This is a genomic window from Streptomyces sp. E11-3, from assembly GCF_046540415.1.
In the GTDB taxonomy this organism is placed as follows: domain Bacteria; phylum Actinomycetota; class Actinomycetes; order Streptomycetales; family Streptomycetaceae; genus Streptomyces.
Map to the genome: position 1 here is coordinate 1921480 of NZ_JAZGRL010000002.1, position 94072 is coordinate 2015551.

Genomic DNA, 94072 nt, shown 5'->3' on the forward strand with positions numbered 1-94072 from the left:
TGTCCAACCGGGCGATCAACCGCACCGTGTTCCGGATGCGCGAGGACATCCAGGCGAAGCTGTCGCGGCTGCCGTTGTCGTACTTCGACAAGCGGCAGCGCGGCGAGGTGCTCAGCCGGGCCACCAACGACGTCGACAACATCGGGCAGACGCTGCAGCAGACGATGGGGCAGCTGGTCAACTCACTGCTGACGATCATCGGTGTGCTGGTGATGATGTTCTGGATCTCGCCGCTGCTCGCCCTGGTGGCGCTGGTGACGGTGCCGCTGTCGTACGTGGTGGCGACCCGGGTCGGCAAGCGGTCGCAGCCGCACTTCGTGCAGCAGTGGAGGTCCACCGGCGAGCTGAACGCGCACGTCGAGGAGATGTACACCGGGCACGCGCTGGTGAAGGTCTTCGGGCGGCAGGAGGAGTCGGCGAAGGCTTTCGCCGAGCAGAACGAGGCGCTGTACCAGGCCGGTTTCCGGGCCCAGTTCAACAGCGGGATCATGCAGCCGCTGATGTTCTTCGTCTCGAACCTGAACTATGTGCTGGTGGCCGTGGTGGGCGGCCTGCGGGTCGCGTCCGGGTCCCTCACGATCGGTGATGTGCAGGCCTTCATCCAGTACTCGCGGCAGTTCTCGATGCCGCTGACGCAGGTGGCCTCGATGGCGAACCTGGTGCAGTCGGGCGTCGCGTCCGCCGAGCGGGTCTTCGAGATCCTGGACGCTCAGGAGCAGGACGCGGACCCGGTGCCGGGGGCGCGGCCTTCGGTGTCCCGCGGCAAGGTCGCCCTGGAGCGGGTCGCCTTCCGCTACGACCCCGAGAAGCCGCTGATCGAGGACCTGTCGCTGGCCGTCGACCCCGGTCATACGGTCGCGATCGTCGGCCCGACCGGCGCGGGCAAGACGACCCTGGTCAACCTGCTGATGCGGTTCTACGACGTGACCGGGGGCCGGATCTGCCTGGACGACGTGGACATCGCCACCATGTCGCGGGACGAACTCCGGTCCCAGATCGGCATGGTGCTGCAGGACACCTGGCTGTTCGGCGGCACGATCGCGGAGAACATCGCGTACGGGGCGGCGAAGGAGGTCACGCGCGCGGACATCGAGGAGGCGGCGCGGGCCGCGCACGCGGACCGGTTCATCCGTACGCTGCCGGACGGCTACGACACGGTGATCGACGACGAGGGCACGGGGGTCAGCGCCGGCGAGAAGCAGCTGATCACCATCGCGCGGGCGTTCCTCTCCGACCCGGTGATCCTGGTCCTGGACGAGGCGACCAGCTCGGTCGACACCCGCACCGAGGTCCTCATCCAGAAGGCCATGGCCCGCCTCTCCCACGGCCGCACGTCCTTCGTGATCGCCCACCGCCTCTCCACGATCCGGGACGCGGACACGATCCTGGTGATGGAGGACGGCGCGATCGTCGAACAGGGCACCCACGAGGCGCTACTTGAGGCAGGCGGCGCGTACGCCCGCCTGTACAAGGCGCAGTTCGCGGAGGCGGTGACGGAGGTGGACTAGGCTTGCCCTGGCCTCAATCGCCGGCCGGGCTGACTTTCAGCCCGGCCGGCGATGCCTTCCCCCCCGCCCGGCGATGCCTTTCGGGAAGGGGCGGGGTGGGCGGTCAAATCTCCGACTTGTCCACGACGCAGAACCGGCTGCCCTCGGGATCGGCGAGCACGACGAAGTCGGCGTCATCCGGGTACTCCCAGTCGACAACCGCCGCGCCCAGCGCCACCAGCCGCTCAACCTCGGCCCGCTGATCCGCGGCGTACAGATCAAGGTGCACGCGCGGCCGCGACTGCACCGGCGTCTCGCTCGTATCCAGGGCCAGATGCGCCCCGGCCCGCCCATCCGGCGGGACCAGGATCACCGAGTCCTCGATCGCCCCGGCATCACGCGGCACGTACCCAAGAGCCGCGCTCCAGAACGCATACGCGCGATGCACATCGTCAACACCGAGGACAGTCGTACCCATGGTCAACATCAGTCCAGGTAACCACGCAACTGATCAGCGAACGCATGGTCGCGGAGCTTGTTGAGGGTCTTGGACTCGATCTGGCGGATGCGCTCGCGGGTGACGCCGAAGATGCGGCCGATCTCCTCCAGGGTGCGGGGGCGGCCGTCCGCCAGGCCGTAGCGGAGCTGGACGACCTTGCGTTCGCGTTCGCCGAGGGTGGAGAGGACCGCCTCCAGATGCTCCCGCAGCAGCAGGAACGCGGCGGACTCGACGGGCGACGCGGCGTCGCCGTCCTCGATGAGGTCGCCGAGTGCGACGTCGTCCTCCTCGCCGACCGGGGCGTGCAGCGACACCGGCTCCTGGGCGAGGCGCAGCACCTCGCTGACCCGTTCGTGCGGCAGGTCGAGGTGGCTGGCGACCTCCTCGGGGGTGGGTTCGTAGCCGCGTTCCTGCAGCATGCGGCGCTGCACGCGGACCACGCGGTTGATCAGTTCGACGACGTGGACCGGGACCCGGATGGTGCGGGCCTGGTCGGCGAGCGCCCGGGACATGGCCTGGCGGATCCACCACGTGGCGTACGTGGAGAACTTGTAGCCCCGGGCGTAGTCGAACTTCTCCACCGCCCTGATCAGGCCGAGGTTCCCTTCCTGGACCAGGTCGAGCATGGTCAGCCCGCGGCCCACGTACCGCTTGGCGACCGAGACGACCAGGCGCAGGTTCGCCTCGATCAGGCAGCGCTTGGCCATCCGGCCCATGACGACCAGTTTGTCGAGGTCCAGCGCGAGCTGGGAGTCGGGGTCGGAGGTGCCCGCGATCCGCGCGAGCTTCTCCTCGGCGAAGAGGCCGGCCTCGACCCGGCGGGCGAGCTCGACCTCCTCGGCCGCGGTGAGCAGCGGAATCCTGCCGATCTCGCGCAGATACTGGCGGAAGAGGTCGGATGACGGCCCCGAGGTGTCAGGGCGGACGCGGGGTTCGGGCGGCTCCGGCGCCTCGGGCAGGTCGGCGGCGGGCTCGGCCGCTTCGACCGGCTCGGGGGGCGCCGCCCGCTCCGGCTCGACCTCGGGGTGGTGTACGGCCCGGCTCTGCGGCGGGACGGCCGTGATGACATCCGCGCCGGCGCCTTGGGCGTCGGCGGCGGTGGGAGTGGCAGCGGCGGATTCGCCGTTGGTCTTGAGCAGGGTCCGCGTCTGGCTCTGCGGCTGGGTCTGGGTCTGCACGGGGGCGACCTCCAGGGTGATCGCTGCCGGTTCGGGGGCGTGCGGCAGCGGAACGGGGAAAGCGGCCGCGCCGCCGTCCGTCCCGTAATCGATGAGCGGATCCGCGGGGTTGTCGGGCCCACGCTCGGTGGGCCGGCCGCGCTCCGAGGACTCAGGCACCGCACCCAGTGTGGAGTACGACACATCTCCGCCACGAGGGGCGTGCGGTGACTTTTTGAGTCCGGGCCGTTACCGACCGGTTACCCCGTCCGAAACCTCTCTAACGGGTGATCTGGAGGCCTGTGGCGGCGCCCGGCGCGAGGGTTCGGCGCGCGGCGCGGAGCCCGGCGCGGCTCAGCGCGGCGCGGAGCTGGGCGCGGCTCAGCGCGCGGCGCGGCTCGGAGCTGGGCGCGGCTCAGCGCGCGGCGCGGATCGGCGGCCGGCGCGGCTCAGAGCGCCGCGGCGCCCTGTACCTGGAGCGCCTGGCGGTACTGCTGCAGCACCCACAACTCGTTCTGGGCCGCCGTCAGTTGTCCGGGGTCCGCGCCCGCGCCGAGCCGGGCGAGCGCGCCGTGCAGATCCTGGATACGGCGGTCGACTGCGCGCAGCCGGACCTTCACCAGCTGCTCACCCGCGTACGCCTCGTCGACCTTCTTGTGCATGATCGCCTCGACGGCGAGCTCGGTGACCATGGCGCGCACCGTGTCGTCGGGCGCGATGTCGCGGACCTGGGCGAGATAGCCGGGGGCGTCCTGGACGCCCTGCTCGGCGCCGCCCGCCTGCTCGATGGCCTGGCGTACGGCCGCGTACGGCGGCGCGGTGAACTCGTCGGCGCCGTACGCGTCGAACGCCGGGGAGACCAGGTCCGGGCGCTGCAGGGCGAGTTTGAGCAGCTCGCGCTCGGTGCGGTGGGCGGGGCTGCGCAGGTTGAGCGCGGGGCCGCCGGGGGGCTGCGGGGCTTCGGTGTACGTGGGCTGCGGGCCGCGCGTCGGTGCCGCCTGGGCGGGGCCCCGGCCGCCGCGGTCGCGGGCCCAACGGGCCAGCTGGCCGACCCGCTTGACCACGAACTGGGTGTCCAGGATGCCGAGCATGCCGGCGAGCTGGACGGCGGACTCGTGCTGGATCGCGACGTTCTTGATGTTGGCGACGATCGGTGCGGCCTCGTCGAGCGCGGCGGCCCGCCCGGCCGGGGTGTCCAGGTTGTGCCGCTTCACGATCTGCCGGATGGCGAACTCGAAGAGCGGCGTACGGGATTCGACCAGGGCGCTCACCGCGCCGTCTCCCTCGGCGAGGCGCAGGTCGCAGGGGTCCATGCCGCCCGGCGTGATCGCGATGGAGGTCTCGGCGGCGAACTTCTGGTCGTCCTCGAAGGCCCGCAGCGCGGCCTTCTGGCCGGCCGCGTCACCGTCGAAGGTGAAGATCACCTCGGCCGTGGCGTGGTCCATGAGCAGGCGGCGCAGGATCTTGATGTGGTCGCCGCCGAAGGCCGTGCCACAGGTGGCGATGGCGGTGGTGACCCCGGCGAGGTGGCAGGCCATGACGTCCGTGTAGCCCTCGACGACCACGGCTCGGCTGGTCTTGGCGATCTCCTTCTTGGCCAGGTCGATGCCGTACAGGACCTGGGACTTCTTGTAGATCGCGGTCTCGGGGGTGTTGAGGTACTTCGGGCCGTTGTCGTCCTCGCGCAGCTTGCGCGCGCCAAAGCCCACGACCTCGCCCGAGATGTCCCGGATCGGCCACATCAGACGGCCGCGGAAGCGGTCGATCGGGCCGCGTCTGCCCTCCTGGGAGATCCCGGAGAGCACCAGCTCCTTGTCGGTGAAGCCCTTGCCGCGCAGAAAGCGGGTGAGGTGGTCCCAGCCGGCCGGGCTGTAGCCCACTCCGAAGTGCGCGGCGGCGGCCTGGTCGAAGCCGCGCTCGGCCAGGAACTTCCGGCCGATCTCGGCTTCGGCGCTCTCCAGCTGCTCGACGTAGAACTGCGCGGCGATCTTGTGGGCCTCGACCAGGCGGATGCGCTCGCCGCGCTGGTGTGCGGGGTTGTACCCGCCCTCCTCGTACCGCAGCGTGATGCCCGCCGTGGCGGCCAGGCGCTCGACCGTCTCCGAGAAGGAGAGGTGGTCGATCTTCATCACGAAGGCGATCGTGTCGCCGCCCTCCTGGCAGCCGAAGCAGTGGAAGAGCCCCTTGCTGGGGCTGACCTGGAAGGAGGGGGACTTTTCGTCGTGGAACGGACAGAGGCCCTTGAGGTTGCCACCGCCGGCGTTGCGCAGCTGGAGGTACTCGGACACGACGGCGTCGATCGGGACCGCGTCCCGTACCGCCTTCACGTCCTCGTCATTGATCCTGCCAGCCACGCGGTAAGTCTACGGTGGCGCGCTGACACTCATTCGATGAGGGAGGTGAGCGGGACGGACGGGTCTGCCAGCTTCTCGGGGGCCGGGCGGGCGCCGGTGCGGATGAGCTGCTGGATGGGGTCCGTGACGTCCCACACATTGACGTTCATCCCGGCCAGCACCCGGCCGTCGGCCAGCCAGAAGGCGATGAACTCGCGCTTTCCGGCGTCGCCGCGGATGAGCACCTGGTCGTACGCGCCCGGGGGCGCCCAGCCGGAGAACTCGAGCCCCACGTCGTACTGGTCGGAGAAGAAGTACGGCACGCGGTCGTACGTCACCTCCTGGCCGAGCATCGCGCGGGCCGCTGCGGGGCCGCTGTTCAGCGCGTTGGCCCAGTGCTCGACGCGGAGCCGGTGTTCGTAGAGCGGGTGCTGGGCGGCCGCCACGTCGCCGGCCGCGAAGATGTCCGGATCGCTGGTCCTGAGCGAGGCGTCCACCGCGATACCGCCGCCGTGCGTCCGGTCGGCCAGGGCCAGGCCCGCGGCTTCGGCGAGTGCCGTCCGTGGGGCGGCGCCGATCGCGGCGAGTACGTCGTGCGCGGGGTGCTCGTCGCCGTCGTCCGTCCGGGCGGCCAGCACCATGCCGTCCTGGCCGGTGATCTCGGTGAGCCGGGCGCCGAAGTGGAAGCGGACGCCGTGGTCCCGGTGCAGGTCGGCGAAGAGCCGGCCCACCTCGGGCCCGACGACCGCGTGCAGCGGGGTCGGCTCCGGCTCGACCACGGTGACCTCGGCGCCGTACTCGCGGGCCGCGGCGGCGACCTCCAGGCCGATCCAGCCCGCGCCCGCGATGACCAGGTGGCCGTTGTCCCGGCCGAGCGAGGCCAGGACGCCGCGCAGCCGCTCGGCGTGGGCGAGGCGGCGCAGGTGGTGCACGCCGGCCAGTTCGGTGCCGGGGATGTCCAGGCGGCGGGGCTCGGCGCCGGTGGCGAGCAGCAGCTTGTCGTAGCGGACCGTGGTGCCGTCCCCGAGGCGTACCGCCTTGGCGTCCCGGTCGATGGCCACGGCGGGCAGACCGAGGTGCAGCTCGACGTCCGCCTGGGCGTACCAGGCCGCCTCGTGCACGAAGACGCTCTCGCGCTCCTCCTTGCCGAGCAGATAGCCCTTGGACAGGGGAGGGCGTTCATAGGGGTGGTCGCGCTCGTCGCAGATGAGTATCACCCGGCCGGTGAATCCCTCGGCGCGCAGGGTTTCGGCCGCCTTCGCTCCGGCGAGCCCGCCTCCGACGATGACGAATGTCTGGTCCGCATCGACCACTTGGTGCCTCCTTACGCCCTGCCGCACCGCCTCGGCCGTCGCGTCCGCGTCGCCCTCGTGCCGTACGGCCCTGCCGCCCTGCCAGCCAGTTGCCCTTGCGAGCGTCCCGCACACGGCGTGCTGCGGGAAGAGGCAGGGCCTGTTCCTGACTCGATCACATCATGGGGCACTGACATCGCTGGTGCGGGTTCCTCCTGGTTCAGGGGCGCGTCCCGGTGAACCGGGCGTGCAGGGAGCGCGCGGACGCGTCGGTGAGCGCGGCGATCTGATCGACGATCACCCGCTTGCGGGCCTGCTCGTCGGGTGCCTCGTCGAACAAAGCCCGGAACTGCGGGTCCAGGCCCTGAGGGGCGCGGGCGGTGAGGGCCGCGGCCAGCTCGGCGATGATGACGCGCTGATCGGCGCGGAGCCGCTCCTGTTCGTCGCGCTGCATCACATAGCGGTCGGCGACGGCCTTCAACACGGCGCATTCCAGGCGGGTTTCGTGCGGTACGACGAGCTCGGCGGCGTAGCGCGTAAGGCGGCCGGTGCCGAAGGCGGCGCGGGTGGCGACCTCGGCGGCCAGGCAGAAGCGGCCGATCAGCTGGCTGGTGGCGTCCTTGAGGCGGGCCTGGGCGACGGCGGACCCGTCGTAGCCGTGCGGCCACCACTCCTGTTCCAGGAGTCGGTCCAGGGCCTCGGCGAGCTCCGCGGGGTCGGTGTCATCGGGCACGTACCGCCCGATCGCGACCGCGAAGACGTCCTGGCGCTCGGCCTCGGCGTGCAGGGCGTTGGGGTCGAGGTGGCCCGCGTGCAGTCCGTCCTCGACGTCGTGTACCGAGTACGCCACGTCGTCGGACCAGTCCATGACCTGGGCCTCGAAGCAGGTGCGGCCGGCCGGGGCGCCCTCGCGGACCCAGCCGAAGACCGGGAGGTCGTCCTCGTACACGCCGAACTTGGCTGATTTTGGGTCGGTGGGGTGCCCGCCGCGAGGCCATGGGTACTTGGTGGCGGCGTCCAGGGCGGCGCGGGTGAGGTTGAGGCCGACGCTGACCGCTTCGCCGGTGTCCGGGGAGCGGACGAAGCGCTTGGGTTCGATCCGGGTGAGCAGCCGCAGCGACTGGGCGTTGCCCTCGAAGCCGCCGCAGTCCTCGGCGAACTCGTTGAGCGCCTGCTCGCCGTTGTGCCCGAACGGGGGGTGGCCCATGTCGTGCGAGAGGCAGGAGGTCTCCACCAGGTCCGGGTCGCAGCCGAGTGCGGCGCCCAGCTCACGGCCCACCTGGGCGCACTCCAGGGAGTGGGTGAGCCGGGTGCGCGGGCTGGCGTCCCAGACGGGACTGCGAGTGCCGGGGGTGACGACCTGGGTCTTGCCTGCCAGGCGGCGCAGCGCGGCGGAGTGCAGCACCCGCGCGCGGTCGCGCTGGAAGGCGGTGCGGCCCGGACGTTTGTCGGGCTCGGCGGCCCAGCGCTCGATGGCCGCGTCGTCGTAGGACTTGTCGTGCGGGGTGCCGGTGGTGTCGTGCGTACCTTCCATGCACTGACACTAGACGGCAGCGGGGACAAACCGGATACGGGCGGGGTCCGGGCCGGTCCGGCAGATGTCGAAAAGAGGTCGGGAGGGAGTGGGAGAGGGTCGGGAGGAGTCAGGAGAGGGTGGGCGCGGGAGCGGTGGGCTGGGGTTGCGGGTGGCGGACGCCGCTGAGTGAGATCCGGCCGAGCTGGCTGCCGAGTTGGGCGGTGATCCGGGTCAGNGTGTGCGTGCCTGGGCACGCACACGGGCCGCGCCCTCCGCCGGTCGCGGTTGTCACCGATTGGGATGGTGGGTGAGCCAGTCGCCGCCCGGGATGGGGGTTCCAGTGGTCCGCAGGGTGCGGGCCACACGAGGGGACGCGACGTAGACCCAGGCGTGCACCGGTGCCCCGTCGGAGGCTCGGGTCACGTCCCTGGCGACCCGCTCGTACAGGTTGTCGGGGTCGCCGGGGCTGTGGTCCTCCAGGCGGTCGAGGGCCTGGAGGAGGGCGGGGTACGACGCGGGGAGCACGGTGAGCAGTTCGCCGTGCACCACAGCGCCGCTGCCGGGCTCCTCGACGGCGTACGGGTAGCCGGGTCCCTCGTACAGCACGACGTCCCGCAGTCGGCCCGGCTCGGCGGACGTCAGTCGGCCGCGCAGGAACAGCTCGTGATTGTGGGCGCCGGGGCGCAGGGTGCCGTAGACGAAGAAGGGAAGCCGTGTCACCGGGTGGTCTCCCGGACCACCCAGTCCAGGTAGGCCGCGCTGCCGCGCAGGACGGGGGTGGCGATGATCTCCGGGGTCTCGTAGTCGTGGGCCGCGGTGATCCACTCCTCGAGTTCGGGGTAACGCTCCGCTGTCGTCTTCAGCAGGACCTGCCACTCGTCGTCGGTCTCGATGTTGCCGTTCCAGCGGTAGACGGAGGTGACCGGTCCCGCGATCTGCGCACACGCGGCGAGCCGCGCGGCCACCGCCCCGCGGGCGATGGCCTCCGCCTTGTCCGCGGCGTCCGTCGTCGTGAGCACCGTCAGTACGGTGAACGCTGTCTGCATAGCCCGTCCTCTCAGCCGGTCGTCGCCCCGCGGCCGCTCGGCCGGGGTCCACCGTCGATTGTGGTGGACTCCCGACCGAGAACTCGGCTGAGGCCCCGGCCGAGATATCGGCTGAGATACCGGCTGAGATCTGGCCGAGATCCTGGACGGCGTCCGTCCGCAGAGGTCACGCCCCGTACGCCCGGACCGCCTTCGCGTCCCGCAGGGCCCGTGCCCACCAGCCGAGCTGGTCCAGCATCGTCTTGGCCGCCGCGTCGGCCTCGGCCGGGTCCCGGTGCCTGCCGCTGTCGTCGAAGTGCGCGCCCGCGTTGTGAAAGGAGACCGTGTCCCGGACCGTGACGGAGTGCAGCTCGGCGAAGACCTGCCGCAGCTGCTCCACCGCGCGCAGCCCTCCGGAGATTCCGCCGTACGAGACGAAGGCGACGGGCTTGGCCTGCCACTCGCCGCGGTGCCAGTCGATGACGTTCTTCAGTGCGGCCGGGAAGGAGTGGTTGTACTCGGGGGTGAGGACGACGAAGGCATCGGCGGCGGCGAGCTTCGGCGTGACCTCGCCGAGCGCGGTCGCCGCCTCCGGCGACTGGCGGAAGGAGGTGGGCAGCTCGGCCGCGGCCGCGTCGACCAGGTCCACCTCGAAGTCGGCACGTTCCCGCACCCGGGAGAGGAACCAGTCGGCGATGACCGGCCCGAAGCGGCCTTCGCGGTTGGAGCCGAGGATCACGGCCACCCGCAGCGGGGCGTCGGAGTGGGCAGGGGCAACGGTGGTGTGCTCAGCAGCTGTTGTCATGCCTTAAGGCTCATACCTCAACCTTTGTTGAAGTCAAGCTACGATGTCGGGCATGACGCGCCTCACACCTGACAGCAGGGAAGTCACCGTCGGGGAACTGGCCGAACGCAGCGGCGTCGCGGCCTCAGCCCTGCGCTTCTACGAGCGCGAAGGCCTGATCACCAGCCGCCGCACCTCGGGCAACCAGCGCCGCTACAGCCGCGAGACGCTGCGCCGGATCGCCTTCATCCGCACCTCGCAGCGGCTCGGCCTGCCCCTGGCCACCATCCGCGAGGTACTGGGCCTGCTCCCGGACGACCGCACCCCCACCCGCGAGGACTGGGCCCGGATCTCCGAGTGCTGGCGCGCCGACCTCGACTCCCGTATCCGCACCCTGCAGCGGCTGCGCGACAACCTCACCGACTGCATCGGCTGCGGCTGCCTGTCCCTGGACCGCTGCGCGCTGTCCAACCCGTACGACGAACTCGCGAGCCATGGACCGGGCCCGCGCCGCCTGATCGAGGACTGAGAGCGAGAGCGGAGGCCGGGCGGTGGAACCGCCGGTCACCCGTTCACAGCCCTAGCAGCCGCCCTTCGGATTCTTTCCGCCGACGCGCCGGTGACCTGCTGCGACGTTCCCGTCGGTACGTCAGGAACCGCTCGTTCGCCAGGTTTCTGACGCCTCATCGACAGGCGTGGTCGGGCGACGCCCGGTTTCCTCGGTAGCAAGGGCGCGACCGACTCAGCGGCACATGGGGGTGCCGCGGGCCACGCCCTGACGGAGGGAACACATGGGCACCGCCACCCGCCTGCTGACCGGTACCGCGCTCGCCGCCGCCTCGGCCTGGCTGGCCGCAGCCCCCGCTCTGGCGGCGGACCCGGCCGCCCTGGAGATCTATCCGCCGAGTGCGACACCGGGCAGCGAGGTGACGGCGAACACCACCGCGTGCGGCTCGGGCGGCACCGCCGCAGGCGACGCGAGCGCGGTCGGCGCGGGTGCGTTCAAGCTGGCGCCCAGTACGCACCAGGAGGACGCGATCGGGCAGTTCAAGGTCCCGACCTCGGCCTCCCCCGGCACGTACGCGATCCGTGCGAAGTGCACCAACGGCAAGGAGGTGTCGGGCGACCTGGTCGTCACCCTCACCTCCAGGGAACAGGTGACCCCGAAGGGGCATGTAAAGACAGGGGTCGGCGGCGCTCTGGGCCCCGACCCGCTGAAGACCGCGGCGGGTGTGGCGGCACTGGCCGTCGCCGCCGCGGGCGGTACCTGGCTCCTGCATCGCCGTGCGAGAGGCGACGGGATCTGACCGGACATCCTCCGCTGTCCACCGGTACCGCCAGCCCCGCCCCCTTCGCGTCCGCGGCCGCACGCGGCTCGAAGGGGGACGGGGACACGGGCGCCACACCCGAGGGGACCCCATGCACCCTGCGCACCTCACCCTCGCCCTCACCAAAAGGGCCGTCAGCGCGACCATAGGAGCCGTCACCGTCGCGGCCCTGTGCTCCGGCATCTGGCTGCTGCAGAACGGCGCGGCCCACGCACCCCCGCAGCCCTCAGCCGCCCAGGCAGCGGACCGCCCCACCGGCGGGTCGGTGGACCTGGACGCGGCCCCCGCACTGGCCCCGTCCCCGCCGACGCGGATACGTATCCCCGCCCTGCGGGTCGACGCCCCGCTGATGGGCCTCGGCCTCAACGCCGAAGGGGGCCTGAACGCGCCGCCCGCCGAACGCCCCTCGCTCGCCGGGTGGTACGAGGCGGGCACATCGCCTGGCGAGCGCGGCACCGCCGTCGTCGCCGGGCACGTCGACAACGCGCAGGGCCCCGCCGTCTTCTACTCGCTGGGCGCCACGAAGAAGGGCGACACCATCGAGGTGCCCCGCGAGGACGGCAGGACCGCGGTGTTCACCGTGGACGCCGTCGAGGTGTACGACAGCCGGGCCTTCCCGGACGAGAAGGTGTACGGCGCCGCGAACCGCCCCGAGCTACGGGTGATCACCTGCGGTGGCGGCTACTCGAAGAAGACCGGCTATCTGGGCAACGTGGTGGTCTTCGCCCACCTCACGGACACCGTCTGAGCCCTCGCAGCCCGCTCACCCCAGCCACTGCTCGTACGCCAGCTTCCCCACCAGCGACACGACGACCACCACCAGCACCCCGCGCACGAACCCGCTCCCCCGCTTGAGCGCCATCCGCGCCCCGGTCATGCCGCCCACCAGGTTGAACGCCGCCATCAGCGCCGCGAGCTGCCAGTACACCGTGCCCTTGTACGAGAACATCGCGAGGGCACCCAGATTGGTGCACACGTTGACGATCTTCGCGGTCGCCGATGCGTGCACCAGGTCCATGTGCAGCACGGCGGACAGCGTCAGCACCAGGAAGGTGCCGGTGCCGGGCCCGAAGAGCCCGTCGTAGAAGCCCATCCCCAGCCCCGCGAGGACGATCGCGGCGATCACCCGCTGCCGGGTGGGCGGCCCGGCGACGGCCGTGGAGCCGAAGGTCGGCTTCAGCATCACGAAGGCGAGCACCCCGAGCAGCACCACCATGATCATGGGGCGCAGTACGTCCTGACTGATCCCCGCGGCGAAGAACGCGCCGACCATCGAACCGGCGAGCGCCGCGAGACCGATGCGGACGGCGGTCCCCATCTCCAGGGTGGTCTTCCGCGCGAACGTCACGGCCGCGCCCGTGGTACCGACGATCGCCACCGCCTTGTTGGTGCCGAGCGCGTACGCGGGCGGGGTGCTGCCCGGCAGCCCCAGCAGCAGCGCGGGAAGCAGCAGCAGTCCCCCGCCGCCCACCACGGCGTCGATCCATCCGGCCGCCAGAGCGGCGAGGCACAGCACAACGACCATGGTCAGGGATATCTCGGGCATGATCGCGACACTACGAAGCCGATAGGTGTGCCGTCCATGAATCCCTGGAGCCTTGAGCGCCTTCTGAGGTTCCCGTCACCCAGAGTGCGGTTACGGGGCCGCTTGTGGCTCTGCGTCGCCGATGGTCGGCCGGTCGGGGGCGGGCGGCGCGGCCGGTTCCACCACGACGGTGAGCAGGGTCGCGGCGAGCGCACTCGCTCCGGCCAGCGAGGCGGCGAGCCTGCGGCGGGCTTGGCGCGTGGGGGTTTGGGTGGTCTGACGGCGAGGTCTGCGGTGTCTTCCCACGTTCAGTCTCAGCGTTCCGTCTCAGTGTTCCTTCTCAGAAGGCGAAGTTCTCGGTGTGGATACGTTCTTCGGGCACCCCGGCCCGTACGAGCCCGATGACCGCCGAACTCGCCATACCGGGCGGGCCGCAGAGGTAGACGTCGTGCTCGGCGAGGTCGGGCAGCAGGTTGCGCAGCGCCTGGGGGGCGAGCGGGTCGAAGGCGGCGTCGGAGGGGCCGAGCAGATAGTGCAGCCCGGCCCGCCTGGCACGCGCGATCGCCTCCAACTCCGTACGCAGGACCAACTGCTCCGCCGAACTCGCCCGGTACAGCAGCGTGATGTCCCCCGGCCCGCCGGGCAGCGTCTCGAAGAGCGCGCGCATCGGGGTGATGCCGACGCCGCCCGCGAGCAGCAGCACCTTGCGCCGGGTGCGCCGGTGGGCGGTCAGCGCCCCGAAGGGTCCGGTGGCCAGTACCCGGGTGCCGGGTCTGAGACGCCGGACGCGGCGGGTGTGGTCGCCGATGGCCTTGACGGTGATGCGCAGCGTGTCGTCGCGCACCGGCGCGGAGAGCGAGAAGGGCAGCGCCGAGTGCCAGAGCCCGCGCCGCAGGAACCGCCAGCGGAAGAACTGCCCTGGTTCGGCGCACAGTTGGTCGAGCCCGCTGCCCCGCATCACCACGGAGACGACATCCGGCCCCTCCCTGCGCACCTCCAGCACCCGCAGGCTGTGCCGCAGTGCCTGCCGCACCGGCACCACCACGCGGTACCAGACCAGGAGTACCGCGACCCCGGTGTGCAGCAGCGCCCATACCCACACCGCCGCCACGCTGCCCGCGATGTCGGGCCCGACCAGCTGATGCGCGAAGGCCAGCGCGGCCCCGGCGTAGGTGAGCAGATGGACGCCCCGCCAGGTCCCGTACGAGACCCGGCACCGCACCGCACGCGCCGACGTGACGCCCACCGCCGCCAGCAGTGCGGTGCCGAGTGCGGCGGCCGCGAGCCCTGGGTAACCGAGCAGATCAGCCGTGGCGGACACCAGGTCGATGTCACGGTGTACGGCGTACCCGCACAGCGCGAGCCCCGCGTGCGCGGCGCACAGCGACAGCACCCATCGCCCGCCTGCCGCATGCCACCGCGCCAGCCGGTCCGCCCCGACCCCGTGCTCCAGCGCGGGCACCCGAGCCATCAGCAGCAGCATCGCCAGCACCCCGTACCCGGCCAGCAGCCCGGTCAGGTGCGCTCCGGTCGCGAACAGCGCGTCCAGCCGCGCCGACACCTCGACCTGCACCGCCCACAGCCCGACCACCGCGCTGGCCCCACCGACGAGCCCGCCCCGCAGCACCTTCGGGGCGGCCCGGAGCGGCGGGACGGGGGTGGGGTGGGTCGCCTGGGTCATCACGACGCCGAAGATAGGGGCTGTGCGACCGGGAAAATGGCTGGTCAGGGGCGTATGACTGATCCTTAAGGTTGCTTTGAGCATCCCCTCACCACCGATTAAGCCTCGGGCATCAACAGAGATCTTGACCGATCGTTCCAGTTCGCCCTAGAGTCATCTCCGTGGCCAGGACCAAGGAATTCGACCCGGACGCCGCGCTGCAGTCGGCTCTCGAGCTGTTCTGGCGGCGCGGTTACGAAGCGACGTCGATGGCGGACCTCGTGGAGCACCTCGGCATCGGGCGCGCCAGCCTGTACGCGACGTTCGGGAACAAGCGCGAGCTGTACCTGAAGGCCATGGACCGGTATACGCAGACCCTCGACCCGATCCTGCTGGACGAGCTCTCCCAGCCGGGACCGGTACTGCCCGCCGTGCGCGCGGTGGTGCGCCGGTTCGCCGCCGAGGCCAGCGCCGACGAGGTGCGCCTGAACGGCTGCTTCGTCACCAACACCGCGGCCGAACTGGCCCCGCACGACCCCGCCGCGGCCCGCCGCGTCGAGATCGGCTGGGACCACCTGGAGACCCCGCTGCGCGCCGCGCTGGTACGGGCCCAGGCACAGGGCGAGCTCTCCCGGGTCCGGGACCCGCTCGCCCTGGCGCGGATGCTGCTGGTGCTGCTGCAGGGGATCCGGGTGGTCGGCAAGGCGTCGGGGGACCCGGCGCGGGTGCGGGACGCCGCGGAGCAGGCACTGCTCCTGCTGGACTGACGAGAGGCCGGAAGCGCTATGACGCATGCGCTTCTTCCTCATGCCCAAATAATGGAATGAACGGTCAAGAATTAGGGGGAATCATGGCCACCAGCCAGGAGACAGCGCCACCCGGCACCCGGATATCCGGGCCACCCTGGTCACCCACCGCCGCGTTCGCCCTGCTCGGCACCGTGCAGGTCACGCTGATCTTCACGCTCGCCGCGCTCGCCGTGCCGCTCCCCCGCATCGGGCGCGAATTCGGCCTCGGCCGCGGCGACCTGATCCTGCTCAGCGCCGCGTACGGGCTGACCTTCGCCGGGCTGCTGCTGCTCGGCGGGCGGATCGCCGACCGGTACGGCGGGCGCCGGGCGTTCGCCGTCGGGCTGCTGCTCTTCGGGGCCGCGTCGGCCGCCGCACCGCTCGCCCCGTCGTACGCGGCGCTACTCGGGGCCCGTTTCGCGCAGGGGGTGGGCGCCGCGCTGGTCGCGCCCGGTGCGATGGCGGTGCTGCGGACGGTCTTCCCGTCCCCGGCCGCCTACGGAAAGGCCATGGCCACCTGGGGCGGGCTGTCCGTACTCGGGGCCACCGCGGGCAATCTGCTCTCCGGGGTGATCTCGGCGCTGTGGTCCTGGCGGCTGGCCTTCGCGGTGCCGCTGGCGGTGGCGGCGCTCGCGCTGGCCCTCGCGCCCCGGCTGCTGCCGCCGACCGCGCCCGGCGCCGGGCGCGAGCTGGATCTGCGCGGGGCCGTACTGGTCACCGGCGGGATCACGGCGGCCAGTTACGGGCTCGTCGCGACCGACGCGTACGCCTGGAGTTCGGCCCGGGTGCTGGTTCCGCTGGGCGTCGGGGTCGCGCTGGTCGCCGCGTTCCTCCGCGTCGAACGGCGGGTGGCCGACCCGCTGCTGCCGCCCCGGTTCGCGCGCGAGCCGCGGCGCGCGCTCGGCCTGGCCGCCACCGGGCTCACCGCCGCGGGTACCGCCGGCGTCTTCGTCCTGTTCTCTCTGTATCTGCAGGACGAGCGCGGCTGGTCGACGCTGCAGACGTCGGCCGCGTTCGTACCGTTCGCCGTCGCGCTGCTCGGCTCGGGGCGGGCGGCGGGTCCGCTGATCGGGCGATACGGGGCACCGACCGTGACCGGGGTCGGGCTCGCCGTCGGGGCGGCCGGGCTCGCACTGCTGGCGGCGTTCGGATTCTCGTCCCACCTCCCGTTCCCTTATGCGTACGGCCTGTTGCCCGGTCTGGTGCTACTGGCCGCTGGCGGCGCCCTCTCCTTCGCGGGGTCCGCCGTGCTCGCCACGTCGGATGTCGCGCCATCGGACGCGGGGCTCGCGGGCGGCGTACTCAACACCGCCATGGAGCTCGGCGCGACGGTGCTGTTCGCGGCGCTGATCGCGCTGGGCGACGACGCGGCGAGCCTCACGGCCGCGGCGGCGCTCTTCGCGGCGCTGGCAGCGACGGCCCTGCGCTTCCGCACCCGCCGCTGACCTACCCGTACGTACGACCCATCCGACAGCTCACCCACCAGCTCACTCAACAGCTCACTCAACAGCTCATCCAACACAAGGAGTTCACCATGTCCCGTACCCGTTTCTCCGGCAAGACCGTCCTCGTCACCGGCGCCGGTTCCGGCCTCGGCCGCGCCATCGCGCTCGCCTTCGGCGCCGAGGGCGCCCGTGTCGTCGTCGCCGGGCGCACCGAGGGCCCGCTCAAGGAGACCGCCGCGCTCATCGAGGAGCAGGGCGGCACCGCCGCCTTCGTCACCGCCGACGTCTCCCGCGCCGCCGATGTGCGGGCCCTGGTCCGCACGGCCGTCGACCGGTTCGGCGCGCTCGACGTCGCCGTCAACAACGCCGGAGTCCTGCGCGGTGCCGGGCAGCCGATCGCCGAGGTCGCCGAGGCCGACTGGCAGACGCTGTTCGACATCAACGTGACCGGCGTCCTGCTCGCCCTCCAGGCCGAGGTCGCCCAGATGCGCACCCAGCCCGGCGGCGGCGCGATCGTCAACGTCTCCTCCAACCTCGGTGCGCACAAGCAGATCCCGGGCGTCACCGCGTACGCCGCGTCCAAGGCGGCCGTCTCCGCCCTGACCCGCGGCGCCGCCCTCGACCACATCGCCGACGGGGTACGCATCAACGCCGTGAGCCCCGGCGCCTCCGCCACCACGATGTCGCTGCTGCCCGGCGAGACGGAGGAGCAGCGTGCGGCGCGTATGCGGGAGCAGTCGCCGCTGGGGCGGGTCTCGACGACCGACGAGGTCGCGGCGGCCGTGCTCTATCTCGCCTCGCCTGAGGCCGGTTCGGTCGTCGGCACGGACCTGGTCATCGACGGAGGCGCCGCCGCCTGACGCAGAGGCGAGACCGAGAAGCGAGACTTAGCGGCGAGACTCAGGGGCGAGACTCAGGGGCGAGACTTGGGGGTCTTACCCTGGAGTAACCAGGCATCATCCGAAGTCTCTCCAGAGGAGTTCCGCTATGACGGGCTGGCACGCGAGCGACATCCCCGACCAGAGCGGCCGCACCGCGGTGGTCACCGGCGCCAACAGCGGCATCGGCTATGTCACGGCACGCGAGCTGGCCCGTCGTGGCGCCAGGGTGCTGCTCGCCTGCCGCAGCGAAGCCCGCGGCAAGGAGGCGGAGTCCCGGATCAGCTCCGAAGTGCCGGGCGCGGCGGTGGAGTTCGTGCCACTCGACCTCGGCGACCTGTCCTCTGTACGGGAGTTCGCGGCGGCCTACCCGGGCGAGCGGCTTGACCTGCTGATCAACAACGCGGGCGTGATGGCCCTGCCGTACACGACGACGGCGGACGGCTTCGAGACGCAGTTCGGCGTGAACCACCTCGGGCACTTCGCCCTGACCGGACTGCTGCTGCCGAAGCTCATGGACACGCCGGGGGCCCGCGTGATCACCGTCTCCAGCGGATTCCACGCCCTGTCGAACATCGACATCGGCGATCTGAACAGCGAGCGCGGGTACCGCCGTTGGATCGCCTACGGCCGCTCCAAGACCGCCAACCTGCTCTTCGTCCACGAACTGGCGCGCAGCCTGAAGGCCGCCGGCTCCGGAGTCGTCGCGGCCGCCGCGCACCCCGGCTACGCCAGCACCAACCTGCAGACGGCCGGGGTGCGGATGGAGGGCCGCCGCCGCGCCGAGCGGGTCGTCGAGCTCGGCAACAGGGTCATGGCCCAGTCCGCCGAGATGGGCGCCCTGCCCACCCTGTACGCGGCTACCGCACCCCGCGTACGCCCGGACTCCTTCACCGGGCCGAAGCTGCTGGGCTGGCGTGGGGCGCCCGCGAGGTCCTGGCGGGCGAGGTGGACGCTGGACGATGTCGCGGGGGAACGGCTGTGGGTGGCGAGCGAGCAGCTGACGGGGGTCACGTACGACGCGCTCAAGGGGTAGGGGCCTGCGGGACTCACGAGCCCGCGAGACCCACGGGCTCACGAGCTCACGAGCTCGCGGGGACCGGCTTCCTCCGCCCGACTTCCCCCGCCCGGCGCCCGCCACCCTCACGCCACAGCTTGTCCATGCTCAGTCAACTTGGCACTCTTAGGTTCCGGAATCGCGCGACCCCGTCGCCGTACCGGCCGCGGGGCGGTCACCACCCCCTGGAGTGACAAGTGGAACGTCGAACCTTCCTGCGCGGCGCGGTCATCGGCGGCTCGGCCGCCGCGCTCGGCGGCACCCTGTGGCGCGGCGCGGCCTACGCGGACCCCGCCCAGCCCGGCGCCGGGCCCTACGGCGCGCTCGGTCCCGCCGACGCCAACGGCATCCGGCTGCCCCAGGGATTCAGCAGCCGGATGATCGCCAGGTCCGGCGAGAAGGTCACCGGCACCGACTACACCTGGCACAACGCCCCCGATGGCGGCGCCTGTTACGCGGACGGCGAGGGCTGGATCTACGTATCCAACTCGGAGATCAGCCCCGGCGGCGGCGCGGGCGCCGTGAAGTTCTCCGCGGCGGGCGCCGTCACGGGCGCGTACCGCATCCTGGCGGACACCCGCGTCAACTGCGCGGGCGGCAAGACCCCGTGGAACACCTGGCTCTCCTGCGAGGAGGTGGACCGCGGCTATGTCTACGAGACCGACCCGTGGGGGGTCGACGCCGCGGTGCGCCGGGACGCGATGGGACGGTTCAAGCACGAGGCGGCCGCCGCCGACCCCGTACGGAAGACGATCTACCTCACCGAGGACGTCAGCGACGGCTGCTTCTACCGCTTCACGCCCACCACTTGGGGCGACCTGTCGGCCGGACGCCTTGAGGTCCTGACCGAGACCACCAAGGGCAAGGGCAAGAACAAGACCACGGTGATCGGCTGGGCCGAGGTGCCCGACCCCAGCGGGGCATCCGGCTCGACCCGCACCCAGGTCCGTACCGCCAAGCACTTCAGCGGCGGCGAGGGCTGTCACTACGCGGACGACACCTGCTGGTTCACGACCAAGGGCGACAACCGTGTCTGGCAGTACAACGCGGGCCCCGGAACCCTCGAACTCGCCTATGACGCCTCGCAGGTGAACGGCACCGCGCCGCTCACCGGGGTGGACAACATCACCGGCTCGGCCTCGGGCGACCTGTTCGTCGCCGAGGACGGCGGAAACATGGAGATCTGTCTGATCACCCCGGACGAGGTGGTCGCGCCCTTCCTCCGCATCACCGGCCAGTCCAACTCGGAGATCACCGGGCCCGCCTTCTCACCCGACGGCACCCGGCTGTACTTCTCCAGCCAGCGCGGCACCAGCGGCAGCTCGTCGGGCGGTATCACCTACGAGGTGACGGGCCCGTTCCGGGGCTGACTCCGCTCACTGCCCAGCAGCGCGGCCCCCAGCGGCGGGGGCGGGGGGAGCGGCGTCAGCGTGTGCAGCACGCTGACGCCGTCCCGGACCGTGACGAGCAGCCCCGCCTCCCGCAGCACCGTCGCGTGCTGGCTGGCCGACGCCGGGGAGACTCCGACGCGGCGGGCCAGTTCGCCGGTGGTGCAGCCGCCGTCCACGGACGCCAGCACCGTCGAGCGGGTGCGGCCGATGAGCCGCTCCAGCGGCCCGGCGCCCAGCGGCGTGCGCAGGGCGGCGGTCCTGCGCACCGGGTAGACCAGCACTGGCGGCAGCGTCGGGTCGACCAGCGTGACCGGGCGTAGCGCGCAGAAGTACGAGGGCACCAGGACCAGACCGCGCCCGCCGAGCCGCAGCTCCCGCGCCACGGGGTAGTCCGCCTCCAGCACCGGTGGCCGCCAGCGCAGCGCGGGCCGCAGCGCCGCCAACAGGCCTTCGGTGCCGCCGTCGAGCAGGGCGCGGGCGCACAGGGCACGGTCGGCGTCGACCTGGGCCCGGATGCGGTCCCAGTACGGGGCGACGGCGGCGGCGTGGTAGTCGCGCAGCGACTCGGCGAGCAGCCCGACCGCCTCGCGGTCACCGTCGGCGAGCGGGCGCAGCCAGTCGGGCGGGCCGCCCCGGTCTCCGTTCAGCAGCCGGATCTCGCGGGCCAGCCGGGTGTTCGGCGTGGTGCTGACCTGGTCGAGCGCGTCCTCGATGCCGCGCTGCGGTCCGGTGGGCGTGAGGAGGTCCGGGAAGTCCCCGCTGAGCGGTACGAGCGCACTGAGCACCCCGGCCGCGCGCCGCCCGCGCTCGGGCTGCGCGGTCAGTCGGCGGCGGGCACCGGCCCGCCAGCCGTCGAGATCCGCGGCCGCGGTGCGGTCCCGCATCCGGTGCAGGCTGAGCACCGTCTCCCACAGGAGGTGCGGACGGTCCACGACGCGTACCCGCGCGAGGTCGTCCGCCGTGAAGTGAATACGCAGCACCCTGACCCGTCCTCCCAGCTATTCGGCCTCCGCTGAAAAGCCTGGCGGTTCCTTGTCGCCCCCCGTCAGCATGATGGCAGCACGGCACGTACGGGGGTACGGGGGGAAACAAGGTGGGCACTGCGCTATGCGGTTCAGGGCGCACCGGGCCGATCGGCGTGTGCGTGGCAGTGATCACGGCGGCCCTGGTGAGCTGCGGTTCCACGGGGGGAGAGCCTGGCGCCAGGGCCGCCGCGACACGTTTCGCGGCGGCCGGTGAGTCGGCCGAACCGACGACTCGGGAGCGCGAAACACTGCGGTACGCGGAGGAATTGTTCACATCGGCATGCCTCAAAGGAAAAGGATTCAACTATTCCGTGAGCGCTCCAGGTGACACCCCGGTGCCGCCGCCCGAATTCCCGTACGGAATAGCCGATCTGGCCTGGGCCCGCGCCCACGGTTTCGGCTCCGCCCAGCGCCGGCTGGCCGACGCGGCCGCCCGCGAGGACCCCAACCGCCACTACCGGCACTGGCTCCCCGAGTCCACCCGCCGCGCCTACGACACCGCGCTCACCGGCTGCGTCACCGACGCCCGGCGCGCGCTCTACGGCGACCTTGAGCGGCGGCGGCGTACCACCGCGACCCTGGCCACACTGAAGAAGGCGTACCGCGCGAAGGTGTACGCGCACCGGGACTACCGCGCGGCCCTGGACGCCTGGTCGGCCTGTATGCGCGAGCGCGGCCACCAGGTCACCGACCCCGCGGTGCTCGCCGCGTACGCCCGCCGCTCACCGGCACCCGAGCGGCGCACCGCCGTGGCCAGCGCCGAGTGCGTCCGCGGTACGGGTCTGGCCCGCACCGGCCACCGCCTGGAGGCGACACTGCGGGCGCAGGCCTACGCCACGCACCCCGCGGACGTCACCGACCACGCCGCGCGCACCGAGTACGCCCTGTCCCGCGCACGGCGCACGATCGCCCGACTCGGCTAGGAGCGTGAGTCAGTAACGTGCAAGCGACTGGTTGGCCGTGGCGTGATCGATGGGATCGGTAGCGGTCGGCTTGCGGGCGCTTGTGAGGCCGTGCTCGGCGTCCTGTTCGTCGGGTGTTCGGCTTGGCAGGGGCCGGGAGGCCGGGCCGGTCAGCCGGCCAGGGCGGCGAGTCCGGTGGTTCCGGTGTGTCGGAAGATCTTGCGGAGGTTGTGGCAGGCGCTGAGTAGTCGCCACTCGCCGCGGGCTCCGTCCTCGCCGCGCAGGCGGAGTTGGCGGCCGTTCTGGCAGGTCATGATCTGTCCGAAGACGGGTTCGACGATGGCTTTGCGGCGGCGGTAGGCGGCCCGTCCGGGCTTGGTCCGCAGCTTGCGGGCCATGCGTTCCTTCAGGGTGGCGTTCGCCGGGATGCGTCCGCGTGGTGCGGGTGGGACCTGCTCGTCGTGGGCGAGGCGGCCGGTGGCCATGAACGTGTCGGTGCCGCGGGACAGTTGGCGTTCTCTCGCGGCTTCGAGGTTGGTCTCGGAGCAGTATCCGGCGTCGACCAGGGCCTGCTTGGGGTGGACGCCGGTGTTCGCCGCGGACTGGTCGAGCATGGTGGTGTAGTTCAGCGCGTCGGAGGCGTTGGCCGTCACGTCGGCGGCGGTGAGGACCTGGTGTTCCTCGTCGACGACGGCCTGGGCGTTGTAGGCCTGGATGTAGGCGCCTTTGCCGTTCTTCATGATCCGTGAGTCGGGGTCGGTGAAGTTGGCCTGGGCCTTGGGCTTGGGGCGGGCCCCGGCGGCGGCCTTGTCGCCGGCGTCGGCGACGGCCTGCTCGTCGTCGGTGCCCGCGCGCTCCTGGCGGCGGCGTTCCTTGTCCTGGGAGTGGGCGCGGGCCTTGTCGGCGGCTTCGGCCTCGATCTGCGCTCGGGCGGCCTGCAGTTTGGCCAGGCGCTTCTCGCGGCGGTCGGGTTCGGCGGGCAGGTCGGTCTCCTTGCCGTCGACACCGAAGGTCTGGTCCTCGGCCGCGTCGGTGGCCTCGGCGTCGGCCAGCAGGGCGGCGGCCCTGGCCTCGATGGCGGCGATCTCGGCCTCGACGCGTTCTTCCTTGTCGATCAGGCGGCCGTAGCTCATGGCCTTGTGCTTGGAGGCGCCTGCTTGGAGTTTCGTGCCGTCCAGGGCGACGCGGCCCATCTTGACCATGCCGAGCCTGGTCGCCAGGTGCAGGGACTGGGTGAACAGGTCGGCGAGTGCCTGAAGGTGGCGGCGGCGGAACCGCGATATCGACCGGAAGTCCGGGGCCTGGTCGGCGGCCAGACAGCGGAACGCGATGTCGTCGGCGCACCTGCGCTCGATCGCCCGCGAGGAGCGGACCCCGGTGGTGTAGCCGTAGATCAGCAACCGCACCATCAGCCGGGGATCATAGGGCGGGTAGCCGCGCTTCTCGGTGTAGTCGGCCCGGATCGCCGTCAGGTCCAGGACGTCGTCGACCAGGTCGGCGACGAACCGGGCGAGGTGGTCCTGGGGCAGCCAGTCGTCCAGCGACGGGGCAGCAGCAGGACCTGGTGCGGGTCGAACGCCCGGAACCGCTTGTCCACCGCCGCCGGACGACCCAGCGGCTGCCTCTTCTCGACCGGCTCGACCTCGAACAGCCCATCCCCACCACGCATACCGTCATCATCCCGCACGAATGATCACGAAATTCGGGCGGGTTGCCACCAGGCGATACCAGCTCAGACAGCTGCTGGCCGGAGCTGATGCGGCATGTTCCAGCCCTCGGCGAGTTTCGACGGATGCACGTTGTGTCCACCACCGAAGAACTCGCAGAACTTCATGATGAGCGGATCCCATCCGAGCGGGTCCACGTAGTGCGTCCCCGGGATGACCAGGTCTTCCTCGACGTGGGCACGAAGGACCTCGACCTGGAAGGCAGTGGCATGAGGAGCGGGACTGCCGAAGGGGTGAGTCGAGACGACCCTGCATTCCAGCTGGACCGGACATTCCGCGACCCGGGGCGCCCGGACCAGCTCCGATGCCTGCTCGGTCAGCTGTGCCGCCGAGAACTTGTCCGGCTCGTATCGGTAACCCTGCGCCGCCTTGTGGTCCGGCACGGCCGATTTCCCGGTGGTGAGCGCGATCCGGTCAACGGCGTCGACCATCGCCGATGACGGCAGGTTGAGCACGCACTCGCGTTCGCGCAACAGGTTCGCCGTCGTCTGGCCGCTGTTGCCGAGACCGAGCATGCAGGACTGACCCAGCCACCAGGCGGAGGACATCGGCGCGAGATTCGAAGTGCCGTCCTTGTTAAGCGAGCTGATCAGCACCACCGGAGTCCCGAAGTACAACACCTTGAGCCCGGGGACCACGTGCATTCGTTCGCCTTTCGTGGGATGCAACCTGAGGAGACTCGCCATGCGGTGCACGAGCCGTCGCCGACTCTCCCCGAGGCGCGCGCAGGCTGCTGGCGGCAATCGGACGTTGCGTTCTGGCAGGTCGGATCGATCACCTCGACTACGGACACCCAGCCGATTGCCCGTTACTGAGACACGCTCCTAGGGCGTGACAGAGGGGGCACCCCCGGGCACGTAGGGGCGCCCGCGGCGGATCTTCCGGGCCCGGCACTGTCCCTCCCGGTGCAGGAGGCAGCTGCCGCAAGCGGTAAGCGGCACCTGGTCGTCGCCGCGGTGCCCGATGGCCGCGACGAACCGGTGCGAGCGGCACATGAAGCACTCTCCGGACCGCCAGGGATAGCGGGCCAGGATCTCGGGCGGGGTGATCCGGTAGCTCGCGGTGCGGGATGCTGCGGTGTCCGGCAGCCAGGCGGGGCGCTCGGGCGGGATGCCGGCGCCCGGCGTGCTGCTGGTCAACTTCGTTCCTGCGCTTCTCGTTCAAGGGGCCGCCCGCCGTCCTCGGGAGGAAACGGCGGGCGGCCGGTCGATGGCCGCGGCTACTCGGCGCTGCCGGGCCAGGCAGTGGTGTCGAGTCGGTCCGCGTACGCGCGCACGTCATCGAGCTGCACGGCCAGGGCGTCGACCAGGGCGTGCCACCGAGACGGAACGCGCCCTCGATACCGCCGAGTCCGCGCTCGCCGAGACCGGTGGGACGCCATCGCCCGACTGGGTGGCGTGGGTTGACCGGGACGAGCTGCGCATCATGAGCGGTCGGTGTTGGACGGAACTGCGCCGCCCCCTTCGTGCGGTTCCTGCCCTGGAGGCCGCGCTCGCCGGGTACGACGACACCCACGCACGGGATAAGAGCCTCTATCTCTCCTGGCTGGCCGAGTCCTACCTGGACGCGGGCGAAGTCGAGCAGGCCGCCGCCGTCACCAGCCGCGCCCTGGACCTCGCCACCGGGGTGGCGTCCGTCCGCCCAAGGCGGCGCCTGGCCCCGGTGCTGGGACGCCTCGGTGGCTATCGCGCGGTGCCCGCGGTCGCCGGAGTCCTCGAGAGGGCACGTGCCTGACGCGTTACCCCGTCGAGTCGGGCGCCGTGGTCGTGGCCACCCACCGGAGGTACGCCTCCGACCCCGCCACGATCGGCACCGCCGAGACCTCCGGGTTCGTCCACGGATGATGTTTCAACAGGTGCGACTCCACATGCCCGTACCGCTCGGCGCTGGTCTTCAACAGGAGCTGCCACTCCTCGCCCGTACCGAACTCACCCTTGTGCCAAAAGGCGGAGACGACGGGGCCGATGATCTGTGCCCCGGCCACAAGTCGGCTCATCACCACCGACCGAGCCAGCTCCACCGCCTGCTCCTGGGTCTCCGTCGCTGTGGACACCTGAAGGTGGTCAGCCATGCCCGCGACCCTATCGCCGGAGCATGACCACCGGAATGCCACCTGGCACCCAGGGCACGAGGAGGGGGGCACCCCCGCACAGGGTGCCCCCTCTCTGTGGACCGGGGCCGTCACCGATCGGTGAGGGTCGGGGACCAGCGACGGCCCCGGAGTTCAGTGGGTCGGACGGATCAGGCAGGTCAGCGGCTGTCGCTGCCCTTCGCCTCGGCGGCCGCGCGGCCCGCCTCCAGGCGCGCCACCGGAATCCGGAACGGCGAGCAGGAGACGTAGTCGAGCCCCACCTCGTGGAAGAAGTGCACCGACTCCGGGTCGCCGCCGTGCTCACCGCAGACACCGAGCTTGAGGTCGGGGCGGGTCGCCCGGCCGTCCCGTACGGCGTTGCGGACCAGCGAGCCGACGCCGTCCTTGTCGATGGTCTCGAACGGCGAGACCCCGAAGATGCCCTTCTCCAGGTACGCGGTGAAGAACGAGGCCTCCACGTCGTCGCGGCTGAAGCCCCACACCGTCTGGGTCAGGTCGTTGGTGCCGAAGGAGAAGAACTCCGCGGCCTCGGCGATCTGTCCGGCGGTCAGCGCGGCGCGCGGCAGCTCGATCATGGTGCCGAGCGCCAGCTTGAGGTCGACGCCGGTGGCCTGCTGGACCTCGGCGATGACCTGCTCGGCCTCGTCCCGGACGATCTCCAGCTCCTGGACCGTGCCGACCAGCGGAATCATGATCTCGGCGCGCGGGTCGCCCTTGGCGTTGGCCCGCTCGGCCGCGGCCTCGGCGATCGCCCGTACCTGCATGGTGAACAGGCCGGGGATGACCAGGCCGAGGCGGACACCACGCAGACCCAGCATCGGGTTCTGCTCGTGCAGCCGGTGCACGGCCTGGAGGAGGCGCAGGTCGTTCTCGTTGGGGTCCCGGCGGGACTCGGCGAGCGCGACCCGTACCGACAGCTCGGTGATGTCGGGCAGGAACTCGTGCAGCGGCGGGTCGAGCAGCCGTACGGTGACGGGCAGTCCGTCCATCGCCTCGAAGAGCTCGACGAAGTCCTTCTTCTGCAGCGGAAGCAGGGCCTTCAGGGCCTCTTCGCGCTCGTCCTCGGTGTCGGCGAGGATCAGCTTCTCGACCATCTCGCGGCGCTCGCCGAGGAACATGTGCTCGGTGCGGCACAGGCCGATGCCCTGGGCCCCGAACCGGCGGGCGCGCAGCGCGTCCTCGGCGTTGTCGGCGTTGGCCCGTACCCGCAGGCGGCGTACTCGGTCCGCGTACGCCATGATCCGGTGCACGGCCTGGACCAGCTCGTTGGCGTCGTCGGCGCCCGCGTGCATCCGGCCCTCGAAGTACTCGACGACCGGCGACGGTACGACCGGGACCTCACCGGCGTACACCTTGCCGGAGGAGCCGTCGATCGAGACGGTGTCGCCCTCTTCGACGACGATCCCGTCGTGGGTGGTCATCCGGCGCCGCTTGGTGTCGACTTCGAGGTCCTCGGCGCCGCAGACACAGGTCTTGCCCATGCCGCGCGCCACGACCGCGGCGTGCGAGGTCTTGCCGCCGCGCGAGGTGAGGATGCCCTCGGCGGCGATCATGCCGTCCAGGTCGTCGGGGTTGGTCTCGCGGCGGATCAGGATGACCTTCTCGCCCGAGCGCGACCACTTGATGGCGGTGTACGAGTCGAAGACCGCCTTGCCCACGGCGGCGCCCGGCGACGCGGCGATACCGCGGCCGATCTTCTCGACCTTGGCGGTGTCGTCGAAGCGCGGGAACATCAGCTGCGCCAGCTGCGCGCCGTTGACGCGCTGCAGCGCCTCGGCCTCGTCGATCAGGCCCTGGTCAACGAGCTGGGTGGCGATGCGGAAGGCGGCGGCCGCGGTGCGCTTGCCGACGCGGGTCTGCAGCATCCACAGCTGACCGCGCTCGATGGTGAACTCGATGTCGCACAGGTCCTTGTAGTGCGTCTCGAGCGTCTCCATGATCTGCATCAGCTCGGTGTACGACTTCTTGTCGATGCCCTCGAGGTCGGCGAGCGGCACCGTGTTGCGGATACCGGCGACGACGTCCTCGCCCTGGGCGTTCTGCAGGTAGTCGCCGTAGACGCCCTGCTGGCCGCTGGCCGGGTCACGGGTGAAGGCGACACCGGTGCCGGAGTCGGGGCCGAGGTTGCCGAAGACCATGGAGCAGATGTTGACGGCCGTGCCGAGGTCGCCGGGGATGCGCTCCTGGCGGCGGTAGAGCTTGGCACGGTCGGTGTTCCACGAGTCGAAGACGGAGCGGATCGCCAGGTCGAGCTGCTCGCGCGGCTCCTGCGGGAAGTCCCGTCCGGCCTGCTGCGAGACGATCTTCTTGAACTGCTTGACCAGCTTCTTGAGGTCGGCGGCCGCGAGGTCGATGTCGCTGGTGACCTTCTTGGCGTGCTTGGCGTCTTCGAGGGCCTCCTCGAAGAGGTCGCCGTCCACGCCGAGCACCGTCTTGCCGAACATCTGGATGAGGCGACGGTACGAGTCCCAGGCGAAGCGCTCGTCGCCGGACTGCTTGGTCAGCCCGACCACCGACTTGTCGGAGAGGCCGATGTTCAAAACGGTGTCCATCATGCCCGGCATCGAGAACTTCGCACCGGAGCGTACGGATACCAGCAGCGGGTCGCCCGCCTGGCCGAGCTTCTTGCCCATCTTCTGCTCAAGAGCGTCCAGATGAGCGCTCACCTCGTCCCGCAGGGCCGCGGGCTCCTCGCCGCTGGCGAGGTACTCCTTGCAGGCCTCGGTGGTGATGGTGAAGCCGGGAGGCACCGGGAGACCCAGGTTGGTCATCTCGGCGAGGTTCGCGCCCTTACCGCCGAGGAGGTCCTTGAGGTCGCGGTTGCCCTCGGTGAAGTCGTAGACGAACTTCACTGCGTGGCGATCTTTGTTTTCCGACACGGGTCTCGACTCCTCGAGGACTCGGTGGCTGCCCTGACGGCGAGGAATCTACCCAGATCGAAGGCGTCTGGGTACGGCCACTTGTGGGTCATGCGGCCGTAACCACCCGTCCGCCAGCAGATCGAAAGTGACTGCACGGTAATGAGAACCTGCATCCTGCCTTCATTACCTGAAGAGTCAACCCTCGTAGACCTGGGGTTTTGCTCAAATGAGCGGCATGAACTCACATGTGAATTCACTTCTTGAACACAAAAGGGGTGGCACCGGGTGCCACCCCTTGAGGAAGTACAGCCACCCCAATACCGCTCATCTGAGCGAGACCCCTATCAGGGGTGGCGAGAATCACGCTGTTTGAAGCGGCGGGATTTCACCATCCGGACCGCCGCGCGGACCGACACACGCCGGTCACCCCCGCGTCACACACCCAGCGCCGCGAGCCGCTCCTCCGCCCGCTCCGGCGCGTAGAGGTGCTCCACGACCATCGCACCCGCTCCGACCAGCGCGGACCGCTCGCCGAGCCGCCCGGTGACCACCTCCAGATGAGCGGTGGAGCGCGGCAGGGCCCGCTGGTACAGCGGCTCGCGCACCCCGGTGAGGAAGGGCGTTCCGGCCAGATCCCCGGCGATCATCAGCACCCCGGGGTTGAGCAGGGTGACCACGGTGGCCAGCACCTCGCCCACCCTGCGGCCCGCCTCACGGGCAAGACCCAGGGCCTCGGGGTGACCCGCCGCCAGCAGCTCCCGCACATCTGAGCCCGACGCGACGGGCTCACCCGCGGCTGTCCGCGCCCCCATCGCGGCCAGCCGCTGGGCGAGCGCCCGCCCACCGGCCACAGCGGCCAGGCAGCCGTACGAGCCGCAACGGCACAGCGCGTCCGCCCCCTCCGGCACCCGGATATGGCCGATGTCCCCCGCTCCCCCGTCTATCCCCCGGTAGATCGAGCCATCCACGATGACCCCGGCGCCGATGCCGGTGGAGACCTTGACCAGCACGAAGGCCGAGCAGTGCGGGTAGTGGGTGCGCTGCTCGCCGTACGCCNGCGGCGACATCAGTGGCGTACGAGGCGGCGGGGCAGGGGCGGGAGACACACCCGACGGGCTCTTCGTCCGCGACGCCCGGCATCTGAGCCGGTGGCAGCTGACCGCGGACGGCGCCGCGCCGGAGGTGCTCGCCCCCGCCGAGTACGCCGACGGCGACGAGGGCGTGCTGCGCTGCGTCCTGGTGCCGCGCGGCGGGCGCCAGGAGCCGCCCGCGTACACGCTCTTCCGGGAGCAGGCCGTGGCCGACGGTGCGCTGGTGGAGGCGCTGCGGGTGGTGTCCAACCGGCAGCTGCCCACGACCGTACGGATCGCGGTGACCGTGGACGTCGACTTCACCGACCAGTTCGAGCTGCGCTCCGACCACCGCACCTACGCCAAGACGGGCGCCGTCCGCGCACGTGAAGTCCTGGACGACGGGGTCGAGTTCAGCTACCGGCGAGGCGACTGGCAGTCCCGTACGACGGTCACGGCCGAGCCCGCGCCGGACGGGGTCGAGGAGACCGGCACCGGTGCCCGCACGCTCGTGTGGACCCTGGAGCTTCCCGCGCACGGCCACGCCTGTGTGCACCTGTGTGCCACGGCCCACCCGCACGGCGCCCAGCTGCCGCCCGCGCCCGCCTCGCCCGCCGACGCCTCCGTCCGCCTCGCGCAGGCCACCGGCGCGTTCGCGGCCGGTGTCCCGCTGCCCACCCGCTGGCCCGAGCTGGCCGCGGCCTGCACCCGGGGCCTGGCCGACCTGGCCGTCCTGCGGGTGCCCGCGCACGGCCCGGACGGCGAGGAGCTGCGGGTACCGGCCGCCGGGGTCCCCTGGTTCCTGGCACTCCTGGGCCGCGACGCGCTCCTGGCCTCCCTCTTCGCCCTCCCCTACCGCCCCGAACTGGCCGCCGCGACACTCCCCGTGCTGGCCGCGACCCAGGCCAGCGGATCCACCGAGGGCGCGGTCGCCCAGCCGGGCAAGGTCGTACACGAGGTACGGCACGGCGAACTGGCACACTTCGACCAGGTCCCGTACGGCCGCTACTACGGCTCGGTCGACGCCACACCCCTGTTCCTCGTCCTGCTGGGCGCCTATACGGAACAGACCGGCGACCCCGCGATGGCCCGCCGCCTCGAACCGCACGCCCGCGCCGCGGTCGGCTGGATGCTGGACCACGGCGGGCTGACCTCGCGCGGCTACCTCGTCTACCGCGCCGACGAGGGCGGCCTCGCCAACCAGAACTGGAAGGACTCCCCCGGCGCGATCTGCTCGGCCGACGGCAGCCGCGCGACCGGCCCGGTGACGGCGGCCGGTGCCCAGGGGTACGCGTACGACGCACTGCGCCGCACGGCGGCCCTGGCCCGTACGGTCTGGGACGACACGGCCTACGCGGAGCTGCTCGAACAGACCGCGACCGACCTGCGCGACCGCTTCCAGCGCGACTTCTGGATGCCGTCCCGCTCGTTCCCCGCGCTCGCCCTGGACGGCGACGGCCACCAACTGGACGCGCTCGCGTCGGACGCGGGGCATCTGCTGTGGTCGGGGTTGCTCGACAAGGAGTACGGCGAAGTGGTCGGCCGTCGGCTCCTCGAACCGGACTTCTTCTCGGGGTGGGGTGTCCGTACGATCGCGGCAGGCCAGGGCGCCTACCACCCGCTCTCCTACCACCGGGGGTCGGTGTGGCCGCATGACAACGCGCTGATCGCGTTGGGGCTCGCGCGGTACGGGCTGCATGACGAGGCGCGGGTGGTGGCGCAGGCACTGCTGGCCGCGGCGACGGCCTTCGGTCACCGGCTGCCGGAGGTACTGGCCGGGTACGCCCGCTCGTCGCACCCGACGCCGGTGCCGTATCCGCACGCGTGCGTGCGGGAGTCCCGTTCTGCGGCGGCGCCGTTGGCGTTGCTGACGGCGGTGGGTGGCGGTTAGGGCGTTTTCTCCCCCACCCCGCCCCTTCCCGAAAGTCCTCAAGCGCCGGACGGGCTGAAGATTCGGGAAGGGGCGGGATCGGGGAAGCTCAGTCGCTGACCGGCACCCGACCGTCCACGGTCGCACACCCCCGCAGCACCCCGAGGTCCACCTCCTCCAAGCTGGCCGCGAACACCCGCGCCGGCGACCGTGGCACCGGCAGCAGCGACGGCACCACCAGCACCCCGCACCCCGCCGCCTCAGCGGACGCGGTGCCGTCCGGCGAGTCCTCGACCGCTACGCACGCGGCGGGCGCGGCACCGAAGCGGGCCGCCGCGGCGGCGTACGGATCGGGGTGCGGCTTGGTTCGTACGGTGTCGTCCGCCGACAGCGTGAACGCGAACGGCACATCCGCCAGCGCACCTTCGACCACCGAGTCGACCACCACCCGCGGCGACGCACTCACCAGTGCGAACGGCACCCGGTGCCGCTCCAGCGAGGCCAGCAACCGCCGCGCGCCGGGCCGCAGTGGCGCCCCCGCCTCGACCCGTCGGAAGAAGCCGGCGGTCAGCGCGTCAGCCACGGCGGAGAGGTCAGGCACCCCGGCAGCCGCCCGTACGAGGTGTGCGGCCGTGTCCGAGACCGCCCGCCCGACCACCTCGCCCGCGTCCGCATCGGACAGCGCGTACCCGAGGCCGGAGGCGACCTCCGTGGTCGTCTCCCACCACAGGACCTCGGTGTCCACCAGTGTGCCGTCCATGTCGAAGAGCACGGCGGCGGGCAGCACCCCCACGCTCACGAAGCCGCCGCCGCGACGACGAGCACCGGCTGCTGAGCCAGGCCCACCGTGGCGCGCACCCCCGGGGTCAGCTCCCCCGCCTCCCGCGACGCCAGGTCCGCCTTGACCGACACACCGCCCGGCAGGTCCAGCAGCACCCGGGTGACCGAGCCGAAGAAGGACGCCGAGACGACGGTCGCGTCACCGTCGGGGGACGCGGTCGCGGTGACGTTCTCGGGCCGTACGAGGACTTCGACGTCCCCGGCGCCCTGCGGGGCTTCTCCGTCCACGGGCAGCTCGACACCCGCCACCGCCACAAGCCCGGACTCCGTCATCCGGCCGGGCAGCCGGTTCATGGTGCCGACGAACTCGGCGACGAAGGCCGTCGCGGGCCGCTCGTACAGCTCGGACGGCGTCGCGCACTGCTCCAGCTTCCCGGCGTTGAGTACGGCCACCCGGTCCGCCATGGACAGCGCCTCCTCCTGGTCGTGCGTCACGAAGATCGTCGTGATGCCGAGCGAGAGCTGGAGGCGCCTGATCTCCTCGCGCAGCGTGAGCCGCACCTTGGCGTCGAGCGCGGACAGCGGCTCGTCCAGGAGCAGGACGCGCGGCTGGAGGGCGAGCGCGCGGGCCAGCGCGACGCGCTGCTGCTGGCCGCCGGACATCTGGTGCGGGTAGCGGTCGCCGTGCTCGGGGAGGCCGACCAGGTCCAGGAGTTCGGCGGCGCGGGCGGCGCGCTCGGCGGCGGGGACCTTGCGGACGCGCATGCCGAAGGCGACGTTGTCGCGGGCGCTGAGGTTGGGGAAGAGGCTGTACGACTGGAAGACCATGCCCGCGTCGCGCCGGTTGGCCGGTACCCGGGTGATGTCCGCGCCGTCGACCAGGACTTCACCCGCGTCCGGTGTCTCGAAGCCCGCGATGACCCGTAGCGCGGTGGTCTTGCCGCAGCCGGACGGGCCGAGCAGGGCGAGGAGTTCGCCGGGCTCGACGGTGAGGTCCAGGCCGTCGAGCGCGACGACCCCGGAGCCGAACTCCCGGCGCAGGCCGCGGAACTCGACGCGGGCGCCACCGCCGCCGGTCGCGGCGGCCCGCTCCTTCGTCTCTGTTGCTGTTGCCGACATGCGTTTACGACTCCTTGCTGGGCATGGGTGACGAGGGGGCTCCGGCCACCGCGTTCGCGGCCTTCGCGCCGGTTCCCGCGCGCGAGAGGACCAGGAGCAGCGCCCAGGTGATCAAAAGGCTGAGGACGGACACGGCCACCGACATCCGCGCCTGGGCCCCGGAGATCGTCACGATCCACACCGCGAAGGGCTCGTAGCCGAGCAGCGCCGCGATGGTGAACTCACCGAGCACCAGGGCCAGGGTGAGGAACGCGGCCCCGGCGAGTGCGGCGCGCAGGTTGGGCAGGATGACCCGGACGACGACGTACGGCCAGCTGGCGCCGCAGTTGCGGGCGGCCTCCACGAGGGTGGGTACGTCGATGGCGCGCAGCCCGGCGTCCAGCGACCGGTAGACGAACGGGAGCGCCAGCACCGTATAGGCGAAGACGAGGACGAGCGGGAAGCTTTCGTCCTGGACGGCCAGGAAGGTCTGGTAGAGCGGGGTGCGGGACAGTTTCTCCGGGCCCCAGCGCAGGACCGTGGTGATGCCGGTGACCAGCGCGATCGGCGGCACGACCAGCGGCAGCATGCACATGACCTCGATGACGGGCCGCAGCCGGGGCGACCCGAGCCGCACCGCGATCAGCGCGGGCACCGCGAGCAGCAGGGCCAGCGCGATGGTGGCCGCCGCGAGACCGAGCGAGAGCAACAGGCTGTCCGTGAAGCCCTCCGCGCCCAGGATCCCGGTGTACGCCTCGAAGGAGACGCCCTGGCCCGGCACATGCACGGTGAAGACGAAGGACGAGACGAGCGGGATGAGGAAGTAGAGCCCGGCCAGGCCCAGGACCGCCCCGCGCCAGACGCGCGGGCGGCGGCGGGTCTTCCGTACCGGCGCGTCGTCTTCGGGCGCGGCCTGAACAGGGGCCGGGGCAGGGGACGTAGAGGTCAGTGCAGCCATCGGGCGCTCCGTCGCTGGAGGGGCAGATAGACGGCCATGACCAGTCCGGCGATCAGGATCATGTCGAGGCCGAGGGCGAGCGCCACGTTCTCCTGGCCGACCATGACGTTGCCGGACAGCGCGTCCGCGATCTTCAGGGTGACCAGGGGTACGGAGCCGCCGACCAGGGCGGCGGCGGTGGCGTGCGCGGCGAAGGCGCTGCCGAAGAGCAGGACGAAGCCGCCCATCAGCGAGGGCGCGAGCACCGGCAGCCCGACCATGCGCCAGAACTGCGGCCCGCTCGCACCGTTGTTCTGCGCGGCTTCGCGCCACTGGGGCCGCAGCCCGTCGAGCGCCGGAATGATCACCAGCACCATCAGCGGTGTGAGGAAGTACAGGTAGACGACAGCGAGCCCGGTGAAGGAGTACAGGTTCCAGCCGAGGTCGCCGAGGCTGGCGAGTTCGGTGACCACGCCGGAGATGCCGAGGGTCGCGATGAACGCGAACGCCAGTGGCACACCACCGAAGTTGGCCAGTACGCCGGACGCGGTGAGGGTCGCGCTGCGCAGCCACTGGCGGCGCGAGGTCACGATGGCCTGGGCGATCAGGACCCCGGCGAGGGAGCCGATCACCGCGACCAGTGTGGAGAGCTGCACGCTGCCGATCAGCGAGTTCAGGTAGGGGCCCTGGAGGGAGCGTTCGACGTGCTCGCCGGTGAAGGAGGTGGCACCGGTGTCCGGGTCGTCGCGGGTGAAGGCGCCGTACAGCAGGGCGGCGACCGGGAGCCCGAAGCAGAGGCCGGTGAAGGCGAGCAGCGGGACGGTGGCCAGCCAGGTGCGCGGGCCACGCCGCCGCCGACGGCTGGTGCTGCTCGTGCCGCTGCTGGTGCTGCTGCGGCTGCCGTCGGCGGCGGACGGGGCGGACTGGGCGGGGACTGACATCAGGAGAGGGCCTTGTCCCAGTTCTTGGCGAGGTCTTCCTTGGCCTTGTCGAGTTCGTCGGAGGTCGGGAACTCGGGGGTGCCCTCGACCTCGGGGAGCTTGGCGACGAAGTCCTTGTCGGCGGTGCCGTCGTCGGTCATGGCGGGCAGCAGTACGGGGCGGGCGTAGCCCTTGAGCCAGAGGTTCTGGCCCTCGGGGCTGTAGAGGAACTCCATCCACAGGCGGGCGGCCGCCGGGTGGGGTGCCTCCTTGTTGATGGCCTGCGAGTAGTACTGGGCGTAGACGCCGTCGCTGGGGACGGAGACCTGCCAGTCGACGCCCTTCTCCTTGAACTGGTCGGCGTAACCGGCGTTCAGGTAGTCCCAGTCGATCGAGATCGGCGTCTCGCCCTTCTCGACGGTCGCCGGGGTCGACTCGACGGGGATGAAGTTGCCGCTCTTCTTCAGCTTGGCGAAGAAGTCGACGCCCGGCTGGATGTCGCCGAAGGAGCCCTTGTTGGCGAGCGACGCGGCGTAGACGCCGCCGAAGGCGGAGCCGGACTTGGTCGGGTTGCCGTTGAGCGCGACCTTGCCCTTGTACTCGGGCTTGAGGAGGTCGGCGAAGGTCTCCGGGCACTTCTTGATGCGCTTGGCGTCGCACCCGATGGAGACATAGCCGCCGTAGTCGTTGTAGAAGCGGCCGTCGGCGTCCTTCTGGGTGTCCGGGATCTTGTCCCAGGTCGCGACCTTGTACGGGGCGAACAGGCCCTCTTCGGATGCGCTGCGGGCGAAGGCGATCCCGAGGTCCAGGACGTCGGGGGCGCGCTTCTGGCCCTTCCGCGACTTCACGGCGGCGATCTCGTCGGCGCTGGAGGCGTCCGGGTTCTCGCTGTTGACCTTGATCTTGGGGTACTTCTCCTCGAAGGCCTTGATGACCTCGCCGTAGTTCGCCCAGTCCGGCGGCAGGGCGATGACGTTGAGCTTGCCCTCCTTCTCGGCGGCCGCGACGAGCTTCTTCATGCCGCCGAAGTCGGACGCGGAGGCGGTGGAGCCCGCCTTCACCTTGTTCCCGGCGTCGGCCGAGTCGTCGGGCGCGGCACCGCAGGCGGTGAGCGATGTGAGTACGGCGGCACCGAGCAGCGCGGCCGCACCACGGCCGGAGGGTCTGAACACGGTCTCTCCCAGAGACGAGGAAGCGGGGTGTGGGGGCGTTGCCCAGAACTTGTCTGAACAAGCTGGCATCAGTTCGCCCGGAGCAGTTGTCCGCCGCATTAACAGCTCATGACGTTCGCCACACCGCTGCCGGAAGATCCAGGGCCGTCGCCGAACCGCCCCCTGCGCCCCCTGCGTTGACTCCGTGAACCCGCCGCGTCGGCGAGGTTAGGGTGAACAGGGAGGCGGAACACTCCGCGACCGACCGCACACGGCACGGAGCTACGGGCTCGGAATCAGGGGGCACCCGCGTGGGGGGCACGGCACGCTATCTGGAGATCGCGGACGCACTGCGCCGGTCGATCCTCGGCGGCGCCTATCCGGTGGGAGCCCAGCTGCCCACGGAGAGCGGCCTGGCCGCCGAGTGGTCGGCCTCGCGCGGCACGGTCCGCCAGGCCATCGCCGTACTGGTCGCGGAGGGCCTGATCGGCTCCCGGCAGGGCGCGCGGCGGATCGTCCTGCGCCGCGAACGCCGCCACAGTTTCGCGGAGTTGAACAGCTTCGCGCAGTGGGCCGAGGCGATGGGCTACGCGACGTCGAGCCGCTTTCTGTCCCGCACCCGGCGCCCCGCGACCACCACCGAGTCCGAGCGCCTCTCGCTCGCCCCGGGGTCCGAGATCCTGTACGCGCTACGGCTGCGGCTTCTGGACGGCGAGCCCGCCATGCTGGAGCGCACCGCGTACGCGGGCTGGGTCGCACCGGCCGTGGAGACGCTGCCCGAGGACTGTCCGTCGATCATGAACAGCATCGCCGACGAGCACGGCATCGTGGCGCAGTACGGCGAACACCTGCTGGACGCACTCGCGGCGAGCGGCGACGACGCCCGGCTGCTCCGGATAGCCGACGGCACCCCGCTACTGCGCCAGCGCCACCTGACCTGCACGGCGGCGGGCCGCCCCATCGAGTGGACCGACGACCGCTATGTCGCGGGCAGCGTGACCTTCAGCGTCAGCAACTCGGCGGACATCGCCCCGCTGTCGCGTCACGCGGGCAAGCTGGGCGGCTGAGCCGCGCCCGCTCGTCGTACCCGGCCGTCAGCCGCCGGAGGTGTCCAGCTCGGCGTCCGGGCTGACCCCCGCGCAGTCGTACGGGTCGTTCAGCCAACCGTCCGGCAGCACCACGCGGTTGTTGCCCGACGTACGCCCGCGCGGCCCGTCGGCACCCACCGGCCAGGCCTGGTCGAGGTCCAACTCGTGCAGTCCGGCTTCGAGTTCGGCCAGCGAGGACGTGATGGCCAGCCGCTTGCGCATCTCGGATCCGACCGCGAAGCCCTTCAGATACCAGGCGACATGCTTACGGAAGTCGATGACCCCGCGCGCCTCGTCGCCGATCCACTCGCCGAGCAGTTGGGCGTGGCGGACCATCACGACGGCGACCTCGCGGAGGGTGGGGGCGGCGGGCCCCTCGGTCCCCTCGAAGACGCTCACCAGGTCGCCGAAGAGCCAGGGCCGCCCGAGGCACCCACGCCCCACGACCACCCCGTCGCACCCGGTCTCGCGCATCATCCGCACGGCGTCGTCGGCCGACCAGATGTCGCCGTTCCCGAGGACCGGAATCTCCGGGACATGCTCCTTGAGCCGCGCGATGGCGTCCCAGTCGGCCGTGCCGCCGTAGTGCTGGGCGGCGGTGCGGCCGTGCAGCGCGATCGCCGTGACGCCTTCCTCGACGGCTATCCGCCCGGCGTCGAGGTAGGTGATGTGGTCGTCGTTGATGCCCTTGCGCATCTTCATCGTGACGGGGATCTCCCCGGCCCCGCTGACCGCCTCCCGCAGGATCGAGCGCAGCAGGTTCCGCTTGTACGGAAGCGCCGAGCCCCCGCCCTTGCGCGTGACCTTGGGGACCGGGCAGCCGAAGTTCAGGTCGATGTGATCGGCCCGGTCCTCCTCCGCGATCATGCGGACCGCCTTGCCGACGGTGACCGGGTCCACGCCGTACAGCTGGATCGACCGGGGCTTCTCGCTCTCGTCGAAGTGGATCAGCTGCATGGTCTTCTCGTTGCGCTCGACCAGCGCCCGCGTGGTGATCATCTCGCTGACGAACAGCCCCTTACCCCCGGAGAACTCCCGGCACAGGGTGCGAAACGGCGCGTTGGTGATCCCCGCCATGGGGGCGAGCACCACGGGCGGCTGCACGGTGTGCGGGCCGATGGCGAGGGGGGCGGGGGTCGCGGGGGCGAGCGTGGTCATCACCCCATTGTGACGCAAGGGTGCGACAGCCCCGAGCGGATGCGGCGGTTCGTTAGCCAGCCTTACGGTCTGGGCGCACTNTGCACGGTGTGCGGGCCGATGGCGAGGGGGGCGGGGGTCGCGGGGGCGAGCGTGGTCATCACCCCATTGTGACGCAAGGGTGCGACAGCCCCGAGCGGATGCGGCGGTTCGTTAGCCAGCCTTACGGTCTGGGCGCACTGTCAGACCCTCCCGCCACTCTGGGTTCCCGGATGATTACCTGCCGGGCCGTCTGGCTCGGACGCCAGGGAGGGCGCATCATGACACTGATGCTTGAGCAGCCGCAGACGACAGAGGTCCCCCACGGTTCAGCGCGCTTCGAGGCGCTGTGCCGGACGCTGCTGACCATGGATGTGCCCGAGGGATACCGGGCGGAGATCGTCGGGGGAAACATCGTCATGTCGCCGTGGTCCAAGGGGTTCTACCTGCCCATCATGGAGTCCATCCAGGACCAGCTGAAGCCACATCGCCCGTCGGATCACACGATGTCCGCGGCCCCGTTCCTCTTCACCTTCCCTGGTGAAGAGCGCGCCTACGGCCCCGACATCTACGCGGCCGCGTAGACCGCCTTCCGCACCCAGGAGCGGTACATCGACGGCGAAGCCCTCTCGTTCGTCGCCGAGCTCACCTCCACGTCAACGCGCGGCGTGGACTGGGAGGACAAGGTCCCGGTCTACGGTAGAGCGGGCGTTCCGGTCTACCTCCTGGTCGACATGCGGGACGAGACGGCCACGGTGTTCTCGGAACCATCGGGGAAGGGATACCGGTCCCGGACCACGGCGCCGTTCGGAGCGAAGCTGCGCATCCCCGCACCCTTCGACTGCGACCTCGACACGTCGGAGTTCGAACCGCCCACCGAGGACGCCGAAGGCACCGACAACACCGAAGGCACCGGCGCCACGGGCGGTTGAGCCGCTCATACGCTCAGGACCTGGCAACCGCCGCCGCGTGGAGCTTCTCGACGCGGTGGTGGGACTCGGCGTCCGCGGGGACGTAGGTCACCATCCGCGGGCCGATGCTGGGGCCCAGCCACAGGTCGGTGTGGACCAGGGAGACCAGGCCGACCTCCGCGTTGCGGAACTGCTTGGTCTTGCTGCGGGCGGCCATCACCTCGTGCCGCTTCCACACTTCGCGGAACTCCTCAAACGCCTGGAGCCGCTTGAGCAGCGTCTTCCAGGCGGGCTCGGCCAGATGCCCGGCCATGGCCGCGCGGAACTTGGCGGCCATCAGCCGGGTCACCTCCTCAGGGTCCACGAGCGACGCCCGCCAGTCGGCGTTGGTGTAGCAGAGGAGCATGGAGTTGCGGTCCTCGGGAGCCACCGCGTCGAGGTCACAGAGCAGCCGTCCGTATGTGCGGTTGTAGGCGAGGATGTCGTACCGCTCGTTCTGGACGCAGGCCGGGAACGGTTCGAGCTGCTCCAGCATCTGGCGCAGCGCCGGGGCGATGGCGGCGCAGCTGTCGCCGGGCGACCGCTGCTGGTGCAGCTGGGCGTGGTGATGCTCACGGTGCTCTTGAGCCTGCGGCTGCCGGGTGACGCGGTAGGTTGACCCGCTTACGGCGGGACCAGCAGGACCATGGACGGAGACCTTGCGATGCGCGGTGGGACGGTGGTGCGCCAGCTGATGCTGGTGGCGATCCTCGCCCTCGCACTGGAGCACGGGCTCGCCGGGGCTGCCACGCATCTTCCGAAGCACCCCGACCACGCCCTGCTGGCCATGCCCGCCCCGCTCCCGGCACCGCAGCCGCACGCGCACACGCGGCCGCAGCCGCAGCCGCACGAGTGCGGAACCGAGCCGCGTGAGGACAGGCACGACGGCACCTCCTGCGAGATCGTCGCCAGCGGCGGGCCGTTCCACCAGCCGGCCCTGGCCGCAGGCGCCGCCGACTCCACGGGCGATTCGTGCCCCGTCCTCATGCGGCGCGGCTGCCCCACGTCGTCCCGGTCCCCTCCCTCACCGTCTCTGGCCGCTCTGTCCGTACTGCGGGTCTAGAAGAGGCGCCGTGTGCCACTGCCTACGCGCAGTGAGCACACAGACGGCAGACCTCGGACTCGGCAGACCACACACGGAGCAGTTGCCCATGGGAACCAGAAGCAGGAACAGAAACGGGAATACGAACAGAGCCAGGAACAGGGACGGGAACGCCTCGCGCGTCATGGCGGACGTGGGCGCGGCCCGTATCGTCGCCGCCTTCGCCTCGCTGGGCGCCGCCGCGATCCACCTCGCGTCGGCCGCGGACCACTACGCCGAGTGGTGGGCTGCCGGGGTGTTCTTCTACGCCATCGGCGCCTTCCAGGCGGGCTGGGCGGTGGCCGTACTCCGGTCCTCAGGCCGGGCCGTCATGCTGCTCGGCCTGCTCGCCAACGCCGGAGTCATCGCGACGTGGGTGGTCAGCCGGACGGAGGGGATGCCGGTGGGCCCCGGCGCGGGAGTCCCCGAGGGCATCACCCGCGCCGATGCGACCGCCGCGGTCTTCCAAGCGGTGATCTGCGTGGTGGCGCTGTGGCGCATCCGGCAGCGCCCGGCCCGCGGCTTCGCCAGCTCGATGCGGGCGGTGCTGCTGGTCGGGGCCGCGAGTGCGGCGGTGGCCGCGACGACGATGCCCGCGGTGGAGACCGCCATGAGTCACAGCCACAGCCACGGCACGGCGGACGAGTCGGAGCCGCACGGCCACGACGGCGACGCCCCCGGCCACGAGGACGGTGACGCCGAACCACGGGACACCCACTCCGGTACGTCCCCGACACCTTCCGCGGACACAGATGAGTCCGGCGCGCCGGAGCCGTCGAAGACGGAAAAGCCCACAGCCGACGAGCCCGGTCACGACGACGAACCCCACGGGCACTGACCGCCCGCAGGACGCAGGACGGAGGGGCGGGGAATCACCTCCCCGCCCCTCCGCGTTACTACGAGCCGTCAGCTGTCGCTCTCGGCGCCCTGCGCGCGCTCGCGCATCTTCCGCAGGAGCTCCTGCTTCTGCTCGGCCGCCGTCTTGCGGTCGGCGTTACGCGCCGGACCTGTGCCCTGCTGGTCGGCGCGGGACAGCTTCTTGCGCTGTCCGCCTACGCCGAGGAGGTTGTTGCGCTTTGCCATGGGTGTCTCCCATTGAGGTGAGAAGTGATGCTGGCTTCGTCGGTCGGGGGCTGTTGTGTGCCGCCCGCCGGGCTCTCACTCGTAAATCTGGAAGAGGTTCATGGCGTGGACGATACCGCGCCCATCTGGGCCCATCACCCGGATTTCGCGGCGCCGGGGCGTGCTGCGGGGTCCACGGTCGCCTGGTGGGCCTCGGCGAGGTGCGCCTCGGCCTTCAGCCAGGGCAGGAACTGGGCACCCTTGCGCCAGCCGCAGGTCTCGCAGACCAGGGTGCGCTGCATCCCGGACCTGCCTACCTGGACGGTGTGCGCCCGCCCGTGTTGGTCCCAGCGGCTGACCTTGCTGGTGGTCGTGGACGGCATCTAGGGCTCCTGGGTTCGGGGGCGCCCAGTGTGCCGCTAACGCCTCCGCTTGCACAGCCTGTACGAAGCCGACGAAGCCGTGGCCCCGGCGTAGCTGCGGCCGAAACGCCCCGAGCCGGGAACCGGCAGTCGGGGCGGGGCTCCACCCCACGAGGCCCCGCCTCCCCCACCCGGCGGAGGCGCCTCGCCGCTCAGGACGACGCGGCGTCGCACGGCACACCGGCAATCTGTTCCGCATGACGACGACCGCCACCACCGAGCGACCCACCACCGAGCAACCCACCGCCCGCTGGCCCCGCCGAGCCGCACACGCCATCGCGCTCTGCGCCGTACCCTCCGGACTGTGGCGGATTGCCATGGCCTCCGGGATATACGTGGGCTACAGCGACGAGGTGCTGCGCGAGCAGTACGGCATCCCCGGCTGGGGCATCGCGTACGTCGTCGGCCTGTCCGTGCTCATCGAGTGCGCCGCACTGCTGCCGCTGCTCCTGGTGAGCGAGCGGTGGCGGCCACGCCGTCCCAGGGCTGTCGGTATCGCCGCCGTCGCCGCGACGACCGCCGTGATCCTGCTGGAACTGAGCCAGGTGCTCGTCTACTTCACCGTCGAGAGCCAGTCCTACCTGTCCGGCACGGCGAGCACCGTGGCCGCGTTCGTCTTCGCCCCGCTGTTCGCGATCGGCCCTCTGGCGGCCGCCGTGACGTGGTCGTACTGGCGACGTACGGCGCATCAACGGACCATATGATCCTTTTGCCAAATACAGACCGATTCAGCCATGGGTAAGCCACTATTAGCCTTTGGTCGAATATGCCAAAGATCCTATGTCATTGGGTGATTGAACCGTGTAGGTTCTCGATCGGTTCGGGTGATGTCTCACGTCACCCGGCCGGGAGAGTTCTCACTGGGTAGCGGGCGTGCTTGGCGGGCTTCACGCACGGAACGACGCGGCCGAAGCCACAAGAGGGCGACCCGCCAGGACTTGGGAGGAAGCCTCATGGCTGACATCGATCTCGGACTGGCGACGGACTGGAACGAGGGGGACACCCACGGCCGCGTCAAGCTGGTACAGAACCAGATCTACCCGACCTCGCCCAAGAAGGACGTGCTCATCAGCTCGCCGGTGAGTATCGAGCTGTCGGTGAACACGAACTACTCCACCTCCCAGGAGGCGGACAAGATCTACTTCACGACCCACCACGGCCGTACGAAGAAGGTCATCGCGGTGCTCGACTCCGAGGGCAACCTGCACATCGCCGGTCGCCTGATCACGGAGCAGAAGGACCTGTCGTACTGAGAGGCACGCGTCTGATGGCCCAGTGGGGGCGGTGGCGGAGTCTGCCACCGCCCCCACTGCCATGAGGCCGGGCCGGCGCCACCCGGCCCCAGGCCCCACGCGTGGTAAGCGACAATGGGCTTCATGAGCCTGTTCCGTGATGACGGCGTCGTGCTGCGCACCCAGAAGCTGGGTGAGGCGGACCGGATCATCACGCTGCTCACTCGCGGGCATGGGCGGGTGCGGGCCGTGGCTCGCGGGGTCCGGCGGACCAAGTCCAAGTTCGGGGCCCGGCTGGAACCCTTCTCGCACGTCGACGTGCAGTTCTTCTCGCGTGGGAGTGAGCTGATCGGGCGCGGGCTTCCGCTGTGCACACAGAGCGAGACGATCGCTCCGTACGGTGGCGGGATCGTCGCCGACTACGCGCGGTACACCGCGGGGACGGCGATGCTGGAGACCGCCGAGCGGTTCACCGACCACGAGGGCGAGCCCGCCGTACAGCAGTACCTCCTGCTGGTGGGCGGGCTGCGGACCCTCTCGCGCGGGGAACACGCGCCCAACCTCGTCCTCGACGCGTTCCTCCTCCGCTCGCTCGCCGTCAACGGCTACGCGCCCAGCTTCGACAACTGCGCCAAGTGCGGGATGCCGGGACCGAATCGGTTCTTCTCGGTGGCCGCCGGCGGTGTGGTCTGCGCGGAGTGTCGGGCGCCCGGAAGCGTCGTACCCTCTGCGGAGGCCGTCGCCCTCCTCGGGGCGTTGCTGACCGGGGACTGGGAGACGGCGGACGCGTGTGAGGCGCGGCACGTCCGGGAGGGCAGCGGTCTGGTGTCGGCGTATCTGCACTGGCATCTGGAGCGCGGGCTGCGTTCGCTGCGGTACGTAGAGAAAAGCTGAGAAGATCCAGAGAAGCTGGCAAGGCTAGGGAGACGAGAGACCACATGGCACGACGCGGGATTCTGGGGCGCACCCGCCGCGAGTACAAGGCACCCGAGCCGCATGAGTCGGGCGCGCGGCCGCCGAAGCTCTCCGCGGAGCTCGTCCCCAACCATGTGGCGGTCGTCATGGACGGCAACGGCCGCTGGGCCAAGGACCGCGGGCTGCCACGCACCGAGGGGCACAAGGTCGGTGAGGGCGTCGTGATGGACGTCCTGAAGGGGTGCCTGGAGATGGGCGTCAAGAACCTCTCCCTGTACGCCTTCTCCACCGAGAACTGGAAGCGCTCGCCCGAAGAGGTGCGCTTCCTGATGAACTTCAACCGGGACGTGATCCGGCGCCGTCGCGACGAGATGGACGAGCTGGGGATCCGGATCCGCTGGGTGGGCCGGATGCCCAAGCTCTGGAAGTCCGTGGTCGAGGAGCTCCAGGTCGCCCAGGAGCAGACCACGCGGAACGACGCGATGACGCTGTACTTCTGCGTCAACTACGGCGGTCGCGCGGAGCTGGCGGACGCCGCCCAGAAGCTCGCGGCCGATGTGGCGGCGGGGAAGCTGGACCCGGCGAAGGTCAACGAGAAGACGATCCAGAAGTATCTGTACTACCCGGACATGCCGGATGTGGACCTCTTCCTGCGCCCGAGCGGTGAGCAGCGGACCTCGAACTACCTGATCTGGCAGAGCAGTTACGCCGAGATGGTGTTCCAGGACGTGCTGTGGCCGGACTTCGACCGCCGCGACCTGTGGCGCGCCTGCGTCGAGTACGCGTCCCGGGACCGCCGCTTCGGCGGGGCGATCCCGAACGAGGAGCAGCTGGCCAGCGGATCGAAGTAGCCCGCCCGCGGAAGCGGGCGCGGCTCAGGACTTGGCCGTAGCCCGCCCGCGGACGCGAGCGCGGCTCAGGACTTCGTCTTGGCCGCGCACTCCGCGCACGTACCGAAGACCTCCACGGTGTGCGCCACGTTGACGTACCCGTGCTCCGTCGCGATGGCCTCGGCCCACTTCTCCACGGCCGGGCCCTCGACCTCGACCGCCTTGCCGCAGACCCGGCACACCAGATGGTGGTGGTGTTCGCCGGTGGAGCAGCGGCGGTAGACGGACTCGCCGTCGCTGGTACGCAGGACGTCGACCTCGCCGGCGTCCGCGAGGGACTGCAGGGTGCGGTACACGGTGGTCAGCCCGACCGAGTCACCCCGGTGTTTGAGCATGTCGTGCAGCTCCTGCGCGCTGCGGAACTCGTCCACCTCGTCGAGCGCCGCCGCCACTGCGGCACGCTGTCGGGTCGATCGGCCGCGCACTGGGGGTCCAGCGGTGGTCACCGTTGCCTCCTCACCTCTGCTCTGCTGCCGGGCCATTGTGCCAGGTCCACCGGCCGCGTAAGGCATGCCTACCCCCAGGGGCCCGTACGAGCCCACCACACCCTCACACCTTCACGTCGTCCGCCCCCCGTCGCGAGCCCGGAAGCGTGCACTCCGCCTCGGCCGCCGCGGCGGCCCGCGCGCGGTACCTGGCCAGCGGTGTCGCCACCGCCGTGAGCACCATGAAGACGCCGATGGCGAGCAGCACGATGGCCGCGCCCGACGGGGCTTCCACGTAGTACGTCGTGATCGTGCCGGACAGTGCCACGGTCACCCCTATGCCCATGGCGAGCCCGAGGGTCGCCGTGAAGCTGCGTGTGACGCGCTGGGCGGCCGCGACCGGGATCACCATCATCGCGCTGACCAGGAGCAGGCCGACGATGCGCATGGCGACCGTCACGGTGACCGCGGCGGTGACCGCGATCAGCAGGTTGAGCAGCCGCACCGGGAGGCCGGTGACGCGGGCGAACTCCTCGTCCTGGCAGACGGCGAACAGCTGGCGGCGCAGGCCGATGGTGATCGCCACCACGAAGGCGGCCAGGATCCAGATCGCCGTGATGTCCTCGGGGGCGACCGTGGTGATCGAGCCGAAGAGGTAGCCGGTCAGGTTGGCCGTCGAGCCGTTCGGCGCGAGGTTGATGATCATGACGCCGCCCGCCATGCCGCCGTAGAAGAGCATGGCCAGCGCGACGTCGCCGCTGGTCTTGCCGCGGGAGCGGATCAGCTCCATGCCGACCGAGCCGATGACGGCGACCAGGGTCGCCATCCAGACGGGGTTGGTGCTCAGCAGGAATCCGAGCGCTACGCCGGTCATCGCGACATGGCCGATGCCGTCGCCCATGATCGCCTGGCGGCGCTGGACCAGGTAGGTGCCGATGGCGGGGGCGGTGAGGCCGACCAGGGTGGCCGCGATCAGGGCCCGCTGCATGAAGGCGTAGTCGAGGATGTCCATTACGTCAGCAGCCCTGTCCTGATCGGCTCGGCGTCGTGCGCCGCGTGCGGGTGTACGTGGTCGTGTCCTGGCAGTGCGTGCTGGCCGACGGCCTCGGGGGGCGCGCCGTCGTGCACGACGCAGCCGTCGCGGAGTACGACCGCGCGGTCGATAAGCGGCTCCAGGGCGCCCAGCTCGTGCAGGACGAGCAGGACGGTGACGCCCGCGGCGACCTGTTCCCTGAGGGCTCCGGCGAGTACCTCCTGGCTGGCCAGGTCGACGCCCGCCATCGGCTCGTCCATGATCAGCAGCTCGGGTTCGCCGGCCAGCGCGCGGGCTATCAGCACCCGCTGGTGCTGGCCACCGGAGAGCGCGTTGACGGAGTCCTTGGCGCGGTCCGCCATGCCGACCAGCTCCAGGGAGCGGTGGACGGCGGCGCGGTCGGCGCGGCCCGGCCAGCCCAGTTTCGTACGGGCCAGGCGGCCTGCCGAGACGACCTCGCGGACCGTGGCGGGGACACCGGACGCGGCGGTGGTGCGCTGCGGGACGTAGCCGACGCGGGCCCAGTCGCGGTAGCGCCTGAGCGGCGTGCCGAAGAGCTCGACCGAGCCGCCGGTCAGCGGGACCTGGCCGACGGCCGCGCGGACGGCGGTGGACTTGCCCGAGCCGTTGGCTCCGAGCAGCGCGACGACCTCACCGCGGGACACGGTGAGGTCGACGCCGCGCAGCACGGGGCGTGAGCCGAGCGAGGCGGTGGCCCCGCTCAGGGCTATGACGGGCTCACGCTCTCCGGGCATGGCTGCACCTTTCGATTTGCTGCTGGGTCACTTGGCGCCGAGTGCCTTCTTGAGCGCCGTGAGGTTGGACCGCATGACCTCGAAGTAGTCATCGCCCTTGGACTGGTCCGTAATTCCCTCGAGCGGGTCGAGGACGTCCGTCTTCAGACCGGTGTCGTCGGCGAGGGTCTTGGCCGTCTTGTCGCTGGCGAGGGTCTCGAAGAAGATCGTGGAGACATTGTCCTCCTTGGCGACCTTCTGCAGGTCCTTCATCCGGGCCGGGCTGGGCTCGGACTCGGGGTCGAGCCCGGCGATGCCCTCCTGGTCGAGGCCGTAGCGCTCGGCGAGGTAGCCGAAGGCGCTGTGGGCGGTGATGAAGGTCTTGGTCTCGGTGTCCTTCAGGCCGGTCTTGAAGTCGGTGTTGAGGGCGTCGAGCTTCTTGACGAGCTTGTCGGTGTTCTTCTTGTAGTCGGCCGCGTGGTCCGGGTCGGCCTTCTCCAGGGTCTTGCCGACGCCCTTGGCGACCTCGGCGTACTTGACCGGGTCGAGCCAGACGTGGGGGTCGACGGCGCCTTCGCCTGCCACGTCGCCGTGGTCCTCACCCTCGTCGGCGTGCTCGTCGCCGTGCTCCTCCTCGGCCTCGTCACCGTGGCCGTGGCCGTCGTCGCCGTGGTTCTCGAGCGTGGTGAGCTTCGCGGCGTCGACGGTGTGCTTCACACCGGCCTGCTTGACGGACGCGTCAACCGCGGGCTGCACCCCGGCGAGGTACAGCACGACGTCCGCCTCGGTGAGCTGGGCGGTCTGCTTGGCGCTGATCACCAGGTCGTGCGGCTCGGTGCCCGGCTTGGTCAGGGACTGGGCGGCGACGTGCTCGCCGCCGATCTCCTCGGCCAGGAACTGCATCGGGTAGAACGACGTCACCACGTCGAGCTTGCCGTCGCTCCCGCCCGCGGCGTCGGAGCTGCCACAGGCGGACAGGGTGATCAGGCCGAGGGCGGCGGCCCCGGCGACGGCGGTGGTCCCTATTCGGGAGCGGCGGAGGTGACGACGTACGTTCATGACACTCATTTTCAACTAATCTGGAAACGATTGTCAACAAAGGCCAGACCAGCCCATACACGGAACGGATTTGATCCGGGGGGTGCAGCCGCCGGTACCCTTATTCCTTCGCTGCCGTCCGTCGTAATGAAGAGAGCACCGTGGCCGCCGACAAGATCGACACCATCGTCAGCCTGAGCAAGCGCCGTGGCTTCGTATACCCCTGTAGTGAGATCTACGGTGGCCAGCGTGCCGCCTGGGACTACGGCCCCCTCGGCGTCGAGCTCAAGGACAACATCAAGCGCCAGTGGTGGCGCTACATGGTCACGTCCCGTGAGGACGTCGTCGGTATCGACTCGTCGGTGATCCTGGCCAGCGAGGTCTGGCAGGCCTCCGGCCATGTCGCGACCTTCTCCGACCCGCTCACCGAGTGCACCTCCTGCCACAAGCGCTACCGCGCTGACCACCTGGAGGAGGCGTACGAGGCGAAGCACAACCGCCTCCCGGAGAACGGCCTCGCCGACATCAACTGCCCCAACTGCGGCAACAAGGGCCAGTTCACCGAGCCCAAGGAGTTCTCGGGCCTGCTCTCCACGCACCTCGGCCCCACCCAGGACTCCGGCTCGGTCGCCTACCTGCGCCCCGAGACCGCCCAGGGCATCTTCACCAACTTCGCCCAGGTGCAGACCACTTCGCGCCGCAAGCCGCCGTTCGGCATCGCCCAGATCGGCAAGTCCTTCCGGAACGAGATCACTCCGGGCAACTTCATCTTCCGCACCCGCGAGTTCGAGCAGATGGAGATGGAGTTCTTCGTCAAGCCGGGCGAGGACGAGCAGTGGCAGGAATACTGGATGGAGCAGCGCTGGAACTGGTACACCGGCCTGGGCCTGCGCGAGGAGAACATGCGGTGGTACGAGCACCCCGCCGAGAAGCTCTCGCACTACTCCAAGCGCACCGCTGACATCGAGTACCGCTTCAGCTTCGGCGGCTCCGAGTGGGGCGAGCTGGAGGGCGTCGCCAACCGCACGGACTACGACCTGTCCGCGCACGCGAAGGCCTCCGGCAAGGAACTCGCCTACTTCGACCAGGAGGCCGGCGAGCGCTGGACTCCGTACGTCATCGAGCCCGCGGCCGGTCTCGGCCGGTCGATGCTCGCCTTCATGCTCGACGCGTACGCCGAGGACGAGGCGCCCAACGCCAAGGGCAAGCTGGAGAAGCGCGTCGTGATGCGCCTCGACCCGCGCCTGTCGCCGGTCAAGGTCGCCGTCCTGCCGCTGTCCCGCAACCCCGAGCTGTCGCCGAAGGCCAAGGGCCTGGCCACCTCGCTGCGCCAGCACTGGAACATCGACTTCGACGACGCGGGCGCGATCGGCAAGCGCTACCGCCGCCAGGACGAGATCGGTACGCCGTTCTGCGTCACGGTCGACTTCGACACCCTGGACGACAACGCGGTGACCGTGCGCGAGCGCGACACCATGAAGCAGGACCGCATCTCGCTCGACCAGATCGAGTCCTACCTGGCGGCCCGCCTCATCGGCTGCTAGTCACTCGGCGGGGGCGGATTCGCCCCCGCCCCGTTGTCATCCTCAACGGCCGGACAGGCTCGATCACTTCGAGCCCGTCCGGCCGTTTGGGCTTGGTGGAGCTCCGGGAACTACTCTTCCCCGAACGTCTCGCCCATGGCTCCCCCGAGGAAGCCCTCCAGCAGCTCGTCCATCGTCACCTTGGAGGCTCCCTCCGGAGCAGTGACCTTTTCACCCTTGTCCACGCGCAGCACCAGCGCGAGCTTCTTCACCTTCGCGTCCTCCGCGAGCTTGGCGAGATCCACGGACACCTCGGTCAGCGCACCGTTGGTGAGCGTGAAGCGGGCCGAGACCTTCTTGTCGGGCACCTCCTTGAGGTCCTTGGCGGTCGGCAGCTCGGCCCCCGGAAGCGGCAGGTCCTTCGCCAGCGGGCGGATCTCGTCGACCAGCTCGGTCAGCAGGGTACGGAAGGGAGCGGTGGCGGTGATGTGCTCGGTGCCGTCCTCCCCACCGGCGGTCCGGAAATCGACCTCGCGGGCGACGACCGCCTTGAGGGCCTTCATCAGCTTCTTCTGCGTCTTGGCGTCGAGCGTGGGCTGCGCGGAGGGCTTCCCGCCTTCCGCGCCCTCCATCCCGTCCATCTCGCCCGGCTCGTTCATCTCGTCGCGGGCCTCTTCGAGATCCTTCGTCGAGACCTTGACCCACTCGCCCTCAAGGACCTTCTTGAAGGCTCCGGCGCTGTCGGGCAACTCGTCGGCAGGCGGCATGGGAGCGCCAATCGCCGTGAGGCCTTCCCCGTCGACGCGGAAGTACGTGTAGTCGCCGACGATCCGGTACTCGATGAGGTCACCGTCCGGGCCGCTGAACTTCAGGGCCATGCCGGTGAAATCCTTTTCGCCGGACTCGTCGAGCGGCTTCCTGGACTGCACGGAGACGGAGAGCCGCCCACCACTGAGCAGCTCGGCGGCCTCGTCCGGAATCTCCTCGCCGGGCTCAGCGTCGGCGTCCAGCGCCTTCAGCGTCTTGGCGTCGGTGTCCAGGTCGAGCTCGAAGGAGAGCGAGTGCTCCTTGCCGAGCTCGTCGAAGGCCCGGTCGAGCTTCTGCCCGGCGGACAGGTTCTCCACCGTGCCGCAGGCTGTGGAGCCGGCCAGGACCATAGTGGCGACGGCGGTGGCGGTCAGGGTCTTGCGTATCGCGGAAATGACGGTCTCCTCGTAGGTGCGACCACGGCAGTGGTCGCTGAGGGGACTCATCAGCCCCGCAAAAGGTTGCCCGCCTCACGCGACTACTTGGTCACATGCGTCTACAGCAGCCCCGCCGCCGTCAGGTACTTCCCCACCCGGCCCGCCTCCTCCGCGGACAGCGGGATCTGCGGCTCGGCGGTGCGCGGGCAGTCGATGACGCCGCGCAGGTGCAGGGCCGCCTTGAAGGCGCCGAGGCCGGAGGAACTGCGGCCCATCCGGTCCTGCGGGCCGACGGCGACCATGCCGAACAGGGCGCACAGGCGCTCCTGCTCGGCTCGGGCGGCAGCCCGGTCGCCGTTTCGGCAGTGGCGGTAGAGGCGTACGTATCCGTCCGGGTCCACGTTGCCGAGGCCGGGGACGACGCCGTCCGCGCCCATCGCGAGGGCGGAGTCGACGGTCAGCTCCGAGCCGGTCAAGGCGCTGAAGCCGGGGGCGCGGCCGCGCTTGCCGAGGATCACCTCGCGGAAGTTGCCCTCGTCGCCGCTGGAGTCCTTCAGCCCGGCCAGGACCCCGTCGGCGGCCAGGTCGAGTACCAGGTCCGCGTCCAGTTTGGAGTGGACCGAGACCGGGAGGTCGTAGGCGAAGAGCGGTGCCTCGCAGCGTTCGGCGAGCAGGCGGAAGTGGCGCGTGATCTCGGCGGGGTGCGTACGGGTGTAGAAGGGCGCGGTGGCCACGATCGCGTCGGCGCCCGCGGTGAGCGCCGTGCGGGCGTGGTCCAGGACCCGCGGGGTCGTCATGTCGATCGCCCCGGCCAGGACCGGGAGTTGGCCCGCCACATGGCCGACCACCGTGTCCAGGACGGTCCTTCGGTGCCGGTCCGGGAGGTACGCCGCCTCCGATGACGAACCGAGCACGAACAGGGCGTCCACGCCACCCGCCACCAGGTGGTCGACCAGTCTGGTCAGTGATGCGGTGTCCACCTCGTGGTCCGGCGTCAGCGGGGTGCAGACGGGCGGGACAACGCCGGTCAGCGGGGTGGGAAGGGTCATCGGCGCTCCTGGACTTGTGCCTGGGTGACCAGGTCGTGCGTGGACTGGTCGTCGCGTACGGGGTGGTGGCAGCGGAAGCGGTGGGCGGCGCGAGCGTCGGCACCCGCGTCGGCGTCCGCGCCCGTGGAGGCCGACGCGAAGTCCGGCATCGTGGACGCGCACACCTCGTCAGCCTTCCAGCAGCGCGTACGGAACGGACAGCCGCTCGGCGGGTGTGTCGCCGACGGCACCGGCCCGACCAGCGGGATCGGGTCGATCGGGTCGAGCAGTCCCGGAGTCGCCGAGAACAGCGCGCGGGTGTACGGATGCCGGGCCCGGTCGAGGATCTCGTCGGCCGGTGACTCCTCGACGATGCGCCCCAGGTACATGGTGACCACGCGGTCGCTCATCCGCCGGACCGTCTGGATGTCGTGCGAGACGAAGACCAGCGCGAGGCCCAGCCGGGACTTCAGGTCCAGGAGGAGATTGAGGATCTGGGCGCGGACCGAGACGTCGAGCGCGCTGGTCGGCTCGTCCGCGACGATCAGCTCCGGCTCCAGGGCGAGTGCGCGGGCGATCGCGACGCGCTGCCGCTGGCCGCCCGAGAGCTGCCCCGGCAGCCCGTCCGCGAGCACCTTCGGCAGGCCGACCAGGGCCATCAGCTCGCGTACGCGCTCGTCGCGCCCGGCGGGCGTTCCGCGCCGGTGGACGTCCAGGGGGTCGCGGAGTATCCGGCGTACGGTCAGCCGTCGGTTCAGGGCCGTGGACGGGTCCTGGAAGACCATCCCGGCGTGCCGGCCCACCGTGGCCCGGCGCTCGGCCGCGCTCATGGTCCACAGGTCACGGCCGCGGAAGGACACGGTGCCCGATGTGGGCTTCTGTACGCCCACCAGCACCTTGGCGAGGGTCGACTTGCCGCAGCCGGACTCGCCGACGACCCCGACCGTGTCACCGGGCGCGATCTCCAGGTCGGCGCCGGTCAGGGCGTACACCCGGTCGCGGGACAGCAGTCCACCGGAGCGCGCCTTGTGGACCACGTGCGCGTCGGTGAGGGAGATCAGCGGGGTCGGTTTCACAGCAGTCACGGCGTTCACGGCATGCGCGGCAGTCACGGCACCGTCTCCTCGTTGCCTCGGGGGGCGGGCGGGTGCAGGACGGCCGCCGGGTGGTGGCACGCGACCGAGTGGCGGCGCCCAGCGCCCAGCAGGGCCGGGGCCGTGGTCCGGCAGAGCGTACTGGCCAGGGGGCAGCGGTCGGCGAAGCGGCAGCCCGCGGGGAAGTCGGCGGGCGAGGGGACGACGCCCTTGATCTGGGTGAGGCGTACGGCCGCCGATTCCAGGGAGAGTACGGAGCCGAGCAGCCCGCGTGTGTAGTGGTGCGCGGGGGTTTCGACCAGGTCGGCGGTGACGCCCGTCTCGACGATCTGGCCGCCGTACATCACCGCCACCCGGTCGGTGACGTCGGCGACCAGGGCCAGGTCGTGCGAGACCAGGATCAGCGCGAAGCCCAACTCCTCGCGCAGCCGCAGCAGCAGCTGGATGACCTGGGCCTGCACGGTGACGTCCAGGGCGGTGGTCGGCTCGTCCGCGACGATCAGCTTCGGGTCGCGGGACAGCGCCAGGGCGATCAGGACGCGCTGGCGCTGGCCACCGGACAGTTCGTGCGGGTAGCTGCGCAGCGTACGGTCGGGGTCCAGGCCCACCAGGTCGAGCAGCTCCCGCGCGCTGCGGCGGCCCCCGCGCCGTACGACCTGGGCGAGCTGGGCGCGTACGGTCATCGCGGGGTTCAGCGACGACAGGGCGTCCTGGTAGATCATCGCCATGTCGTGGCCGAGCAGCCGCCGTCGGGCGCGCATCGGCAGGCCGATCAGCTCCTGGCCGTCGAAGGTGACGCTGCCGCCGATCCGCGCGCCCTTGGGTTCCAGGCCCATCACGGTCAGCGCGGTCAGCGACTTGCCGCAGCCCGACTCCCCCACCAGGCCCAGGACTTCACCGGGGCGTACGTCGAAGCTGATGCCGTCGACGATGTCCACGCCGCCGTGCCGCGCGTCGAAGCCGATGGCGAGGTCCCGCACCGTGAGCACGGGCGGGCCCTGCGGCAGCGGCCTGGCCCGCTCCCGTAGCCGGGCCGCTGCGGCGGTGAGTCCGGGCAGCGGCAGCACCTCGCCGCTGCCGGGCTCGGGCGCCGCGGGCGCGTCCTCGCCCAGGGCCTTTTGCGCCGGTACGTCGCGCGCCGCGGGCGCGGCCCAGGCGTCCGACACGCCCTCGGAGAGGATGTTCAGGGCCAGTACGGTGATCAGCATCAGCAGGCCGGGGAAGACCGTGGCCCACCAGCCGCCGATCAGCACCATGTTCTTGCCGTCGGCGATGACACTGCCCCAGGACGGGTCGGGCGGCCGTACGCCCGCGCCGATGAAGGACAGCGAGGCCTCGAAGACGATGGCCTCGGCGACCTGGACCGTGCAGAACACCAGGATGGGCGCCGCGCAGTTGACGGCGACATGCTTGATGACGATGTGCGGGGTGCGGGCGCCGATGACGCGCTCGGCGGTGACGTAGTCCTCGCCGTACTGGTCCATCACGTTGGCCCGTACGACCCTGGCGATGGGTGGGGTGTAGAGGAAGGCGATGGCGCAGATCAGGACGGGGATGCCGCCGCCGAACACGGACACCAGGACGGCGGCGAGCGCGATCCCGGGGAACGCCATGACGACGTCCAGGCAGCGCATCAGGGTCTCGTCCACCGCCTTGCGCGAGGTGGCCGCGATCGCGCCGAGCAACGCGCCCGCGAGCAGCCCGAGCAGCGTGGCGCCCAGGCCGATGGCGAGCGACCAGCGGGCGCCGTACATCAGGCGGCTGAGGATGTCGCGGCCGAGGCTGTCCTGACCCATCCAGTGCTCGGCCGACGGGCCCGAGGCGCTGCCGTCGGCCTGGAACGCGGCCTGGTCGAGGGGGTCGTGCGGGGCGATGAGCGGGGCGAGCAGCGCCATCAGGATGACGACGGCGAGTACGGCGACGGCGATCTTGGACAGGAGCGGGAGGCGCCGGAAGCCGCGTACCCGGATGCCGGGGGTGGCGAGGCGCTCGGTGAGTCTCCTACGGCTCAGGCTCGGGATCAACGGGGGCTTCGGCATCAGGCGGCGCTCCTCAGCCGGGGGTTGACCAGGAGGTGCAGGATGTCGATCACCAGGTTGACGACGACGAAGCCGACGGCGGTGGTGAGCACCACGCCCTGGACGACGGCCGGGTCGCCGTTGCGTACCGCCTCGATCATCAGCTTCCCCATGCCGGGCAGCGAGAAGATCGTCTCGATGACGACCGCGCCGCCGAGCAGATAGCCGACCCGCAGGCCGAGCACGGTGAGTGGGTTGATCAGCGCGTTGCGCAGGACGTTGCGGCCGACCACGACGACCGGGGGCAGTCCACTGCCGATCGCCGTACGCACATAGTCCTTGTCGAGCTCCTCGACGACGGCCGTGCGCACGATGCGGGTGAGCTGGGCGGCGACCGGGAGGGACAGCGCGAACGCGGGCAGGGTCATGGTCTTCAGCCAGCCGCTGAGCGAGTCGCCCGGATTGACGTAGCCGCCGGTGGGGAACCAGCCCTGGCCCACGGCCAGATACTGGATCATCAGCAGCGCCAGCCAGAATCCGGGTGCGGCGACCCCGGTCAGTGAGACGACCCGGATCAGCTGGTCGGGCGGCCGGTCGCGGTAGATCGCGGCGGTGACGCCGAAGACCAGGGACAGCACGACCGCGATACCCAGGCCCAGGAAGGTCAGTTGGAGGGTGAGCGGCAGGGCGGTGGTCACCTGGTCGACCACCGGCTGCCGGGTGAGGGCGCTGATGCCCAGGTCGCCGTGGAGGAGGTCGCCCACGAAGCCGGCATAGCGGACCGGCAGCGGATCGTTGAGGCCGTGCTGCTCGCGGAAATCGTGCAACTGCTCCGGCGTCGGGTTGGCGCCCTGGAAGAACGCCGAGGCCGGGTCGCTGTCGGAGAACCGCATCACCAGGAACACGAACAGCACGATGCCGAGCATCAGCGGGACGAGCAGGGCTATGCGGCGGGCCAGAATCCGGGCGATCGCGACCACGTGCGCTCCTGCTCAGCTAGCTGACTTGGCCTGGAGGAGGTTGATGCCGGGATAGGGCTGGGCCCTGATCCCGTCCAGCTTCTTCGGGTCCCAGGCCGTCATCAGCTCGTTGTGCACGACCGGGTAGATCACCACGTTCTCCGCGACGACGTCGAGGTATTCCTGCGTCATCCGCTTCTTCTTCTCGGCGTCCGGCTCCCGCGTCGCCTGGTCCATGAGCCTGAAGAGCCGCTTGGCCTCGGACGACCCGGACCATCTGGCGTAGCCCATCCAGATGTTGTCGGGCGCGTAGTTGTAGTGCATGACCAGGTCCGCGTCGAGGCCGAACTGGTTCGGGTTCGATGCGCCCGCCACCACCTGGTAGTCCTTCTTCTGGTCCAGCTTGGTGAAGACGGCGGTGGTCTCCTGCGGGTCGAGGGTCGTCTCGACGCCGATCGCGTCCCAGGACGCCTTGATGGTGGGCAGGCAGTCCACCACCCAACTGACGTTGACCGACATCAGGTTGATCTTCAGCCCCTTCACCCCGGCCTCGGCGAGCAGCGCCTTGGCCTTCGCCGGGTCGTGGGCGTAGTCCGGACTCGCCTTGCGGTAGGAGGGGTTGTCCTCGTTCAGGAACGAGGTGGCGGGCCTGCCGTGGCCCTTGAGCCCGGCCTGGATCATCTTGTCCCGGTCGATCGCGTAGTGCAGGGCCTGCCTCACCCGTACGTCGTCGAACGGCTTACGGGCGGTGTTGAAGAGCAGGAAGAGGTGGTTCATCCCCGCGCCGCCCTCGACCTTGCGGCCGTCCTTCTCCAGCTGGGCGATGTTGGCGTACGGGATGTTGTCGACGATCTGCGCTCCGGGACCGGCGCCGGAGATCTTCGCGACGCGGGGCGCCGCGTCCACGATGGTCAGCCAGTTCATCTTCTTGAACGCCGCCTTGCGGGGGCCGTTGTACGGGGTGAAGGCCTCGAAGGTGGTGTTCGACTTCGGGGTGTGCGCGGTCTGCCGGTACGGGCCCGAGCCGACCGCCTTGCCCGCGGCCGCGTCGTCCCAGGCGCCGGGCTTGCCGTAGATGTGCTTCGGCATGATCTTGGCGAGGGTGAGCCGAGGCGCGCCGTCCGGGAACGGGAACTTCAGCACCAACTCGACGCTCGTGGCGCCGGTCTTGTTGACCTCCTTGAGCCAGGAGGCGAAGAAGCCCTTGACGAGGGTGGTGGTGTCCGGGTCGAGGATGCGGGCGAAGGTGAACACCACGTCGTCGGCGGTGACGGGTTCGCCGTCGTGCCAGGTGGCGCCCGCGCGCAGGGTGAACTTCCAGGAGGTGGCGTTCAGATCGGCGGGGATCTCGGTGGCCAGGGCCGCGTACGGCTCGCGGGTGATCGGGTCGGTGTCGAGGAGCCCCTCGTAGATGTGGTGGTTGGCGGCCATGGCGAACGCCGACGCGGTCTGCGTCGGATCCCAACTGCCGTCGTTGCCATAGCCGATGACCGCGGTGAGCGTCTCAAGGGAACCGCCCTCGCCGCCGCCGTCGGAGTCGTTGGTGGACTCCGGGCCCGATGAACAGGCCGAGAGAGTCGTGGAGACGGCGGCGGCCGCGCCCAGCGCGCCGGTGTACTTGAGGAACGACCGGCGGTGCAGCGCCGGTCGGGGGGTCACGTCGCTCACGGTGCTGCCTCCATGAGAGATCCCACGTCCTACGTCTGGAGTAGTAGCGTGACCATAGGAGGGGGTTTGGGGGCGGTCAAGGGCGCACGCAAGGGAGTTCGGGCGGACGTAGGACGTGGGATGTGTGGCCCCGTACGATGTGCCGCATGTCTGAGCAGCCGAGGAACGCCACCATCCCCCCTGCCAGGGAACGGCGGGTGGGCGTCCAGATCCAGCGCGAGGTCATGCAGCTGATCCTGGACAGGGGGCTGCGGCCCGGTGCGCCGATGCCCACCGAGGCCGAGCTGATGGAGAACCTCGGGGTGAGCCGGAACTCCGTACGCGAGGCGCTCAAGGCCCTGCAGGCCCTGGACATCGTGGAGATCCGGCACGGCTACGGCACCTACGTCGGCCAGGCCTCGCTCACCCCGCTGGTGGACGGCCTCACCTTCCGCACGCTCGCCGGGACCGAGGGCGACAGCCGCGACGCCACACCTGCGCTCGGCGAGATCCTCCAGGTCAGGGAGGTGCTGGAGGAGGGGCTGATCCGCCGGGTCGCCGAGACACTCAGCGACGCCGAACTGGACCGCCTGGAGGCCGTGATCGTACGGATGGAGGAGGCGGGCCGGGCCGGGGAGTCCTTCCCCGAACTGGACCGCGAGTTCCACGAGCAGCTCTACAAGTCGTTGGGCAACGCGCTGGTGCCGCAGCTGCTCGCGGCGTTCTGGAACGTCTTCCACCGGGTCGCCGGGGTGCGCGGCTGGGACCAGGACCCGGCGCCCGCCGTGACCGCGCGCAGACACCGGGACATCCTGACCGCGCTGCGCGCCCGGGACGTCGAGCGGGCGCAGCGCGCGATGGCGGACCACTTCCGGGGCATCGAGGCACGGGCCTGGCAGGGCTCGCTGGGCGTCAAGTGACGGGCGCTCCGGGCGCTCCGGGTCAGTTCCCGCCAGGGGTGACAAGCCCCGACTCATAGGCCGCGATGACCAGTTGGGCGCGATCCCGGGTGCCCAGCTTGCCCATGATCCGGCTGACATGGGTCTTCGCGGTGAGCGGGCTCAGCCCCAACGCCTCGGCGATCTCGGTGTTGTTGAACCCGCGGGCGACCAGCGTGAGAACCTGCCGCTCCCGCTCGGAGAGCCCGTCGGGCCCGCCGGCGGTGGGCGCCTCGGGGCCTGGAGCGCGCAGCACGCGGGCGATCAGCCGGGCGGTGGGTCCCGGCGAGAGCAGCGCGTCGCCCGCCGCGACCGTCCTGATGGCGTCCAGGAGTTCGGCGGGCTTGGTGTCCTTGACGAGGAAGCCGGAGGCACCGGCCCGCAGCGCCTCCAGCACATGCTCGTCGGTGTCGTACGTGGTGAGGACGAGGACCTTGACGCCCGCCAGGTCGTCGTCCGCGGCGATCAGCCGGGTCGCCTCGATGCCGTCCAGGTCGGGCATCCGGATGTCCATGACGACCAGGTCGGCGCGTTCGCTGCGGGCCAGCGCGACCGCCTCGTGCCCGGTGCCCGCCTGCCCGACGACCGCCATGTCCGGGGCCGAGTCCACCAGCATCGCGAAGGCGGCGCGTACCAGCGTCTGGTCGTCGGCGAGCAGCACGCGAACGGCAGCGGCGGAAGCGGCGGGAGCGTCGGTCGTCATCGAGTCTCTTCCGGTACGGGGGCGTGCAGCGGCAGTACGGCGGTCACGGCGAAGCCTGCACCGGGGCGCGGCCCGGCGTCCAACGTCCCGGCGACGCTACGGGCCCGCTCCCGCATCCCGAGCAGGCCAAAGCCGCTCCCGCTCCCGTTGCCGTTGGCGTCGCCGCTGGCCGAGGCCTGGGCGGGGGCCCCGGACGCCGAGCCGTCGTCCGTGACCGTCACGGTCAGGGCGCCGTCGCGCGCGTGGACGCCGACGTCGATCGCGACATCGGGGCCCGCGTGCCGCACGGCGTTGGTCAGGGCCTCCTGCACGATGCGGTAGGCGGCCGCGCCCACGGCGGGCGGCGCCTCCTCCACGCCCACCGACAGGTCGACCTTCGCGCCCGCCGTACGGGCCGCCGCCGCCAGGTCGGCCAGGCCGTCCAGGGCGGGCAGCGGGCCCTTGCCGTTGCCGCTGTCGGTGCCGTCCGCGCGGAGCACCTCCAGCGTGGTCTTCAGCTCGCCGCGCGCCGCGCGGCAGGTCTCGGAGATGTCGTCCAGGGCCTTGCTGATCGCGGCCCGGTCCAGGCGGTCCGGATCGACGGTGAGCACATGCGAGGCGACCGAGGTCTGGACCCCGATGAGGGTGATGCTGTGCGCGAGCAGATCGTGCAGGTCGCGGGCGATCCGCAGCCGCTCTTCGGCGACCCGGCGGGCGGCCTCCTCCTCGCGGGTGCGTTCGGCGCGCTCGGCGCGTTCCAGCACGGCGGCCACGTACCGGCGGTAGATGCGGACATCCGCACCGAAGACCAACATGGCGATCACCCAGCCGGTGATCCGCAGCAGCTCCAGGCCCTCGTGCTTGCCGCCGGTCACCATGACCACACCGACCATCGCGATCACACCACCGCCGACCAGCAGCGCGCGCCAGGTCCGTCCGGTGGCGGCCACGGTGTAGAGGGCGAGCATCGAGCCCGGGACGGCCGCGGCGTGCGTGTAGTCCTGGCCGTGGTACGGGCCGGTGCACAGGACGACCAGGAGCAGCACCAGCATCGGGCGCTTCCGGCGCCAGACGAGCGGCACCACACTGCCGAGCAGCAGCGTCCACCCGAGCGCGTCAGGGGAGCGCCCGTCCCCGCCGATCAGGCCGAGGACGACGGCGGCCACGGCCATCCCGGCCGCGATGTACGCGTCGTTGCGCAGGGCGTGCGGCGCGGTCATCGGGTCGCGGTTGACCGCGGCGATGACACGGTCCGCGAGCGTCGGCGGTCCGGAGGCTTCGGGGGTGTCCACGGCCCCATCCTCCAGTACCCGGCGGGTACGTGACCATGGGCGCACCCGCCCGCCGCGCGGCGCGGGCCGCGCGGGGGCGGGTGCGGTGGCCGGGCCCGACCCCGGCCGCCGAAGGAACCTCACCTGCGGCCTGCCGGTGCCGGCGAGCGGGAGCCTCCCGGCTCGGCGGGNTCCAGTACCCGGCGGGTACGTGACCATGGGCGCACCCGCCCGCCGCGCGGCGAGGGCCGCGCGGGGGCGGGTGCGGTGGCCGGGCCCGACCCCGGCCGCCGAAGGAACCTCACCTGCGGCCTGCCGGTGCCGGCGAGCGGGAGCCTCCCGGCTCGGCGGGCCGCTCCCCCGTGGCGGACGGCTCCTTGGACAGCGGACCCGGCCACCACACACGCCGCTTCAGCAGCATGCTCGCCGAGGTCACCAGGTACGTACGGACCAGGAAGGTGTCGAGCAGCACACCGACCGCGACCAGGAAGCCCATCTCGCGCAGCGCCACCAGCGGCAGCACCATCAGCACCGTGAAGGTCGCGGCGAGCACGATGCCCGCGGAGGCGATGACGCCGCCCGTGGTGCGCAGCGAGGTGAGCGCCGCGTCCCGTGGCGCGGCGCCGCCCAGCGCTTCCTCGCGCATCCGGTGCATCAGGAAGATGCCGTAGTCCACGCCGAGTGCGACCAGGAAGACGAAGGACAGCAGCGGCATCGACGGGTCAAGGCCGGCGAAGTCGAAGACGGGCTCGAAGAGCAGTCCGCCCAGGCCCATCGCCGACGCCCACACCAGCACTACGGCCCCCACCAGCACCAGCGGCGCGACCAGGCTGCGCAGCAGCAGGACGAGGATCACCAGGACGGCGGCGAGCAGCAGTGGCATCACGATCAGCTGGTCGCGGGCGTTGGTGTCCTCCAGGTCGATCTGCTCGGCGCTGGGCCCGCCGACGTAACTGCCGTCCAGCGCATCCCGTAGCCGCTCGATGGTGGCGGTCTCGGCCGGTGTCTCGGGCGCGTCCTTGGCGAACACGGCGAGTTCGGTCCAGCCGTCGCCCTCGCGGCCGCGTTCGGCTCCGGCGACTCCGTCGGTGCCGCGGGCGGTGCTCAGGGCCTTCTCGGCTTCCCCGGTGGGGGCGATCACGGTGATCGGCTGGCTGCTGCGCTCCGGGTAGGCGTCGGCGAGTGTCTCCATGGCCGCGACCGACTCGGGCTTGCTGGTGAAGGCGTCCTCCTGCTTGAGGTTGCCCGGCAGGTTGAACGCGCCGAGCGCCATGGCGCCGAGCAGTACGACCCCGCTGACCAGGACGGCGACCGGGCGCCGCCCCGCGGAACTGCCCATCACGGCGAACAGCGAGCGGCGCGGCTTGGCCTCGACGCCGTACACCGGGATCAGCGGCCAGAACACGCGGCGGCCGAGCAGCACCAGGATGGCGGGCAGCAGCGTGAGCATCGCGACCAGCGCGCACAGCACGCCGATGGCGCCGACGGGTCCGAGCCCGCTGCTGCTGTTGAGGTCGGCGGCGAGCAGGCAGAGCAGCCCGGCCGCCACGGTCCCGGACGAGGCGAGTACCGCGGGGCCGCAGCCGCGCAGCGCGGCGACCATCGCGTCGTAGGGCCGCTCGATACGTCGTAGCTCCTCGCGGTAGCGGGCGATGATCAGCAGCGCGTAGTCGGTGCCCGCGCCGAAGACGAGGACGGTGGTGATGCCGATGGTCTGGCCGCTGATGGTGAGGTCCATGCCGAACAACTCGACCAGGCCGTAGAGCAACGCCCGCGAGGTGAGCGCGGCCGCGGCGACGCCGATCAGCGGGACCAGCCACAGGAAGGGGCTGCGATAGGTGAGGATCAGCAGGACCGTGACGACGAGCGCCGTGGCGATCATCAGGGTGCCGTCGATGGACTCGAAGACTTCTTCCATGTCCGTCTGGATCGCGCTGGTCCCGCCGACCTGGACGCTCATCCCGCCGGTGTCGGACACGGTCTCCCGTACGTCCTCGACGAAGGCGTTGCGCAGCTCCTCGTCGTCGCCCGGCTCGGTGCTGACGACCGGGAACATCAGCGTGCTCCCGTCCTTGGACGGGATGCCCTTCGGAGGCGCGACCAGCTTGTGGTCGGTGGCGATCTCCGCGACCTGCGCGTCGGCGGCCGCGCGGTCGGCGTCGGTGAGCCGCCCGTCGCGCTCGTAGACGAGCACCAGCTCGGTGGCCTCACCGCCGGGCAGCTCCTGCTGGATCTTCGCGACCTGTGTGGAATCCGCGCTGGCCGGCAGGTAGTCGATCGCGCTGTTCTCCTGGACGAGCTTCCCGGCGAACGGCACGGCGAGCACCAGCGCGCCGATCCAGAGCGCGAGCACCGCCCAGGGAAGAGTTCGGCGGCGGCGTTCTGTTGCGGCCCTCATACGGGGCCTCCCCTCGTGAACGGATGTCGGCTGCCTGTCACAGCCACCAGACTTCCGTCACGCGGCCGCCTTTACGTCGCGCCTACGGGCGAACTGGGCCGTACTCCGAGGGGTGTCGCATCCGGCCGATTACTCCCGCGGGAGTAGCGGGGGTAACGCCGCGGGAGTGGTTCAGGAAGGCGTACGCCCAGACGCCAGCAGCCGCGACACGTCGTCCTGGTCCAGCCGCAGCGCCCCGCCCACCGTCACCAGCACCTCGCGCTCGGCCGCGGTGTACGGGCCGTCGGCCAGGGCGATGCGTGCGGCCTGGACGAGGATGGACTCGCGGCCGGCGGGGGCGAGATGGGGGGCCAGCGGGTCGAGTGCCTCGTGCAGCTCGATGGCGAGGGTCAGCGCGCCCCCGGGGCCCGGGTAGCCGCCGGAGATCCGGCCGGTGTCCGCGGCGAGCGCCTCGATCAGGGCGGTGAGCTGGTCCTCGGTGCAGTCGTCGTATCCCGCGGAGCGGACCGTGCTGACGGCGGACGCGAGGACCGTACGGGATGTGGTGCCGCCCGCCGCGAGGATGGCGAGGGCGACGGTGTGTACGGCGTCCCTGAGCATCGCCGAGAAGCGGGTGCTGGTCGGGTGGTCCAGGACGTCGGTGTCGAAGTGTCCCTGGCAGGCGGCGCATTCGACGACGGGCCCGGCGTTGCCACGCGCCAGCAGCGGGATGCCGACGAGGACGAAGCGGCGACGGCCCAGACGGCGGCGGTAGTTGCGGTCGCCACCGCAGCCGGGGCAGAAGAACTCGCCGTCGCCCACGGTGGTCCAGGCGATGCGAGTGCCCCAGACACACGGTTTCCAGCCGATCGGTCCTCTAGCTGGCAGCACGCCACACCTCCGTAACGCTTCGGCAACGTTGCCGCGCTGGCGTGATGTTAGCCACATCCGCGAGGCGCCGTCAGCACCTCGCGCACCAGATGGCCGAGACCGGTCGTACGAGCACCGGGGCCCTGGCTCACGCCGAGCGCCCGAAGCCGATCGTCGGGACCGCCCGGCGCAGCGGCCAGGCCTGGCCGACCTCGGGGAGCAGCGCGTCCAGGAAGCCGTACCGGCCGAGCGCGACGGGCTCCTGGTCGTCGTACGACTGGACATGCCGCCACCACGCGGCGACCTCCGACCAGCCGGGTGCGGAGAGGGAGCCGCCGAACTCCTGGACGGACAACGCGGCGGTCAGTCCCGCGAAGGCCAGCCGGTCGGCCAGCGGCCAGCCCGCGAGGGAGCCGGTCACGAACCCGGCCACGAACACGTCCCCGGCGCCGGTCGGGTCCAGGGCCTCGACCGCGATCGCGGGCACCTCGGCGGTCTCGCCGGTCCGCCCGTCCACCGCGTACGCCCCCTCCGCACCCAGCGTGACCACCGCCACCGGGACGTGTTCGGTGAGCGCCCGCGCGGCGGCCCGGGGGCAGTCCAGGCCGGTGTACCGCCTGGCCTCCTCGGCGTTGGGCAGGAAGGCCTCGCAGTGCACCAGGTCCGGCAGGCCCGCCAGGTCCCAGCGGCCGCTCTCGTCCCAGCCGACGTCGGCGAAGATCCGGGTCCCCTTGCGGGCCGCCTGGCCGATCCACTCGTCCCGTACCCCGGGCGTCAGACAGGCGACCGCGCCCCGCGCACGGGGCGGGCACTGCGGCGTCGTCGCGACCGGCGGCGGCTCATGGCCGTGCGAGACCATCGTCCGCTCGCCCTCGTACGCCATCGAGACGGTGACCGGGGAGTGCCAGCCGGGCACGGTGCGTGACAGTGCCAGGTCGATGCCCTCGCCCTGGGCCAGGGCGTCCCAGCAGTACTCGCCGTAGTGGTCGTCGCCGAAGGCCGCGGCCAGCGAGGTGCGGAGTCCGAGGCGGGCCAGCGCGGTCGCCATGTTGGCCACCCCGCCCGGGCTCGACCCCATACCGCGGGCCCAGGACTCGGTGCCGCGCACCGGTGCGCTGTCCAGGCCGGTGAAGATGATGTCCAGGAAGACCGTGCCGGTGAGATAGACGTCCCAGGCAGGGTCGTCCGGGCCACGCAGCCCGCTCAGCGGGTCGAGGCGGGCCGGCCGGTCCGGCTGCGCTGGCCGCTCTGGGTGGTGTGTGCTCACCGTCCGCTCCCTGCCGTCCTCACCGAGGCCGTCTTACCGATCTCGTCCATTTCTGGCCAGTGTGCCCCATGCCACTGACATCCCCCCTGACCGCTCCTGTGACATCCCCCCCTGACAGCTCCTGCGGCATCTCCTGCGACGGCTCCTGGGGTACGTTCCGCGGCATGAGGCTGACGATTCTTGGTGGTGGAGGGTTCCGGGTGCCGCTGGTGTACCGGGCGCTGGTGGATTCCGGGATCTTGGAGCTCACGCTGTACGACACGGACCCGGTGCGGGTCGGCGTGATCCGGTCGGTGCTCGACGCACTGCCTGGGGGACCGGCCGTACGGCTCGCCGCGGACCTCGACGACGCCCTGCGCGGCGCGGACTTCGTCTTCTCGGCGATCCGGGTCGGCGGCACGGAGGGCCGGGTACGCGACGAACGCATCCCGCTCGACGAGGGCGTACTCGGCCAGGAGACGGTCGGCGCGGGCGGCGTGCTCTACGGGCTGCGCACGATTCCGGTGGCCCTGCACATCGCCGAGCGCGTCGCGGCCCTGGCCCCCGGCGCCTGGGTCATCAACTTCACCAACCCGGCCGGGATGGTCACCGAGGCGATGGCCTCGGTCCTGGGCGAGCGGGTCATCGGCATCTGCGACTCGCCGGTGGGCCTGGTGCGCCGGGCCGCGCGCGCCGCGGGCGCCGACCCGGACGCGGTGACGTACGACTACGTGGGCCTGAACCACCTCGGCTGGCTGCGGAGCCTGGAGCACGACGGCCGGGACCTGCTCCCCGGCCTGCTCACGGACCCCGAGGCCCTCGCCTCCTTCGAGGAGGGCAAGCTGTTCGGCCCCGAGTGGCTGCGGGCACTCGGCGCGCTCCCGAACGAGTATCTGCACTACTACTACTTCCGCCGCGAGACGTTGCACTCGGTCACGTCCGCCGACGAGACGCGCGGCGAGTTCCTCGCCCACCAGCAGGGCGACTTCTTCACCGCCGCCGCGGCCGACCCGGCCCGCGCCGCCGCGCTGTGGGAGCGGACCCGCCTGGAGCGCGAGGAGACCTACCTGGCCGACAGCCGTGCGGCCACCGGGGGCTGGCAGCGCGACACCTGCGACCTGGACGGCGGCGGCTACGACCGGGTGGCGCTCGCCCTGATGCGGGCGCTGTCCTCCGGTACGCCGACCCGCCTGATCCTCAACGTACGCAACGGCACGACGGTCCCCGCGCTGCCCGCCGACGCGATCGTCGAGACGGTCTGCGAGGTGGACGCACAGGGCGCCCGCCCGCTGCCGTGCGCCCCGCTGGGTGAGGCCGAGTTGGGGCTGATGCTGCAGCTCAAGGCGGTCGAACGGGCCGCGATCGACGCGGCCCTGTTCAAGGACCGTGACGCGGCGCTGCGCGCGCTGGCCCTGCATCCGCTGGTCGACTCCCCGGCGGTGGCGGCGCGCATCCTGGACCGGGTGGCGGCCGCCGGCGGCTGACCGCCCGCACCCGCACCATCACCCCACCCCTTCGCCCTCGCCCTCACGCGAACTCGTACGCCTCCACCTCGGCCAGATACCGCCGCCTGCGCTCCTCGTCATCGTCCAGGAACGATGCCTCGAAGGAGTTCCGGGCCAGCTCGCGCAGCTGCTCGTGGCTCAGGCCCAGCGCCTCGCGCACCGCGTGGAACGTGTCGCCGACATAGCCGCCGAAATACGCCGGGTCGTCGGAGTTCACCGTGCAGAGCAGGCCCGCGTCCATCATCTGGCGCAGCGGGTGGGACTCCAGGACGTCGATGGCGCGCAGCCGGACGTTGGAGAGCGGGCAGAGGGTCAGCGGGATGCGGCCCTGGACCAGCCGCGCCACCAGGTCCGGGTCCTCCACGCAGCGCAGCCCGTGGTCGATCCGCTCCACGCCCAGGACGTCGAGTGCCTCCGTGATGTACTCGGGCGGCCCTTCCTCGCCCGCGTGCGCGACCCTGCGCAGCCCGAGCGCCGCCGCTGCCTCGTACACCTCGCGGAACTTGGCCGGCGGGTGCCCCACCTCGGCCGAGTCCAGGCCGACCGCGGTGATCCGGTGCAGATGCGGCTTCGCCGCCTGAAGGGTCGCCATCGCGGACTCGGCGGACTGGTCGCGCAGGAAGCACAGGATCAGCCGCGTGGAGATGCCGTGCCGCTCCTCGCTCGCGTCCAGGGCGCGGCCCAGGCCCGCGATCACCGTGTCGAGCGAGACGCCGCGCGCGGTGTGCGCCTGCGGGTCGAAGAAGATCTCTGCGTGGCGTACGCCCTGCACGGCGGCCCGGGTCAGATACGCGTCCGCGAGCTCGGCGAAGTCGTCTTCGGTGCGCAGCACGGCCATCAGGCCGTAGTACAGGTCGAGGAACGACTGGAGGTCGTCGAAGAGATAGGCGCGGCGCAGCTCTTCGGTGTCCGCGTAGGGGAGCTTCACGCCGTTGCGTGCGGCAAGTGCGAAGGCCAGTTCGGGTTCGAGGGTGCCTTCGATGTGGAGGTGGAGTTCGGCCTTGGGGAGGGGGTGGGGGAAGACGTTGCGGAGCGGGTTCGGGAGGAGGCGGTGGGGGAAGACGTTGCGGAGCGGGTTCGGGAGGGGCATTCGTCCATATTAGGGGCGGTTTGGCATGAGAGGTGGTTTGGTACTTAGTCGCGTTTGGGGAGCGGGACCCGCAGCAGGTCCGCCGCGATGGTGAGTTCGCCCTCGAACCCGGCCGCCCGCGCCTGCCGCTCGAAGTCGGCGGGGTCGTTGTACCGCTGCGAGAAGTGCGTCAGCACCAGGTGCCGTACGCCCGCGTCGCGTGCGACACCCGCCGCCTGCCCGGCCGTCAGATGCCCGTGGTCGGCGGCGAGCTGGGCGTCCTCGTCCAGGAAGGTGGACTCGATGGCCAGCAGGTCGCAGCCGTCGGCGAGCGCGTACACCCCGTCGCACAGCCGGGTGTCCATCACGAACGCGAAGCGCTGGCCGCGCCTGGCCTCGCTCACCTGGTCGAGGGTGACGCCGTTCAGTACGCCGTCGCGCTGGATGCGGCCCACGTCGGGGCCCTTGATGCCGTGCCGGGCGAGCAGCTCGGGCAGCATCCGCCGCCCGTCGGGTGCGCTGAGCCGGTAGCCGTACGACTCCACCGGATGGGACAGCTTGTGCGCGAGCAGCGTGTACGAGTCCGTCGACGCCAGTACGCCGTCGGCGGCGACCGGCGCCTGGTGCAGCACGACCGTCTCGCGGTAGGCCGTGGCGTACCGCAGCCGGTTGAAGAAGTGCTGCCCGCTGGCCGGGTAGTGCGCGGTGACCTGGTGCGGCACCCGGTCGAGGTTGATCCGCTGGATCACCCCGGCCAGGCCGAGCGAGTGGTCGCCGTGGAAGTGCGTGACGCAGATCCGGTTGATGTCGTGCGCGGCGACCCCGGCCCGCAGCATCTGCCGCTGGGTGCCCTCGCCGGGGTCGAAGAGGATGCCCTCGCCGTCCCAGCGCAGCAGATAGCCGTTGTGGTTGCGGTGCCGGGTGGGGACCTGGCTGGCGGTGCCGAGCACCACCAGTTCACGTACGGACAAGGCGCGTTACCTCAGTTACCTCAGCTATCCCGTATCCCGTTATCCCGGCGGCCACTGCATGCCGCGGCCGCCCAAGACGTGCGCGTGCGCGTGGAACACGGTCTGACCGGCACCGGAACCGGTGTTGAACACCATCCGGTAGCTCTCCATCTTCTCCTCGGCCGCGACCTCGCCCGCCTCGCGCAGCACATCGGCGGCGAGCTGCGGCTCGGCGGCGGCGAGCGCGGCGGCGTGCGGGTAGTGGACCTTGGGGATCACCAGCACATGGATCGGCGCCTGCGGGTTGATGTCCCGGAAGGCGACGGTCGTCTCGGTCTCCCGGACGACGTCCGCCGGAACCTCACGTGTGACGATCTTGCAGAACAGGCAGTCCGCCTGTGGTTCGCCGGCCATGTGCGTGGCCTCCCTCGCCTGGGTCGATCGGTTGCGTCGAGCAGTCCACGCGCATGCTATCCGGCCGGGGGCGCCACCTTCGCGTGCGGTGCCGGGTCATTGGATCTTGTCCCGGTCGGAGGAAATCGTCAGCCAGGGCACGACCAGACCGGTCCAGAACAGGATTTGGGGCACGGTGCGGTCGGTCCAGGGCACCTGGGCGATCAGCAGTGCGCAGAGCATGGTGCAGGCCGTCTGGGCCAGGACGATCCGAGCCCAGAGTTCGCGGCGGATCAGGGAGCGGACGTTCAGCTGTACGCCGGTGCGCAGCCGCCGGTAGCTGCGCCAGGCTCCGAGCGCCCAGATGGCGCCCATGACCACGAGAAACCAGAGCCGTTCGCCGAGCGGCACGGGTAGCGTCGGGCCCTCCCCCGTGGGGAACAGGTTGATCATGCCGCCGCCGAGCACGACGCAGAGCACGGCGAGCCAGCGGGTGCCGCGCAGCAGCCGGTAGGTGGCGTGGTCGAGGCCGCCGCGCATGGCGGAGGAGTCGGGTGCGGCGGCGAGCGCGTCGGCGTACAGGGTCGAGGCCTTTGCCGCGGTGACCTCCGGGCCGTTCGCGGCCCTCCTGGTCTGGTTGGCCAGGGCCTCCTCGTGGGTGGGGTCGAGCCGGAGGATGGCGCGGTCGAAGCGGTCGACGTCCTCGGTGGCACCCGAGAAGTTCGCGATCTCCCGCGCGACCTCGTACGCGTAGACCTCATCGGGCCCGAGGCGGATCGCCTCCTCGGCCAGGGCCGCCGCTTCCGGGAAGACATGGGCCATGTCCTCGCCCGTGAGGTCTTGCTTCCCGCTCTCCTGGGCGTACCGGAGCAGGGCCCTCCGGCCCGTGAGCTGGGCCAGCTTCGCGTAGCCGTACCAGTAGTCCGGGGCGAGGCGCACCGCCTCGTGCAGGAGGGCCAGGGCCTTGTCGATCCCGAGGCCCGCGCGGCGTACCGCCTCCGCGTGGACCAGGAGCGCGAAGACGTATCCGGGATCGTGCTCCAGTGCTTTCGCGCTCACCTCGACCGCTTCCTGCGGCCGGTCCGCGTCCAGGTGGCAGCGGGCGAGGTTGGCCAGGGCGCGGGTGTCGTCGGGGCTCTCGGCGAGCCGCCTGCCGAGCAGGACCGCGGCGTCCTCGTGGCGTCCCGCGTCGATGAGCGCCACGGCCCTGTCGACGTCCGGATGCGTCGTCGTCACAGCTTCCTCCGCTTCTTCAGGTACGCGACCAGGTCGTCGTACATCCCGCCCTCGTTCGCGAACATCGCCACATTGCGGGCCGCCGCGAACCACGGCTCGGTGGAGGGCGTGATGCCCTTCGCCGCGGCCAGCAGGTCCTTCATGCCGATCAGGCGGACCGTGCCGGTGCGGGCCGAGTCGAGCAGCGCCAGCTCGGCCGCGGACTCGCAGAGATGGGCGAGGTCGGCGCCGGACAGGCCGTCGGTGACCTTGACCAGCTTGCCCAAGTCGACCGACTCGATGGGGCGTTCGCTCAGGTGGTAGCGGAGGATCGCCTCGCGCGCGGGAGCGTCGGGCGGCAGGACGAGCAGGGTGCGGTCCAGGCGTCCGGGGCGGCGCAGCGCGATGTCCACGTCCCAGGGGACGTTGGTGGCGGCAAGCACGAACACGCCCTCGTTCGCGGCCGAGTCGATCCCGTCCAGCTCGGTGAGCAGCTGGTTGACGGTGGTGCGCATGCCGTTGTTCTGGGTGCGGCTGCGCTTGGCGCCGAGTGCGTCCAGTTCGTCGAGGAAGACGACGCAGGGCGCCTGGCGGCGGGCGGTCTCGAAGACCTGGTGCATATTGCGTTCGGAGTTGCCGATCCACATGTCCAGGACGTCGTTGACCGACACGGACAGGAAGTTCGCGCCGAGTTCGCCCGCCACCGCCCGCGCCACGAAGGTCTTGCCGCAGCCGGGCGGTCCGTACAGCAGCAGCCCGCCGCGCAGGCTCTTGCCGTACAGCCTGCGCAGTTCGGGGTTGCGCAGCGGGGCGAGGAAGGCGGCCTCGATGCGGTCCTTGACCTCCTGCATCCCGCCGACGTCGGCCAGGCGTACGGTGCCGGTGCTCTCGACCTCCCATGCCTCGGCGTCGCCGGGGTCGCCGCTGCCGTCGACGGCCAGGGGTGCCTCGACGAAGCGCGGCGGCAGGAGATCGCCCACCTCGGTCTCGGCGGCCTTCCAGTCGAAACCGGTCCGTGGTGGTTCGGGCGCGGGCTCCGGCGCCTGCTCGGGCATCGGCTCCGGCGGCTGCGCCGGTACCCCCATCGCCCGGGTCATCAGCGCCCGCGCCTGCGCGTCGCCCGGTGCGTGCTGCAGCGCGACGGCCGCTTCCGCGATGGCCGCGTCCTGCTGCCCCGCGCCAAGCAGCAGTTCTGCGAGGTGCAGCCGCAGGGGTACGTCGCCGGGGGCCGCCGCGACGGCCGTCCGCAAGCTCTGTATGAGGGGGGAGTCATCCGACATGATCACACCCTATGTACGGCCCAGGTACGCCACGGTCCCGGGCCGTCGCGTACCGCCCAAGTACGCCACGGTCCCGGGCCGTCGCCCGGTGCCCCGAGAGTGGTCCGTATGCTCGGAGCATGACCGAGAGCACCCCGCTTGACCCCGAGGACCAGAAGATCGTCACCCTCGCCCGCTCCGCTCGGGCCCGCAACGGTGTGCCGGAGGGCGCGGCCGTACGGGACGAGACCGGGCGTACGTATGTCGCGGGCGCCGTGGACCTCGACTCGCTGAAGCTGAGCGCGCTGCAGACCGCGGTCGCGATGGCGGTGGCGAGTGGTGCCACCTCGCTGGAGGCCGCCGCCGTGGTCTCCAAGGCCGACGCCGTGGCGGACGACGACCGCGCGGCCGTACGCGACCTGGGCGGGCCCGGGACGCCGGTGCTGCTCGCCGGTCCTGACGGGACCGTACGCGTGACCGTGACCGCTGGCTGACGTGCGGGAGCGCCTCGACGCGGGGGAGGGCTCGGTCGAGGTCGGGGTCGGGGTGTGGCGCCGGCGCCGTCGGCGGGCCGCGGTGGTCGCCGGGTGAAAGGCGGGCTCCCGGTGCCCTGGTCGGCGGCCCGGCCCGCATCGGGGACAATGGACCGCATGAGCGCACCTTCCCCGACCAGGCCCGAGCCGCAGGCGACCCCGCACCGCGCGGGCTTCGCGTGCTTCGTCGGACGGCCCAACGCGGGCAAGTCGACCCTGACCAACGCCCTCGTGGGCACGAAGGTCGCCATCACCTCCAACCGGCCGCAGACCACCCGGCACACCGTGCGCGGCATCGTGCACCGCCCGGACGCCCAGCTGGTCCTGGTCGACACCCCCGGTCTGCACAAGCCGCGCACCCTGCTGGGCGAGCGGCTGAACGACGTCGTACGCACTACCTGGGCCGAGGTCGACGTGATCGGCTTCTGCCTCCCGGCGAACGAGAAGATCGGTCCCGGTGACCGCTTCATCGCCAAGGAGCTCGCGGGCATCCGCAAGTCCCCGAAGATCGCGATCGTCACCAAGACGGACCTGGTGGACAGCAAGGCACTCGCCGAGCAGCTCATCGCGATCGACCAGCTCGCCAAGGAGCTCGGCTTCGAGTGGGCGGAGATCATCCCGGTCTCGGCGGTCGGCGACCAGCAGGTGGAGCTGCTGGCCGACCTGCTGGTGCCGCTGCTGCCGGAGAGCCCGCCGCTCTACCCGGAGGGCGACCTCACGGACGAGCCCGAGCAGGTCATGGTCGCCGAGCTGATCCGTGAGGCGGCCCTGGAGGGCGTACGCGACGAGCTGCCGCACTCCATCGCGGTCGTCGTCGAGGAGATGCTGCCGCGCGAGGACCGCCCGGCGGACAAGCCGATGCTCGACATCCACGCGAACCTGTATATCGAGCGGTCCAGCCAGAAGGGCATCATCATCGGCCCCAAGGGCAAGCGGCTGAAGGACGTCGGGACGAAGTCCCGCAAGCACATCGAGGCGCTGCTGGGCACGCCCGTCTTCCTGGACCTGCATGTGAAGGTCGCCAAGGACTGGCAGCGCGACCCCAAGCAGCTGCGCAAGCTGGGCTTCTGAGCCGGGGGCCTGAGCGTCGGGCGCGTTACGCGCCTTCCTTCAGGACCCAGGTGATCAGTTTGCGCTGCGGCTCCGTGAGCCGCGGGTCCGCGCAGTACACCGTGCGGCCGTTGATGGTGATCTGGTAGCTGTAGCCGTCCGGCACTCCCACCGGTGGCGTCCCCCGGGCCGCGGCCGCTGCCTCCTCGGCCAGGGCGTGCCACCGGTGAGCGTCGTGCCGGCCCGCCGTGTCCACTTCGGCGTGGCGGTCGAAACCGGCGAATCCGCCCGTGCGCTTCACCTGGATACGCATGGGTCCTGTTTACTCCTCGCCCGGCTCAAACGGTAGGGACGCCGACCTGCGACCACGCCTTGAGTACGGCCTGGTGCTCCTCGCCCTCGCCGGAGCGGGCACTAGCCGCCGCGATGGTCGCCTTGGCGAAGTCCTCGAAGCTCGCGTCGACCTCGAGCGTGCCGCCGGTCAGCACGTCGTACCAGATCTGGCCCGCGCGCTCCCAGGCGTTGCCGCCCAGCGACTCGGCGACCAGGTAGAAGGCGTGGTTGGGAATGCCGGAGTTGATGTGCACCCCGCCGTTGTCCCGGCCGGTGTGTACGTAGTCGTCCATGGTCGACGGCTGCGGGTCCTTGCCGATCAGCGGGTCGTCGAACGCCGTGCCCGGCTGCTTCATCGAGCGCAGCGCCTTGCCGTTGACGCGCGGGGCGAGCAGTCCCGCGCCGATCAGCCAGTCGGCCTGGTCGGCGCTCTGGCCGAGCGTGTACTGCTTGATCAGCGAGCCGAAGACATCGGACATGGACTCGTTGAGCGCGCCCGACTGCCCGAAGTAGGCGAGGTTCGCGGTGTACTGCGTCACGCCGTGCGCCAGCTCGTGGCCGATCACGTCCACCGGGATGGTGAAGTCCAGGAAGACCTCCTGGTCGCCGTCGCCGAACACCATCTGCTGGCCGTTCCAGAAGGCGTTGCCGTAGTCCACGCCGTAGTGCACGGTCGCGGTCAGCGGCAGCCCCACACCGTCGATCGAGTTCCGCTTGAAGGCCTTCAGGAACAGCTCGAACGTGGCGCCGAGACCGGCGTACGCGCGGTTGACGGTGGCGTCCTTGCCGGGCTTGGCGCCCTCGTCGCGCACTTTGCGGCCCGGCAGGTCCGTCTTGCGCTTGGCGTCGTGGATCGTACGGTGCGGCTTCTCCTCGGCGGCTTCCTTCGGCGCGGCGACGGCGGGCGCGCCGACCACGGTCATCATCCGGCGGTGGGTGCGCTCGAGTGCGTCGCGCTCCAGGGTGCGCCGGGCGGGTCCGGAGAGCGCGGGGTCCTCGGACTGGGACAGCTTGTCGAGGACATGAGGCGGCACGATGGTGCAGAAGACAGGCTCGATGCCTGGACGGTTGGCGGTCATGGCACGCACAGTGGCACTGGGTCATGAGCCTGTCACTACCTGCAACCATGATTGCTGAAATAGAGTGACAGAACGGCTCCGCGGGCACTTCTTCGCGCCCCTTGCGTGAGACAGGCCACGACCAGGCCGTTACCCGCCCGTAATCCCGCATACTGATACACGCCAGCGCACATCGCGCGGCTCCGCTAGGCTGCGGCGCATCATGCGTTTCGGGCTGCTTCTCCTTAGCTGCCGCGGCGAGGGTCTGTAGTCGTAGGCCGACCCCCTCCCCGCGGAGTGAGGTGCTGCGGTGTTCCACCACACCCGTCGGCCGTTCCCCAGCGGACATACGAGGAGCCCTACGCATCATGTCGAACTCTGCCGGCCGCCCCGCGCCCATCACCACCGCGACGCACCTCCAGCAGCCCTCCGGGATGCCGACCCACAAGTACCGCGGCTATGACGCCGTCGACATCCCCGACCGCACCTGGCCGGACCAGCGCATCACCAAGGCGCCCCGCTGGCTCTCCACCGACCTGCGGGACGGCAACCAGGCGCTGATCGACCCGATGTCCCCGGCCCGCAAGCGCGAGATGTTCGACCTGCTGGTGAAGATGGGCTACAAGGAGATCGAGGTCGGCTTCCCGGCCTCAGGACAGACCGACTTCGACTTCGTACGCTCGATCATCGAGGACGAGGGCGCGATCCCCGACGACGTCACGATCTCCGTACTGACCCAGGCCCGCGAGGACCTGATCGAGCGGACCGTGGAGTCCCTGGTCGGCGCCAAGCGCGCCACCGTCCACCTCTACAACGCGACGGCCCCCGTCTTCCGCCGGGTCGTCTTCCGCGGCTCCAAGGACCAGATCAAGCAGATCGCCGTCGACGGTACGCGGCTGGTCATGGAGTACGCCGAGAAGCTGCTGGACGACCGCACGACCTTCGGCTACCAGTACAGCCCCGAGATCTTCACCGACACCGAGCTGGACTTCGCCCTGGAGGTCTGCGAGGCCGTCTGCGACGTCTGGGAGCCCGGACCCGGCCGCGAGATCATCCTCAACCTGCCCGCCACCGTGGAGCGTTCGACGCCGTCCACGCACGCGGACCGCTTCGAGTGGATGTCCCGCAACCTGTCCCGCCGCGAGTACGTCTGCCTGTCGGTCCACCCGCACAACGACCGCGGTACCGCCGTCGCCGCCGCCGAACTGGCCCTGATGGCCGGCGCCGACCGCATCGAGGGCTGCCTTTTCGGCCAGGGCGAGCGCACCGGCAACGTCGACCTGGTCACCCTGGGCATGAACCTGTTCTCGCAGGGCGTCGACCCGCAGATCGACTTCTCCGACATCGACGAGGTCCGCCGCACCGCCGAGTACTGCAACCAGATGACGGTCCACGCCCGCCACCCGTACGTCGGCGACCTCGTCTACACCTCCTTCTCCGGCTCCCACCAGGACGCCATCAAGAAGGGCTTCGACGCCATGGAGGCCGACGCCAAGGCCAAGAGCGTCACGGTCGACGACATCGAGTGGGCCGTCCCGTACCTGCCGATCGACCCGAAGGACGTCGGCCGCTCCTACGAGGCCGTCATCCGGGTCAACTCGCAGTCCGGCAAGGGCGGTATCGCCTACGTCCTGAAGAACGACCACAAGCTGGACCTGCCGCGCCGGATGCAGATCGAGTTCTCGAAGATCATCCAGGCCAAGACCGACGCCGAGGGCGGCGAGGTCACCCCGGCCGCCATCTGGTCCGCCTTCCGGGACGAGTACCTGCCCAACCCGGACAACGCCTGGGGCCGCGTGCAGCTGCGTTCCGGCCAGACCACCACCGACCAGGACGGCATCGACACGCTCACCGCCGACGCGGTCGTGGACGGCGCCGATGTCGTGCTGACCGGTACCGGCAACGGCCCGATCTCCGCGTTCTTCGACGCGCTGCAGGCCATCGGCATCGACGTACGCCTGCTGGACTACCAGGAGCACACGATGAGCGAGGGCGCGTCCGCGCAGGCCGCCGCCTACATCGAATGCGCCATCGGCGAGAAGGTCCTGTGGGGCATCGGGATCGACGGCAACACCACGCGCGCCTCGCTGAAGGCGGTCATCTCGGCCGTCAACCGCGCCGCACGCTGACCGTCACCTGCGGATTTCATGGCCCCTTCCACCGTTTCGGCGGGAGGGGCACGGCCGGGGGCAGGCCTGGAAAACCCCTCGGTGTTGTCAGTGGGGCGTCGTACCCTTGGCAGTGCCAGGCTGTCGAGCGGCGGGAGCCCCGCACCAAGGAGGATGAGCAGGCCAAGAGCCGGCCCATGACTCAGACACCCACAGCCCGAACCCCTGCGCAGGGGCAGTCCCGAGCCCACTTCACCGTCCCGGCGAAGCACCCGATGGTGACCGTGCTCGGCTCCGGAGACGCACTGCTGCGCGTGATCGAGAAGGCCTTCCCGGCGGTCGACATCCATGTCCGGGGCAACGAGATCAGCGCGGTGGGCGATGCGGACGAAGTCGCTCTCCTGCAGCGCCTGTTCGACGAGATGATGCTGGTGCTCCGCACCGGACAGCCGATGACGGAGGACTCAGTGGAACGCTCGATCGCCATGCTCAGGGCGAGCGAGAACGGCAGCGGCCCGGAAGAGACCCCGGCCGAGGTGCTCACCCAGAACATCCTCTCGTCCCGCGGCCGCACCATCCGCCCCAAGACCCTCAACCAGAAGCGGTACGTCGACGCGATCGACAAACACACGGTCGTCTTCGGCATCGGCCCGGCCGGTACGGGCAAGACCTACCTGGCGATGGCCAAGGCCGTTCAGGCTCTCCAGTCCAAGCAGGTCAACCGCATCATCCTGACCCGCCCCGCGGTCGAGGCCGGCGAGCGGCTCGGCTTCCTGCCCGGCACGCTCTACGAGAAGATCGACCCGTACCTGCGCCCGCTGTACGACGCGCTGCACGACATGCTGGACCCGGACTCGATTCCTCGGCTGATGGCGGCGGGGACTATCGAGGTGGCGCCGCTGGCATATATGAGGGGCCGGGCGATGCCGACCTTCACCAAGGTGCTGTCACCAGATGGCTGGCGCCCCATCGGCGACCTTCGTGTGGGCGACCTGGTCATTGGGTCGAACGGCGAACCGACCCCGGTCCTCGGTGTCTATCCCCAGGGCGAGAAGGACATCTACCGGCTGTCCGCCCAGGACGGTTCCTGGACCCTGTGCTGCGGCGAGCACCTGTGGACGGTCAGGACGCGCGACGACAAGCGCCGTGACAAGCCGTGGCGGGTCCTGGAGACCCAGGAGATGATCGGCAACCTGCGGGCGGCGCACTATCGCCGGTACGAGCTGCCGCTGCTTACGGCACCGGTCTGCTTCCCGGAGCGCGAGGTCCCCACGGACCCGTACGTCCTGGGTCTGCTCCTCGGCGACGGCTGCGTCTCGGGGGGCGGGACTCCCTCGTTCACGACCGCCGACCCGGAGCTCATTTCGGCGATGGAGGCCTCGGTTCCCGGCGTCAAAGTGCGGTCGCGCGGAGGCTACAACTACCTCATCAACCGTGTGCCGACGCCGAACGACGTCAAGGGCAGCGTTCTGACACATCCGGTGAAGCAGGCCTTGCGGGCCCTGGGCCTGCTCGGCACCAAGTCGTACTCGAAGTTCATCCCAGACGATTATCGCTACAACTCGGCCGATGTGCGCCTCGCGGTACTCCAAGGTCTGCTCGACTCTGACGGCGGTCCGGTCACCCAGAAGGATCGCACCTGCCGAATCCAGTTCTCGACCACGTCGATCTTGCTCCGAGACGACGTCATCGCGCTCGTCCAGTCTCTGGGCGGCGTCGCCTACACGAGCCGCCGAGCCGCTGAGGGCCGGAAGCCTGGGCGAGCCAACGGCCGGGACGTCCACCACCGCCGCGACTCGCACCGCGTCGACATCCGTCTCCCCGAAGGCATAGAGCCCTTCCGCCTCACCCGCAAGCGCGCCAAGTACCACGAGGCCGGAGGCGGCGGCCGCCCGATGCGCTTTATCGACAGCATCGAGCCCGCCGGCCGCGAGGAGACGGTGTGCATCCAGGTCGCCGCCGAGGACTCGCTGTACGTCACCCAGGACTACCTGCTGACGCACAACACCCTCAATGACGCCTTCATCATCCTGGACGAGGCGCAGAACACCAGCCCCGAGCAGATGAAGATGTTCCTGACGCGGCTCGGTTTCGACTCGAAGATCGTCATCACGGGTGACGTCACCCAGGTCGACCTGCCGGGCGGCACCAAGAGCGGTCTGCGCCAGGTGCAGTCCATCCTGGAGGGGGTGGAGGACGTCCACTTCTCGCGGCTCACCTCGCACGATGTCGTCCGGCACAAGCTGGTCGGCCGTATCGTCGACGCGTACGAGAGGTACGACAGCGAGCAGGGCACCGAGAACGGCTCGCACAAGCGGAAGTAGACCAACGCGCACCATGTCCATCGACGTCAACAACGAATCCGGCACCGAGATCGACGAGCAGGCGGTCCTCGACGTGGCCCGCTACGCCCTGGCGCGGATGCGCATCCACCCGCTCTCCGAACTGTCGGTGATCGTGGTGGACACCGAGGCGATGGAGCAGCTGCACATCCAGTGGATGGACCTGCCGGGCCCCACGGACGTGATGTCCTTCCCGATGGACGAGCTGCGTCCGCCGATGAAGGACGACGAGGAGCCCCCGCAGGGGCTGCTCGGTGACATCGTGCTCTGCCCCGAGGTCGCCAAGAAGCAGGGCGAGGAGGCCCCGACCGGGCACTCCATGGACGAGGAGCTGCAACTCCTCACCGTCCACGGGGTGCTGCACCTGCTCGGGTACGACCACGAGGAGCCGGACGAGAAGGCCGAGATGTTCGGCCTGCAGTCCGCGATCGTCGACGGGTGGCGACAGGAGAAGGGGATCACCGGGCCCTCCCCGGCCCCGACCCTGTCGTGACCGCCCAACTGGTCTCCGGGGCCGTTCTGCTGGTCATCCTCGCCTGGCTCGCCTCCTGCGCGGAGGCGGGCCTGGCGCGGGTCTCCAGCTTCCGGGCCGAGGAGGCGGTGCGCTCCGGGCGCCGCGGCAGCGCCAAGCTGGCGCAGGTCGCGGCCGACCCGACCCGCTATCTGAACGTCGCGCTGCTGGTGCGCGTCGGCTGCGAGATGGCGGCCGCGGTCCTGGTGACGTATGTCTGTCTGCGGGGTTTCGACGAGACCTGGCAGGCGCTGACCGTCGCGATCGGCGTGATGGTCCTGGTGTCGTATGTGGCGGTGGGGGTCTCGCCGCGGACGATCGGCCGCCAGCACCCGCTGAACACGGCGACCGCCGCGGCGTACGTCCTGCTGCCGCTGGCCCGTGTGATGGGCCCGATCCCGCCCCTGCTCATCCTCATCGGCAACGCCCTCACGCCCGGAAAGGGCTTCCGCCGGGGGCCGTTCGCGTCCGAGGCCGAGCTGCGGGCGATGGTCGACCTGGCCGAGAAGGAGTCGCTGATCGAGGACGATGAGCGGCGGATGGTGCACTCGGTCTTCGAGCTGGGCGACACGCTGGTGCGTGAGGTGATGGTGCCGCGCACCGACCTGATCGCCATCGAGCGCTACAAGACGATCCGGCAGGCGCTGACCCTCGCTCTGAGGTCCGGTTTCTCGCGTATCCCGGTCACCGGGGAGAGCGAGGACGACGTGGTCGGCATCGTGTACCTGAAGGACCTGGCCCGCAAGACGCACATCAACCGCGAATCCGAGTCCGATCTGGTCTCCACGGCGATGCGGCCCGCGTCCTTCGTGCCGGACACCAAGAACGCGGGCGATCTGCTGCGCGAGATGCAGCAGGAGCGCAACCATGTGGCCGTGGTGATCGACGAGTACGGCGGCACCGCGGGGATCGTCACCATCGAGGACATCCTGGAGGAGATCGTCGGCGAGATCACGGACGAGTACGACCGTGAGCTGCCGCCGGTCGAGGAGCTCGGCGAGGGCCGGCTGCGGGTGACCTCGCGCCTGGACATCGGTGACCTCGGTGAGCTGTACGGCATCGAGGAGTTCGACGACGAGGACGTCGAGACGGTCGGCGGCCTGTTGGCGAAGGCACTGGGCCGGGTCCCGATCGCGGGTGCCACGACGGTGGTCGACCTGCCGGACGGCCGGGCGCTGCGGCTGACCGCGGAGGCCGCGGCGGGCCGCCGCAACAAGATCATGACGGTGTTGGTGGAGCCGGTCGAGGCGGCGGCATCCAAGGAGGACAAGACGTGACACCCGAGGAACTCAAGGCGTTCTGCCTGTCGTTCAACGCGGCGGTGGAGGAGTTTCCGTTCAGTCCTGAGTTCTCGGTCTTCAAGGTGTGCGGCAAGATCTTCGCCCTCAGCTCGCTGGATGGGCGACCGCTGACGGTGTCCCTCAAATGCGAGCCGGAGAACGCGGTCCGGCTGCGGGCCCAGTACCCGGCGGTCGTCCCCGGCTACCACCTGAACAAGCGGCACTGGAACACGGTGACGGTGTCCGAGCTCCCCGCCCCCATGGTCCGCGAGCTCATCGAGGACTCGTACGACCTGGTGGTGGCGGGGTTGCCGAAGGCGGAGCGGCTGCGGCTCAGGTGAGCCCGTCCGGTGACTGAGGGCGCGCACCACGCTCCCGCAGCCCCACCGCCACCAACACGCCCACCACCAGCACGATCGCCGCATCCAGCGCCAGCACCACCCGCGTGCCCGACAGCAGGTCGGAGCCCGTCGTCGCCAGGACCCCGAGCAGCGGGATGCCCACCGTGAGTCCCACCTGCTGGGTGCTGGTGAGCAGCCCCGTGGCCAGCCCCTGCTCCGCGTCAGCGACGCCGGACGTGACGGTCAGGCCGTACGAGATGATCGCCCCCAGGTGGCACATGCTGGCCAGCGAGACCGCGCCGGTGGCCAGCCACACCGACCACCCACCCGTGCCGAGGCCGAGCAGCGCCGCCACGAACACGCCCTGCCCGAGCAGCGATCCGACCAGCGTGCGCCGGGCGCCGAAGCGGCCGACGATGCGGGGGACGTACGCGCCCGCCACCGCGGAGGCGAGGCCCTGCACGCCGAAGACCAGCCCGGTCTGGAAGGCGGAGAGGTCCAGCACGTCCTGGAGGTACAGGGTCAGCACGAACACGACCGTGCTCATCATCGAGAAGGTGACCAGACCGCCCAGGTTCCCCCAGGCCACCGTCCGCCGCCGCAGCATCGACAGCGACACCAGCGGCTCGGCGGTACGGGACTCGACCATCACGAAGGCGATCAGCAGCCCCGCGCCCGCGACCAGCGCCACGGGCACGTCGACACCGCCGAAGGAACCGCGCTCGGCGGCCGTCGACAGGGCGTAGATCAGGGCGAGCAGCCCACCGGTGACGGTGACCGCACCCGGCACGTCGAGCCGCGGCCGCTCGGCGGTGCGGGACTCGGTGAGCAGGGAGAGCGCGAGCGGCAGCACGACCAGGGCGCACAGGGCGAGCAGACCCATCGTGGAGCGCCAGCCGAGCGTGTCGGTCAGGACGCCGCCGAGCACCATGCCGACCGTGAAGCCGAGGGACATCAGGGTGCCGCTGATGCCCAGCGCCCGGTCGCGCTGCGGCCCTTCGGGGAAGGTGGTGGTCAGCAGGGACATACCGGTGGGCACGATGGCGGCCGCGCCGAGGCCCTGCAGGGCGCGCCCGGCGAGGAACGACGCCGGGTCCCAGGCGAAGGTGGCGAGCAGCGATGCCGCGCCGAAGAGCACCAGGCCCGACACGAAGAGCCTGCGGCGGCCGTACAGGTCGCCGATCCGGCCGAAGAGGAGCAGGAACCCACCGGACGGCAGGGCGAAGGCGGTGACCGCCCACTGGAGTGCGGAGTGGCTCATACCGAGGTCGCGGCCGAGCACGGGCAGCGCCACGTTCAGTACGGAGAAGTCCAGCGCGACCATGAACTGCGCGGCGCACAGCACGAACAGGACCAGCTTGGCGCGGGGACTCAGGTGAGGTGGCGCGGCGGCCCGGGTGGTGGGGGCATCGGTGGTGGGAGGAGCTTCGGTCGTCATGGTCCACAGCCTCCGGCGGCCGGAATATCCCTGGGGAGCCGCTACTTATGCTGGTGGTCACACCACCAGCCGGGGAGGGAGAGCCACGTGGCGGAGACCGCCGAGAGGTCTGTCGAGAGGTCTGACAGGAGATCTGACGAGAAGTCCGGCCAGGACAGTGCCGCGCGGAAGGCGCACCGCCTGCGCGAGCTGCGTGAGTTCCTGATGAGCCGTCGGGCGCGGGTCACCCCGGCCGAGGCGGGGCTCCCCGACGGCGGAGCCCGCCGCCGTACGCCGGGGCTGCGCCGCGAGGAGGTCGCGGTGCTCGCCGGAGTCGGCGCGTCCTGGTACCAGTGGCTGGAGCAGGGCCGGGATATCTCGGTGTCGCCGCAGGTACTGGACGCGGTCGCCCGGGTGCTGCGGATGAGCAGCGCCGAGCGGCGCCATCTGTACGTACTGGCCGGTCTCAACCCGCCCGTGCTGGAGGTCGCGGCGGCCGACCAGCAGATGTGCGACGGGCTGCGGCGGCTGATCGACACCTGGATGCCGTACCCGGCGCACATCATGGACGCGTACTGGAACTGCGTCATGTACAACGACGCGGCCGCGGCGGTGCTCGGGATGCGCCCGGACAGTCGGCAGAACTGTCTGCTCGCCTTCTTCACCGACGAGCTCTACCGGCAGCGTTCGCAGAGCTGGGAGGCGAACGCCCGGCAGGTGGTGGCGCAGTACCGCGCCGCCTGCTCCGAGCACCCGGACGACGAGGGCTTCGCGCGGGTCGTCGCGGAGGCGAGGGAGCTGAGCGCCGAGTTCGCCGAGCTGTGGGAGCGGCGGGACATCGCGCCGGGCGGGCTGCTGGCCAAGGAGCTTCAACACCCGCTGGTGGGGCTGCTGTTCTTCGAGTCGACGCAGTTGCGGATCCCGGCCCGGCCGGACCTGTCGATCGTGCTGCACACCCCGCAGCCGCACACCGACACGGCACGGAAGGTCGAGTGGCTCGCCTCGCCCGAGGGGCGGCGAGGCTCGCTGTACCCGGTGGCGGGGTGAGCACAGCCGTAAGCCGCACTCACCCCGCCGACGTGTCCCGCCGTCAGCCCAGTTCGGGCAGGCTCGGCGGGGACTTCGCCGGGTTCTCGGTCAGTACGGCCAGGGCCATGCGTACCGCCTCGTCGATCTGGGGGTCGCGCCCGGCCACATGGTCCTGGGGGGCCATCACGACCTCGACGTCCGGGTCGACGCCGTGGTTCTCGACGCCCCAGCCGTAACCCTCCAGCCAGATCGCGTACTTGGGCTGGGTGACCAGCGTGCCGTCGACCAGGCGGTAGCGGCTGTCGATGCCGACGACGCCGCCCCAGGTGCGGGTGCCGACGACCGGGCCGATGCCGAGCGCCTTGATGGCGGCGTTGACGATGTCGCCGTCGGAGCCGGAGAACTCGTTGGCGACCGCGACGACCGGGCCGCGCGGGGCGTCCGCCGGATAGCTGGAGGGCGTCATGCCGCGCGGCAGGTCCCAGCCGACGATCCGGCGGGCCAGCTTCTCGACGACCAGCTGCGAGGTGTGGCCGCCGCGGTTCTCTCGTACGTCGACGATCAGGCCTTCCTTGGCCACCTCGACCCGCAGGTCGCGGTGGATCTGGGCCCAGCCGGGCGCCTGCATGTCGGGGACGTGCAGATAGCCGAGGCGGCCGTCGGAGATCTGGTGGACGTAGGCGCGCCGGTCGGCGACCCAGGCGTGGTAGCGCAGCGGCTCCTCGTCGGCGAGCGGTACGACGACGGCGTGCCGGGGGTCGCCGCCGCCGGACGGCGAGATGGTCAGCTCGACCGGCTTCCCGGCTGCCCCGACCAGGAGCGGCCCGGGGCCGGTGACGGGGTCCACCGGGCGGCCGTCCACGGCGAGGATGGCGTCCCCGGCGCGGACCGCGACGCCGGGCGCGGCCAGCGGCGAGTGGGCGTGCGGGTCGGAGGTCTCGGAGGGCAGGATGCGGTCGAGCCGCCACAGGCCGTCCGGGTGCCGGGACAGGTCGGCGCCGAGCAGGCCCTGCCGGGTGCTGGCCGGGCCCGAGCCGCCGTAGGGGACCACGTAGGCGTGCGAGGTGCCCAGTTCGCCGTGTACCTCGTACAGCAGGTCCACCAGGTCGTCGTGGGTGGCGACCCGGTCGAGTACGGGCCGGTAGCGGTCCAGTACGCCGGTCCAGTCGATGCCGCCCATGTCCTGGCGCCAGAAGTGGTCCCGCATGATGCGGCCGTTCTCTTCGTACATCTGGCGCCATTCGGCGGCGGGTTCGACGATCTGCCGGATGCGGGAGAGGTCGACGGTGATGTTGCTGTCGCTGTCGTCGTCGCTCGGCGGGCGGCGGTCGCTGGGCACCACCTTGACCTTGCCGTCGGTGTGCAGCAGGACCCGCTTGCCGTCGCCGCTGACCGAGAAGTCGTCGGCGTCCGCGGCGATCTCCTCGACCCGCTGCTGGGCCAGGTCGTACCGTACGAGCACCGTCCTGGGGCCGGGGTCGTCCGGTGTGGCGCGGGAGACGCCGAGGGCGCCGCGCACCGGGTGGGTCAGCCACAGCAGGCCGTCCTTGGCGGCCCTGAGCGTGGTGTAGCGGGCGGCTTCGACGGGGAACGGCACGATGCGGTCGCCGAGTCCGTCGAGGTCGATCCGGGTGGCCGGGGTGTCGTCCTCACCCTCGGGGCCGCCCTTCTCCGCGGCTTCGAAGGGGCGGCCGTGGCGCTGCGGTCCGAACGGCGATGGCGTGGTGGCGGCCAGCGTTATCAGGTGCGGGCGGCTGCCGCCCACGAAGGCCAGGTCGAAGACGTGCTCGTCGTAGACCGGGTCGAAGGAGCGCGCCGACAGGAACGCGAGGTGCTTTCCGTCCAGCGTGAAGGCGGGCGAGAAGTCGCGGAAGCGCAGCGGGGTGGCCTCGGTGACGGACAGGTCGGCGGTGTTGGCCAGCTTGAGCTGGCGCAGCGGGTCGGGTCCTGGATGCGACCAGGCGAGCCAGGCGGAGTCCGGTGAGAAGACAAGGCCGGTGGCGTCGCCGTGCTCGCTGCGGTCGACTTCGCGTACGTCGCCTGACGCGCGTTCGACCAGCAGTACGCGGCCGTCGTGCGCGGCGACGGCGGCGCGGCTGCCGTCCGGGGCGACGGCCAGGGACAGGACGCGGCCGAGCTGTCCGGCGCCGACCCGGCGTACGGATGCGCCGGGTGCGACGCCCGTGGCGGGGGCGAACTCGAGGGCGTCGTCGCCGTCGGCGTCCGTCACCCACACCACGTGTTCGTCGCCGTCGACGCGGAAGGTGCGCGGCAGCCGGGCGCGTACGCCGGGTTCGGCGGCGAGTACCCGGGCCGGGCCCTCGCGGTGGGTGACCCAGTGGATGCCGCCGCGTACGGAGACCGCGCTGCCGCGTCCGGTGTGGTCCATCGCGGCGGCCGAGAGGTGGCGCTCGGGCCGTACGGGGTGCGGCTGGAGGTCGGTGCGCTGACCGCCGAGGCGGATGTCGAGGCGGCGGGGCTCGGTGCCGTCGAGGTCGTCCAGGAGCCAGAGTCCACCGGCGGAGGCGTACACCACGCGGGTTCCGTCGGTGGCGGCGTGCCGGGCGTAGAAGCCGTCGGTGGGGGTGTGGCGGCGCAGGTCCGTGCCGTCGGGAAGGGACGAGTAGACGGCGCCGGTGCCCTCGTGGTCGGAGAGGAACGCGATGCGCTCCCCCACCCACATCGGGTATTCGATGTTCCCGTCGACGTCTGCGTGGACCCGTGTGAACTCCCCGTCGGGGCCGCCGATCCAGAGCTTGCCCGCGGTGCCGCCGCGGTAGCGCTTCCAGAAGGCCGCCTCGCGCCCCATGGTGGCCGAAAGCAGCAGGATCTGCCCTTCGGGTCCGTGGGCCACGTCGCCTACCGGGCCGTACGGGAGTGTGGCCGCGGGCCCTCCGTCCAGCGGGACCGCGCGGGCCCAGCTGCGGCGCAGTGAGGCCTGGCCGTGGGTGCTGATGGCTAGCACCTCGCCGCCGGGGGTCCAGCCGCGTACGGCGGTCTTCCAACTTCCCCAGTGGGTCAGCCGCTTGGCGGGGCCGCCGTCGATGGGCGCGAGATGGACCTCGGGGGCGCCGTCGCGGGTCGACGTCCAGGCGACCCGGGTGCCGTCCGGGGAGATCCTCGGATGGTTCACGGGGGTGTTGTCGGCGCTGACGCGCCAGGCCCGGCCGCCGCCCAGGGGCGCGATCCAGACGTCGTCTTCGGCGGTGAAGGCGATCAAGTCGCCCTGGACATGCGGAAACCGGAGGTAGGCAGGGTGCGTCACAAGGTCACCCTAGGCAGCCGGGCCGGGCTGCGGCCAGTGGTTCGATCGCTTCGCGCGTCGCCCTGCGATCACTTCGCATGTCGGCCCGCTATCGCTTCGCGCGTCGCCTGCGGTCCGGCGCCGGGCGGCCCAGGGGCTCACCGTCACTTGCCGGGTGCGCAGTCGCAGGTGGGCGGCGGGTCGGCGGTCACCGTCACGGTGACCGTGGGCCTGGCCGGGTCGTCGGGCGGCTCGGTGGCATCCGGTGGGCTGGTCGGGGTCGGCTCGTAGGTGACCGGCGGAGTCCTGGGCGGCTCGGTGGTCGCCGCGCAGTTGCCGAGCATGTTGGCCTCGAAGACGACTCTGTTGTCGACCTTGGCGGTCAGGTCGCCCCGTACGCACCGGCCGTCGAGCTCCTCCGTCACCTTGCCGGTGATCGTGATGTCCTTGTCGTCCATGGTCTTGCCCTGGCAGTCGACGGTGGCCACGCTCCGTACGCTCGGTGACGGAGTGGGATCCCCCGTGTTGGGGGTGGTCTTACCGCCCTCCCCGAGCGTCGCCGAACAGCTGAGCCACTGCACGTCGATGTTCTTCTGCTCCAGCGCCTTGGTCCCGACCTGGTCGGTGGTGATCGCGACCGCGGTGGCGGACATCGTGCTCCCGACGGGTTCGCACGCGGTCACGGCCACGACGGCGGCGGTCACCGCCCCGGCCGCGTACAGGCCACGGCGGCGGCTGGGTACGCGCCTGACGTGACGCCACATTGCCCGCATACGGGGCAGAATCCCACCGGGGGCGGTGGAGCGGTACCCCTATTGTCGCCAGATCTTCTCGCGCCGGACGGGGTTACGCCCAGCGGCCGGTGCGGCCCAGCAGGAGGGCCGTCGCGGCCGTGCCCGCGGTGGAGGTGCGCAGCACGCTGCGGCCCAGCCGGTACGGCCTGGCACCCGCCTCGGCGAAGAGGGCCAACTCCTCGGGGGACACGCCCCCTTCGGGGCCGACGACCAGCACGATGTCGCCGGAGGTGGGGAGTTCGGCGGTGGCCAGGGGCTCGCTGGCGCAGTCGCGGTCCTCGTGCAGGACGGCGGCGAGGTCGGCCTTGGCCAGAAGTGCCGCAACCTGTTTGGTCGTTGCCGCGTCCGCGACGTCCGGGAAGCGCACCCGGCGCGACTGCTTGCCCGACTCGCGGGCGGTGGCCCGCCACTTGCCGAGCGCCTTCAGACCGCGGTCGCCCTTCCACTGGGTGATACAGCGGGACGCCGACCACGGCACGATCACGTCGACGCCGGTCTCCGTCATGGTCTCGACGGCGAGTTCACCGCGGTCGCCCTTGGGGAGTGCCTGGATGACGGTGATCCGCGGGGTGGGTTCGGGCTCTTCCTCGATGCCGGTCAGGTCCGTCACGACGAGCCGGTCCTTGCCCTCGGCGGCCTTCACCACGCCCTCGGTCCAGCGGCCCCGGCCGTCGGTGAGTACGACATTTTCGCCGGCGCGCAGCCGCTTCACGGAGACGGCGTGCCGCCCCTCGGGTCCCTCCAGGACGTACTCGGGCCCGCCCGGTACCTCGTCCACCACGAACACCGGCGCCGTCATGACGCGCTCCCCTCGATCAACGCGGCCTTGGCCGCCGTGAGTTCGGCCGCCAGCACCTCGACCAGCTGCCCGGCCGGGAGTTCGCGGGCCATCCGGTGGCCCTGCCCGGCCCACAGCGCCATGCCCTGCGCGTCGCCCGTCCTGGCCGCGGCCTTACGCAGCGGGCTGGTCAGATGGTGCACCTGGGGGTACGCGGCCGGGGCGTACGGGCCGTGTTCGCGCAGGAAGCGGTTGACCAGGCCGCGGGCCGGGCGGCCGGTGAAGGCGCGGGTGAGTTCGGTGCGGACGAACAGCGGGTTGGTCAGGGCCTGTTTGTGCAGGGCGTGGGCACCGGACTCCGGGCAGGCCAGGAACGCGGTGCCGAGCTGGGCCGCGTCGGCGCCCGCCGCGAGGGCCGCGGCGATCTGGGCGCCGCGCATCAGACCACCGGTCGCGATGATCGGCAGCTGTACGGTCTCGCGTACCTGCGCGATCAGGGACAGCAGTCCGATGCCGCTGCCGTCGGAGGCCGGGGTGTCCCGGTGGCTGCCCTGGTGGCCGCCCGCCTCGATGCCCTGCACGCACACCGCGTCGGCGCCCGCCCACTGCGCGGCGGCTGCCTCTTCGGGTGTGGTGACCGTGACGACGGTGAGTGTCCCGACGCGTGCGAAGGCTTCCAGCGCGTCGCGGGTCGGGCAGCCGAAGGTGAACGAGACGACCGGTACGGGGTCGTCGATGAGGATCGCGAGTTTGGCGTCGTAGCCGTCGTCGAGCCCGCCGCAGGCGTATTCGCCGAGCGGGGTCTCGTACCAGGCGGACTCGCCCGCGAGCTGGTTCGCGTAGACCTCGACGGCGGCCGGGTCGGCGTACTCGGACTGCGGCAGGAAGAGGTTGACGCCGAAGGGCCTGGCGGTCAGCCCGCGCAGTTGTTTGATCTCCTGGTACATGCCGTCGGCCGTCTTGTACCCGGCCGCGAGGAAGCCGAGGCCACCGGCCTCGCACACCGCACCGACCAGCGGCGGGGCGGAGGCGCCGCCCGCCATGGGGGCCTGCACGATCGGGTACCGGCAGAGATCGGTCAGTGCGGAGGACATGTCAGCATCGTGTCACGTCCCCCACACAGCACCGAATCGAACATTCCGCTAGGGCCTCAGCGCCCGTTGAAGGCGTCCTTCAACCGCGAGAACAGCCCCTGCTGGCCCGGCTGACTGTGCTGCCCCGGGGGACAACCCCCGGGCCCCCGGCCGCAGCCGCGCCTATCTCCCGTTGAAGGCGTCCTTCAACCGCGAGAACAGCCCTTGCTGGCCCGGCTGACTGTGCTGCCCCGGGGGACAACCCCCGGAGCCCCGGCCGCAGCCGCGCCTATCTCCCGTTGAAGGCGTCCTTCAAGCGCGAGAACAGCCCTTGCTGGCCCGGCTGGAACTGCCCAGTCGGACGCTCTTCGCCTCGCAGGGCCGCCAGTTCGCGCAGCAGGCGTTCCTGCTCGGGGTCGAGCTTCGACGGGGTGAGGACCTCGACGTGGACGATGAGGTCGCCTCGTCCGCCGCCGCGCAGGTGCGTGACACCCCGCCCGTGCAGCGGGACCGACTGCCCCGACTGGGTGCCGGGCCTGATGTCGATCTCCTCCATGCCGTCCAGGGTCTCCAGCGGCACCTTGGTGCCGAGGGACGCGGCCGTCATCGGGATGGTGACCGTGCAGTGCAGGTCGTCGCCGCGCCGCTGGAAGACCGGGTGCGGCAGCTCGTGGATCTCGACGTAGAGGTCACCGGCGGGGCCGCCACCGGGCCCGACCTCGCCCTCGCCCGCCAGCTGGATCCGGGTGCCGTTGTCCACACCGGCCGGGATCTTCACCGTCAGGGTGCGCCGCGAGCGCACCCGTCCGTCGCCCGCGCACTCCGGGCACGGCGTCGGCACCACAGTGCCGAAGCCCTGGCACTGGGGGCACGGCCGCGAGGTCATGACCTGGCCCAGGAAGGACCGGGTGACCTGCGAGACCTCACCGCGGCCGCGGCACATGTCACAGGTCTGCGCCGAGGTCCCGGGCGCCGCGCCCTCACCGGAGCAGGTCGAGCACACGATCGCGGTGTCGACCTGGATGTCCTTGGTGGTGCCGAAGGCCGCCTCGTCCAGCTCGATCTCGAGCCGGATCATCGCGTCCTGGCCACGGCGGGTACGCGAGCGCGGCCCGCGCTGGGACGACGCGCCGAAGAACGCGTCCATGATGTCGGAGAAGTTGCCGAAGCCACCGGCCCCGAAACCGCCCGCGCCACCGCCGCCGCCAGACTGCGACAGGGGGTCGCCCCCGAGGTCGTAGACCTGCTTCTTCTGCGGGTCCGACAGCACCTCGTAGGCGGCGTTGATCTCCTTGAAGCGCTCCTGCGTCTTGGGATCGGGATTGACGTCCGGGTGCAGCTCGCGGGCGAGCCTCCGGAAAGCCTTCTTGATCTCGTCCTGGGAAGCGTCGCGGCGCACGCCGAGTACGGCGTAATAGTCCGTGGCCACTTACGACTCCGCCAGGATCTGTCCGACGTAACGTGCCACTGCGCGTACTGCTCCCATCGTTCCGGGGTAATCCATGCGGGTCGGTCCGACCACGCCGAGCTTGGCGACTGCCTCGCCGCCCGAACCGTAGCCGACCGACACGACGGACGTGGAGTTGAGGCCCTCGTGGGCATTCTCATGCCCGATTCGTACGGTCATGCCCGAGTCCTTGGCCTCGCCGAGCAACTTGAGGAGCACGACCTGCTCCTCAAGCGCCTCAAGCACCGGCCGGATCACGAGCGGGAAGTCGTGCCCGAAGCGGGTCAGGTTGGAGGTGCCGCCGATGACCAGCCGCTCCTCGGTCTCCTCGACCAGGGTCTCCAGGAGAGTGGAGAGCACGGTCGAGACCGTGCCCCGGTCCTCCGTTTCGAAGGACTCGGGCAGGTCCTGCACCAGTTGCGGTACGTCGGTGAAACGGCGCCCCGCGACCCGGCTGTTGAGCCGGGCCCGCAGATCGGCGAGCGAGGTCTCGCCGAACGGAGCGGGGCAGTCCACATGCCGCTGCTCGACCCGGCCGGTGTCGGTGATCAGTACCAGCATCAACCGAGCGGGCGCGAGCGCGAGCAGTTCGACATGGCGGACCGTCGAGCGGGTCAGCGAGGGGTACTGCACCACGGCGACCTGCCGGGTCAGCTGCGCGAGCAGCCGGACCGTACGGGCCACGACGTCGTCCAGGTCGACCGCGTGGTCCAGGAAGCTCTGGATGGCGCGGCGCTCGGGCGCGGACATCGGCTTGACGTCCGCGAGCTTGTCGACGAAGAGCCGGTACCCCTTGTCCGTCGGAATCCGCCCGGCGCTGGTGTGCGGCTGGGCGATGAAGCCCTCCTCCTCCAGCGCGGCCATGTCGTTGCGTACGGTCGCGGGCGAGACACCGAGGTGGTGCCGCTGCGTGAGCGCCTTGGAGCCGACCGGCTCCTCGGTGCCGACATAGTCCTGGACGATGGCGCGCAGCACCTCGAGCCTTCGTTCACTGAGCATCCGCGCACACCTCCAGCTGTCTTCCCCGCGGCCCCGGTCGCCGCTGCGGCTTTCCCCCTGGCACTCACCGCAGGCGAGTGCCAAGATTCCCGCAGCCAGTGTACGGCCGGTGGGTACGACCCCGGCAAGGGCGGTCGGTCCGGCGCCGTGCCGCCCCGCGCGCCTGGGGTTAGCGTCTCCCCATGGGGTTGACTTGGGAAGAGCCGGACTGGGAGCAACTGTCCCCTTCGGTGGCCCGACGGCGGCTGCCGATCTGGGACTGCACGGTCGGCCTTGTCGCGGGTGACAGGGCGGCCTTGGTGATTGACGCGGGGTCCACGCTGCGCGAGGGCGCCGAGGTGAGAGCGCAGGCCCAGCGGCTGCTCGGCGGCGAGCGCCGGGTCACCCACCTCGCCCTCACCCACCCGCACTTCGACCACGTACTGGGCGCGGCGGCCTTCGCGGGCGTGGAGGTGTACGGCGCGGTGGGTCTGGACGCGGTCTTCGCCAGGGGCCGCGACGACCTCCTCGCGGACGCGGTACGTCATGGGGCGGACCGGCCCGCGGTGGCCGAGGCGGTGGACCTCCTGGTGCACCCGCACCACCTGGTCTGCGCCGAGTGGACCCTCGACCTGGGCGGTGTGCGGGTACTCCTGGCGAACGTCGGCCCCGGTCACACCGGCCACGACCTGGTGGTCCTGGTCCAGGGCGCCGGCTCCGCCGCCCCGGAGATCGTCTTCTGCGGCGATCTGGTCGAGGAGTCGGGTCCGCCGCAGGCCGGGCGCGATGCGATGCCGACGCAGTGGCCGCACGCCCTGGACCGGCTCCTGGAACTGGGCGGTGAGGACGCGGCGTACGTACCCGGCCATGGATCTGTGGTGGATGCGGCGTTTGTCCACGCGCAGCGCGAGGAGCTGGCGGCCCGCTTCGGCGTGTCGTGAGCGCCTGACCCGCGATTCTTCCTATCGTCGGCCGGATGCGCAGCTACCACCCCGATCTGACCCCGCCCTGGAAGAAGCGGCAGGCCGTCCCGGAGATCCCGGCCGACCGGGACCTGGTCGTCGAGGAGGCGACCACCGGTTTCTGCGGCGCGGTGATCCGCTGCGAGGCGGGCACGGTCACCCTGGAGGACCGCTTCGGCAAGCACCGGGTCTTCCCGCTCGACCCGCGCGGCTTCCTCCTGGACGGTCAGGTGGTCACCCTGGTCCGCCCCTCGGCCGCCGCGCCGGTACGCCCCACCCGCACCGCGTCCGGTTCGGTCGCGGTGCCCGGCGCGCGGGCCCGGGTCGCCCGTGTGGGGCGGATCTATGTGGAGGGCCGCCATGACGCGGAGCTGGTGGAGCGGGTCTGGGGCGACGACCTACGGGTCGAGGGCGTCGTCGTCGAGTACCTCTCGGGCATCGACGACCTGCCCGCGATCGTCGCGGAGTTCGCGCCCGGGCCCGACGCGCGACTCGGCATCCTGGTCGACCACCTGGTCCCCGGCTCCAAGGAGTCCCGTATCGCGGCGTCGGTCTCCAGCGACCACGCGCTGATCGTGGGCCATCCGTATATCGACGTATGGGAGGCCGTGAAGCCCTCGTCTGTGGGCATCGGCGAGTGGCCGCGGGTGCCGCGGGGGCAGGACTGGAAGACGGGGGTGTGCGCGGCGTTGGGTTGGCCGCCGAACACGGGCGCGGCGTGGCAGCGGATCCTCGGCTCCGTCCACTCCTACAAGGACCTGGAGCCGCAGCTCCTGGGCCGCGTGGAGGAACTGATCGACTTTGTCACGGCGCCGGAGGCGGCGGGCTGAGGTCCGGACGTTTTTCTCCCCATCCCCGCCCCTTCCCGAAACTGGGGGCAAGCCCCCAGACCCCCGAACGCCCCTCGGGCGTGGGGGGGGGG

Annotated in this window: 87 protein-coding genes and 3 pseudogenes (1 of these 90 cut by a window edge); 34 read left to right on the plus strand and 56 right to left on the minus strand. The window is 71.0% G+C overall.

All coding sequences use genetic code 11. The features are described from left to right. On the plus strand, positions 1 to 1508 hold the 3' portion of the coding sequence (locus U9R90_RS27815) for an ABC transporter ATP-binding protein (protein ID WP_411059427.1). It extends 427 nt beyond the left edge of the window; the window shows 1508 of its 1935 coding nt (coding positions 428-1935); its start codon lies beyond the left edge, outside the window; its stop codon occupies positions 1506 to 1508. A gap of 103 nt (positions 1509 to 1611) precedes the next feature. On the opposite strand, the gene U9R90_RS27820 is transcribed toward U9R90_RS27815, so the two are convergent. The 8 genes from U9R90_RS27820 to U9R90_RS27855 all read right to left on the minus strand — a co-directional run bounded on the left by U9R90_RS27820 (position 1612) and on the right by U9R90_RS27855 (position 10114). Then, entirely contained in the window at positions 1612 to 1974 is a 363-nt protein-coding gene (locus U9R90_RS27820; protein WP_411059428.1) for a VOC family protein, read from the minus strand. Further along, positions 1974 to 3323, minus strand: coding sequence for an RNA polymerase sigma factor (locus U9R90_RS27825; protein WP_411059429.1), 1350 nt, complete (start codon positions 3321 to 3323; stop codon positions 1974 to 1976). The genes U9R90_RS27820 and U9R90_RS27825 overlap by 1 nt, the downstream gene beginning before the upstream one ends. A 269-nt stretch (positions 3324 to 3592) precedes the next feature. Beyond that, positions 3593 to 5497, minus strand: coding sequence for a DNA primase (gene dnaG, locus U9R90_RS27830; RefSeq protein ID WP_411059430.1), 1905 nt, complete (start codon positions 5495 to 5497; stop codon positions 3593 to 3595). 29 nt (positions 5498 to 5526) lie between these two features. After that, entirely contained in the window at positions 5527 to 6789 is a 1263-nt protein-coding gene (locus U9R90_RS27835) for an NAD(P)/FAD-dependent oxidoreductase (RefSeq protein WP_411059431.1), read from the minus strand. A 199-nt stretch (positions 6790 to 6988) separates the two neighbouring features. Continuing rightward, positions 6989 to 8302: a deoxyguanosinetriphosphate triphosphohydrolase gene (locus U9R90_RS27840; protein ID WP_411059432.1), complete on the minus strand. Its 1314-nt coding sequence runs from the start codon at positions 8300 to 8302 to the stop codon at positions 6989 to 6991. A gap of 270 nt (positions 8303 to 8572) precedes the next feature. Then, on the minus strand, positions 8573 to 9004 hold the full coding sequence (locus U9R90_RS27845; protein ID WP_411059433.1) for a gamma-glutamylcyclotransferase family protein: 432 nt from the start codon (positions 9002 to 9004) through the stop codon (positions 8573 to 8575). Next, on the minus strand, positions 9001 to 9330 hold the full coding sequence (gene cutA / locus U9R90_RS27850; protein WP_411059434.1) for a divalent-cation tolerance protein CutA: 330 nt from the start codon (positions 9328 to 9330) through the stop codon (positions 9001 to 9003). The genes U9R90_RS27845 and cutA (U9R90_RS27850) overlap by 4 nt, the downstream gene beginning before the upstream one ends. A 166-nt stretch (positions 9331 to 9496) precedes the next feature. Further along, entirely contained in the window at positions 9497 to 10114 is a 618-nt protein-coding gene (locus U9R90_RS27855; RefSeq protein WP_411059435.1) for an NADPH-dependent FMN reductase, read from the minus strand. A gap of 52 nt (positions 10115 to 10166) precedes the next feature. On the opposite strand from U9R90_RS27855, the gene soxR reads away from it, so the two are divergent. The 3 genes from soxR to U9R90_RS27870 all read left to right on the plus strand — a co-directional run bounded on the left by soxR (position 10167) and on the right by U9R90_RS27870 (position 12169). Next, entirely contained in the window at positions 10167 to 10622 is a 456-nt protein-coding gene (gene soxR, locus U9R90_RS27860; protein WP_411059436.1) for a redox-sensitive transcriptional activator SoxR, read from the plus strand. Positions 10623 to 10884: 262 nt separating this feature from the next. After that, the gene (locus U9R90_RS27865; RefSeq protein WP_411059437.1) at positions 10885 to 11400 is read left to right on the plus strand and encodes a hypothetical protein; all 516 of its coding nucleotides are present in this window, start codon (positions 10885 to 10887) and stop codon (positions 11398 to 11400) included. A gap of 112 nt (positions 11401 to 11512) precedes the next feature. Next, positions 11513 to 12169, plus strand: a complete 657-nt coding sequence (locus U9R90_RS27870) for a class F sortase (protein WP_411059438.1) — start codon at positions 11513 to 11515, stop codon at positions 12167 to 12169. Between the two features lie 15 nt (positions 12170 to 12184). Here the strand turns inward: U9R90_RS27870 and U9R90_RS27875 are convergent, their stop codons facing one another. The 3 genes from U9R90_RS27875 to U9R90_RS27885 all read right to left on the minus strand — a co-directional run bounded on the left by U9R90_RS27875 (position 12185) and on the right by U9R90_RS27885 (position 14627). Then, positions 12185 to 12967 carry a sulfite exporter TauE/SafE family protein gene (locus tag U9R90_RS27875; RefSeq protein ID WP_411059439.1) on the minus strand — a complete coding sequence of 261 codons (783 nt, stop codon included), beginning with the start codon at positions 12965 to 12967 and terminating at the stop codon, positions 12185 to 12187. 90 nt (positions 12968 to 13057) lie between these two features. Further along, a complete protein-coding gene (locus tag U9R90_RS27880) occupies positions 13058 to 13252 on the minus strand; it encodes a hypothetical protein (RefSeq protein ID WP_411059440.1) in 195 nt (64 codons plus the stop codon). A gap of 34 nt (positions 13253 to 13286) precedes the next feature. Continuing rightward, positions 13287 to 14627: a ferric reductase-like transmembrane domain-containing protein gene (locus U9R90_RS27885; RefSeq protein WP_411059441.1), complete on the minus strand. Its 1341-nt coding sequence runs from the start codon at positions 14625 to 14627 to the stop codon at positions 13287 to 13289. 161 nt (positions 14628 to 14788) lie between these two features. Here U9R90_RS27885 and U9R90_RS27890 point away from each other — a divergent pair, with 161 nt between their 5' ends. The 5 genes from U9R90_RS27890 to U9R90_RS27910 all read left to right on the plus strand — a co-directional run bounded on the left by U9R90_RS27890 (position 14789) and on the right by U9R90_RS27910 (position 20144). Beyond that, the gene (locus U9R90_RS27890; protein ID WP_411059442.1) at positions 14789 to 15373 is read left to right on the plus strand and encodes a TetR/AcrR family transcriptional regulator; all 585 of its coding nucleotides are present in this window, start codon (positions 14789 to 14791) and stop codon (positions 15371 to 15373) included. Between the two features lie 83 nt (positions 15374 to 15456). Next, a complete protein-coding gene (locus tag U9R90_RS27895; RefSeq protein ID WP_411059443.1) occupies positions 15457 to 16839 on the plus strand; it encodes an MFS transporter in 1383 nt (460 codons plus the stop codon). 89 nt (positions 16840 to 16928) lie between these two features. Beyond that, positions 16929 to 17699, plus strand: coding sequence for an SDR family NAD(P)-dependent oxidoreductase (locus tag U9R90_RS27900; protein WP_411059444.1), 771 nt, complete (start codon positions 16929 to 16931; stop codon positions 17697 to 17699). Between the two features lie 127 nt (positions 17700 to 17826). Next, entirely contained in the window at positions 17827 to 18753 is a 927-nt protein-coding gene (locus tag U9R90_RS27905) for an oxidoreductase (protein ID WP_411059445.1), read from the plus strand. Positions 18754 to 18971: 218 nt separating this feature from the next. Continuing rightward, a complete protein-coding gene (locus U9R90_RS27910; RefSeq protein WP_411059446.1) occupies positions 18972 to 20144 on the plus strand; it encodes an alkaline phosphatase PhoX in 1173 nt (390 codons plus the stop codon). On the opposite strand, the gene U9R90_RS27915 is transcribed toward U9R90_RS27910, so the two are convergent. Then, entirely contained in the window at positions 20114 to 21145 is a 1032-nt protein-coding gene (locus U9R90_RS27915) for a helix-turn-helix domain-containing protein (RefSeq protein WP_411059447.1), read from the minus strand. The two genes, U9R90_RS27910 and U9R90_RS27915, sit on opposite strands and share 31 nt — an antisense overlap. 356 nt (positions 21146 to 21501) lie before the next feature. Between U9R90_RS27915 and U9R90_RS27920 the strand changes: the two genes are divergently transcribed. Next, positions 21502 to 22113 (plus strand): hypothetical protein, encoded by a 612-nt coding sequence (locus U9R90_RS27920; protein ID WP_411059448.1) that lies wholly within the window; start codon positions 21502 to 21504, stop codon positions 22111 to 22113. Between the two features lie 149 nt (positions 22114 to 22262). On the opposite strand, the pseudogene U9R90_RS27925 reads toward U9R90_RS27920, so the two are convergent. The 3 genes and pseudogenes from U9R90_RS27925 to U9R90_RS27935 form a co-directional block, all read right to left on the minus strand. Continuing rightward, a pseudogene (locus U9R90_RS27925) lies at positions 22263 to 23743 on the minus strand (IS1182 family transposase). A gap of 81 nt (positions 23744 to 23824) precedes the next feature. Beyond that, positions 23825 to 24463, minus strand: coding sequence for a flavin reductase family protein (locus U9R90_RS27930; RefSeq protein ID WP_411059821.1), 639 nt, complete (start codon positions 24461 to 24463; stop codon positions 23825 to 23827). A 180-nt stretch (positions 24464 to 24643) separates the two neighbouring features. Then, positions 24644 to 24958: a hypothetical protein gene (locus U9R90_RS27935; RefSeq protein WP_411059449.1), complete on the minus strand. Its 315-nt coding sequence runs from the start codon at positions 24956 to 24958 to the stop codon at positions 24644 to 24646. 286 nt (positions 24959 to 25244) lie between these two features. On the opposite strand from U9R90_RS27935, the gene U9R90_RS27940 reads away from it, so the two are divergent. After that, a complete protein-coding gene (locus tag U9R90_RS27940; RefSeq protein WP_411059450.1) occupies positions 25245 to 25553 on the plus strand; it encodes a hypothetical protein in 309 nt (102 codons plus the stop codon). Between the two features lie 4 nt (positions 25554 to 25557). Here U9R90_RS27940 and cutA (U9R90_RS27945) read toward each other — a convergent pair whose 3' ends face one another. From cutA (U9R90_RS27945) to U9R90_RS27955, 3 genes and pseudogenes are all read right to left on the minus strand, one after another. Next, positions 25558 to 25890: a divalent-cation tolerance protein CutA gene (gene cutA / locus U9R90_RS27945; protein WP_411059451.1), complete on the minus strand. Its 333-nt coding sequence runs from the start codon at positions 25888 to 25890 to the stop codon at positions 25558 to 25560. Positions 25891 to 26069: 179 nt separating this feature from the next. Next, on the minus strand, positions 26070 to 28790 hold the full coding sequence (ppdK, locus tag U9R90_RS27950) for a pyruvate, phosphate dikinase (RefSeq protein ID WP_411059452.1): 2721 nt from the start codon (positions 28788 to 28790) through the stop codon (positions 26070 to 26072). 416 nt (positions 28791 to 29206) lie between these two features. After that, positions 29207 to 29827 (minus strand): annotated as a pseudogene (locus tag U9R90_RS27955) (ROK family protein); the annotation flags it as partial. On the opposite strand from U9R90_RS27955, the gene U9R90_RS27960 reads away from it, so the two are divergent. Beyond that, entirely contained in the window at positions 29808 to 31733 is a 1926-nt protein-coding gene (locus U9R90_RS27960; protein ID WP_411059453.1) for a glycogen debranching N-terminal domain-containing protein, read from the plus strand. The pseudogene U9R90_RS27955 and the gene U9R90_RS27960 overlap by 20 nt on opposite strands. Positions 31734 to 31821: 88 nt before the next feature. Here U9R90_RS27960 and U9R90_RS27965 read toward each other — a convergent pair whose 3' ends face one another. Genes U9R90_RS27965 through U9R90_RS27985 form a run of 5 tightly spaced genes read right to left on the minus strand, consistent with a single transcriptional unit; the run spans position 31822 to position 36586 of the window. Then, positions 31822 to 32472 carry an HAD family hydrolase gene (locus U9R90_RS27965; RefSeq protein WP_411059822.1) on the minus strand — a complete coding sequence of 217 codons (651 nt, stop codon included), beginning with the start codon at positions 32470 to 32472 and terminating at the stop codon, positions 31822 to 31824. Positions 32473 to 32507: 35 nt separating this feature from the next. Then, positions 32508 to 33611 carry an ABC transporter ATP-binding protein gene (locus U9R90_RS27970; RefSeq protein WP_411059454.1) on the minus strand — a complete coding sequence of 368 codons (1104 nt, stop codon included), beginning with the start codon at positions 33609 to 33611 and terminating at the stop codon, positions 32508 to 32510. A gap of 4 nt (positions 33612 to 33615) precedes the next feature. Next, positions 33616 to 34548 (minus strand): ABC transporter permease, encoded by a 933-nt coding sequence (locus tag U9R90_RS27975; protein WP_411059455.1) that lies wholly within the window; start codon positions 34546 to 34548, stop codon positions 33616 to 33618. Next, positions 34536 to 35468 (minus strand): ABC transporter permease, encoded by a 933-nt coding sequence (locus U9R90_RS27980; protein ID WP_411059456.1) that lies wholly within the window; start codon positions 35466 to 35468, stop codon positions 34536 to 34538. Before U9R90_RS27980 ends, U9R90_RS27975 begins: the two co-directional genes overlap by 13 nt. Beyond that, a complete protein-coding gene (locus tag U9R90_RS27985) occupies positions 35468 to 36586 on the minus strand; it encodes an ABC transporter substrate-binding protein (RefSeq protein WP_411059823.1) in 1119 nt (372 codons plus the stop codon). The genes U9R90_RS27980 and U9R90_RS27985 overlap by 1 nt, the downstream gene beginning before the upstream one ends. Positions 36587 to 36909: 323 nt before the next feature. Between U9R90_RS27985 and U9R90_RS27990 the strand changes: the two genes are divergently transcribed. Next, positions 36910 to 37665 (plus strand): GntR family transcriptional regulator, encoded by a 756-nt coding sequence (locus U9R90_RS27990; protein WP_411059457.1) that lies wholly within the window; start codon positions 36910 to 36912, stop codon positions 37663 to 37665. A 27-nt stretch (positions 37666 to 37692) separates the two neighbouring features. Here the strand turns inward: U9R90_RS27990 and dusB are convergent, their stop codons facing one another. Further along, positions 37693 to 38844 carry a tRNA dihydrouridine synthase DusB gene (gene dusB, locus U9R90_RS27995; protein WP_411059458.1) on the minus strand — a complete coding sequence of 384 codons (1152 nt, stop codon included), beginning with the start codon at positions 38842 to 38844 and terminating at the stop codon, positions 37693 to 37695. A gap of 299 nt (positions 38845 to 39143) precedes the next feature. Between dusB and U9R90_RS28000 the strand changes: the two genes are divergently transcribed. Both U9R90_RS28000 and U9R90_RS28005 read left to right on the plus strand, forming a co-directional pair. Continuing rightward, entirely contained in the window at positions 39144 to 39446 is a 303-nt protein-coding gene (locus tag U9R90_RS28000) for a hypothetical protein (protein WP_411059459.1), read from the plus strand. A gap of 27 nt (positions 39447 to 39473) precedes the next feature. Further along, positions 39474 to 39794, plus strand: coding sequence for a Uma2 family endonuclease (locus tag U9R90_RS28005; protein ID WP_411059824.1), 321 nt, complete (start codon positions 39474 to 39476; stop codon positions 39792 to 39794). Positions 39795 to 39807: 13 nt separating this feature from the next. Here the strand turns inward: U9R90_RS28005 and U9R90_RS28010 are convergent. After that, positions 39808 to 40341, minus strand: a pseudogene (locus U9R90_RS28010) (XRE family transcriptional regulator); the annotation flags it as partial. 117 nt (positions 40342 to 40458) lie between these two features. On the opposite strand from U9R90_RS28010, the gene U9R90_RS28015 reads away from it, so the two are divergent. Together U9R90_RS28015 and U9R90_RS28020 are read left to right on the plus strand one after the other, a co-directional pair. Continuing rightward, complete coding sequence (locus tag U9R90_RS28015) at positions 40459 to 40875, plus strand: hypothetical protein (protein WP_411059847.1); 417 nt, start codon at positions 40459 to 40461, stop codon at positions 40873 to 40875. 163 nt (positions 40876 to 41038) lie between these two features. Continuing rightward, the gene (locus tag U9R90_RS28020) at positions 41039 to 41731 is read left to right on the plus strand and encodes a hypothetical protein (protein WP_411059460.1); all 693 of its coding nucleotides are present in this window, start codon (positions 41039 to 41041) and stop codon (positions 41729 to 41731) included. A 68-nt stretch (positions 41732 to 41799) separates the two neighbouring features. On the opposite strand, the gene U9R90_RS28025 is transcribed toward U9R90_RS28020, so the two are convergent. Both U9R90_RS28025 and U9R90_RS28030 read right to left on the minus strand, forming a co-directional pair. Continuing rightward, positions 41800 to 41976, minus strand: a complete 177-nt coding sequence (locus U9R90_RS28025; protein ID WP_411059461.1) for a DUF6243 family protein — start codon at positions 41974 to 41976, stop codon at positions 41800 to 41802. Positions 41977 to 42110: 134 nt separating this feature from the next. Next, positions 42111 to 42338, minus strand: coding sequence for a hypothetical protein (locus tag U9R90_RS28030; protein ID WP_411059462.1), 228 nt, complete (start codon positions 42336 to 42338; stop codon positions 42111 to 42113). 236 nt (positions 42339 to 42574) lie between these two features. On the opposite strand from U9R90_RS28030, the gene U9R90_RS28035 reads away from it, so the two are divergent. The 4 genes from U9R90_RS28035 to U9R90_RS28050 all read left to right on the plus strand — a co-directional run bounded on the left by U9R90_RS28035 (position 42575) and on the right by U9R90_RS28050 (position 45375). Continuing rightward, complete coding sequence (locus U9R90_RS28035; protein WP_411059463.1) at positions 42575 to 43081, plus strand: hypothetical protein; 507 nt, start codon at positions 42575 to 42577, stop codon at positions 43079 to 43081. 249 nt (positions 43082 to 43330) lie between these two features. Next, positions 43331 to 43630 carry a DUF6342 family protein gene (locus tag U9R90_RS28040; RefSeq protein WP_411059464.1) on the plus strand — a complete coding sequence of 100 codons (300 nt, stop codon included), beginning with the start codon at positions 43331 to 43333 and terminating at the stop codon, positions 43628 to 43630. Between the two features lie 123 nt (positions 43631 to 43753). Continuing rightward, a complete protein-coding gene (gene recO / locus U9R90_RS28045; protein ID WP_411059465.1) occupies positions 43754 to 44503 on the plus strand; it encodes a DNA repair protein RecO in 750 nt (249 codons plus the stop codon). Positions 44504 to 44547: 44 nt separating this feature from the next. Then, positions 44548 to 45375, plus strand: coding sequence for an isoprenyl transferase (locus U9R90_RS28050; RefSeq protein ID WP_411059466.1), 828 nt, complete (start codon positions 44548 to 44550; stop codon positions 45373 to 45375). A 65-nt stretch (positions 45376 to 45440) separates the two neighbouring features. Here the strand turns inward: U9R90_RS28050 and U9R90_RS28055 are convergent, their stop codons facing one another. From U9R90_RS28055 to U9R90_RS28070, 4 genes are all read right to left on the minus strand, one after another. Beyond that, the gene (locus U9R90_RS28055; protein WP_411059467.1) at positions 45441 to 45860 is read right to left on the minus strand and encodes a Fur family transcriptional regulator; all 420 of its coding nucleotides are present in this window, start codon (positions 45858 to 45860) and stop codon (positions 45441 to 45443) included. 103 nt (positions 45861 to 45963) lie between these two features. After that, positions 45964 to 46851 (minus strand): metal ABC transporter permease, encoded by an 888-nt coding sequence (locus U9R90_RS28060; RefSeq protein ID WP_411059468.1) that lies wholly within the window; start codon positions 46849 to 46851, stop codon positions 45964 to 45966. Continuing rightward, on the minus strand, positions 46851 to 47627 hold the full coding sequence (locus tag U9R90_RS28065; RefSeq protein WP_411059469.1) for a metal ABC transporter ATP-binding protein: 777 nt from the start codon (positions 47625 to 47627) through the stop codon (positions 46851 to 46853). Before U9R90_RS28065 ends, U9R90_RS28060 begins: the two co-directional genes overlap by 1 nt. A 27-nt stretch (positions 47628 to 47654) precedes the next feature. Beyond that, the gene (locus U9R90_RS28070) at positions 47655 to 48665 is read right to left on the minus strand and encodes a metal ABC transporter substrate-binding protein (protein ID WP_411059470.1); all 1011 of its coding nucleotides are present in this window, start codon (positions 48663 to 48665) and stop codon (positions 47655 to 47657) included. 140 nt (positions 48666 to 48805) lie between these two features. Between U9R90_RS28070 and U9R90_RS28075 the strand changes: the two genes are divergently transcribed. Further along, positions 48806 to 50188: a glycine--tRNA ligase gene (locus U9R90_RS28075; protein WP_411059471.1), complete on the plus strand. Its 1383-nt coding sequence runs from the start codon at positions 48806 to 48808 to the stop codon at positions 50186 to 50188. Between the two features lie 110 nt (positions 50189 to 50298). Here U9R90_RS28075 and U9R90_RS28080 read toward each other — a convergent pair whose 3' ends face one another. The 6 genes from U9R90_RS28080 to U9R90_RS28105 all read right to left on the minus strand — a co-directional run bounded on the left by U9R90_RS28080 (position 50299) and on the right by U9R90_RS28105 (position 58118). Continuing rightward, positions 50299 to 51324 (minus strand): hypothetical protein, encoded by a 1026-nt coding sequence (locus U9R90_RS28080; protein WP_411059825.1) that lies wholly within the window; start codon positions 51322 to 51324, stop codon positions 50299 to 50301. Between the two features lie 146 nt (positions 51325 to 51470). Next, positions 51471 to 52400, minus strand: a complete 930-nt coding sequence (locus U9R90_RS28085) for a dihydrodipicolinate synthase family protein (RefSeq protein WP_411059472.1) — start codon at positions 52398 to 52400, stop codon at positions 51471 to 51473. Continuing rightward, on the minus strand, positions 52397 to 53437 hold the full coding sequence (locus tag U9R90_RS28090; RefSeq protein WP_411059826.1) for an oligopeptide/dipeptide ABC transporter ATP-binding protein: 1041 nt from the start codon (positions 53435 to 53437) through the stop codon (positions 52397 to 52399). The genes U9R90_RS28085 and U9R90_RS28090 overlap by 4 nt, the downstream gene beginning before the upstream one ends. Positions 53438 to 53487: 50 nt before the next feature. After that, positions 53488 to 55512 carry a dipeptide/oligopeptide/nickel ABC transporter permease/ATP-binding protein gene (locus U9R90_RS28095; protein WP_411059473.1) on the minus strand — a complete coding sequence of 675 codons (2025 nt, stop codon included), beginning with the start codon at positions 55510 to 55512 and terminating at the stop codon, positions 53488 to 53490. Continuing rightward, positions 55512 to 56471 (minus strand): ABC transporter permease, encoded by a 960-nt coding sequence (locus U9R90_RS28100; protein ID WP_411059474.1) that lies wholly within the window; start codon positions 56469 to 56471, stop codon positions 55512 to 55514. The genes U9R90_RS28095 and U9R90_RS28100 overlap by 1 nt, the downstream gene beginning before the upstream one ends. Before the next feature lie 12 nt (positions 56472 to 56483). Then, positions 56484 to 58118 (minus strand): ABC transporter substrate-binding protein, encoded by a 1635-nt coding sequence (locus tag U9R90_RS28105; protein ID WP_411059475.1) that lies wholly within the window; start codon positions 58116 to 58118, stop codon positions 56484 to 56486. 146 nt (positions 58119 to 58264) lie between these two features. Between U9R90_RS28105 and U9R90_RS28110 the strand changes: the two genes are divergently transcribed. Further along, complete coding sequence (locus tag U9R90_RS28110) at positions 58265 to 59017, plus strand: FadR/GntR family transcriptional regulator (protein ID WP_411059476.1); 753 nt, start codon at positions 58265 to 58267, stop codon at positions 59015 to 59017. A gap of 22 nt (positions 59018 to 59039) precedes the next feature. On the opposite strand, the gene U9R90_RS28115 is transcribed toward U9R90_RS28110, so the two are convergent. The 5 genes from U9R90_RS28115 to U9R90_RS28135 all read right to left on the minus strand — a co-directional run bounded on the left by U9R90_RS28115 (position 59040) and on the right by U9R90_RS28135 (position 65502). After that, positions 59040 to 59738 (minus strand): response regulator, encoded by a 699-nt coding sequence (locus U9R90_RS28115; protein ID WP_411059478.1) that lies wholly within the window; start codon positions 59736 to 59738, stop codon positions 59040 to 59042. Continuing rightward, positions 59735 to 61009, minus strand: a complete 1275-nt coding sequence (locus tag U9R90_RS28120) for a sensor histidine kinase (protein WP_411059479.1) — start codon at positions 61007 to 61009, stop codon at positions 59735 to 59737. The genes U9R90_RS28115 and U9R90_RS28120 overlap by 4 nt, the downstream gene beginning before the upstream one ends. Before the next feature lie 280 nt (positions 61010 to 61289). Beyond that, positions 61290 to 63386 carry an MMPL family transporter gene (locus U9R90_RS28125; protein WP_411059480.1) on the minus strand — a complete coding sequence of 699 codons (2097 nt, stop codon included), beginning with the start codon at positions 63384 to 63386 and terminating at the stop codon, positions 61290 to 61292. 171 nt (positions 63387 to 63557) lie between these two features. Further along, positions 63558 to 64256, minus strand: a complete 699-nt coding sequence (locus U9R90_RS28130) for a TerB family tellurite resistance protein (protein ID WP_411059481.1) — start codon at positions 64254 to 64256, stop codon at positions 63558 to 63560. A gap of 127 nt (positions 64257 to 64383) precedes the next feature. Then, positions 64384 to 65502 carry a carbohydrate kinase family protein gene (locus U9R90_RS28135; protein WP_411059482.1) on the minus strand — a complete coding sequence of 373 codons (1119 nt, stop codon included), beginning with the start codon at positions 65500 to 65502 and terminating at the stop codon, positions 64384 to 64386. Positions 65503 to 65666: 164 nt separating this feature from the next. On the opposite strand from U9R90_RS28135, the gene U9R90_RS28140 reads away from it, so the two are divergent. Continuing rightward, complete coding sequence (locus tag U9R90_RS28140; protein ID WP_411059483.1) at positions 65667 to 66965, plus strand: 6-phospho-beta-glucosidase; 1299 nt, start codon at positions 65667 to 65669, stop codon at positions 66963 to 66965. A gap of 43 nt (positions 66966 to 67008) precedes the next feature. Here the strand turns inward: U9R90_RS28140 and U9R90_RS28145 are convergent, their stop codons facing one another. The 5 genes from U9R90_RS28145 to U9R90_RS28165 all read right to left on the minus strand — a co-directional run bounded on the left by U9R90_RS28145 (position 67009) and on the right by U9R90_RS28165 (position 71893). Then, positions 67009 to 68076: an adenosine deaminase gene (locus tag U9R90_RS28145; protein WP_411059484.1), complete on the minus strand. Its 1068-nt coding sequence runs from the start codon at positions 68074 to 68076 to the stop codon at positions 67009 to 67011. 44 nt (positions 68077 to 68120) lie between these two features. Beyond that, positions 68121 to 69026 (minus strand): ribonuclease Z, encoded by a 906-nt coding sequence (locus tag U9R90_RS28150; protein WP_411059485.1) that lies wholly within the window; start codon positions 69024 to 69026, stop codon positions 68121 to 68123. A 39-nt stretch (positions 69027 to 69065) separates the two neighbouring features. Further along, positions 69066 to 69419: a histidine triad nucleotide-binding protein gene (locus tag U9R90_RS28155; protein ID WP_411059486.1), complete on the minus strand. Its 354-nt coding sequence runs from the start codon at positions 69417 to 69419 to the stop codon at positions 69066 to 69068. 96 nt (positions 69420 to 69515) lie between these two features. Further along, positions 69516 to 70634 (minus strand): tetratricopeptide repeat protein, encoded by a 1119-nt coding sequence (locus tag U9R90_RS28160; protein ID WP_411059487.1) that lies wholly within the window; start codon positions 70632 to 70634, stop codon positions 69516 to 69518. After that, a complete protein-coding gene (locus U9R90_RS28165) occupies positions 70631 to 71893 on the minus strand; it encodes an ATP-binding protein (protein ID WP_411059488.1) in 1263 nt (420 codons plus the stop codon). Before U9R90_RS28165 ends, U9R90_RS28160 begins: the two co-directional genes overlap by 4 nt. 119 nt (positions 71894 to 72012) lie before the next feature. Here U9R90_RS28165 and U9R90_RS28170 point away from each other — a divergent pair, with 119 nt between their 5' ends. Both U9R90_RS28170 and era read left to right on the plus strand, forming a co-directional pair. Next, positions 72013 to 72366 (plus strand): cytidine deaminase, encoded by a 354-nt coding sequence (locus U9R90_RS28170; RefSeq protein ID WP_411059489.1) that lies wholly within the window; start codon positions 72013 to 72015, stop codon positions 72364 to 72366. 147 nt (positions 72367 to 72513) lie between these two features. Beyond that, the gene (gene era / locus U9R90_RS28175; protein WP_411059490.1) at positions 72514 to 73476 is read left to right on the plus strand and encodes a GTPase Era; all 963 of its coding nucleotides are present in this window, start codon (positions 72514 to 72516) and stop codon (positions 73474 to 73476) included. 25 nt (positions 73477 to 73501) lie between these two features. Here the strand turns inward: era and U9R90_RS28180 are convergent, their stop codons facing one another. Further along, entirely contained in the window at positions 73502 to 73768 is a 267-nt protein-coding gene (locus U9R90_RS28180; protein ID WP_411059491.1) for a protealysin inhibitor emfourin, read from the minus strand. A 25-nt stretch (positions 73769 to 73793) separates the two neighbouring features. After that, a complete protein-coding gene (locus U9R90_RS28185) occupies positions 73794 to 74867 on the minus strand; it encodes a M4 family metallopeptidase (RefSeq protein ID WP_411059492.1) in 1074 nt (357 codons plus the stop codon). A gap of 347 nt (positions 74868 to 75214) precedes the next feature. Here U9R90_RS28185 and leuA point away from each other — a divergent pair, with 347 nt between their 5' ends. The 5 genes from leuA to U9R90_RS28210 all read left to right on the plus strand — a co-directional run bounded on the left by leuA (position 75215) and on the right by U9R90_RS28210 (position 81428). Next, a complete protein-coding gene (gene leuA, locus U9R90_RS28190) occupies positions 75215 to 76975 on the plus strand; it encodes a 2-isopropylmalate synthase (RefSeq protein WP_411059493.1) in 1761 nt (586 codons plus the stop codon). A gap of 176 nt (positions 76976 to 77151) precedes the next feature. After that, positions 77152 to 79278: a PhoH family protein gene (locus U9R90_RS28195; RefSeq protein ID WP_411059494.1), complete on the plus strand. Its 2127-nt coding sequence runs from the start codon at positions 77152 to 77154 to the stop codon at positions 79276 to 79278. 13 nt (positions 79279 to 79291) lie between these two features. Then, a complete protein-coding gene (gene ybeY / locus U9R90_RS28200; protein ID WP_411059495.1) occupies positions 79292 to 79789 on the plus strand; it encodes an rRNA maturation RNase YbeY in 498 nt (165 codons plus the stop codon). Next, entirely contained in the window at positions 79786 to 81084 is a 1299-nt protein-coding gene (locus U9R90_RS28205) for a hemolysin family protein (RefSeq protein WP_411059496.1), read from the plus strand. The genes ybeY and U9R90_RS28205 overlap by 4 nt, the downstream gene beginning before the upstream one ends. Next, complete coding sequence (locus tag U9R90_RS28210; protein WP_411059497.1) at positions 81081 to 81428, plus strand: MmcQ/YjbR family DNA-binding protein; 348 nt, start codon at positions 81081 to 81083, stop codon at positions 81426 to 81428. The genes U9R90_RS28205 and U9R90_RS28210 overlap by 4 nt, the downstream gene beginning before the upstream one ends. On the opposite strand, the gene U9R90_RS28215 is transcribed toward U9R90_RS28210, so the two are convergent. After that, on the minus strand, positions 81421 to 82866 hold the full coding sequence (locus tag U9R90_RS28215; RefSeq protein ID WP_411059498.1) for an MFS transporter: 1446 nt from the start codon (positions 82864 to 82866) through the stop codon (positions 81421 to 81423). The two genes, U9R90_RS28210 and U9R90_RS28215, sit on opposite strands and share 8 nt — an antisense overlap. A gap of 180 nt (positions 82867 to 83046) precedes the next feature. On the opposite strand from U9R90_RS28215, the gene U9R90_RS28220 reads away from it, so the two are divergent. Beyond that, on the plus strand, positions 83047 to 83892 hold the full coding sequence (locus tag U9R90_RS28220; RefSeq protein WP_411059827.1) for a helix-turn-helix transcriptional regulator: 846 nt from the start codon (positions 83047 to 83049) through the stop codon (positions 83890 to 83892). Between the two features lie 43 nt (positions 83893 to 83935). Here U9R90_RS28220 and U9R90_RS28225 read toward each other — a convergent pair whose 3' ends face one another. From U9R90_RS28225 to hrcA, 6 genes are all read right to left on the minus strand, one after another. Further along, positions 83936 to 87139 (minus strand): S41 family peptidase, encoded by a 3204-nt coding sequence (locus tag U9R90_RS28225; RefSeq protein WP_411059499.1) that lies wholly within the window; start codon positions 87137 to 87139, stop codon positions 83936 to 83938. Between the two features lie 143 nt (positions 87140 to 87282). Then, complete coding sequence (locus U9R90_RS28230; RefSeq protein ID WP_411059500.1) at positions 87283 to 87891, minus strand: hypothetical protein; 609 nt, start codon at positions 87889 to 87891, stop codon at positions 87283 to 87285. Positions 87892 to 87964: 73 nt separating this feature from the next. Next, positions 87965 to 88711, minus strand: coding sequence for a 16S rRNA (uracil(1498)-N(3))-methyltransferase (locus U9R90_RS28235; protein ID WP_411059501.1), 747 nt, complete (start codon positions 88709 to 88711; stop codon positions 87965 to 87967). Then, the gene (locus U9R90_RS28240; protein WP_411059502.1) at positions 88708 to 89784 is read right to left on the minus strand and encodes a nitronate monooxygenase; all 1077 of its coding nucleotides are present in this window, start codon (positions 89782 to 89784) and stop codon (positions 88708 to 88710) included. Before U9R90_RS28240 ends, U9R90_RS28235 begins: the two co-directional genes overlap by 4 nt. A gap of 268 nt (positions 89785 to 90052) precedes the next feature. Continuing rightward, positions 90053 to 91192 carry a molecular chaperone DnaJ gene (gene dnaJ / locus U9R90_RS28245; RefSeq protein ID WP_411059503.1) on the minus strand — a complete coding sequence of 380 codons (1140 nt, stop codon included), beginning with the start codon at positions 91190 to 91192 and terminating at the stop codon, positions 90053 to 90055. Next, positions 91193 to 92209: a heat-inducible transcriptional repressor HrcA gene (hrcA, locus tag U9R90_RS28250; protein ID WP_411059504.1), complete on the minus strand. Its 1017-nt coding sequence runs from the start codon at positions 92207 to 92209 to the stop codon at positions 91193 to 91195. It abuts the gene before it with no gap. A gap of 182 nt (positions 92210 to 92391) precedes the next feature. On the opposite strand from hrcA, the gene U9R90_RS28255 reads away from it, so the two are divergent. Together U9R90_RS28255 and U9R90_RS28260 are read left to right on the plus strand one after the other, a co-directional pair. After that, on the plus strand, positions 92392 to 93129 hold the full coding sequence (locus U9R90_RS28255; protein ID WP_411059505.1) for an MBL fold metallo-hydrolase: 738 nt from the start codon (positions 92392 to 92394) through the stop codon (positions 93127 to 93129). A 35-nt stretch (positions 93130 to 93164) separates the two neighbouring features. Continuing rightward, the gene (locus U9R90_RS28260; protein WP_411059506.1) at positions 93165 to 93980 is read left to right on the plus strand and encodes a DUF3097 domain-containing protein; all 816 of its coding nucleotides are present in this window, start codon (positions 93165 to 93167) and stop codon (positions 93978 to 93980) included. Positions 93981 to 94072 lie beyond the last annotated feature (92 nt).

Excerpts from the sequence above, each read along its gene's own strand:
- U9R90_RS28180 (WP_411059491.1), bottom strand. The coding sequence starts at position 73,768 with ATGCGTATCCAGGTGAAGCGCACGGGCGGATTCGCCGGTTTCGACCGC.
- U9R90_RS28015 (WP_411059847.1), top strand. The coding sequence starts at position 40,459 with ATGGACGGAGACCTTGCGATGCGCGGTGGGACGGTGGTGCGCCAGCTG.
- dusB (WP_411059458.1), bottom strand. The coding sequence starts at position 38,844 with ATGACCACGCTCGCCCCCGCGACCCCCGCCCCCCTCGCCATCGGCCCG.
- U9R90_RS28080 (WP_411059825.1), bottom strand. The coding sequence starts at position 51,324 with ATGGTCCTGGCCGGCTCCACAGCCTGCGGCACGGTGGAGAACCTGTCC.
- U9R90_RS27885 (WP_411059441.1), bottom strand. The coding sequence starts at position 14,627 with ATGACCCAGGCGACCCACCCCACCCCCGTCCCGCCGCTCCGGGCCGCC.
- U9R90_RS28255 (WP_411059505.1), top strand. The coding sequence starts at position 92,392 with ATGGGGTTGACTTGGGAAGAGCCGGACTGGGAGCAACTGTCCCCTTCG.
- U9R90_RS28035 (WP_411059463.1), top strand. The coding sequence starts at position 42,575 with ATGACGACGACCGCCACCACCGAGCGACCCACCACCGAGCAACCCACC.
- U9R90_RS27820 (WP_411059428.1), bottom strand. The coding sequence starts at position 1,974 with ATGTTGACCATGGGTACGACTGTCCTCGGTGTTGACGATGTGCATCGC.
- U9R90_RS28170 (WP_411059489.1), top strand. The coding sequence starts at position 72,013 with ATGACCGAGAGCACCCCGCTTGACCCCGAGGACCAGAAGATCGTCACC.
- U9R90_RS28095 (WP_411059473.1), bottom strand. The coding sequence starts at position 55,512 with ATGCCGAAGCCCCCGTTGATCCCGAGCCTGAGCCGTAGGAGACTCACC.
- U9R90_RS27970 (WP_411059454.1), bottom strand. The coding sequence starts at position 33,611 with ATGTCGGCAACAGCAACAGAGACGAAGGAGCGGGCCGCCGCGACCGGC.
- U9R90_RS27930 (WP_411059821.1), bottom strand. The coding sequence starts at position 24,463 with ATGCACGTGGTCCCCGGGCTCAAGGTGTTGTACTTCGGGACTCCGGTG.
- U9R90_RS28260 (WP_411059506.1), top strand. The coding sequence starts at position 93,165 with ATGCGCAGCTACCACCCCGATCTGACCCCGCCCTGGAAGAAGCGGCAG.
- U9R90_RS27905 (WP_411059445.1), top strand. The coding sequence starts at position 17,827 with ATGACGGGCTGGCACGCGAGCGACATCCCCGACCAGAGCGGCCGCACC.
- U9R90_RS28085 (WP_411059472.1), bottom strand. The coding sequence starts at position 52,400 with ATGACCCTTCCCACCCCGCTGACCGGCGTTGTCCCGCCCGTCTGCACC.
- U9R90_RS27965 (WP_411059822.1), bottom strand. The coding sequence starts at position 32,472 with ATGGACGGCACACTGGTGGACACCGAGGTCCTGTGGTGGGAGACGACC.
- U9R90_RS28025 (WP_411059461.1), bottom strand. The coding sequence starts at position 41,976 with ATGGCAAAGCGCAACAACCTCCTCGGCGTAGGCGGACAGCGCAAGAAG.
- U9R90_RS27875 (WP_411059439.1), bottom strand. The coding sequence starts at position 12,967 with ATGCCCGAGATATCCCTGACCATGGTCGTTGTGCTGTGCCTCGCCGCT.
- ybeY (WP_411059495.1), top strand. The coding sequence starts at position 79,292 with ATGTCCATCGACGTCAACAACGAATCCGGCACCGAGATCGACGAGCAG.
- U9R90_RS28020 (WP_411059460.1), top strand. The coding sequence starts at position 41,039 with ATGGCGGACGTGGGCGCGGCCCGTATCGTCGCCGCCTTCGCCTCGCTG.
- soxR (WP_411059436.1), top strand. The coding sequence starts at position 10,167 with ATGACGCGCCTCACACCTGACAGCAGGGAAGTCACCGTCGGGGAACTG.
- U9R90_RS27900 (WP_411059444.1), top strand. The coding sequence starts at position 16,929 with ATGTCCCGTACCCGTTTCTCCGGCAAGACCGTCCTCGTCACCGGCGCC.
- U9R90_RS28240 (WP_411059502.1), bottom strand. The coding sequence starts at position 89,784 with ATGTCCTCCGCACTGACCGATCTCTGCCGGTACCCGATCGTGCAGGCC.
- U9R90_RS28155 (WP_411059486.1), bottom strand. The coding sequence starts at position 69,419 with ATGGCCGGCGAACCACAGGCGGACTGCCTGTTCTGCAAGATCGTCACA.
- U9R90_RS28140 (WP_411059483.1), top strand. The coding sequence starts at position 65,667 with ATGAGGCTGACGATTCTTGGTGGTGGAGGGTTCCGGGTGCCGCTGGTG.
- U9R90_RS28165 (WP_411059488.1), bottom strand. The coding sequence starts at position 71,893 with ATGTCGGATGACTCCCCCCTCATACAGAGCTTGCGGACGGCCGTCGCG.
- U9R90_RS28065 (WP_411059469.1), bottom strand. The coding sequence starts at position 47,627 with ATGCCCGGAGAGCGTGAGCCCGTCATAGCCCTGAGCGGGGCCACCGCC.
- U9R90_RS27975 (WP_411059455.1), bottom strand. The coding sequence starts at position 34,548 with ATGGCTGCACTGACCTCTACGTCCCCTGCCCCGGCCCCTGTTCAGGCC.
- U9R90_RS28070 (WP_411059470.1), bottom strand. The coding sequence starts at position 48,665 with ATGAACGTACGTCGTCACCTCCGCCGCTCCCGAATAGGGACCACCGCC.
- hrcA (WP_411059504.1), bottom strand. The coding sequence starts at position 92,209 with ATGCTCAGTGAACGAAGGCTCGAGGTGCTGCGCGCCATCGTCCAGGAC.
- cutA (WP_411059434.1), bottom strand. The coding sequence starts at position 9,330 with ATGCAGACAGCGTTCACCGTACTGACGGTGCTCACGACGACGGACGCC.
- U9R90_RS27855 (WP_411059435.1), bottom strand. The coding sequence starts at position 10,114 with ATGACAACAGCTGCTGAGCACACCACCGTTGCCCCTGCCCACTCCGAC.
- U9R90_RS27980 (WP_411059456.1), bottom strand. The coding sequence starts at position 35,468 with ATGTCAGTCCCCGCCCAGTCCGCCCCGTCCGCCGCCGACGGCAGCCGC.
- U9R90_RS28030 (WP_411059462.1), bottom strand. The coding sequence starts at position 42,338 with ATGCCGTCCACGACCACCAGCAAGGTCAGCCGCTGGGACCAACACGGG.
- U9R90_RS28230 (WP_411059500.1), bottom strand. The coding sequence starts at position 87,891 with ATGCGGGCAATGTGGCGTCACGTCAGGCGCGTACCCAGCCGCCGCCGT.
- U9R90_RS27895 (WP_411059443.1), top strand. The coding sequence starts at position 15,457 with ATGGCCACCAGCCAGGAGACAGCGCCACCCGGCACCCGGATATCCGGG.
- U9R90_RS27870 (WP_411059438.1), top strand. The coding sequence starts at position 11,513 with ATGCACCCTGCGCACCTCACCCTCGCCCTCACCAAAAGGGCCGTCAGC.
- era (WP_411059490.1), top strand. The coding sequence starts at position 72,514 with ATGGACCGCATGAGCGCACCTTCCCCGACCAGGCCCGAGCCGCAGGCG.
- U9R90_RS28050 (WP_411059466.1), top strand. The coding sequence starts at position 44,548 with ATGGCACGACGCGGGATTCTGGGGCGCACCCGCCGCGAGTACAAGGCA.
- leuA (WP_411059493.1), top strand. The coding sequence starts at position 75,215 with ATGTCGAACTCTGCCGGCCGCCCCGCGCCCATCACCACCGCGACGCAC.
- U9R90_RS28195 (WP_411059494.1), top strand. The coding sequence starts at position 77,152 with ATGACTCAGACACCCACAGCCCGAACCCCTGCGCAGGGGCAGTCCCGA.
- cutA (WP_411059451.1), bottom strand. The coding sequence starts at position 25,890 with ATGGCTGACCACCTTCAGGTGTCCACAGCGACGGAGACCCAGGAGCAG.
- U9R90_RS28215 (WP_411059498.1), bottom strand. The coding sequence starts at position 82,866 with ATGACGACCGAAGCTCCTCCCACCACCGATGCCCCCACCACCCGGGCC.
- U9R90_RS27940 (WP_411059450.1), top strand. The coding sequence starts at position 25,245 with ATGAGCGGTCGGTGTTGGACGGAACTGCGCCGCCCCCTTCGTGCGGTT.
- U9R90_RS28235 (WP_411059501.1), bottom strand. The coding sequence starts at position 88,711 with ATGACGGCGCCGGTGTTCGTGGTGGACGAGGTACCGGGCGGGCCCGAG.
- U9R90_RS28060 (WP_411059468.1), bottom strand. The coding sequence starts at position 46,851 with ATGGACATCCTCGACTACGCCTTCATGCAGCGGGCCCTGATCGCGGCC.
- U9R90_RS28145 (WP_411059484.1), bottom strand. The coding sequence starts at position 68,076 with ATGCCCCTCCCGAACCCGCTCCGCAACGTCTTCCCCCACCGCCTCCTC.
- U9R90_RS27840 (WP_411059432.1), bottom strand. The coding sequence starts at position 8,302 with ATGGAAGGTACGCACGACACCACCGGCACCCCGCACGACAAGTCCTAC.
- U9R90_RS28115 (WP_411059478.1), bottom strand. The coding sequence starts at position 59,738 with ATGACGACCGACGCTCCCGCCGCTTCCGCCGCTGCCGTTCGCGTGCTG.
- U9R90_RS27865 (WP_411059437.1), top strand. The coding sequence starts at position 10,885 with ATGGGCACCGCCACCCGCCTGCTGACCGGTACCGCGCTCGCCGCCGCC.
- U9R90_RS28125 (WP_411059480.1), bottom strand. The coding sequence starts at position 63,386 with ATGAGGGCCGCAACAGAACGCCGCCGCCGAACTCTTCCCTGGGCGGTG.
- U9R90_RS28000 (WP_411059459.1), top strand. The coding sequence starts at position 39,144 with ATGACACTGATGCTTGAGCAGCCGCAGACGACAGAGGTCCCCCACGGT.
- U9R90_RS28040 (WP_411059464.1), top strand. The coding sequence starts at position 43,331 with ATGGCTGACATCGATCTCGGACTGGCGACGGACTGGAACGAGGGGGAC.
- recO (WP_411059465.1), top strand. The coding sequence starts at position 43,754 with ATGAGCCTGTTCCGTGATGACGGCGTCGTGCTGCGCACCCAGAAGCTG.
- U9R90_RS28185 (WP_411059492.1), bottom strand. The coding sequence starts at position 74,867 with ATGACCGCCAACCGTCCAGGCATCGAGCCTGTCTTCTGCACCATCGTG.
- U9R90_RS28110 (WP_411059476.1), top strand. The coding sequence starts at position 58,265 with ATGTCTGAGCAGCCGAGGAACGCCACCATCCCCCCTGCCAGGGAACGG.